Below are 115343 nucleotides of genomic sequence, written 5' to 3' on the forward strand. Positions count from 1 at the left end.
GGTCGTTTCCTGCTACATCTGTGAAGCCTGCTGCAGATGCCACTGGTACGATTGCAGATGCTACTAATGTTGCCGTTGCAGCCGTAGCTACGAATTTTTTGTATTTCTTTGGTTGGTTAGCCATAGAAAAATTTCCTCCTCTAAGTTAAAAAAATTATGTTTCTACTACATAGTTATGTAGTAAATAAACAACTACACATAAAAGTATAGTTGTATCCCTAAAAGTTGTCAATCATATTTTGGGAAAATTACTAATTCACTTCCGGAAAATAGTGGACATCAAACTCTCTTTTACCATTGTTAACTATTACGCGACTTTTTTCAAGTGAAAATATGCAACTTTTACCACAAAATCTAATTAACTAGCAATTAATTGTTGATATTTTCTAGAATCCTATAAAATAATGGATAATAAAGTTAAATGAACATACGAAAAAAGCTCAAGCATTAATATGCTTGAGCTTTTTTCGCTTGGGCTACCAACCGTTGTTTCCTTGCAGGGAATTCTATTATTTCATAGAGGAAATTCCTATACACCTACAGTCTAACACTTTCAATTGTAAACGACAATACCATTTTTTAAAAATTATTGACGTTTTTGCCTTGCCACTTCCAATAAGAAAAGCGGAAGTGCTATTTGACGCTTGATACGCTTAGGTTCTTTTATTAATCGGTAAAACCATTCAAGACCAAACTTTTGGAAAATTTCTGGTGCACGCTTGACTGTACCTGCCAGCACATCGAATGATCCACCGACACCTTGATAAATCGTTGGGTGTAAGCGATCACGATTGGCATTAATCCAATTTTCTTGTTTCGGACTGCCCATTGCGACAAATAGTAAATCCGGTTGGGCTTCGTTAATACGATCAATGACCTTCTGTTCGTCTTTTTCATAGCCGTCCTGTGTGCCGACTATTTTAATAGAAGGAAATAGTGATTTTAGCTTTTCTTGTGCTGCATCCGCTACACCAGGTTTGCCTCCATAAAGGAAAATCGGCTTGCCTCGTTTTGCCGCTTCTTCACAAAGCTTCATCATCATATCGACGCCTGTAACACGTTCACGAATTTGCCCTTTTTGAATTTTGGAAGCAAGAATAACACCAATACCATCTGGAATTTGAAATTCTGCTTCGTTTAATAGCTTCTTTAGAGCTGGGTCTTCTTTTGCTTTGATAATTTTTTCTGGATTAATGGCCACAACGAGCGCTTTTTGTTTCTTTTCAATGCGCTCGAATGCCATATCCATTAATTCATCGTAGCCTTCCGTATTGACGTTAATGCCAAGTACTGTTTCTTTCATCGGTTTTTCGCATCCCCTAGTAAGTGGAACTGGAAGCCAGCTTCTAGCCATTTTTCACGGTTTAAGCAGTTTTTCGTATCGAAGACAATTTTGTTTTTCACAGTGATTTCTTTCGCATCGTATGCTTTGAACTCGTTGTGATCTGTTAATACAACGATGATATCTGCATCTTTCGTTGCTTCCTCTAAGCTTTGCGTTTGTGTTGCATGTTTGTTTTCTTTAATGTGTGGATCGTACGAAATAACTTCTAAGCCAAGGTTTTGTAGCTCATCGATGACGATTGTTGATGGGCTTTCACGCATATCATCAACATTGCCTTTGAAGGCTAGTCCAAGTACTGCTACTTTGCCACCTGCGATTTTGTTTTCATTTAAAATAGCTTGTGTTTTTTGCGCTGTGTAGCTTGGCATGCTGTCATTTGTATTACGTGACATATGAATAATTTGCGCTTGCTCGCCACCTAGTTCAACAAGGAACCATGGGTCAACTGCGATACAGTGACCACCTACACCTGGACCTGGGAAGTGAACGTTGACACGTGGGTGGTAGTTCGCAAATTTAATGGCTTCCCAAATGTTCACGTCTAGTTTTTCAGCCATTTTTGCTAGCTCATTGGCAAACGCAATGTTGACATCACGGTATGTGTTTTCCATTACTTTTACTAATTCAGCTGTTGTTGCATCTGTTAAATGGATTGTACCGTTGACAAATGTTTGGTAAAGCTCTTTTGTCATTTGCGAAGATTTTTCATCAATCCCACCAACGATACGGTCGTTGTTTACTAATTCTTCAAAAATACGACCTGGAATAACGCGCTCTGGTGAATGCGCTACAAATAAATCAACGCCGAATTCAAGGTTTGCTTTAATAAGCTCAGGTAGCATTACGTGTTCTACTGTTTTCGGTGGTACTGTCGATTCAAGAATTACTAAATTTCCTTTTTTCACGTAAGGCACAATCGATGCCGTTGCTTGACGTACATATTCTAAATTCGCTGTATTGTCAGGATTGATTGGAGATGGCACAGCCACAATGAAAACATCCGCTTCTTGTGGTGTTGTTGACGCTGTTAAAAATCCTTCATCTACTGCTTTATTTAAGCGTTCTTGTAAACCGTTCTCTTCAATATGAAGTTTTTTCTCTTGAATACTTTTTACTGCCGCTGGGTTTACGTCCACCCCATGTACTTTTATGCCGTGATTGGCAAACATTACAGCCGTTGGTAATCCGATATAGCCAAGTCCAACGACACAAATTGATTTCGTCATTCTCTATTCTTCCTTCCGTTTCAAAAACGAGTAGTAATTTTTTTATAAGGGTCTATACATGCATTTTCACATTTTTGTTCTGCATTATAGTATACATCTTTCAAGGGAAAGTGTGAATTAATTTGTTATTTTACAGTATTTTCAGTGAACGACACACCGATTGTCGGGTTTATCGTAGGTTTTTGGTGATGGTTTGGGTTGTTTATCGGCGATTTGCGGCATTGTATCGGCGGTTTACTCCGGGTTATCGGCGATTCATCGACTTCTATCGGCGATTTCTACTGGTTTACCGGCGATTTTGGAACTTTTATCGGCGATTCCAACAAGCTAGACAAGTTATATTTCGTATATTTACCTGTGTTACGCCATGTTTGTAAAGATTTTTGCAACAACCGTTTGGCGACATCCTCACTATCAATTTTCAAAAAATCACGACATCCCCTGTTTGTGATTGTATCTCCAATTAGCATAGCGTAATCGCGCAATGCTTGTACATGTGCAACCATACATTGATGCTGGCATCGGCGACAGAGCCACGTTCTTTTCATCTTTTCCATTACGAAGTGATGACAGTTTTCACAATAGACGCCTTTTTGCAAAGCACTGACTTCTAATTGATAATAACGGCATAGCGGAAATGGCGTTCTGCTTTGTAATTGTGACAAAATAATGTTGGTTATGTCGTTCGTGGCAATCCCTCTATTTTTCGCTATTACTTTATGCACAAACATTGGGAGTTCTCTACCCATGATTATCGGCAGCCCTCTACCCTCTCGATGAATTTCCACATTATTAAAAGGAAAGACGATTGCCCCGTAGATGGGTATCACCATATTATGCTCGCTAAGAAAATGGTGCATGGCTTGGATATATTGCTCCAGCTGAATTTCAGGATGGCTAAAAGCTTGGACTTGCCCTGTATCGGAAGTACGAATTAATTGACGTGGGTCCTCTTTGAAATGGACAGTTCCTCGGATGTTTTTAATTTCTAAAATAACGATACCGCTTGGGGTCACTACTAAAATGTCAATTTGCATGGGGAAGATCGTAGGAAGTATCACATTGTGGAAAATATAACAGTCACTGAGCTGTGGCAATTTTTCTAGCTCATTCAAAACATAGTGTTCTGCAAAATCGCCCGCTTCTTTATTTTTGAGTTCCTGTTGTAGTGATGGAAACTGCGGATGTGAAGGTAGCAATCGACGAACTAATGCTTGCAATCCTAATGTCAGTGGAGATGGTGCAAATGCTTTAACAATCAATAACTTTTCACTCCTTTTCTTTTTACTATAACAGCTAAAAAGTCATGAAAAAATAGCTTGATTGAAAATAAAAATTTGCCCTGTTTTAGCGAAGGAAAACTTCGGTTTACTCGGGAATCATGCTTGTTAGTGGCGATTGGCGGGAGTTTTGTGGCGGTTTCCGACCCTTTAGTGGCGATTCGCAAGGATTTTGTGGCGATTTCACCTGACTTAGTGGCGATTGGCGCAATTTTAGTGGCGATTCACAGAATCCCATCAACCTTCCGCAACCCAACAAAAAAGGAATCTCCCTTAGTATCGGGGATTCCTTCCGCTTTCTAGTAATTTTAAAATAGATTGCGCTTGTTGCATGTGAAGTGATAATACATATTGGCCTGCTTGAAGTAATATTTGTGCCTTCGTCATGTCCATCATTTCTTTGGCAATGTCGGCATCGCGAATACGGGATTCTGCTGCTGTTAAGTTTTCGGCTGTATTCATGGTTGCATTGTATGCGTGCTCTAAACGATTTTGATAGGCACCGAGACGGGAGCGCTCGGATGACACGCGCTTTAGTGCTTCGTCCATTGTTGAGATAGCCTTGTTAGCATCGTCCCGTGTGGCGATTGAAGTGGTGTCGTCTAATCCGAGTGCCCCGGCTCCCATATCTTGAATGAACAGCTCAATGGTTTGGCCGGCATTGGCACCCGCTTGAATTTTAAGGCCATTTGTTGAATAATCACCGCTTAATAATGGCTTCGTATTAAATTCGGTATCTTTTGAAAGACGTTGAATTTCTTTTTTTAGTTCTTGAAACTCCTTATCGAGTTGCTGACGATCACTATCGGTTAGTGTATCGTTGGATGCTTGAACTGCTAACTCTCGCATTCTTTGAATAATGGCATGCGTTTCATTCAGTGCACCCTCTGCTGTTTGAACCATTGAAATACCATCTTGTATATTTTTTGCTGCCATGTTCAATCCGCGAATTTGTGCGCGCATTTTTTCGGAGATTGCAAGTCCAGCTGGATCATCCGCTGCACTATTAATCCGATAGCCGGTAGAAATGCGTAACATCGACTTGCTCATTGCATTATAATGCTTATTCATATTACTTAATATCGACATCCCCGTAGCAGACCACTTACCTAGCAACTCCCCACCCCCTTACGATAGATATTTTTATTTATATCGGTATGAGTCAAAGCCTTTCAAGTACATTTGGTAATAAACCCAAATATTTGAAATAAAATGAGAGCACCCGCTTCTTCTACATGAAAAGTGGGTGCTCATTGGCTGTACCTAGTATTCAATTTTTGAAACCTCCGAATTGTGTGCTCTTTTGATGTAGTAGCTCATAGAAGAGCGCTTCATTGTAATCGGTTAATGCCTGGTCAATTAAGTAATCAATATTCTTTTTCTCAATTTCAGCGATAAGTTGATCAATTTCACCTACAGTTGCAGAAGAGACAAGGGGTAACTGTGGTTTTGGTGTAGCGCTTTCAAGAATGGGCGTTAAATGTTCATGGACATTTGTAATTAGCAACAGTTGATATAGTGGTAATCGTATAAAACGATTTCCTTTTTGGAATACAAATACCTCAGATAAATTTTCGATTTGTTGTGTATGCAAGTTGATGATCATCTCTTTCCCTTCAATGGGAATGAAATGAAAAATCTCATTCTCCTTTAATATTGAGAAATATTGATAAGCAAATACGAGACGCAATTTATCTCCAGTAATTTTCGTGTAAAATGGCTTCATATATTGAACTTGCATCATCCTTCATCCCTCCTCATTATCTGATTATTCAGATTTTAACATAAATTAAACTGCTTGTTAACTGTCTTCTCCTCAATTTTTTTCTTTCTAATCATTCAGCTTATCATGTCCGCATTTTAATCGTATAATGGAAAGACAGTCTTTTTTCCTTTATACGAAAGATGACATTTTATATCATCTTAAATAAAGCTAAAGTCATTGGCCAATGCCATTGAGAGGAGTGAGGTTATGGCTTTGTCTATTTCGCAACTAGCAAAGGAACATCAACAATTTATACTTGCAAAATTAAAAGAAGTTGAGCAGGAGCTACATCCGTCCTCTAGCGAAGACGAGGAACTTGTGCGCCGTGCAGTTTTTTCTGTCCGTAACAAATCTATCGTATTTGAACGTTTTAATGGTGCAAGTTCTATATTATATGCAAGCGTACAGGATGTGAGACCAGCAACTGTAGAAATTGATTTTGCTCACGGGACTTTAAGCTGTAACTGTCCCCAACTAAAATGGTGTCGTCATCAGGTAGGCGCATTACTTGCTCTCTATCAGTACTTTGATTCAGTGCAAAACTGGTCAGCTGCTTGGCGTGCACAAAAATCAGTGCAATTAAAAACATTAGCTGATGAACGGAGCCCTGAAAGCTGGCAGTTGATGGTCGACGAAGTCATGAAACGCCTATTACCAGCAGGTCGCATTTTGGAAGGCTATGGACTTTCCGCCATTCGTACCGATGCATTGGAACGGCTTCGTAAACATATGCCGTTTGAGCGTGAATGGCAACCACTTTATAAACTTTTTATTGAACTGTCTATCTTTAACGCGATATGGAGACATTTAAACAATACACAAGGGCACTCTTTAGACTCGCCCTATATGAAATACTTTATTGATCAAAGCGTCCAGTCTCTTGAAAGTATTTTGACGGAATTAACAAATCGCTCTCGACTTTTTGCAACCGATCCATTTTATGACGCCCTTCAAGAAATTGTCCGTAACTTATTATTAGAACGACAAGGGCTATTTGCTAATCGTTTACAAATCTACATGCTGCTTTGGGCAGTGCTTTTTTATGAGAAGCCTAGACGTGAAAAAGAGCTTACCCTTATTAGCAATCTTGAGCATGTTTCACCCGAGATTTCGGTGCAGTCATTAAAACTTTTATTTTATGTGCTGTTACAAAAGGAGCAATTATTACAAGAAAGCATCGCACATATTGACTTACCACAGATGCAAGACTTATTTGAACTAGCAACATTTGCTAAACGTGCTGGCGAGTCACATTCACAAGCATCGATTTTGCGAGCTATGCTGCCTTTTGCGGAAGCTTTTTTACAGGAAACGGTGCCAGTTGTACAACGTGCGCAATACGTGCGACAATTCCAATTGTTATATGAAGATATTCAGTTGACCGAGGAGGAAGAAACAACGTTATATAGCGCATTCGGTGTATATGGATTACAGCCCTATTCGTTCTTCCTTATTCGTAAAGAACGCTATCGTGAATGGGCTGCATTACATCAATTAAATCTTTCCTCTTTCTCTTATTTAGAAATGTGTGGCCTTAAAGATGTACTTCACATAGCTCCGGCAGCAGTTTTACCTTTATATCATGTCTATGCAATGGCTGAGATTACGCAAAAATCTCGCATGAACTATAAGCAAGCAGTACGGATATGGAAAAGTATGCGTAGTGCCGCGAAAAGAGCAGGTAAAGTAGCTTATTTTGAAACATACATGCAAACAATCCGAGCAGAATATAAACGACTTCGCGCATTACAGGAAGAAATTGAGAAAGGAAACTTAGTATGACGATATTAAATGTCCCCTCTCCGTTTACCAAAAGACAGCAGTTACGTATTGAACCAGCATCCAATGATCATTACACGGTGCAGGGCTTTACAGCAAGTGGAGCAGCACTTGAGGTTGACACCTTGATTTCTTCGCTATTCTTTAACTATGAAGCAAATACGTATGGTTTAATGACCAATCGTACCGATACATCTATCGATATTTCGACCGCAGAGCTTCTCGATATCTTTTCCCCACTTTACCAGCACCCATTTATTCATTGGGCTGGAGTGGATACTAAAAGTAGTGACACGATTAATCAAGTACAACAATTACAGCAGTACTGGCAAGAACCTACACTATGGTCGCATGTCGAAATTGCAGATGATTTTTCTTCATTGTACTTTTCCATTGAAGATGTCGATACGACATTACTTGAAATTGCTGTGCAGCAAAAATTAGCTCATGCTGGATTAGTCGTGTCTGATGTGCCAAAGTTACTTCCCTTCTTCTTACGCGGTGGCTGGCCATTAGAAAAGGACCGTCAAGCTGGTGCAGTTACAGTATCGTTACGTTTAAGTGAACCAGAAGAAGATTCGGATGTTTGGCTATTGGAAACGGTACTTAGCACTGCTACAACCAAAACTTATTGGACACCTGCTGTACGCAAGAAAACATTGCCCATTGCGGATGCTTTACCGGCAAAATGGCAGCCATTTGCCCTTGATATTGAACAACAGCAAAGCCAAATTGTCGAACTGCTATCAAATGAACATTTACAATCTAATGTTTTCATTCATATAACGCTCGACGATTTAGAGGTTCGCAAATTTTTACGGGAAGACTTAGCTCGATTACAGGCATTAGGTTTTGATGTAGTTCTTCCAGCTTGGTTAAAAGATTTAAAACAATCAAAATTGCGAGTACGTGTCAGCACAGGCAATATTTCTACGAAAAAAGTGGCTGGACTTGATGATATTCTTACGTTTAAATGGCAATTTTCGATGAATGGTCAGTCGATTTCAGCTGAGCAATTTAAAAAGCTCGTCGATGAAAAACGCGAATTCATACGTATTGGTACGGAATGGTTCCGTGTGGATGCCAACTGGATGCATGAAATGCGCGCGTTAATGCAACAGGCTGAAGATGAAAGTTGGACTGTCCGTGAACTTTTATTCCGAGAACTACCAGAAGATTCAATGATGCTAGAGGAGGAAGAAGATGCGGATGATGCATTACGTGACGATCCACTGTTCGCCTTTGAACTACAACAATCGTTAAAATCGTATATGGAGCAGCTGCAAGAGAAAAAGGGTCTGCCTCCAGTACCGGTTCCTTCATCATTAAATGCGAGCTTACGTCCTTATCAGCAAGAAGGTTTTGAATGGCTTGTCTTTATGCGCGAACAAGGTTTTGGTGCTTGTTTAGCGGATGATATGGGTCTTGGTAAAACGGTACAGCTTATTTCTTATTTACTACATGTTTATGAAACACTCGATGCCAAAGAGCCGACGATTATTATTTGTCCGACTTCGGTACTTGGAAACTGGCAAAAAGAGCTTGCACGTTTTGCGCCTTCTTTGACTGTGCATACGCATTATCAAGCAAATCGAACGAAGGAAGATGCCTTTATTCAGCTTGTTCAACAAGAAAAACCACATATCATTTTGTCTACTTATGGAACAGTATCCCAGGATACAGAGTTTTTACAAATGATTGATTGGGCAACCGTTGTATTAGACGAAGCGCAAAATATTAAAAATATGCAAACACTGCAGTCTCGTTCGATACGTAAATTACATGGTAGCCACCATATTGCCTTAACAGGTACACCTGTTGAAAATCGATTATCCGAGCTTTGGGCAATTTTTGACTTTATTCATAAAGGCTATTTAGGTAGCTTTGGCCGCTTTAACGAGGAATTTATTTTACCTATTGAGCGCGATGAGTCAGCGTCACATAAGCAAAAGCTACGAGCAAAAATTCAACCATTTTTATTGCGTCGTACAAAGCGAGATCCAAATTTACAGCTTAATTTACCTGATAAGCAAGAGTCCCATGCATACTGCGCTTTAACTGCGGAGCAAGCATCACTATATGAAGGCTATATTTTAGAAACGCTAGATCAATTGGAGCAACTAACAGGCTTTCAGAAAAAAGGTCGCGTCTTAAAAATGCTAAGTAAATTGAAGCAATTATGTAATCATCCTACCCTTTATTTAAAAGAACCTTTTGAGGATGCTGCAACGATGCTGACACGCTCCGTTAAATTAGAGCGAATTGTAAACATGGCAGCCGAAATCGTGGACAATGGTGAGCAATGTCTTATTTTTACGCAGTATATCGGGATGGGTCAATTACTGCAGCATTGTTTCAGTGAAATTTATGATGTTGATGCACCATTTTTAACTGGTGCGATGCCTAAACAACAACGTGACCGATTAGTTGAAAGTTTTCAAGCAGGTGAGTTCCCTATTTTCATCCTGTCCTTAAAAGCAGGTGGTACAGGATTAAACTTAACAGCCGCAAACCATGTGTTACATGCCGATCGTTGGTGGAATCCTGCTGTAGAAAACCAAGCAACAGACCGTGCTTATCGAATTGGGCAAACACAATTTGTGCAAGTGCATAAGTTTGTAACAATCGGGACTATTGAAGAAAAAATAGATAAAATGCTGGCGCAGAAATCTGCATTATCAGAAGAACTTATTCAATCGAGCCAGTGGTTAACAGAGTTGGATGATGATGAACTTCGTGATTTAATGTCACTCGATTATAATTTATCCTAAAAATGCGCCAAGAGCTTAACGTTCTTGGCGCTCTTTTTAGTGAACAATGTTTTACTTCTTTCCTACTTACTTCTTATTTAGTTGTGTGAAATGTTCATTGCTGTGCGGTCTTCAGCAATGTTTAATTTTTGTTAAAGTCCACATCTATCCTTTCTGTTGTAAAATAATTACGGCGCAAAGCTTCACATTTTATAGGAGAATGGCGAATTAAATAAATGTTATGCTTTACTCCGTATGTATTGCTATAGTCGGTTATACTACTGGTACTTGCATCTTTTTCTCTGGTAACACAAAATCTTTAAGAAGCTCCTGCTCGACAGATGACGCTGGCGTCATTGTGCTACTGTCACTATCCGGTGGTTTTAGCCTATAAAATCGCACATCTTCTACTACCACTTCTGTAATATATATTTTCGTGCTTTCTTCATTCATAAACGACCTTGATTGAATCCTTCCAGTGACTCCAATAAGCGAGCCTTTTCCGCAAAACTTAACAATATGCTCTGCCAGTTTTCCCCACACCGTACAAAGAATAAAGTCAGTTTCCACTTCCCCACGACTGTTTTTGTAATTGCGATTAATGGCAAGAGAAAAATGAGATTGCATCCGATTTCTTGATAATTGTCGTAACACCGGGTCTTTTGTTAATCTTCCAACCAGTCCGACTTGATTCATGGATTCACCTCCTTTGCTTTTAATTGCCCTTATCTTACAAGATGACTTTCACAACTGGCAAAGATGGATTTTTAAAATTTAGCGCAAAATTGCAGCACAAAATTGTTTTTTCATATGTTTTATTTTTTATTGATTAGATTTTTTTCTTAGTCAAAACAAGATAGCTGTAAGGATCTACGCGCATTTTTAAAATATTAAATTTTGCATATTTCTGGAGAAATTGAAGTAACAGGCTCCACTGCAACAAGCTGTAATTGATTATGTTATACTAAAATGAATGACCGACTTAGGAGGATACATAATGAAAACATTTAAAATGCTTTCCTTTGATCTTGTCACTCAAGATGGCATGCAAGCATTTCCTTTAGTCGATGGCATTATTATTAATCAAGAAAACAGCCATCAATCTTGGATTCTTGAACTGTTTATCGATCGGCAATATCGACCGATTTTTGATGAGTTATTAGCGAATGGTACAGTTGTAAATGTACGTGCCGTTATTTCATTTCCTGATAATGAGCCTGCGCCATTCCAGGTCGTTGTTCATACTGTGCAAGAAATTGGCGAGCATATTTCCGTGCTTTTAAAAGGAACTTTAAAAATTAAACGTTCGAAATACGCTGAACAATTACTTGCAGATTTGCTTACTGAGGGTGTTGCGCAAGTGGATTTGCTAGACCGCTTCTCTAAAGGGATGAAAGAACGACCAAAATTGAAAAATGATTGATTTTATGAGGCGATGCGTTAAATGACGCATCGTTTTTTGTATGGACAAGTTGTGATTTTTAGATAAAATATTGTGTGAAAAAGGGGTGAATGCAGATGAATTTTGTCATTCGTGAGAAGCCTTTAAAATTGTTATGGCTTGAAGCTTTACTAAGACGGCTACACGAAGGAGATTCTGAGTTGAGATATTATAGTGAACAATTTCGAAGGCTTTACGCAGGTTTTGCTGGCGAACAAAGGGTTGATCGTGAATGGGATGAAATAATATGTCCGAATACTTTTTTTGTATTGCATAATATCGTGCTAGAGAATACAGCCAAGCACTTTCATCAAGTCGATACCCTCTTTGTTTGTAAGTATTTCATATTAGTAGTGGAAATTAAAAATATCAACGGACGTCTCGATTTTGATGGAGCTACATATCAATGTACGCGGACAAAATCTGATGGAACAGTTGAAGGTTTTCCTAATGCAATAACGCAAATTCAACGTCATATGCAATTCTTTAAAACTTTCTTTAAAAATTATTCTTTCCCCATTGAAGGCGCCGTCATTTTTTCTAATCCATCCGCAATCATTGCGAATCATCCTAATACAGTTCCTATTTTCCATGTTTCTGGATTGCAGAGTCATATCCAACATCTTTTCACTAAATATACGAAACCTGTAATTTCAGATGAGCAATTAACCTATTTTGTGCAACAAATTAAAGCGCGGCATCAACCACAAGAAGTACTTAGTCACATAGATTCTTCGCGATTCCGCCACGGTGTTCTTTGCCCAAAATGCCATTACAAAAAACAAATGCTTTTTTATAGAGGAATCTGGAAATGTGTAGTGTGTCACTATGTAAGTACCGAAATTTTTGCGGAAGCATTGCTAGATTATCGATTGCTCGTGAGTCGCACAATTACCAATAGTCAATTGCGTGCATTTTTTGGTATTGATTCAAGCGATGCAGCTCTTCGCTTGTTGCGAAAATTCCAATTCCCTAGCACGGGTACTACTAAAAATCGTGTATACCATCTCCCTGATAATTTAATAGAATTTATGAAACCATTTTTTTAATGTTATTTCTATGGGGAAGTTGTCTCTCTGCGCATGTAGTTCCCATTCTTTAGCTGCAGGGGGATCTTTCCGCGGGAATTACTCTTGCTTCCGCGGGATTCTTCCCTTCTTCCGCGGAATTCTCCCTTGCTACCGCGGGATTCACTCTTGCTCCGCGGAATTCACTCTTGCTCCGCGGGATTCTTCCCTTCTTTCGCGGGATTCACTCTTGCTTCCGCGGGATTCTTCCCTTCTTTCGCGGAATTCACCTTTGCTTCCGCGGGATTCTTCCCTTCTTTCGCGGGATTCACTCTTGCTTCCGCGGGATTCTCCCCCGCTTCCGCGGAATTCTCCCTTGCTTCCGCGGGATTCACTCTTGCTCCGCGGAAATCACACCCGCTTCCGCGGGATTCTTCCTTTCTTTCGCGGGATTCACTCTTGCTTCCGCGGGATTCTTCCCTTTTTCCGCGGAGTTCACCCTCGCTTTCGCGGGATTCTATCCTTCTTCCGCGGAATTCTCCCCCGCTTCCGCGGAATTCACCACCCCCGCTTCCGCAGAAATCACCCTCGCTTCCGCAGAAATCACCCTCGCTCCGCGGAACCACCGCTTCATTTCGCAAAAAAAAAAGTGATTCCGAATTAACGGAATCACTTTCGTATTTATGGGGTAGTCATCGTATTACGGTCTTTATTCATCGTGTTGTTATCGTTTCTTTCAACACCATTTACACCGTTTGCGTTAGGTACGTTGTCATAGCCATTTGAGCCATTTACATCCGCATTTGACCCAGGTGTTGTTGCTTCTGGGATCACCGTGCTTTCGTGTACTGTACCGTCATTTACTGTACCATTGTTCATGGTACCGTTGTTGTTTACGTTACGATCGTAAACATCATGGTTATCCGGATCCACGACGTCTTTTACATCGTTGACACCTTCTCGAACGTCCCTATTCAAATCTGTCATTGGAGTATCATTTGCAGCATTGTTACCCCAGTTACAACCTCCAAGGAATACTGTAGCAAGGATAATGGTTAAAAATGACATTTTCCACATATTAAAAAACCTCCTTTCTTGAATACTTATGTCAGCAAATACAACCAAGTGCATTTGTGATCCTACATAGAGTGCCCGGGAAAGGAGGGAACTATCCGATTTTTTTTACAAAAACTATTTTTGTTTTTCTTTCAGCAACTGTTCAATATATGCTGCTTCTGCTTTACAATTATAAGTATAATTTGTTCCAAGTTCTTTTTGTAAAGCATCAATTGTTTCGACCTGTTTAGCGGTTGGTTCTTCATTTAAAATTTTTGCAATTACTTCATCGATTTTTTGTGCCATTTCTTCATGGAATTCAGTACTCATCAAAACATCGGCTGGGATTTTTTCGATCCAAGCGGCATTTTCCTGAAAATAAGACTGCCAGCTAGCAATGAAGTCTTCCATAGAAAAGCGCTCTTCTTCCCAACCAATACTTGCTAAGTATGATTCAAAAGATGTTGAAATCGAACGCGTAATGCTAATTTTAACACCTGAAGACAATTCCTTATACATCTATATAATCCTCCTACTTTTTAAAAAACCTAAAATTACATGTATTTCAATTCACAATACGATCTCATTTAAACTACTAATTGCTGTCAAAAAAATTGACAATCAGAACACTATTCGACAAGCTTATTTTATAACTTATAGCCTATAATTGCAAATTAAGGCTGTTTTGGTTGTTCTGGCCCTATTGCGAATAAAATGTCTGCCTCACAAACAAGCTCGCCGTCAACTGTCGCAATTCCATGTCCTTTACCCATTGATCCACGTAATTTAGTGAATTCTACTTCTAATCGAAGCTGATCTCCAGGTACAACTTGACGCTTAAAGCGCGCGTTATCGATTCCTGTTAAAAATACTAATCGACCTTGATATTGTTCAGACTTTAATAAGGCTACGCCACCAACTTGCGCTAATGCCTCTACAATTAATACACCTGGCATAACTGGGTATCCTGGAAAATGTCCATTAAAGAAATCTTCATTAATCGATACATTTTTGAAACCTACTGCACGTTTGCCTTCCTCTAGTTCCACAATACGATCAACAAATAAAAATGGATAACGATGTGGTAAAATTGCTTGAATTTGTTCTGCTGTTAACATTTCTTTTCCCCCTCTAGGTATGTAAATTGGCTTTTTACTTATAATATAAACCTGGCGTCCATTTTTACACGTTTAAGGTATATTACAGTGTCCGCCATTTTATGTGAAACACAAAGTATGGTAAAGAATATTATTATTCTTTACCATTCATAATGTCAAATATATGCTGCCATGTTTCTAACTTAAAGACATCCATTGCTTTTCCTTGACCAATCACACTGTAGCCAACCATTGTTCCTAAAATAGCGGCAACAACGATTAAAACAAGAACAAGTACAACACGTAACCAAATCGGAATCAGCCGTATTTGCACCCATCGAACCTCGCGTTGCTCTCCATTTGAGCGACGTCCCTTTTCATCTGGTAGCTTATCGGTTTCTTGTGTCGGCACAGAACGTCGACGTGAATCGTTTGTCATAGATATTGTACCCCTTCATTTCTTACTCAAACATGTACTTATCGAATACCATTAATAAGCCCTAGCATTTGGTCAGCTAGTGTAACAGCTCTAGCATTAAATTGATAAGCACGTTGCGTTTCGATTAAATCTGTCATTTCCTTCGACAAGTTAACATTCGATAATTCGAGTGCACCACTTTGCATGCCGATTTGCTGACGATTTGCTCCTTGTAATTCTGTTACAACTTCAGCTTGCGTATAGCCTAGCTCTGCTAAGTTATTTGGGAAGCCTAAGTATGTACCAGAAACATGCTCCATTAGCTGTGGCTTTTGGAATTCTGTTACAGCAAGATCCGTACGAATAATATCTCCATTCGGATATGTTGCTTCTAACGAGCCTCCATCGCGTACAGCAAATCCTTTTACGTTATCTGGTAATGTAATGGCTTGTCCATTTGCATCTGCTACTGGATAACCATCTGAAGTAACAAGCATTACCGTTCCATTATTTAAAGGCGATAAATAAAAGTCACCTTGACGAGTATACACTGTTTTCGTTCCATTTTCACCATCTGGCATTAAAATATTGAAATATTGCTTTGGCTTTGTAAAAGCTAAGTCCAAATCACGGTCCGTTGATTGCAATGAACCTTGTTTATAATTCGTTTGAATTTGTCCTAGCATTGCACCAGAGCCATAACGAATACCAACTGGTGATTGGCGCACAGTAGGGTCCTGGGTATCGTTATTGAATTGTTGATACATTAGTTCGTTAAACGTTGCTTGCTGTGTTTTATAGCCATGCGTCCCACTATTAGCAATGTTATTACTAATTGTATCTAATTTATTTTGCAATTGGCCCATTGTATTTGTTGCGGTAATCATTGTTCGTAGCATGTGAAAACGCCTCCTGTTCGCTTATTATAACTTGCCGATTTCGTTAACAGCCTTTTCCATACTACGATCATAAGCCTGCAACACTTTTTGATTTGCTTCAAATGCACGGTACGCTGTCATCAAGTCTGTCATTGTGCGACCAGAATCTACATTTGAGTTCTCTAAATAATTTTGACTTAATGTAAACGACACACCATTTGCACCATAAGCGGTAGGAAGCGCATCGCCATTTTCTGTACGAAGTAAGCCATTATCTTGTTTAACTAGCATGTTCGGATTGGCAGCAAACGATACACCTACACGCGCTACTTGCTGGTTATTAACAAAAATAGCACCGTCCTGATCCACTCGGAAATCATCATTTGGTAGTTGGATGCGTTGTCCTGTTTCAGATAATACGTAAAGACCTTGTGCATTAACTAAATAGCCTTGACCATCTAATGTAAAATTCCCGTTACGTGTATAAGCCTCTCCGCCGTCTGGATGTGCTAAACGGAAGAAAATTGAACCCGTGACACCATCTTCATTTTGGGGTAAGTATCCATCAATTAGGGCCATATCTGTTGTTAAATCTGTGCTATAGATTTGACCTTGTATGTAATTTGGTAATGTTTCTTGCATATAAATTCCGGTATTTAATGCACCAACTTGACTCATATACTGTGAGCCCGATTGCTGATTGGCAGGCGCATTTGTTTTACCTACGCTGGACATTAGCATATCTGGAAATGAACGGATTGTTGACTGATCTGCCTTAAATCCAGGTGTATTGGCATTGGATAAGTTGTTTGTCAGCAGTTCTGTTCGTCTTTGTTGTGCAATCATACCTGATGCTACTGTATAAAATCCTTTAAACAAAGGAATCACCTCATTGTATTTTTATAGAGAAGCTGGAACACGGTCAATATTTTCTAGCATTATGCCTGTACCAATTGCCACACAATCCATTGGATGTTCTGCAATGAATACTGGTACTTTTAACTCTTCTATTAACAGTTGGTCCATACCGTGTAGTAGTGCGCCACCACCTGTAATAATAACACCACGATCAATAATATCTGCTGATAGCTCAGGCGGTGTTTTTTCCAATACGTTTTTTGCTGATTGTACAATCATTGCCACCGACTCATGTAAAGCACGTTCGATTTCATCAGAGTTAATGGTAATTGTACGTGGTAAGCCTGTAACCATATCACGACCACGAATATCCATCGAATCGTTGCGTCCACCTTTAAATACTGTACCAATTGTTATTTTAATGGCTTCTGCAGTGCGCTCACCAATAAGCAATTTATATTCTTTTTTAATATATTGTAAAATATCATTATCAAAAACATCACCAGCAACCTTGATAGACTCACTTGTCACAATGTCACCCATTGAAAGTACCGCGATATCTGTTGTTCCGCCACCGATATCAACGACCATATTGCCACTCGGTTGGAAAATATCCATACCAGCACCGATTGCAGCAACTTTTGGCTCTTCTTCTAAATATACTTTTTTACCACCAGATTTTTCAGCAGCTTCACGAATCGCTTTTTGCTCAACACTTGTAATATTCGTTGGGCAGCAAATCAAAATGCGTGGTTTCGTTAAAAATCCTTTTAAATTTAACTTATTGATGAAATGTCTAAGCATCGCTTCTGTAACATCAAAATCTGCAATTACACCATCGCGTAATGGCCGAATTGCAGTAATATTACCAGGCGTACGCCCCACCATTTGACGCGCTTCTTCTCCTACTGCTAACACCTTGTTTGTCTTTTTATCTATCGCCACCACTGAAGGTTCGTTTAAAACAATCCCTTTACCTTTTACGTGGATTAATACGTTCGCAGTTCCTAAGTCTATGCCTATATCCTTCGAAAACATTTTTTGATTTCTCCTTCCCGCCAGTTAAAACTACATAACGTTCCTATTGTCTATTTATCTAGAATATTTTATCACACCCCATTGGTAATTTCACCTAAATTTAGTCATTCTGCTTGTTTTCCTACAATTATATGGACACAACTAGAAATGGACAAAAAAAGAACGAATCATTCTTGACTCGCTCTTTCTTTCCACTTGTTTTTCGTTGCCTCTCCTCCACGAATATGACGTACGGCTTTATGGTAGGCGAGAATCTCTTTAACTTGATCGGCTAATCCTTCATGAATTGTTGGTAATCGCTCTGTTAAATCTTTGTGCACCGTACTTTTTGAATAACCTGTCATTTTCGCGAGGACACGCACAGTTTCACGCGTCTCAATCAATAATTCACCGAGGCGTATGCAGCGCTTCCGAATGTGCTCGTGCACGTTCTTCGTCCTTTCCACACAATTTCACAAAATGGCTTTGGCATCAGATGCACGTCTGCGCATTTCTTCACCTTATGTGAGGACAAAGCTATTCAGAACACGTTTTGCACTTTCTCGTTAAATTGCTGACTTTTTTAAAATCCTAGGAATTTTTTCGGGTTTACGTATTTACCGTTTTCTAGTACTTCAAAATGCATGTGAACGCCGGCTGCTTGATTCCACTCATTGTCAGTCGCTTTGCCAAGTGCCTGACCTTGTGTCACTTCATCGCCTTCTTTCACAACAATATCTTTCACAGAGCTATAATGTGTTTGCTTACCATCTGCGTGCTCTAGAACGATTTTATTGCCTGTGAATGCATCTAGTTTTACTTCTAGTACTTTACCACTTAGCGCAGCAACTACTTCGAATTCTTCTCCATTCATAGCAAGAGAAATACCTGATGAAGTTGTAAATGTTTGATTAAATACCATTAGTGCATTTTCACGTGACTCTTCATTGGCTTCAACTTCATAAAATTCCTGTGAAACTTGTACTTTACTAAGCTCAGCTTCCTTGAATGGATACTTCATTGTTTCTGTTTTTGCATTTGTTTCAACTACTGGACCTGGGTCTACTTGTGCTAGATCTGGTAACGGCGCCTCTTCTTTCGATACAAGACTGTTGTAACCGAATAAAATACCTGCTAACATTAACGCACCACCCGCGTATACCGCCGGCCAAAACCAAGGTTTTTTCTGCAATTGTCCTTTTTCATTTTGAGAAGTTTTACTATTTTTATCCTCTCTCATTTTCATCACCTCTAGTTGCAGTGTGAACAACTAGAAGCTATTTTAAACATGCATCTATTTTTTTTATCTCAATTTGTTGATAATAATAGTGTAAAATTTCAGAGGCGGTCTTTCCCTCGCTTGCCATCGCATCGGCACCGTACTGACTCATACCTACTCCATGACCATATCCTTTAGTAGCTACTTGAACCTTCCCAGCTTTTGCATTATAGGAAATCTTAAAATCTGTTGATGGTAATTGTAAGAGTGTTCGAATCTCTCTCCCTGACCAAACATTTTTCCCTAACTGTAACCGGTCAACACGACCCGACTCATTTAGAAACAATTGAATACGACTAAAATCGGACGCTTGCCATTTATTTGACCACAAAGCATTCCATTCTGCCAACGTCCATTCTTTTATAGTTGCAAACTTAGGAGAAGCTTCGTCGGACATACTTGCAACACTTTGTAAATATGGCAAGTCATTACCACTGTAGCCATAGGCACTTTCCGTTTGGCCATTACTCGTCGAATGGAACATCGCCGTAATTAATTCATTATTATATAGAAGTACTTGTCCTTCTGTTTCTGTGATAGCTTCGACAATTTTCTTTTCATTTCCCGGGAAATTGCTAGTCCAATTAGCTTTTCTTTGTTCTTTATTGTAATAAACTTGCCTCGCAACAGTAGGTGCAATAGCATTCTTGCCGTAATTTGTCGTTTTTAGAGCATATGTCCTCGCTGCAATGGCTTGCGCTTTTAATGCCTCCTTATTAAAGGACACAGGCATTTCTGCAGCGACAACACCAACTATATACGTTTCTAAAGGAATTTTATCCTTTTGTCCCTCCACTTCTATGAATATTTCACAGGCATTTTCGGTCTTTTGTAGAGAGTCGTGCGCAATGTCATCCGTTCGTCTCTCACTGAATGCAACAGGAAGTATATATAATGCACCAATTAAACAAATAACGCCAATACTCATTATCCAATTTTTCATAAGGAATAATATGCGAGCGCTCTTTAAATTATGAGCGTTATGGTGAGGGATTTTGCTTTGCACCAAGGGGATTGCTTTGCTCCGCGGGATTATCGCTCTGTTCCGCGGGATTACCTCTCTACTTCGCGGGATTATTGCTTTGTTCCGCGGAAACATCCCTCTGCTTCGCGGGATTATTGCTTTGTTCCGCGGAAATATCCCTCTGCTTCGCGGAATTACCTCTCTGCTTCGCGGGATTCTCTCTCTGCTCCGCAGGATTCCAACATTGCTCCGCGGAAATATCCCTCTGCTTCGCGGGATTCCAACCTTGTTCCGCGGGATCCGCTGCGCTGCGGCATTGATTCCTTTGCTTTATACAAAAACCCCACTTTCCTTTTGATAAGCAAAGTGGGGTTTTAGAGTTAGTTTGCTGGTAATTCTAGTGTAGTTTCTTCTTTTGGTGCAACATCCATTGATGTGATTCGTTCAATATTTGCGCCTAGTGATGCTAGTTTCGCATGGAAGTCTACGTAGCCGCGGTCTAGGTGATGAAGCTTAGTTACTCGCGTCATGCCTTCTGACACAAGGCCAGCTAAAATTAGTGCAGCCGCTGCTCGTAAATCTGTTGCCATAACCTCAGCTCCCTGTAGGTCTACAGGCCCTTCGATAAACACAGAGCGTCCTTCAATTTTAGCACCGGCATTCATGCGGCGGAACTCTTCCACATGCATAAAGCGGTTTTCAAAAACAGTTTCTGTAATGATACTCGTACCTTCAGCAGTTAACATTAAGGCCATCATTTGTGATTGCATATCGGTTGGGAAACCTGGATGCGGCATTGTTTTAATGTCTACGGCTTTTAAAGTTTGCGGGACTTGGACGCGAATACCTTCATCTAGCTCGGTAATTTCTACACCCATTTCACGCATTTTCGCTATTAAGGCTGTCATATGCTCAGGAACAGCATTTTCAATCGTTACATCGCCTTTTGTAATCGCAGCAGCTACCATAAATGTACCGGCTTCAATACGGTCTGGAATAATATAATGCTCTGTCCCATATAATGTGTCAACGCCTTCAATACGAATCGTATTCGTACCTGCACCGATAACACGCCCACCCATACTATTAATAAAGTTTGCAAGATCTACGATTTCAGGTTCTTTAGCTGCATTCTCAATGACTGTTGTGCCTTTTGCTAAAGAGGCAGCTGTCATGATATTTTCTGTAGCTCCAACACTTGGGAAATCTAAATACACATTCGCACCTTGTAAACGACCCTCTACCTTCGCTTCTACATAACCGTGCCCAAATGAAATTTTTGCACCCATTGCCTCAAAGCCTTTTAAATGTAATTCAATTGGACGTGATCCGATTGCACAACCACCCGGTAAAGCAACACGTGCAAAGCCATTTCGTGCAAGTAATGAACCCATTACTAAAATAGATGCACGCATTTTACTGACAAATTCAAATTGAGCTTCACTTGAAAGTTCCTTTGTTGCGTCTATATATACAGTATTGTCTTCTGGTATATATGTAACATCAGCGTTTAGACTTTTTAGTACTTCATTTATGGTATAAACATCTGCTAAGTTAGGGACTTCTTTAATTACATTTTCTCCTTTTGAAGCAAGTAAAGCTGCCGCCAGGATTGGTAACACTGCATTTTTTGCGCCCTCTACACGAACTTTTCCCTGTAGCTTTTGGCCGCCAGTCACTATAATTTTATCCACCTTACGTCCCTCCGAATTCAATCTCTTAACCTATCAAAATTTATTTTAAAAAAAGATGTATAATGTCATAATCAGTAAACAAACAACTCTATAGTACAACTTTTCACACGCTCGTTCAAGCGTCCAAATCACTATTTTAAGGCATTTATTGATATTTTGCTATTTATTTATTGTACGCATGAATATTTTTTTTGTGAATGACCAATAACACGGGAAAATATGTTAATTTTTCTAATACATATCATTGTTCATCGACAATATATATCCGTTTATGCGACTTATTAAACCTCTTTTGAACATACTTCAAAGGACCACATAAGTTATCTTATGAAGCCCTTTGAAATATGCACGTATTACGTTACGCATCGATCAGCGATAAATATAACTCGCTAATCTAAAATAAGTACGGAAGTTTTCCAGACCAGCTTGAAATCTGTAAAAAGAAATTAGAAACTGCAGTACCTATTGCAATACTCAACAAAATATAAATTAACTGTATTTGAAACACTTTATTTTTCTTGAACAGTTTTTCTAACATGAAGGCTTGCAAAGCGTAAAATGTGATAGCAATAAAAAATAGATGCGATAAAATACCCATTAAAGCTTCTTGGCCTACTGCTTCATAAATTTCCACATCATGTTCCTCCATTTAAAAAACGGGCAGATATTGAATCTGCCCGTTAAAAATTGAATTAGATATTACCCTCATGAACGTTGATACGATTCAACGCACGTTTTAATGCTAGGTCAGCACGTTTGAAATCAATGTTATCTTGTTTGCTTTGAATTCGTCCTTCAGCACGTTTAACGGCTTCTTTAGCACGTTGAACATCGATATCTTCAGCAATTTCAGCAGAAGGTGCTAAAATTGAGATTTTTTCTGGACGAACTTCAATGAAACCACCGCTTACAGCAACAACTTCTGTAGAACCGTCTTCTTTTTTAAGCTTCACTGCACCAATTGCAAGTGGAGCGACCATTGGAATATGGCCAGCAAGAACACCGATTTCACCTGAAGTTGTTTTCGCGATTACCATTGATACTTCAGAATCGTATACTGGGCCGTCGGGAGTGACAATATTGACTGTAACTGTCTTCATATTTTTTCCTCCTCGTCCCTAGTATTAAACCTCTACGCCCATGCTTTTCGCTTTTTCAACTACTTCATCAATTGAACCTACTAAACGGAAAGCATCTTCTGGTAGGTGATCGTATTTACCTTCAAGGATTTCCTTGAATGAACGAACCGTTTCTTTAACAGGAACGTAAGAACCTTTTTGTCCAGTGAATTGCTCCGCAACGTGGAAGTTTTGAGATAAGAAGAATTGAATACGACGAGCACGTTCAACTGTTTGTTTATCTTCGTCAGATAACTCATCCATACCTAAGATAGCAATGATATCTTGTAATTCGCGGTAACGTTGGATTGTACGTTGTACGCCAGTTGCTACTGCGTAGTGCTCAGCGCCTACGATTTCTGGTGATAATGCACGAGAAGTCGAAGCTAATGGGTCAACCGCAGGGTAGATACCCATTTCAGATAATTTACGCTCAAGGTTAGTAGTTGCATCTAAGTGGGCGAAAGTTGTAGCTGGAGCCGGGTCAGTATAGTCATCGGCTGGTACATAGATCGCTTGAATAGAAGTTACAGAACCTTTGTTAGTAGATGTGATACGCTCTTGTAATTTACCCATTTCAGTTGCAAGTGTTGGTTGGTAACCTACCGCAGAAGGCATACGACCTAATAGGGCAGAAACCTCAGAACCTGCTTGTGTGAAACGGAAGATATTGTCGATGAATAAAAGTACATCTGCACCTTGCTCATCACGGAAGTATTCCGCCATTGTAAGACCAGTTAAAGCTACACGCATACGTGCACCTGGTGGCTCGTTCATTTGACCGAATACCATCGCAGTTTGCTTGATAACGCCTGAATCGCTCATCTCGAAGAATAAGTCGTTCCCTTCACGAGTACGCTCACCTACACCAGCGAATACAGAGATACCTGAATGCTCTTGTGCGATGTTATTGATTAATTCTTGGATTAATACAGTTTTACCTACACCGGCACCACCGAATAAACCGATTTTACCACCTTTAATATATGGTGCTAATAAGTCTACTACTTTGATACCTGTTTCAAGGATTTCAACAGAAGTTGAAAGCTCATCGAAAGATGGTGCTTCGCGGTGAATTGAATCACGACGAACATCAGCTGGAATTTCTTCACCTAAGTCGATTACTTCTCCTAATACGTTGAATACACGACCAAGAGTCACTTCACCAACTGGTACTGAGATAGCTTTTCCTGAATCTGTTACTTCTGCTCCACGTTGTAAGCCATCAGTAGATGACATTGCAATTGTACGAACAGAATCATCACCTAAATGAAGTGCAACTTCTAATGCAAGAGTTGTTGGTTCTTCATTAGGACGTTCAATCTTAACTGTTAATGAGTTATAGATTGCTGGTAATTGGCCATTGTTGAATTTTACGTCAACAACCGGACCCATTACTTGAATAACTTGTCCTTTATTCATTACTGTGTACCCTCCTATCGTATTCTTATACGACATTGGTGAGCTGCGCCTATTCTAAGGCTGCAGCCCCACCAACGATTTCTGTAATTTCTTGTGTAATCGCTGCTTGACGCGCACGGTTATATTGCAATGATAGGTCTGAAATAAGATCAGATGCATTATCAGTCGCATTTTTCATGGCAGTCATACGAGAAGCATGTTCACTTGCTTTTCCGTCTAATAATGCACCGTAAATTAGGCTTTCCGCATATTGTGGAAGTAATACTTCAAGAATTGCTTCACCAGATGGCTCGAATTCATAAGAAGCATTGTTGCTTGTAGGTGCAATATCTGTTAATGGAAGAAGTTTTTTCTCTGTCACTTCGTTTGCGATAGCGCTCACAAAGTGATTGTAGTACATATAAAGCTCATCATACGTACCGTCAATGAACATACCAACAGCATTACGAGCGATTTCTTTAATATCAGCGAATGATGGTTGGTCAGGAAGAGCAACTACACTGCTAATAACATTATGATCACGTTTCACAAAGTAATCACGAACAACACGACCTACTGCTAACACCACGTATTCGTCTTTTGATTTATGACGCTCGTCGATTGTACGTTGCACTTGGCGTAGGATACTTGAGTTGTAAGCACCTGCCAGTCCACGGTCTGAACCAATAACTAAGTAAGCTGTTTTCTTCACAGGACGAGCAGTTAACATTGGATGTCCACTGTCTTTTGTACCTGATGCGATAGCGCCTACTACGTCTTGAATTTTTTCCATGTAAGGAACGTAAGCTTTAGCGTTTTGCTCTGCACGACGTAACTTTGAAGAAGAAACCATCTGCATCGCTTTCGTAATTTGTTTCGTGCTCTTTGTTGAATTTATACGACCTTTAATTTCGCGTAAATTTACCACTGGTATTTCACCACCTTTTGTTTTTTAATCAAACGACTAACTATGTTACTTATTCTGATTTAGCGAAAGTTTTTTTGAACTCAGTTAAAGCTGCAACGTATTCCGCATCAGGAGCAAGTTCTTTAGTAGTACGAACATGATCTAAAACGTTTGTGTGGTTAGTATCTAACCAGCTTAAGAATTCAGATTCAAAACGAACGATATCTTGAACTGGAATATCATCTAAGTGACCTTTAGTTAATGCATAAAGGATCGCAACTTGTTTTTCAACTTTAAGTGGTTTGTTAAGGTCTTGTTTAAGAACTTCAACCGTACGTTTACCACGTTCAAGTTTAGCAAGTGTAATTTTATCTAAATCTGAACCGAATTGAGCGAAAGATTCAAGCTCACGGAATGCAGCTAAGTCAAGACGTAGTGTACCCGCAACTTTTTTCATCGCTTTAATTTGAGCAGATCCACCTACACGTGATACAGAAAGACCGGCGTTAATCGCTGGACGTACACCTGAGTTGAATAAGTCAGATTGTAAGAAAATTTGACCATCAGTGATTGAGATTACGTTAGTTGGGATGTATGCAGAGATATCCCCAGCTTGTGTCTCAACGAATGGAAGAGCTGTGATAGAACCATTTTGATATGTTTCATTTAACTTCGCAGCACGTTCTAATAAGCGGCTGTGTAAGTAGAAAACGTCACCAGGGTATGCTTCGCGACCTGGAGGACGGCGAAGAAGAAGTGAAAGTTCACGGTAAGCTGATGCTTGTTTAGAAAGATCATCATACACGATTAATACGTGTTTACCTTGTAGCATGAATTCTTCTGCCATAGATACACCAGCGAATGGTGCTAAGAATAATAATGGAGCTGGTTGAGAAGCAGAAGCTGTCACAACGATTGTATAATCTAAAGCGCCATGTTTACGAAGAGTTTCTACTACACCACGTACAGTAGATTCTTTTTGACCAATTGCAACATAGATACAGATCATGTTTTGGTCATTTTGGTTAAGGATTGTATCGATTGCTACAGATGTTTTACCAACTTGGCGGTCACCAATGATTAACTCACGTTGACCACGACCGATTGGTACAAGTGCGTCAATCGCTTTGATACCAGTTTGTAATGGTTCATGTACTGATTTACGAGCCATTACACCGAAAGCTGGGCTTTCGATAGGACGAGTTTTTGTTGTGTTGATTGGACCTTGTCCATCCACTGGTTGACCTAGTGGGTTTACAACACGGCCAATTAGTTCTTCACCAACTGGTACTTCCATAATACGACCTGTACGACGAACTTCATCGCCTTCTTTGATGTCTGAATATGGACCTAAGATTACGATACCTACGTTACCTTCTTCTAGGTTTTGAGCCATACCCATAACACCGTTAGAGAACTCTAAAAGCTCTCCAGCCATGGCGTTGTCGAGGCCATGAGCAAGAGCGATACCGTCACCAATACGGATAACTGTACCAACTTCGCTTACTTTAAGTTCAGATTCATAATTCTCAATCTGTTGTTTAATCAGACTGCTGATTTCTTCAGCCTTGATGCCCATGTATGTCACCTCTCACATTTCTAAATTATTAACCGATTAATTCACGTTTTAGACGCTCTAGCTTGTTAGCTACTGAGCTATCATAAATATGGTTACCGATTTGAACACGAATACCACCCAATAATGATGGATCAATTTCGTTTGTAATGTTTAATGATTGTTTCCCAACAAGTTGAGCGAATGCTGCAGAAATTTTAGCGCTTTCTTCAGCAGAAAGTTCACGTGTTGAGAATACAGTTGCATCTGCAGAACCTTGTGCTTGTGCAGCAAGCTCAGCATATGCATCAGCAATTAGCTTCACTTCGTTTACACGCTTTTTATCAACAAGAAGTTGAACAGTGTGTAAAACTTCTGGCGTTGCACTTGCAAAGATTTCAGCTACCATTTGTTTCTTACGTTCGATAGAGAACTTAGGTGCGTTTAACAGTGTTAAAAAATCAGGAGATTGTGTAACAACTTTTGTTAACTCGTTTAAGTCTGCCCCTACTTCAGCAAGAATATTTTTTTGTTGTGCAATTTCAAATAGAGCTTGAGCGTATCGCTTTGCTACAGTTGAATTACTCATTGAGCTTCCCCTGCCTTCGCAATCGTCTCTTCAATTAGAGCACGGTTGTCTGCCTCAGAAATCTCTTTGCTAAGGACTTTAGATGCTGCAAGTACAGATAATGAAACGACTTCATCACGTACAGCTTTGATAGCTTTTTCTTTTTCAGACTCGATTTCACGTAAAGCCGATTCTTTTAAGCGGTTAGCTTCATTGCGAGCTGCTGTAAGAATTTCTTCTTTTTGCGCTTCGCCTTGCTTCTTAGCACCCTCAACAATCGATTGTGCTTCCGTACGAGCTTCTTTAAGAAGGCTTTTTTGTTCTTCTAAAAATTTGTGCGAATCTTTGCGCGCTTTTTCAGCTGCTTCGATCTCACTTGCTACTAATTCTTCACGTTGTTGCATGATGCCCATTAATGGACCCCAAGCGAACTTTTTAAGAAGAAGCATTAGTACTAAGAAGATAACTAATGTTGCAACGACGTCACCACCGTTAAACTTACTTTCAGCAGCGGCAAGTACAAGATTATCTAAAAACACGATTGTTTCACTCCCTTCAAGAGCTTTAACTTCCACATAATAATTTGTATTACTAAAAAAACTTACCTATTTTAAAAAGCTATATTTGCACATAGCTTTTATCAGTTCCAAAATGAAGGGCGAAGTTTCATCTGGAGAATCCTGCTTCGCCACTAGTAAAATTCAGTATACAACTGAATTATTTGTTCATTACGATGAATGCTACTACTACTGCGATGATCGGTAATGCTTCTACTAACGCAACCCCGATGAACATAGTAGTTTGAAGAACGCCACGAGCTTCTGGTTGGCGAGCGATACCTTCAACTGTTTTTGATACGATAAGACCGTTACCAATACCTGCACCAAGTGCACCTAAACCGATTGCGATTGCTGCTGCTAATAAACCTAATGAACCTGTCATTTTAAAATTTCCTCCTTGGAATTGTTTGTTTTTTTGGTTCAAGCATAAAATTTATGCTTTATATTAATGGTCATCGCTCACTTTATGAGCCATGTATACCATTGTTAACATTGTGAAGATAAAGGCTTGGATAAAGCCGATGAAAATAGAGAAACCTTGCCATGCCATCATAGGAACAATTGCACCTACGAAACCGAATGGACTTGATACAGCTAAACCTGCGATTAACGCAAGTAAAATTTCACCTGCATAAATGTTACCGTAAAGACGCAGACCTAATGTTAACGTGTTCGCGAACTCTTCGATAATTTTTAGCGGGAACATGAATGACATCGGCTTGAAGAACGTACCAACATAATGGCCTGTACCCTTCATTTTGATACCATAGTATTGTGTTAATACTAAAATCATTGCTGCAAGAGTCATTGTAACCGTTGGGTCAGCTGTTGGCGATTTCCACCAAAGTTCGTGGTCATAGACGATAGAGAATGGAAGACCTAATAAGTTAGATACTGCGATAAACATAATAAGTGTGATACCTAGAATGTGGAATCGACCACCCGTTTTCCAGTCCATGTTGCTTTGAATGATATTCTTTACGAAATCCATAATCCATTCCATAAAGTTTTGCATACCAGTTGGTTTTAACTTTAAGTTTCTAGTTGAAATAACCGCGATTAAAAATACGACTATAGCAGCTACTAGTAACATCATAACTGTTGATAAGTTAAATGTTAAAAAACCAATGGTTACTAACGGAGCTTCATGATTCATTGTTATTTTTCACCTCTCTTTCTAATAAAGCACATTAGTGGTTCCTTACATGAGATACAATTCTCTCGACAAAGAGAACAACGTACGGAATCATTAGCCCTATGACCGTGCTAATTAAGTGAAAATAGTTTGGCAACGAAATGGCTATAGCGACTGCCGCTACACCTGATCCAAAACGAAGTGCTGTACCAAGTGACCCTATTTTCTTCCCTTCACTAATGGAACGATCAAACTTCTCCATACGGCGAACTAAAATCCAAAAATTATACGTACCAAAAAATGCACCGATTGCGATGCCCGCAAAAACTGTTTGAAAGGACGTAAAGCCCCAGCCTAATGCGCAAAGTGCGAGCAAAAAAAATAACGCTCTCTTCTGCACAGCAAAAATGTGATGCAAATCTAGCATTGGTTTGTAGTCTCCTGAATCATTTTTTCGAGTAAAGAAAACGTTTGCTGACCACTTTGTGAAATCAGAAAAGAGCAGTGAAAAACACTACTCACAGCGGAATAGTAACGGGAGAGTCATTTGAAATTACAGGTGTAAATTCCCAATAATGCCTTACACCCCTTACTTACTCGGTGATAAACCGAAACGCACAAAACGTTGCAAATCGACAGAGTGGTTTGTACTGTCAATTTAGTAGAAACTTGATATAACAAGTGTTTCAACGTCTATCAACGAATAGAAACCCTTATCATTCTTACCCTTTGTAAGCATACAATAGGAGATATTTGAAGTCAATTAGTAAAGGAGAAAAACTTCACAGCTACTATACTCTTGTCAAATTGTTGACAAATTTGTGTATGAAGTTTCACAAACAAGAAATATTTTTTCGAAATAATGCAAAAAAAAGCTAATTTACGACATAAATATGCTCGTAAATTAGCTTCAGATGATTTTTTAGTTCTTTTTACTTATTTTCATAAACTAAAATAGTATATTACTTGCTTTTTTGCAAAAATTCTAAGAGCGCTTCTACGATTCGTTGCGAAGCATGCCCATCTCCATATGGATTTGAGGCTTTTGCCATAGCTTCATACGCATCTTTATCCTCTAGTAATTCTTTTGCTAGCGCATAAATTGTTTCCTCTTCTGTTCCTGCTAGTTTCAAAGTTCCTGCTGCAATGCCTTCAGGACGCTCTGTCGTATCACGAAGCACGAGAACGGGCTTTCCTAATGATGGCGCTTCTTCTTGCACGCCGCCAGAATCAGTTAAAATCATGTACGAATTAGCAGCGAAGTTATGGAAATCAAATACTTCTAGTGGTTCGATTAAATGCACACGCTCATTATCGCGTAAAATTTCATTGGCAATTTCACGCACAGCCGGGTTCATATGCACTGGGTAGACAACTTGCACATCATCGTGCTCCGCTAAAATTCGCGTAATTGCTCGGAACATATGACGCATTGGCTCACCAAGATTTTCACGGCGGTGGGCTGTTAATAATATCATGCGATCGTTTGCAATTTTATCTAACACCGGATGTGTATAATGCTCACTTACCGTTGTAGCTAATGCATCTATCGCTGTATTACCCGTTACAAAAATAGTATCTGCATTTTTATTTTCATCTAATAGATTTTTCTTAGATACTTCTGTTGGTGCAAAGTGTAAATCAGCCATAACACCTGTTAACTGACGGTTCATTTCTTCAGGGTAAGGTGAATATTTATTCCATGTACGCAGACCAGCTTCAACATGACCAATGGCAATTTGATTATAAAATGCTGCTAAGCTCGCGATAAATGTTGTAGCCGTATCGCCATGCACTAACACAATATCAGGTTGCGCTTCTTTCATGACTTTATCTAAACCTTGTAATGCATTCGTTGTCACATCAATTAATGTTTGACGATCCTTCATAATGTTTAAATCGTAGTCTGGCGTAATTTTAAATGTTTCTAATACTTGGTCAAGCATTTGGCGATGTTGTGCTGTTACAGTCACGATTGATTCCACTTGCTCGGGATGCTTTTGTAATTCCAATACAAGCGGGGCCATTTTAATCGCCTCTGGTCTCGTACCGAAAATCGTCATCACTTTCCATTTTTTCGTCAAAACGATTTGCACCGTCCTTTGATTATATTGTACGTGCAATGCCTCTCAACCTGTATGAAGAGATGGCATAATTGCCTAAACATACTATGAAACGTCCTTCAGTACTGAAGGACGCTTTTAAGTGCTATAAAGTTGCTGTTAGATAAATGCTACTTTGGCAAGCAATAATATTATTTTGTACCGAATAAACGGTCACCAGCATCACCTAGACCAGGCACAATATAACCGTGGTCATTTAACTTCTCGTCAAGTGCTGCAATATAGATGTCTACATCTGGATGCTCATCTTGAATTACTTTTACACCTTCTGGCGCAGCAATTAAGCACATAAATTTAATGCTTTTCGCACCGCGTTTTTTAAGTGAATTGATAGCTTCTACTGCAGAACCGCCTGTAGCAAGCATTGGGTCTACGATGATGAAATCGCGCTCTTCAACATCTGCTGGTAGTTTTGCGTAATACTCAACTGGTTTTAATGTTTCAGGGTCACGGTAAAGACCGATATGCCCAACTTTTGCAGCTGGAATTAGTTTTAATACGCCGTCGACCATGCCGATTCCTGCACGTAAAATCGGTACAATGGCAAGTTTTTTACCAGAAAGAACTTTTGTTTTCGCGATCGTTACTGGTGTTTCAATTTCAATTTCTTCTACAGGCATTTCTCGTGTAATTTCGAACGCCATTAATGTTGCGACCTCATCTACTAGCTCACGAAATTCTTTTGTTCCTGTATTTTTATCACGAATATAAGTTAACTTATGTTGAATTAGTGGATGATCAAATACGTATACTTTGCTCAAAGTGGTTCTCTCCTAACCGTTCGGATTCATTTTTATCTCAACTAGTATAACAGAAAAAAGGAACTGTCTCAAAAATAAATTCGAGATGTTCCCTTTTCTAGTGTGTTTGCTACAAATAAAAGCAAATTAGACGTCAAGTATCGTATTTAGCTGCTCAATTGACATCGGTTTATAATAGAAGTAACCTTGTCCTACTTTACAACCTAGCGCACGTAATATTTCTACTTGCTCCTCGTTTTCAATTCCTTCCGCAACGGATGTCATGCCTAAATTTAAAGCTAATTGAATAATTGAACGAACAATCGCCAATGTCGCAGCATCATTAATATCATTAATAAAGCTACGATCTATTTTCAACTCTGTAAACGGCAATCTTTGCAAATAACTAAGCGATGAAAATCCTGTTCCAAAGTCGTCCACCGATGTTTTAAAGCCGAAACTCTTTAATTCTTGAATAATACCAAAAGCGGTTTGAAAATCGACTAAGCCGATATTTTCCGTCACTTCTAAAATGATATTACTTGGATCAATCATATATTTTTCAACTAATTGCCGAATATCTTTTACAAAATGAGGATAATAAAAATGGTCTGGTGATATATTGACCGCAACTTTTACTAGCTTCTTCCCTAATCGTTGACGCTCGGCTAGCCACGCAAGGACAATTTCTAATATTTGAATATCAATTTCACGTACTTTGCCAGCATTTTCAGCGACAGGAATAAACATTGCCGGAGATACGAATCCAAGAATAGGCGATTGCCAACGAGCTAGCGCTTCAATACTTTGAATTTCACCCGTTCTTAAGTCCACTTTTGGTTGTAGATTAACAGTTATCTCTTTATTTTTGAGTGCTTGTGATAAATGGCTTAGCACCGTCATCTGTTGCTCTAATAAATCATTGCGTTCCTTTGTAAATATCTCCATATGCGTTCCAGGTTTATTGGCTGCAAAAGATAGTGCATTGTCTGCAAATCTGATGGCATCGGCAATTTTAATATTGTGATCAAAGTAAGAGACACCCGTCTTTAATGTAATGTAAAGTTGTTTATCATTAATAGTAAATGGTTGTCGTGTTAATTCTTTTATTCGCATTTCATAATCATTTAACGAGTCATCGGCGGTTATTTGCGAAATAATCAGACTTGAACTTGTGAATCTAGCAATATACTCCGGCAAGTCATTCCCCTGTTCTAGAAGACGGTTAGCAACTTGTCTCAACAACTCGTCTCCAGCTTCTCGACCATACAATTCAACTACTTGATGAAATTCACTAGGTTTAATAATTTTGATAAAGCCACATTGCCCGTGCTGTACTTCCTGTTGAATTTTATTTAAAAAGCTATGGCGATTCGGCAAGCCAGTCGACATATCGTTATATGCTAAATCCCATATTTTTTTCTGTGTTTTCGCATACGTATGCGCCAATGCTACAAGTGCACCTATTTTTTGAAACATAGTGTGAAAAAAAGCGCTGTCATTCGCAAAGTGTGAATATATCGCAAAAAATCCGATTGCTTGTTGTTGTTGATTATGGATAGGTACAAACCACCCTAAGTGGTTATTTGTCATGCTAGATAAATCTTTGTAATCGGTTAAAGAAGCAAGCTCTTCGAGATTTTCTGCAATGATTGGTTGTTGTTGTTGCATCACTTTATGATAAAAATCATTCATCTCGCAAATTTGTGGTGCATGCTCTCGATTACTACTTGATGTAAATACTTGGAATTGATTGGATTCTGTTTTAATAAGTATAGAACTAACAACATATGGCATGAAAAATTCATCTATTTTACTACAAATAGTGTCCATTTTTTTATTAAATGGAGCGTCCTTTTCAATTGCCTCATACACGGCTTTTTCTAATTGCGTTAAAAAATCTTCCGTATGATAATATGTAATATCCTTCACCAGCACTAACACAAATAATGTTTCATTATCATTATTTTGAAAAGGAAGGGTTTGCATTTCTGCCCAAAAGGGTTGCTTGTCAAAGCGTTGGTGATGCAACTTTGTTGTTACCATCGCTCCGCTATGTATTTTCTCTTTAATCATGTCTACTGTTGCCGTCTGTAAGTCATTTGAAAGCATCGTAAAATAATCTTTATTTAAAATTTCAGAACGTAGTGTGTTAGTAAGCATGCAAAAAGCATTATTACATTCTACTATTAAATGCGATTTAGCATCTAAAATAATATAGCTTTCTTTAGACTGTTCACCTAAGTTACGAATTGTCGTTAATAAGATATTATTTTGTCTGTCCATAGATTTAGAAACCATCCAACCCCTCCCGTCTCATCCATTAACTGTTCCTCTTTATATTGTACATAAAAAATTCGTTAAATTGTCACTTTTGTAAAAAAACAATCTTTTTAAGGACATCAATTGTCCTTATACAATATAATACACCTTTTTATTTAATATATATGTAAAAAAAACCAAAAATAATATTAATTTATTTATATGGTAGCAAAAAAGATATATTTTTCAGTTTTTTATGGAGAGCGAAGCAATCGAGGATTTTGCTCTAACGGGGATGTCCGCTACGACGGTACTTACCTAAGCTGCAACACCTTTGTCACTATTTATTAGTGACTTTCTTCTATATAAGGTAAACAATTAAAAGCTGTGCCTAAAGCAAATATACTCTTTAGACACAGCTATATTAATCTAGCATATTATGCGTATAATGGGTGTTTGTCAGTTAAAGCAATCACACGCTCTTTTGCTTGTGCTTTCACAGCTTCATCTTCTGGATTTTTAAGAACAGCTGCAATAATTGCGCCAACTTCTTTCATATCTTCTTCTTTAAAGCCACGAGATGTAACTGCAGGAGTACCAATACGAATACCAGAAGTAACAAATGGAGATTCCGTATCGTATGGAATTGTGTTTTTGTTTGTTGTAATACCTACTTCATCCAATGCGTGCTCTGCTACTTTACCAGTTAAGCCAAGAGATTTTACGTTAAGAAGTAATAAGTGATTATCTGTACCGTTTGATACGATTTCTACACCTTCTTCGATTAACACTTCTGCTAATGCGCGAGCATTGGCTTTAATTTGTTTTGCGTACTCTTTGAATTCTGGTTGTAATGCTTCACCAAATGCTACAGCTTTTGCTGCGATAACATGCATTAATGGTCCACCTTGGATTCCTGGGAATACTGATTTATTTAATTTTTGCTCCCATTCTTTTGAAGCAAGAATTAAACCTCCACGTGGGCCACGTAATGTTTTATGTGTAGTAGATGTCACAAAATCAGCGTAAGGTACTGGTGATTGGTGCTCTCCAGCTGCTACAAGACCAGCGATGTGCGCCATATCGACCATAAAGTAAGCCCCTACTTCATCTGCGATTTCACGGAATTTAGAGAAATCGATTTCACGTGGGTAGGCAGAAGCACCCGCAACGATTAATTTTGGTTTATGCTCTAATGCTTTTTGGCGAACATCTTCATAATTGATAACATGTGTATCTTCTGTTACACCGTATTCAACGAAATTATAAAGAATACCAGAGAAGTTTACTGGAGATCCATGTGTTAAGTGACCACCGTGAGAAAGGTTCATCCCTAGAACCGTGTCGCCTGGTTGTAAAATTGTATGGTAGACAGCCATGTTTGCTTGTGCACCAGAGTGTGGCTGTACGTTTGCATATTCTGCACCGAAAATTTCTTTTACACGGTCACGTGCGATATCTTCAACTACGTCTACGTGTTCACAGCCGCCATAGTAACGTTTTCCCGGATAACCTTCAGCATATTTGTTAGTAAGAACTGAGCCTTGTGCTTCCATTACTGCTTCAGATACAAAGTTTTCAGATGCAATTAACTCGATATTCGCTTGTTGACGTTTTTTCTCTGCTAAAATCCCATCTAATACCGCTTTGTCTTGTAGTGCTAATTTTCCGTATGCCATGTTTGAAAAGCCTCCTAAGTATTATCGTTATTTACAAGTACCTCTGACAACAGAAGTAGTGTTATTTATATACAGCACGTTCGCCACCAATAAGCTTTGGACGTGTTGTTGCTATTGTGACAACTGCTTCTCCGATTGTTCGCACAGACGTACGAACTGGAACAGCTACTTCCTTTAAATGCATACCAATTAATGTTTGACCTATATCGATACCAGCCTGTGCACGTATCGCTTCTACAACAACTGCATTGTCCAATTTTGTATAGGCATACGCCGACATTGAACCTCCTGCCGTACGAACGGGTATAACGGCCACAGGTTCATAGCCAAAGCGTTCTGCAACTGAAGCTTCCATCGTTATAGCTCGATTAATATGCTCACAGCCTTGGAACGCAAGATGTAGTTGATGTTTCATTGCAAATGCTTGCAAAGGCTCAAAAATCGCATGTGCGGTTTCAAGTGCACCTGCTGTGCCAATTTTCTGACCAATCACTTCAGACGTTGAGCAGCCTACGACAAATATAGTATTTGGTCGCAACACAACTTGCTCTTCAAATTCACTGAGTAACTGAGTCAATTGCGCCTGTATTTGTTGCACAACCATTAAGCTCAGCCCCTTATTATCATATCTTTTACGATCACGACTCAATTTTAGGTAAAAGTGACAGCACTTGACTGCCACCTTTGCACCTAAAAATGTTCACGCTTATTGTTCTAATTCAGCGATTTTTTCTACGCGGCGCGTATGACGACCGCCTTCAAAATCTGTTTCAAGCCATGTTTGAGCTATTTCACGTGCAAGGCCTGGACCAATTACGCGCTCACCCATTGCTAAAATATTTGAATCATTATGGCAACGTGTTGCCTTTGCGCTAAATACATCATGTACTAATGCACAACGAATGCCTTTTACTTTGTTCGCAGCGATGGACATGCCAATCCCTGTACCGCAAATTAAAATGCCTTTATCAAATTCCCCGCTAGCAACACCTTCAGAAACTGGCTTTGCATAATCAGGATAGTCTACTGAATCCGCAGATTGTGGACCAAAATCTTCGTAGCTAATGTTTAGCTCATCTAACAGTTGCATAATCTCACGACGTAAGTTATTGCCTCCGTGATCAGAAGAAATTGCTATTCTCACTGGGTTCCCTCATTTCGAAATATAGTCAACATAAGTTTACCACTTCTATCTCAAGAATAACATGATTTTTGTTGCAATTTTATGCTGATTTCTCCTAAAAGACGAACATTTCTTGTCAAACCGTTCAAAATCGTTCATTTTTAGTAGCGTTTTCTGTGGATAATGTGAATATCCTGTTAATAAATTCGGATAATGGTTATTTGTTGTAATATTCGCTCTTCTAAAGTTTTTTTCCCTTTTCTACTACAGTGGACATACTATTGCAATATTTTTTCAAAAGACCCTATTATCGTCCAAGTAATAGCAAAGAAAAAGACTGCGGACAAGCTTTTTTTGAGCTTGTTCACAGTCTTTATTTATTATGCTTGTCTATCAAATTGTTGAATCATTTTATGAAGTGCTTCGGATTGTTTTTTCAAATCCTGTGCAAGTTGTTCCACTTGCTCAATTGCATGCGCTTGTTCTTCTGTTGCACTACTTACTTCCTGTGCACCAGCTGATGTTTCTTGAGCAATCGCCGCGACTTCTTGCGATTGTCGAGCTGTTGTTTCAATATTGTGCATTTGCTTTTCAATTAATGAAGAAATCTCTACAATCGATGTTGCCATTTCATGAACACTCGATGACATACCTTCCACAGCAGTCGTTGTTTCTGAAACGCGTGCTGCTTCTTTTGTGGCAAATGCCACTTGTTGATTCATTTGTTTCACGACAACTTCAACATTATGTTGCATTGACTGAATAAGGGACGTAATCCCTTGTACTGCTTTCGCACTTTCATCGGCTAAGCCACGAACTTCTTCTGCAACTACTGCAAAGCCTTTGCCATGTTCCCCAGCACGAGCAGCCTCAATCGATGCATTTAATGCTAGTAAATTGGTTTGCGCAGCAATGTCGCCTACTAAGCCGATAATGCGTTCCACTTGCCCAGCATTATCTTCTAACGTACGAATACTTTCTAGTGCTTCATTATTACCAGCTGCAATTTGTTGAATGCTGTTGACTAACGTTTCAATCGCTTTTGTTGTATTCGTTAAATTATGTAATATCTCTTTCGATTGCGTCGCAGACTGTTCAGCTCGTGTATTGACTTCTGTTGCCAGTGCTCGTACATCTTCAATCGCTTCTGCTGTATCTTGTACTGCCGTAGCGGATGCTTCTGCTCCTGCCGAAATATGTTTAACTGTTCCCGCAATGCCATCCGCCTTCTTTGTAGCAACAGCAGTTTCATCCGATAGTTTAATAATCGATTGATTTGTTTGTTGGAAGTTTTGATCAATACTTTCTACCATTTGTCGTAAATTTAACACCATTTGCTGGAATGCCATTGCCACTGAACGAATCTCATCATTCGTTTTTGGCATAACTACATCCTGTCCTATTTTTCCTTCTGCAACACGTGTAGCAGAATATTCAAGCTGCTGTAATGGCTTGATTAAAATAACACTGAAAATCGCAGCTAAAATACCTGACCAAGTTATCCCTAATAAATAAGTAATCACTTCGAATAGCTTACGATTGATTTCCGGGAAAAAAGTAGGTTGTACAAATTCAATGAATAGAAAACTGATGCTATAGGTGATTAGTGCAAGTATACTTACAAATAATACTAATTTAAGTCGTAAGCCAAACTGTTTCTTCATAGTGCCCCTCAATTCTTCTCAAGTATTTTTACTAACTGTTCTATTAATGCGGTTAATTCTGCAAATGTCTCTTCATAAATAGCTTTATGACCACCGTACGGATCTACAACATTTCCTAAACTACCTTCACTCGTATATTCTTTCAGTGTAAAAACTTTGTTTTCTGTGTTTGGAAAGTTTGCAATAATCGTATCTTTGTGTGCAGTTGTCATGGTTAAAATTAAATCGGCCCATTCTACTTCAGTTGTTGATAATTGGGTTGCTAAATGTTGATGTGCCATATTCGCTTCATTTAAAACTTGCTGGGCATGTACAGACATTTCAGCATTAGGCATTGCATAAATCCCAGCGGAACGAACTTGGACATCGTTTAGTTGTTTATGTTTTAAAATAACCTCAGCCATCGGACTGCGACAAGTATTCCCTGTACAAACAAATAATATATTCACACTTATCACCTTCCTTATTATTTTTGGATAGCCAGAATACTCATGATGATAAAAATAATCCCTGCCATGATTTGAATTTTATTGCCAAAAAAGACCTGACTCCTGCGTGCCACGACTAAAGCACCATATGCGCAAACAAAAGCACTCAATCCAGCACTTATAATAAAAATTGTTTTTTCTAAGTTAAGCATACCAAAAGAAACACTTACTGAAAAGGTATCTAGGCTAGCAGTCACAGCTAATAAAACAGGAGAGATGGTTATTTTTTCATTTTTTTGAGAAAATAAAAGTAAATGTAGGCCAATGCCAAAGAGCAAAATACTTGAAATCCATTGTCCCCACTCTAATAAAAAGCGCACTAAGTAGTGCCCTAATTCAAAACCGAGTAGCGGAAAAAGCATATGCAATGTAGCTGTCCACATTGCCAAAAAAAAGCGATATCTAACATTTGGAATTAAGACAAATAAACCGATGACATCAACAGACGTTAAAACACCTGCAAGAATCCCCTGCAAGAATGCACTCCTTCGCTTCCTAATATTTTATCATTTTATGCTTGGAAATACAGTATTATCATAATGCGTGCTGGGACATTTTCAATATCAAAAAAACTCATCTTTCTATAGATGAGTTTTTTTGTTTGCTTATGAAATCGCCGACAGTTCCGAGTCGTCACAGCATTATCGTGTAAACCACTTGCCACCAGCTGCTTTTTCAAGTCTATTCATAATGGCGGCACCTACACCTTCTGTTGATGTTGTAGTCGCTAAAATAATGGTAGCTTCTGTTTTATCGCAAGCACGTAACGCTTGATAAAGTGCGGCACCCATTTCTTCTTTACTTCCTGCTTCCCCGATTGAGAAAAAGTAGTCTGCTTTGAGTTGGTCAAAGCTCTCCGGTGCTAGCAGTGCTACTTTATGCTGCTGTGCTTGTAGCTGTTGGATTGCTTGCTGTACTTCGCTCTTATCACAGTCAATTAAATACACAGGTGCATTCGGCGCATAATGTGTATATTTCATGCCAGGTGCTTTCGGTGTTTCTTCCATTGCCTGCTCTATTTTAGTAGGTTGTACAACTGGACCGATAACTGCCTCTAACATTTCTTTGGTGATTCCACCCGGACGTAAAATAACTGGTGGTTCATGCGTCATATCTAGCACTGTCGATTCAAAACCAATGCCTGTTGGACCACCATCTAAAATATACGGTATGTACCCTGTTAAATCATCATTTACATGGATTGCTTCTGTCGGGCTCGGTTTACCACTGCGATTCGCACTTGGTGCAGCAAGCGGTTTGTGAATTTGCTGGAGTAATGCCAGTGCAACGGGATGATCCGGCATGCGAATGCCGACTGTTTGTAAACCGGCTGTCACACTTTCAGCCAGCACATTGGGCTTAACTGGCATAACAAGTGTCAGAGGACCTGGCCAAAATGCATCCATACATTTTCTTGCAAGCTCAGATATATGTTCTATATAAAGATGAACTTCTTCTTTCGTTCCAATATGAACAATCAATGGATTATCTGAAGGACGGCCTTTTGCTTTAAATATTTTTTTAACCGCCTCATCATTTGTTGCCACTGCACCTAAACCGTAAACCGTTTCTGTTGGAAATGCCACAACCTCTCCAGCATTCAAGATATCCACAGCTTGTGCATAAGTTGTTTGACTATTCACATTACTATCCACAATCTTACAAACGGTTTCCATATGAAAAACCTTCTTTCAATCGTTGTTTTTTTCTGAATTATCCACATTTTGTTTATAACTTATCAATAATTGTGTATAAGTTATCTGAATTTGTGCACAATTATTCGAAAAATCCTTTGATCCATTCCCAAATAAAGAATGTCACTGGTTCTTTTTCTTCTTCCTTCTCTTGCACTTTTTCCGCTGTTTCTGGTTCACAAATTGACGGGAAAATGCTACACCACCAGTTATCACCGCGCGCATCGCCAATTTTCACAACAATCGAATGGTACATATTTTGTGGATAAAACATTGCATCCTGTCTCTTAGCTGGAAATAAGTTATCCCCAAGTATCACTTGTGTACGCAATTGTGGATAATTTTCTTTTAATTGTGCCTCAATATTACTTTTTAATGTAATAAATTTATTATTATCCACAGCCGTAGTAGCACCTGCTTGCATGAATAAAGGTTTTAACTCTTTCACTAGTTGCTCTTTTTCTAGTTGATCATTGGTTGTATTGCTATTTGCTATAACGCGGATTCGAAAATCGTTTTCTTGTACTTGATTCGTAGCTTCCTTTGCAGAACCTATTAATGACGGAATATATAAAATACACAGTTGTAAAGCTATCGCTAGTATAACTAGTCTAGCAAAAGCTAGTAAAATATTTAATTTTGGAAATCTAACAATCTTGTATTCGTTTAACATAAAAATCCCTCCTTGCTCAACATTGTTGTCAAGAAGGACAATCTTTATACATCAATTTCACAAAAAACCATACGAGGTTTTCCATTAATATCTTTTTCCACGGTAACAGTCGCTTGTGGAAAACTTTCTTGGAAGAATTGTGCTACTTGCTCCCCTTGGGTATAGCCAATTTCAAGACCAATTAAAGCGGGTTTATTCATTATCACCGGGAGTTGCTGAGCTAATTTCCGATATAAAACAAGCCCGTCCTCTTCCGCAAAAAGCGCACTATGCGGCTCATGCTCCAACACAATGCTCGACATATCCTTCGCTTCTTCAAATGCAATATATGGTGGATTCGATAAAACAATATCGAATTTTTCACCAACAAGTGGGGCTGTTAAATCACCTAGACGAAAATCAATATCTGCCGCCAGTAATTGTGCATTTTTTTGTGCCGTAGCTAAAGCTGCTGCCGATAAATCCGTTGCCACTACGGAAAGCTCAGGACATTCTAGCTTCATCGAAATGGCGATAGCACCACTCCCTGTACCGATATCAGCTAGCTTCAAAGCTTTGTTAGGAAATATCCTTTTAATACGATTGCTGGTCCCTAGCACCAATTCCTCTGTTTCTGGTCTTGGGATGAGAACCGATTCATCGACTAAAAATGTACGGCCGTAAAACTCTTCGCTGCCGATACAATATTGCACAGGTCGTCCATTGGCATGTTCTTTTATCAATTGAACAAATTGTTCACATTGCTCTGCTGTTAACGTATCTTGTAAATGCAGCATCACACCTGAATAGGTAGTGCCTAATATGTGTTGCATGACAATACGAGCAGCTGTCTCTTCGCGTCCATTATCCACTAAAAAAGAAGAAGCCCAATCAAGGGCCTCCATCACATTTTTATAGGTCATCATTAAGTCGCTCTAACTTCGATGCTTGCTCTTCTAAGATTAGTGCATCGATGATTTCGTCCAGTCTACCTTCGACGATTTGATCAAGCTTTTGAATCGTTAAGCCAATACGATGGTCTGTCACACGGTTTTGTGGATAATTGTATGTGCGGATACGCTCTGAACGGTCGCCTGAACCAACTGCTGACTTACGTGTTGCATCAATTTCTTTTTGCGCTTCTTGCAAGTACATATCAGCTACACGTGCACGAAGAATTTTCATTGCTTTCTCACGGTTTTTAATTTGTGAACGTTCATCTTGCATCGATACGACAACACCTGTTGGTAAGTGGGTCATACGTACAGCAGACATCGTTGTATTTACCGATTGCCCACCTGCACCAGATGATGCAAATGTATCGACACGAATATCTTTTTCATGGATTTCAACATCTACTTCTTCCACTTCCGGTAAGCAGGCTACTGTGGCAGTTGATGTATGAATACGCCCTTGTGATTCTGTCGCTGGTACACGTTGAACACGATGCGCCCCATTTTCAAATTTGAACTTTGAATAAGCGCCTTGGCCGTTAATCATAAAGATGACTTCTTTATAGCCGCCCATTGGGTTCGGTGTTGCTTCCATAATGTCGATTTTCCAACCTTGTGTTTCTGCATAGCGAGAATACATACGGAATAAGTCCCCTGCGAAAATATTCGCTTCATCCCCACCGGCAGCTCCACGAATCTCCATAATAACGTTTTTATTGTCATTCGGGTCTTTTGGAATTAATAACACACGTAAACGTTCTTCCAGCTCTTCTTGCTGTTCTTTTAACGAGTTAAATTCTTCTTTTACCATCTCGTGCATGTCAGGGTCTTTTTCGTTATCTAACATTTCACGTGTATCTACTAGTTGTTCTTTGACGCTTTTGTATTCACGATAAGCATCAACTGTCTCCTGAATATCCGATTGTTCCTTTGAATATTCACGTAACTTTTTACTGTCATTGACAATATCCGGATCACTTAAAAGCTCATTTAGCCTTTCATAACGATCTTCTACTGCTTGTAGTCTATCAAACACGGGCTTCACCTCTAATTAGTTCATTTATCTATATTCACTAAAACGCCGCTTCCATTAAAGGTAGCGAGACACGAACGCTTTTTACTCTATTTGTCTTCACTCTGCCTGCAATACGTATAGGCGCAGTAGTCATGCATTATTTCCACTACTTAGTATAAGGAAAAATGCGCTTGTATGCTACATTTTCTTCGGTCACTACTGAAAATCATTCAGCACACTTCTATGACAGCAAATTTATAGCGGTGGGTGTGCGTGGCATTTGCGACAAACTGGATAATAAGAATCGTTACCACCAATTTTTATTTGATCGCCTGTGTAAACAGGTTTACCATTTTCATCGACACGCAAATTCATTGTTGCTTTTTTATGACAGAACCAACAAATGGTTTTCATTTCTTCGATTTTATCTGCATATGTAAGCATGTACTGACTTCCTTCAAATAATTCATTTTGGAAATCATTCTTTAGGCCAAAGCCCATCACAGGAATATCTAGTTCGTCCACGATATTCGCTAATTGTAGCACATGTGCCTTTTTTAAAAATTGTACTTCATCTACAAGCACACAGTATGGTTTCACTTCATTGTTTTTCACAAGTTCAAAAATATTCGTATCCTCATAAATCGGGATGGCTTCTTGTCGTAATCCTACTCGGCTAGAGACAAACCCTACCTCATCTCGCGTATCAAGCCCTGACGTAAACATCATGACAGGCTTTTGCTGCTCTTCATAGTTATGTGCAACTTTTAAAATTTCAATTGATTTGCCACTATTCATTGCGCCATGTTTGTAGTATAGCTGTGCCATTGTATTTTCTCCCTCCATGATTTTAGGTTTTTGAAATGCCTAGCATCCTATTATTTGACTTAACGACCATATAGGGTTGTGTTAGCTTAAGTTCATTTCAAAAATCCACTCTACCTTTGTTTTATGTTAAACGTACTGTGCTACATTGCGAAAGGAATAGATTCGTTGCGACACAATAAACGCATGTACTTTTTTATATACTGAAAAAAATACCTGCCAAGCACATGCTTGGCAGGTATTAAACTAACATTAGTTTTTAAGACCGTATTTTTTGTTGAAACGATCCACGCGACCATCAGCAGACGCGAATTTTTGACGGCCAGTGTAGAATGGGTGACATTCGTTGCAGAACTCGACAACGATGTTTTCTTTCACTGAACCAGTTTTGAAAGTGTTACCACAAGAGCAAGTTACTGTTGCTTCTTTGTAGTCTGGATGAATTCCTTGTTTCATATTCGTTTTCTCCTCTCGCCCTGAACCATCTGGAACAGAGTAATCTCGAACTGTACCTTACATAGCCCGAATATGTCGGCTACATATGTACACGTTGCATACTTTTGAAGTATAGCATAGTTATTTTGTTTTTTTCAAGTAGAAAATATCGAAAATAGAATTGTTTGAGTGCCTGGCACTTTTAATATTAGAGTAGCCCTTTACCTTTAGTGGCCTTCTTCATATCTTCATTTAGCTTTTCGAAAAATTCTTCGTTTGATTTTGTTGTGCGTAGTTTTTTCAAGAAACGCTCTGCAAAATCTGGCGCATCGGAAAATGTTTTTCGAATTGCCCACAGTTTCTCAAGTTGTTCTTGTTCAAGAAGCAGTTCTTCTTTACGTGTACCCGAACGACGAATATCAAGCGCAGGGAAAATACGACGCTCTGCTAATTGACGATCTAAGTGCAACTCTAAGTTACCCGTCCCTTTAAATTCTTCATAGATGACTTCATCCATACGTGAGCCTGTATCTACTAAAGCTGTAGCTAAAATTGTTAAGCTACCACCCTCTTCAATATTACGTGCAGAACCAAAGAATCGTTTTGGTCTATGGAATGCAGCAGGATCGATACCACCTGAAAGCGTACGACCGCTCGGTGGAATAACTAAGTTATACGCACGGGCAAGACGCGTAATAGAATCCATTAAAATAATCACGTCACGTTTATGTTCTACTAAACGACGTGCACGTTCTAAGACGATTTCAGCTACTTTCACATGGTTTTCAGGTACTTCATCGAACGTAGAACTTACGACATCTGCATTTACAGAACGCTCAATATCCGTTACTTCCTCAGGGCGTTCATCAATAAGTAAAACTATTAACTCTGCTTCTGGATGATTTGTTGTAATAGCGTTAGCAATTTCTTTTAGTAACGATGTTTTACCAGCCTTTGGTGGAGCAACAATTAAACCACGTTGGCCAAAACCTACCGGGGCTACTAAATCCATAATTCGTGTTGATAGATTGCGCTGTGTCGTTTCGAGTTTAATTTGTCGATCAGGATATAGTGGCGTTAATGCTGGGAAGTGAACACGTTCTTTTGCTACTTCAGGATCTTCTCCATTGACAGCATCCACCTGCAGTAAGCCATAGTAACGTTCGTTTTCTTTAGGTGGACGAACTTTACCAGACACTTTGTCCCCATTTCGTAGATCAAAACGACGAATTTGAGAAGCAGAAATATAAATATCCTCTTTACTTGGTGAATAATTGATTGGGCGAAGGAAGCCGAAGCCCTCTTGCGAAACAATTTCAAGTACACCTTCCATAAAGAAATAACCCTCTTGCTCAGAACGCGTTTTCAAAATAGCAAAAATTAATTCCTTTTTCGTTAGTTTGCTATAGTACGAAATTTTGTATTGGCGCGCAAGGGCGTAAAGCTCTTTTAACGTCATGTTTTCTAATTGAGCGATTGTCAATGCAGACATATGCACAACTCCAGTCTTTTTCAAAATATAATACATGTATTGGGGTAACATAGAAGTTTTAAGTAAAACTATGGGATGGTTAAATGAAGAAGAAGGTACCTAGTGCAAAAAGTAGCACTAGGTATATTTTAGAAGAAAATATTATTAATAGCTAGGTTTTTTATCAAGAGCGTGACGACCTTCTACAAAACGGACAGTACCTGATTTGGCACGCATAACAACTGAATGTGTTAATGCATAAGCACCTTTATACTGAACACCTTTTAATAGCTCACAATCTGTCACAGCTGTTGCTGCAAATATTGCATCGTCACCTTTTACTAAATCATCTAAGTAAAGAACTTTATCTACATCAACGCCCATTTTTCTACAGCGCTCTAGCTGTTCTTCATCTTCAGGCACTAGTTTTGCCTGGAAGTCTCCGCCTAGGCATTTTAATGCTACAGCTGAAATAACACCCTCTGGAGCACCGCCCATTCCGAACATAATGTCAATGCCGGTTTCATCGAATGCTGTGTTAATGGCTGCACCAACATCACCATCTTGTATAAATTTAATACGTGCACCCGCTTCACGAATTTCATCCACGATTGCTTGATGGCGTGGGCGATCTAATATAGTAGCTACTACATCTGAAATATCTTTATTTTTTGCTTTTGCTACTTGTAATAAATTATAAGTAACAGAGGCATTAATATCAACTTTTCCAGCAGCTTCTGGTCCTACTGCGATTTTCTCCATGTACATATCCGGTGCATTTAACAGATTACCCTTATCAGCGATTGCTAATACTGTCATGGCACCATTTGTACCTTTTGCTACAATATTTGTACCTTCTAAAGGATCGACTGCAATATCTACTTGAGGACCACCATTACGAAGGCCAAGCTCTTCACCGATATAAAGCATTGGCGCTTCGTCCATTTCACCTTCCCCAATTACTACTGTAGCATGCATAGGAATCGTATCGAACATTGAGCGCATTGCTGTCGTTGCTGCATCATCTGCCTCAATTTTCAAACCGCGACCCATCCATTTGCCGGATGCGATTGCTGCTGCCTCTGTTACTCGTACTACTTCCATCGATAAACTGCGTTCCATTGTTGTTTTGCCTCCCGTTATCGGCCTGTGACTTTGTGCCGAAACATTCAAATTACCTTTATTGTAACATAATTGGCTCGAAACTTTTACCTCTCATTATTCCTTAGCCTCTGCAACACTCACCATTATTGTTTCACGTCGAATATCTGCGCCTAAGTCACGTAATTTTTCAATAAGTGAGCTATAGCCACGTTCGATATGATAAATATCGTGAATTTCAGTTTCACCTTCTGCTAATAGGCCTGCTAATACTAATGCTGCACCTGCACGAAGGTCTGTTGCCGTTACACTTGAGCCATGTAATTTACTTGGACCGGTAATTATCGCGGTATTGCCCTCTACACGTGCGTTGGCATTCATACGACGAAGCTCATCAATATGTTTAAAGCGAGCTGTATAAATCGTATCTGTTATTTTAGAAGAGCCAAGTGCCTGTGTCATTAACACTGAAAGTGGTTGCTGAATATCCGTAGGGAATCCAGGATAGACAATCGTCTTAACATCCACCGCTTGTAGTGTAGATAAATCTGTTTTAGGAACAAAAATACTTTCCTCACCGATGTCAATCTTGACACCCATTTCACGAAGCTTTGCTGTAATAGCCTCTAGATGTAGTGGTATTACATTATCGATTGTAATGCCGTCGCCAACTGCAGCTGCCATAATCATAAATGTTGACGCTTCGATACGGTCAGGAATAATAGTATGCTCCGTTCCATGCAGCTCTTCAACACCTTCAATACGAATAACACTTGTACCCGCACCTTTAATATTGGCACCCATATTTGTCAGAAGCGTGGCTACATCGATTATTTCAGGTTCTTTAGCCGCATTTTCAATGACCGTTCGACCCTTTGCACGGACCGCCGCAAGCATAATATTGATTGTTGCGCCAACACTTGCAACATCTAAATAAATTTTGGCACCTATTAACTCTTCAGCACGTAAATAAATCGCTCCGTGCTCATTCGTAATTTTAGCACCAAGGGCTTCAAATCCTTTAATGTGTTGATCAATTGGACGTGGTCCTAAGAAACAACCACCCGGCAAACCAATGACAGCCTTTTTAAAGCGTCCAAGCATTGCGCCCATTAAATAATAAGAGGCGCGGAGCTTTTTGACATTACCATTTGGCAAAGGTAGTGCAAGCATATCGGTTGGATCAATAGTCATTTTGCCGTTCTCAAACTGCACTTCTCCACCGATTTCTTCTAACAAGGCTTTTAAAGTCCAAGCATCTGAAATTTCTGGAATCCCTCCAATTGTCACTGGAGAGTTCGCCAAAATTGATGCTGGAATTAAGGCGACCGCACTATTTTTTGCACCACTAACTTTGATTGTACCCTTTAGACGATTTTCGCCTGTAATTTTATAAACATCCATTTCGCGTTCTCCCTCATGATTGGAAAGTAATTTTTGCATTTGACTCACTTTATAATCTTATTATTCACCTTTTCGCTTATTCCAATCCGCTAAAAATCCTTCAATTCCTTTTTCCGTTAATGGATGGTGGAAAAGTTGCTTTAACACTTTAAAAGGAGTTGTTGAAATATGAGCACCTGCAAGAGCTGCTGCCGTTACGTGTTGAGGGTGACGGATAGATGCCGCAATAATTTGCGTTTCAATGTTATGGATTGTAAAAATATCTGAAATTGTTTCAATAAGTTCTACACCATTTTGACCAATATCATCTAAACGGCCGATAAATGGTGATACATATGTAGCACCCGCACGCGCAGCCATTAATGCTTGGTTAGCACTGAAAATTAGTGTTACGTTTGTTTTAATGCCTTTGTTTGCAAAGAAACGACATGCTTCTAAGCCAGCTGGTGTCATCGGAAGTTTAACTGTAATGTTCGGTGCAATCGCAGCTAATTCTAAACCTTCTTTAATCATTCCTTCAGCATCTAATGCAATAACTTCTCCACTTACTGAGCCATCAACTAGCTCTGCAATTTCACGCAGACGATCATGAAAAGAAACGTTTTCCTCTTTAGCTACTAATGATGGGTTTGTCGTAACACCCGATAAAATTCCCCATGCATGTGCTTCTTTAATTTCGTCAAAGTTTGCTGTATCAATAAAAAATTTCATTATATTTCCTCCTAAACCCTATTTGTTTATATTTTTAATTTTTTTCAAAAAAGTTGTTATTTCAAAAACAAGAGAAGGTCGATTGCGAGCATCAACACTTCTCTTATTATGTGTATTCATCTTTGCTTTTGTACCATATTAAGAAGCTAAATTATGCTTTTTGTGCACTACCAAATTCACGGATTTTACCGATAACTGTTGTTTTAATCGCTTCACGTGCTGGTGCTAAGAATTTACGAGGATCGTAAACCTCTTTATCCTTATCAAGGACTTCACGAATCACTTTTGTAGCAGCGATTTGATTTTCAGTATTAACGTTAATTTTAGCAGTACCTAATGAAATTGAGCGTTGAATATCTTTTGTTGGAATACCTGTACCACCGTGTAGGACTAGTGGAAGATCTGCTAATTTTGAGATTTCTTCCATTTCTTTAAAGCCTAAGTTTGGTTCGCCTTTGTAAGGACCATGTACAGAGCCAAGAGCTGGAGCTAGGCAATCAATATCTGTTAATTCAACCATTTTACGGCATTCTTCTGGATCAGCGTACATAATACCACCAATTACGCCATCCTCGTCACCGCCAACTGTACCAAGCTCAGCTTCTACAGAAACACCTTTCGCATGTGCATATTCAACTACTTGTGAAGTAATTTTAATATTATCTTCGAAAGGATGGTGTGAAGCATCAATCATAACAGAAGTAAATCCTGCATCAATTGCTTCTTTACACTTTTCAAAGCTTGAACCATGGTCAAGATGAATAGCAACTGGAACTGTTATACCGTAAGACTCGATTAAACCTTTTACCATGTGTACTACTGAGATAAAGCCGCCCATATATTTACCTGCGCCTTCAGATACGCCAAGGATAACAGGTGATTTTTCTTCTTCTGCTGCTTGTAAAATTGCTTGCGTCCATTCAAGGTTGTTGATGTTGAATTGACCAACTGCATAACCTTCTGATTTTGCTTTAATTAACATCTCTTTCATAGATACTAATGCCATACTAAAAATCCTCCTTTTAGGACTATTCTTTATACATAAATGTGCTATTCAATCATAGCAAAAATATAAGCCCCTGAAAAGAAATTTCAGGGGCTTATATTTTCTGCACCGAAAGCGTAGTGCAACGCAGCGACAGGTGCCTTTTTTTCTTAATCACCTGAAAAGAAATTTCAGGTGATTATATTTTTGCACCGAAAGCGCAGTGCAACGTAGCGACAGGTGCCTTTTTTCATAATCACCTGAAAAGAAATTTTAGGTGATTATATTTTTGCACCGAAAGCGTAGTGCAACGTAGCGACAGGTGCCTTTTTTTCTAAATCACCTGAAAAGAAATTTCAGGTGATTATATTTTTGCACCGAAAGCACAGTGCAACGCAGCGACAGGTGCCTTTTTTCTAAATCACCTGAAAAGAAATTTCAGGTGCTCCTACCGTTGATGTCCGCTACGGCGGTGCTTTCCGCGGGCACATCGTAAGCCGCAACCCTCGCTACGCGCGGTTTGTTGCGTCTTACGTTCTGTGCGTTCCCGCAGGAGTCACCGCCTTCGCTACCATCAACTCGTGCTATCTACTAAATTTTTTTCTTTTGCAAATCAAATTAAATCTAAATTAAAAATTCCAATGTTATATCTGAGCATCGTATAAGACGATCGACAACGAATAACACCTATGTATAAAAAAACAGGCGGTGATTTCCACTGCCTGCTAAGCTATGTTTGTAATGTTTTATTTACTGCATCACGCACTTCAAAAATATCAAACGGCTTCGTAAAATAACGAATTGCCCCTAAATCTAATGCCTCCTGTACAACGTCTAATTCACCGTAAGCGGTCATCATAAAGACAGGTAGTTGGGGCCATTTTTCTTTTAAGCGTTTTAAAATTTCTATGCCATCCATGCCAGGAATTTTCATGTCTAGTAAGACACAATCTATTGACTCTTCCTCTGCATAACGTAGTGCTTCAGCGCCATTCGCCGCTAAATATGTAACGTAACCTTCTTTTTTCAATACTTCATTTAAAAGCAAACGAATTCCCTGCTGATCATCAACAATTAGTAATCGTTTCACATTGCATTCCGCCCTTTTTGAATTATTATTCTTGCACAAAGAGATCTATATTATGTATTATTCTCCTTTTACAGCTTAATACCTTCTAGTATTATAAATTATCTACTTTTGCTTTATGCTACACACATACATATAATATTGAATGAGGTGGAATCATGTCTAAAATTCTAACAACACAACTGAGCGGATTATTACAAAGAATAACACAAAGTGAAGAAGAATCTATTGAAGAAACAGCACGATTACTTGCACAAGCTGCTATTGGTGAAGGAAATGTCTATTTTGCTTGCTTTGGCGAAATGCAAGTTGTCGAATTAAATGCACTGCAAGGTGTTGAGCGTTTTGCCAAGCTTCTTCCTTGGACAGCAGATACAAACGTTAGTGAAGCGGATCGCATTTGTATTTTCACACGCAGTGCATATGATCCAGAAGCATTGGCATTAGCACAAAAGTTAAATGAACAGTTTATTCCTTTTGCCGCAGTAGCTAGTGAAGTTGCAAATGTAGAAAATCCGTTAGCTGACTTAGCGTATACCTATATTTCTACTCGTATGCGCGGAGGCTTACTACCTAATGATTTAGGTGAACGTATTGTTGTACCACATGCCATTGCAGCGCTGTTTATTTATGAAGCCGTAAAAATTGCTTATGATGAAATGCTTGGGCTCGATGATGAGGAGCTATAAAGCAATTGAAAAAATTAAGATAAAGTGCTAGAAACAAAAGGATGTCTCGAAAGTTTTCGAGGCATCCTTTTTAGCAACTTCGCGGAATTAGGGCTTGCTTTCGCGGAATTCCTCTCTTCTTCCGCGGAAATAGGGCTCGCTTTCGCGGAATTAGTGCTTCTTACTATATTAAAAGGATGTCTCGTTTAAACGAGACATCCTTTTTTGTTTTATTTAAATGTTGCACCGATGAAATCACGGAATAATGGTTGTGGACGGTTTGGACGTGACACGAATTCTGGGTGGAATTGGCAAGCTACGAAGAAGTTGTTTTCTGGTAACTCAATAATTTCCACTAATTTTCCGTCTGGGCTTGTACCTGAGAATACAAGACCTGCCGCTTCCATTGCTTCACGGTATTCGTTATTAAATTCATAACGATGACGGTGACGTTCATACACAAGCTCTTGGCCGTAAGCATTTTTTGCTTTTGAACCATCTTTTAACTTACATGGGTATAAACCTAAACGTAATGTACCACCGATGTCTACACTATCGTTTTGATCTGGTAAGAAATCAATAATAGGATATTGTGTTTCTGCATCAAGTTCTGTAGAATGTGCTCCGTTTAAGCCTAGTACATTACGAGCAAATTCGATTGTTGCTAGTTGCATACCTAAGCAAATTCCTAAAAACGGTACGTTATTTTCACGCGCATATTGCGTTGCTAAAATTTTGCCTTCTACGCCACGATCGCCGAAGCCACCTGGTACTAAAATCGCATCTGCATCTTTTAATAACGATACTACATTATCAGCATCTACATGTTCAGCGTTAATCCAATCAATATCGATATCAGAGTTAAATGCATATCCAGCATGCTTTAATGCCTCAACAACTGAAATGTAAGCATCTTGTAGTTCAACATATTTACCAACTAATGCTACTCTACGTTTATTTGGTAGGCTCTTCACTTTTGCAACAAGTTCGCGCCATTCTTCCATATCTGCCTCTGGTGCTTCAATACCAAAATGATCAAGTACGATATCATCGAAATCTTGTGCATGAAGATTTAATGGGACTTCATATAAATGTTCTGCATCACGAGATTCGATAATTTCATGAGGTTGAACGTCACAGAATAATGCTAGTTTTTCCTTCATGTCTTGTGGCACTTCTTGTTCTGTACGAACAACGATAATATTTGGCTGAATACCTAAAGAACGTAATTCTTTAACAGAGTGTTGTGTTGGTTTTGTTTTTAACTCACCAGCAGCTTTAATGTAAGGAATTAGTGTACAGTGAACATACATAACATTGTTATGCCCTAAATTCGTTTTCATTTGACGGATTGCTTCTAGGAATGGTAGTGACTCGATATCACCTACAGTTCCTCCAACCTCTGTAATAACAACGTCTGCGTTTGTTTCGCGTCCAGCACGTTGGATGCGTTCTTTAATTTCATTTGTAATATGAGGAATTACTTGAACTGTTCCACCGTTGTAGTCACCACGGCGTTCTTTTTGTAAAACAGATTGATAAACACGACCAGATGTAACAGTTGAATGTTTGCCTAGGTTAATATCGATGAAGCGCTCATAGTGACCTAAGTCTAAGTCTGCCTCTGCGCCATCATCTGTAACAAATACCTCACCATGTTGATAAGGACTCATTGTACCTGGGTCAATATTGATATACGGGTCAAATTTTTGAATCGTTACTTCTAACCCACGATTTTTTAATAAACGTCCTAGAGATGCTGCGACAATCCCTTTTCCAAGTGATGATACAACCCCACCTGTTACAAAAATATACTTTGTCATGAAAAATTCCTCCTTAAGTTGTTGTAAATCTTGCTAGTAAAAAAAGTATATTGCGTCCATTCATTCTGTCACTTGCACTTAACAATTGGCCTAATTGCAGGAAGGACATGGAAAGTAGTGGCACGAATGGATAAGAAACAGGGATGCTTTCCTATCCCTAAAATAAGAAAAGCCGAGAATGGCTACAAAAAATGCGGCCGATTCGAAGCTGTAATCGTTTCTATCTCTTTTTTACTTTTCTAATTGCTCTTCTTCGTGAGGTATACATAGTTGTGTGCACTCCAAATACGACCTGCACTAGAAGCCCTTAACATATACTCAGTCACCTATGTTTAGTATGGGAGAACTGGACTGATAATTAACCCTTTTTGCCTCGGCGTCATGTGTTCAAAATTTTTAGGTATGATTTAATATCACCTATAAAATCTGTGACATCCGTCAAGGCATTTAACTTGATTGCCCAAGTTAAAAACAAAAAAAACGCCCCTCCTGCATAGGTTTGCAGGGGGAGCGTATTATATACACGGTCTTTCTCCTTTTTTTAAGGAGCCCAAGTAAAAGATTAAACGGAACCGTGAAAGAAGTCAAGAATTTTTACTACAAGTACTGAAATAAGAAAATTCGAAGCGGAATTGTATTACAATTCTTCCTCTTCTTCTTCTTCAAACTCTTCGTCATCCTCGATGAAATCTTCATCAATTTCATCTTCGATGTCTTCGATATCATCTTCTTCAAAGTCAATATCTTCTTTCTCTTCTTCTACATCTTCTTCAACAAATTCTTCATAATCTTCATCGAAGTCGATATCATCTTCTTCTAAATCTTCTTCTAAATCATCTTCATCATCAACAGCAGACTTAGATTTCTTTTTATGTGTTTTGACAGATGGAGCTGTTTCTTCTTCGATTTGCTCAACTTTAAACCATTCACGTAAGCCCCAACCAGTTTCTTGATTGAATAAGAAACGTCCATCAATGTTCATGTCTGTGTAAAATTGTAGTAAGCGTGATTTAATTTCTTCATCACTATAGCCTACTAGCTCTTTAATAATTGTAAGCAGGTCATTAAATGACACTGAAGCACGTTTTTCTGTTAAAATTGCATAAGCTAAGTTAATTAACGATTCTTCCGCTAATTGTTCCTTTGTCATTTCACGAAAATTCAATTCGTGCACTTCCTTCCTCTCATCACAATGGACGTTTTAAAATTAAATAGTGCTTTATTTTCGGAGCGCAGCTAAAAAAGACCGCACAAAAGTAACTTTCCATACCATAAGCATAATACCCATTATATACAATGTTTTAGTCTCTTTGCTAGCTTCAATTACTGTTTTTTATATTACACATTTTTTTTATCCCTAGAAAAAACAAATATATCGATAATAAAAGTAAAGGAATAGCGCCAATTTGCTTATTATACAGGAAAAAGACTCCCAATACTAAAGCTAAAACAATAATGTAGTGAATTATCGATTTCATCCTCTACTGCGCCCCCTCTTTTTGACATTTCTATTATAACGAAAATGAAAAGAAGTGCCTAATCGTATGACTAGACACTTTAAAATACAGCAGCATTTCGGATAAACTAGCAGCAATGTGCCAAAAATTAGAAAATTTCCACCTAATTGTTTTACATATTGCGGCGGAACTGTCCACCGACCTCATATAAAGCCTTTGTAATTTGTCCTAGACTCGCTACTTTTACTGTTTCCATTAGCTCCTCGAAAATATTACCATTATTGACCGCTACTTGTTGTAAGCGGGCAATTGCTGCTTCCGTTTCGCCCTCATGCTGTTGCCAGAACAATTGCAGATTGCGAATTTGCGTTTCTTTTTCTTCTGTCGATGCACGGGCAATTTCCATATTATCAATAGCATCATCTGTTGGCGGATTTGGGTTTAAATAGGTATTAACACCAATGATTGGTAAATCACCTGAATGCTTTAACATTTCATAGTGCATCGATTCTTCTTGAATTTTACCGCGTTGATATTGTGTTTCCATCGCACCTAGTACTCCACCACGGTCATTAATACGATCAAACTCTTCAAGCACCGCTTCCTCTACTAAATCCGTTAACTCCTCAACGATAAAGGCTCCTTGTAACGGATTTTCATTTTTCGCTAAACCATGCTCTTTTGTAATAATCATTTGAATCGCCATCGCTCGTCGCACAGACTCTTCTGTTGGAGTAGTAATCGCTTCATCATAGGCATTTGTATGCAATGAATTACAATTATCCTGCAATGCCATAAGCGCCTGTAATGTTGTTCGAATATCATTAAAGTCAATTTCTTGTGCGTGCAAGCTACGCCCAGAAGTTTGAATATGATATTTAAGCTTTTGAGCTCGGTCATTTGCACCGTATTTATCGCGCATGACAATTGCCCAAATACGACGTGCCACACGACCTATTACTGTATATTCAGGATCTAAACCATTAGAGAAGAAGAATGACAGATTTGGAGCAAAATCGTCAATATTCATGCCACGGCTTAAATAATATTCCACATACGTAAAGCCGTTTGCCAATGTAAATGCTAGCTGTGAAATTGGGTTGGCTCCTGCTTCTGCAATATGATAGCCCGAAATAGATACTGAGTAATAATTGCGCACTTTTTTATCGATAAAGTATTGCTGAATATCACCCATCATTCTTAGTGCAAATTCTGTTGAGAAAATACATGTATTTTGCCCTTGGTCTTCTTTCAAAATATCAGCCTGCACAGTCCCTCGTACAACTTGTAATGTTTTTGCGCGCGTTTCTGTAAATTCTTCAACAGTCAAAGGTCTACCAAGTTCTGTTTCACGCATCCTTACTTGCTGATCAATCGCCGTATTCATAAACATTGCTAAAATAATTGGCGCAGGTCCATTAATAGTCATTGAAACAGATGTTGAAGGTGCACAAAGGTCAAAGCCTGCATATAGCTTCTTCATATCTTCAAGTGTACAAATTGAGACACCTGATTCGCCAACCTTCCCATAAATGTCTGGTCGGTAATCTGGGTCCTCTCCGTACAACGTCACCGAATCAAACGCTGTTGATAAACGTTTTGCATCATCATCCTTAGACAAATAATGGAAGCGTTTATTCGTTCTTTCTGGTGTACCTTCGCCAGCAAATTGGCGTTTCGGATCTTCCCCTTCACGTTTAAACTGGAATACACCTGCAGTATAAGGGAATTCACCTGGGATATTTTCACGATACACCCAATGTAAAATTTCTCCATAGTCAACGAACTTCGGTAAAACGACTTTTGGAATTTTAGTGCCAGAAAGACTGGTTGTTGTTAAAATCGTACGAATTTCCTTATCGCGTACCTTCGTTACGAATTCATCCCCAGCATACGCTTCTTTCAAAGCTTGCCAATTATCTAAAATACGCTTAGACTCTGCCGTTAATTCATCACGGACACCTTCCGCTAAAGAAGTAAGTGATGCGACAAGGGCATCATCTGGTGCCTTTTCCTGCACTGCCGCAATAGCTCCTTCTAATTGGAATAAGCGACGGGCAAATGCCACTTGTTGCTCTGTTTTTTTATGGTAGCCACGCACTGTGTCTGTAATTTCTCGTAAATAATAACGGCGGTCATTCGGGATGATGACATCTTGTTTTTGCGTTTTAGCAAATTGCTCATAGCCTGTTTCCCAATCGCTACCTGTTTTTTGATTAATAATATGAACTAATGCGGCAAATAAAGCATTCGTTCCTTTATCATTAAATTGACTGGCAATCGTACCGTAAACAGGCATATTATCGATTGGTTCATCCCACAGTTCGCGTGAGCGTTGGAATTGCTTTTGCACTTGGCGCAGCGCATCTTCTGAACCTTTGCGTTCAAATTTATTGATGGCAATGACATCTGCAAAATCAATCATATCGATTTTCTCAAGTTGTGTCGGAGCACCAAACTCACTTGTCATTACATACATGGATAGATCCGTGTAATTTGTAATTTCTGCATCCCCTTGACCAATACCGCTTGTTTCCACGATGATTAAATCATAGCCCGCCACACGTACGACATCTAATACATCGCCAATGGAAGAGGAAAGCTCTGTACGAGAACCACGCGTTGCCAAACTTCTCATATAAACTCGATTATTGAAAATAGCATTCATTCGAATACGATCCCCGAGTAAAGCGCCACCCGTTTTTTGCTTTGTTGGATCGACCGACAAAATCGCAACACGTTTCTCTGGAAATTCTTTTAAGAAACGGCGAATTAACTCGTCTGTTAAAGAAGATTTACCTGCACCACCCGTACCTGTAATGCCTAAAATCGGTGTTCCTTTCGAACGACTACGTGCTGCTTCTAACATTTTTTTCGTTTCTTCATCGTTATTTGATTCCGCTGCCGTAATCAAATTCGCCAATAATTCAGGTGTGTCAGTCGTTAATGCATCGAGCTTTTCTAAATAATCACCCGTTGCAGTCGGGAAATCTGTACCTTTAATTTGCTCATTAATCATTCCTTGCAGCCCAAGTACGCGTCCATCTTCAGGTGAAAAAATTCCTGCAATACCGTAAGCATGTAATTCCTTAATTTCACGTGGTAATATAACACCACCACCGCCGCCGTATATTTTAATATGCGGTGCCCCTTTTTCGCGCAACAAATCATACATATATTTAAAGTATTCCATATGGCCGCCTTGATATGAAGATACAGCAATTCCTTGAGCATCCTCTTGAATCGCAGCATTAACGACTTCTTCAACAGAGCGATTATGTCCTAAATGGATTACTTCCACACCGCTCGATTGTAAGATACGTCGCATAATATTGACCGAAGCATCATGTCCATCAAAAAGACTTGATGCTGTAACAAAACGTACGTGATTTTTTGGACGATACACTTCTACCTTTGACATATGAAACCCCTACTTTCTCCCCTTAGTAAATCTTTTCATAGCTGTTTATATCCATTTCGAATTGACGCAATTCACCGGACAAAAAACATAAAAAAAGTCGGCAATTGCAATGTCGCACTATGCAATTACCGACGAACCCCTTTGGAACTTATTAAAACCCCTTAATGCCTGAAACGAACAAGGTTGTTTGCATATCAATATACTCGTCGAGTGTATGTTGACGATGCAGCGCCCATTTACGGAACGCCCAGCTTTGTCCTTGCACAACTAAATTATTCGCTGCCATATGAATTTGCTGATCCGTCATCGTTATCTCGCCTGACTGCACACAGCGTTGCAGCAGTCTTTCAAACGTAGCAACCATTTCAAACTCTTTCCCAAAAACATAACGTTGTGCTTCTTTGGATAATGATTTCGTTTCCTGATACATGATGGTTAATTCATCAACCATGTTATCAATTTGTAAAAAATACTCACGAATCATTTCTTTTAGTTCTTCTATCGTACCTGCTTTTATCTCATAGCTTGATAGGCGCTCCATCGCATGGTGGTAAATGCTATCACAAACGAGGTATAGTACATCTTCCTTTGTACGAATATATTCATATAATGTACCGATACTAAAACCTGCTGCTTTGGCAATTTCTCTTGTTGTAGCGCGATGAAAACCTTTTTCTTTAAATAACTTTATAGCACCTTGAATCATTTGTTCTCGGCGGATGGCAATGAGATTTTCGTCTTTCACGGTTGACTGGACTTGGGGCTTTTTATTTTTTTCTGCCATAAATTATTTCGTCAACATACGCGAGATAACAAGACGTTGAATCTCTTGTGTACCTTCGTAAATTTGCGTAATTTTTGCATCACGCATAAAGCGTTCTACTGGATAATCTTTCGTGTAACCATAACCACCAAAGACTTGCACCGCCTCCGTTGTGACGCTCATTGCTGTATCACCAGCCATTAACTTAGCCATTGCCGAAGCCTTACCATAAGGCAGGTTGTTTGTCTCTAACCAAGCCGCTTGGTATGTAAGTAGGCGAGATGCTTCAATTTGCGTTGCCATATCCGCTAATTTAAAGGATACACCTTGGTTAGCTGTAATTGGCTTACCGAATTGCACACGCTCTTTTGCATAGTCAACCGCAGCATCTAATGCACCTTGCGCAATCCCCACTGCTTGTGCTGCAATACCATTACGCCCACCATCAAGTGTCGTCATCGCAATTTTAAATCCTTCTCCTTCAGCCCCAAGAAGGTTTTCTTTTGGCACACGGCAGTTATCAAAGATAATTTCTGTAGTTGGTGAGGAACGAATCCCTAACTTTTTCTCTTTTTTCCCAACAGAAAAGCCTTCAAAGCCCGCTTCAACGATAAAAGCAGAAGTACCGTTTTTCGCTTCTGGATCTGTTACGGCAAATACGATATACGTATCTGCTACACCACCATTTGTAATAAAGATCTTAGAACCGTTTAAAATATAATCATCGCCATCACGTTTCGCATACGTTTTCATACCGCCAGCATCCGAACCAGAACCCGGCTCTGTTAAACCATAAGCACCGATATGTTTGCCTTCTGCCATTGGTCGAAGATACTTTTGTTTTTGTTCTTCATTGCCATATTTATAGAGCGGCCAACCAGCAAGTGACGTGTGGGCTGATAAAGTTACCCCTGTAGAAGCACATACACGTGATAATTCTTCAACAGCTATTACGTAGGCAAGATAGTCAAAGCCTGCACCACCGTATTCTTCCGGCCAAGGTATGCCCGTTAAACCTAACTCGGCCATTTTGTCGAAAATTGCACGGTCAAATTCTTCATTTTCATCGCGTTCCGCTGCTGTTGGTGCTACCTCGTTCAATGCAAAGTCGCGAATCATTTCACGTAATTGTTCATGTTCCTCTGTTAATTGAAAGTTCATTGTTCATTTCCCCTTTAATATTAATGAATTTCTTTTAGCTTTCATTTATACATTGCTTATGCATTAAACTATGATGTTGGCACTCTATTAAATGGATTCAAATTAAATGTTTGCTAATAACTAGTTTTTGAATTTCACTTGTACCTTCGTAAATTTCAGTTACTTTGGCATCACGGAAATAACGTTCTACTGGATAATCTTCCGTGTAGCCGTAGCCACCAAAAATTTGCACAGCGTCAATCGCGGTTTGTACGGCTGTGCGTGACGCAAAGAGCTTCGCCATTGACGCTTCAGCTCCACATGGTAAACCTTTCGCACGTAAATCCGCCGCACGATATACTAGCAGTTTTGCCGCTTCCACAGCCGTTGCCATATCCGCAAGCTTAAAGCCTACTCCTTGTTGCGATGCGATTGGTTTACCAAATTGCACACGCTCTTTGGCATAGCCTGTTGCCGCTTCAAGTGCCGCTTCAGCGATGCCTAAAGCTTGCGCCGCGATGCCTATACGTCCAACATCTAAATTAGCCATTGCGATTTTAAAGCCTTCCCCTTCCTCCCCAAGAAGGTTGCCGGCTGGAATACGACAATTATCAAATGTTAATTGGACTGTACGTGAACCATGTAAGCCCATTTTATGTTCATCCTTACCTATAATTAAGCCAGGCGTGCCCTTTTCAACAATAAATGCTGAGATGCCACGTGTTTTTTCAGCTTGATTTGTTGACGCGAAAACGATGTAAACATCCGCTTCGCCTCCATTTGTAATAAATACTTTTGAGCCGTTAATAACATAGTGATCGCCGTCTCGTACTGCCTTGGATTGAAGAGAGCCTGCATCTGACCCTGCACTTGGCTCTGTTAAACAAAATGCGCCTAAATATTCTCCAGCTGCAAGCTTCGGCACATAACGCTGTTTTTGCTCATCATTACCAAAGTAAATAATAGGGTTCGTACCTACTGAAGTATGCACGGATAAAATAACACCCATTACAGCACTAACTTTTGATAATTCATTAATTGCGATAATGTACGATGTAAAGTCCATTGCTGAACCACCTAGTTCTTCTGGGGTTGTGATGCCCATTAACCCTAGTTCACCCATTTGTTTCAAGAGTTCACGCGGAAACTCTCCCGCCTCCATACGCTCAACCCACGGTGCAATCTTCTCTTGTGAGAAACTGCGCACCATATCACGCATCATTAACTGCTCATCTGTAAATTGTAAATGCATCTATAATGTCACCCCTCTATGCTGTCACGTAGCATTACATTTTTAACTTGCTCCCGTCAGATGTCCTTCACTTCGATAAGTAAGGATTAATACCGAGGCATAATTGATTTGAATGTTCCCATCCCCATAGGTCTATTCGTAAATGTAAAAGCCTCTTCCTGATTTTTTACCAAGCCAGCCAGCAGCTACATATTTGCGTAATAAAGGACAAGGTCTGTACTTACTGTCACCTAAGCCCTCATGTAATATTTCCATAATGGATAAACAAGTATCTAAACCGATAAAGTCTGCTAATGTTAAAGGTCCCATCGGATGATTCATACCAAATTTCATTACATCATCAATGGCCTCTTTCGTCCCAACACCTTCATACAATGCATAGATTGCTTCATTAATCATTGGCAGTAAAATACGATTTGCAATAAAACCTGGGTAGTCATTTACTTCCACTGGTTTTTTGTCTAACTGTACAGTCATTGCTTCAACTGCTTTGTACACTTCATCAGCTGTAGCTAACCCTCGAATAATTTCAACAAGCTTCATAACAGGCACTGGATTCATAAAATGCATGCCAATCACTTGCTCTGGACGTTTTGTCACCGCTGCGATTTCTGTAATCGGCAGTGAAGAGGTATTTGTCGCAAGAATAGCATGTGCTGGTGCAATGCTATCTAATTGCTTGAATATAGATTGCTTAACTTCCATGTTTTCAACAGCCGCTTCGATAATCATATCAACATCACTAGCATCCTTTAAATCTAGTGACATAGTGATACGACCTAAAATCGCTGCTTTTTCTTCTTCTGATTTACGGCCTTTTTCGACATCACGCGTTAAATTTTTTGTGATGACCCCTAATCCACGCTCAAAAAAAGCTTGTTGAATGTCATTCAATAACACATCAAAGCCAGCTTGCGCACAAACTTGTGCAATACCTGAGCCCATTTGCCCAGCACCAATGACCATTACTTTTTGGATTCCCATCATCATTTCCCCTTTGTTTTTGGTACTTCAATCATAATGGCATCGCCTTGCCCTCCACCGGAGCAGATTGCCGCAATACCGATTCCACCGCCGCGACGCTTTAACTCATGTGCTAGTGTTAAAATAATGCGAGCACCAGATGCGCCGATTGGATGACCTAAAGCAACCGCACCACCATTTACATTGACTTTATCTGCATCAAGGTCTGCCAGTTGATTACTAATAAGCGCAACGGCCGCAAATGCTTCATTGACTTCAACAAGATCAATGTCAGCTAATGATTTCCCTGTCTTTGTCAGCAGTTCATTAATCACTAGACCTGGAGTTTGCGGGAAATCTGCTGGCTCAATCGCAAGCTCTGCATGCCCAATAATGATTGCAAGTGGTTCCCTACCTTCACTTATTGCTCGTTGTTCATTCATCACAACAAGTGCACAAGCGCCATCATTAACGCCAGGTGCATTGCCCGCTGTAATTGATCCATCTTTTTCAAAGGCTGGTTTCAACTTAGCAAGCGCTTCCAAAGAAGTGCTTGGTCTTGGGGCTTCGTCAGTAGCTACAACAAGCGGCTCACCTTTACGTTGTGCAATATGCACAGGTACAATTTCCTCAGCAAAATAACCTTGTTCGATTGCGGCCAGGGCACGCTCATGACTGCGTACAGCCCAAGCATCTTGTTCTTGACGACTTAATGAAAATTCAGTTGCGGCTTTATTGCCATAGCTGCCCATCGGTGGTCTTGCCTTATTGAAAGCGCACGTTAAACCATCATAGAGCATTCCATCTACCATTGTAGAATCGCCCATTCTTAGCCCAGTTCGACCATTTTGAAGATAATACGGTGCGCTAGACATAGACTCCATACCACCAGCGATAATGACTTCCTCATCCCCTAAACGAATTAATTGGTCTGCTAAAGTTACAGCGCGCATCCCCGACGCACAAACTTTATTAATCGTCTCTGTTTTTACTGCCACTGGCAAATCTGCCTTGAGTGCAGCCTGTCTTGATGGAATTTGTCCTTGCCCACCTTGTAAAACCGTTCCTAATATTACTTCATCCACTGCATCTGGTGCTAAATTAGCCTTTTCAAGTGCACCTTTTATGGCAATTGCCCCTAAATCACTTGCGCTAAGTGTTGAAAGTGCACCGCCAAATTTACCAAATGCCGTCCTTGCTCCTGCTAAAATGACAGCTCTATTCAAGTAAAACACCCCTTTTGTTTTACGTTTTTCGATGAAGTATCCAAGCAGTAATGCGTTGACTGAACGCTCGCTCGATTCTTCCCGATAAAAAAATGGGAGTTATAAAAGTAACTCCCATTTCTACTTAATCTTATTCTACAAAACAATTAATTATTGTGCAATTTATATTTTTCAGATAAAGAAAATATTTCTACAATAATGATTATTTTTCTGCGCTTAGCTCAGCATTCTCATTTTGTTCTTGCGATTCCACTGAAGCAACTACTTCTTCTAACATCTCTTCTGTTACTTCATCCGAACTATCGGATACAGCTTTTACTTTCTCGCCAAAGACTGAGCGTTCCAATAATTCCGCAACATCAAATGTACTAATTGTATCTTCCACTTCTTTTGCCTTCGTGCCATCTTCTAACATCGTTAAGCAGTATGGACATCCAGAAGAAATGACCGAAGCATTCGTTGCTAGCGCTTGCTCTGTACGTGCTACATTAATACGATTACCCACATGTTCTTCCATCCACATCAAGCCGCCACCTGCACCACAGCACATTGCCGTTTCGCGATTACGCTCCATTTCCACAAGTTTGACGCCTGGAATGCCTCGTAAAATTTCACGTGGTGCATCGTAAACATCGTTGTAACGACCTAAATAACAAGAGTCGTGGAAGACGATTGTTTCATCTACTTCATAATTCAGTACTAAACGATTCTCTTCAATTAATTGATTTAGTAGTTCAGTATGGTGATATACCTCGCCCTTCCAACCAAAATCCTGATATTCATTTTTAAAGATATTGTATGCATGCGGGTCAATCGTTACGATTTTCTTCACATCATTTTTCTCGAATTCATCAATATTGGCTGTTGCTAGCTCTTGGAATAAAAACTCGTTTCCTAAACGGCGTGGAGTATCCCCTGAGTTTTTCTCTTTATTTCCTAAAATAGCAAACTTCACGCCCGCTTCGTTTAATAGACGACAGAACGCTAAGGCAATTTTTTGTGAACGGTTATCAAAAGCACCCATCGAGCCTACCCACAACAAGTACTCCATTTCCTCGCCTGACTTTTTCAATTCCTTCACTGTCGGGATATTGATTGTTGGATCTAGGTCACGCCAGTTTTCTTTTTCTTTTCGATTTAGCCCCCAAGGATTTCCTTGACGTTCGATATTAGTCATGGCACGCTGAGCATCGGAGTTTACTTTCCCTTCCGTCATTGTTAAATAACGACGTAAGTCGATAATTTTATCGACATGCTCGTTCATAACTGGACATTGATCTTCACAGTTACGACAAGTAGTACATGCCCAAATCTCTTCCTCTGTAATAACATCACCAATTAATGACGGGCTGTAAATATCCTCGATAACAGCACCTTCAGCACCAGCTGCCATTGCAAGCTGATTGCCTTTTGTCTGTGCAAAGAATTGATATGGCACCCAAGGTTTTTGTTTTGTTACAACCGCACCTGTGAACGTTAGATGGTCACGAAGCTTAACGATTAAATCCATCGGTGACAGCATTTTGCCTGTACCGGTTGCCGGACACATATTAGTACAACGGCCACATTCTACGCAGGAATATAAATCAAGCATTTGCTTTTGTGTAAAATCTTGAATACGCCCAACCCCAATAGACGGAATCTCATCTTCACTTTCCGCATTTTCACCTGCTTCTTCTAATGCTTCAAAGTCGATTGGTGTTAATGTACCTGTACGATCTAAGCGGTTCATATACACATTGAGTGGACTGACAATCAAGTGGAAATGCTTTGATTGCGGTACATAAATTAAAAACGTTAATAAAATTAATAAATGCGCCCACCAAGAAATATAGAAAATCGTCGCTGCTGCAGTTTCTGGTAAGAAGCTAAAAATTGCTGCAATGCTAGAAGCGATAGGCTCAGTATATGTTAAACCTTCTCCATGCCAGATTAGGCCCATACCGTTTGCCAGTAATGTTGAAAGCATTAAGCCTCCAATAAAAATTAACACAAGACCGTTTTTCCAGCCTCGCTTTAAACGCACTAATTTTTCTACATAGCGGCGATAAAATGCCCATACTACCGCTACTAAAATCATTAAAACTACCAACTCTTGGAAAAATGTGAAAACACTATAGAACATGCCAAGTGGTAAATGAGAGCCAGGTGCTAACCCCTTCCATATTAAATCGATAGCGCCTAACTGAACCATCAAGAAGCCATAAAAGAACATTACGTGAATTAAGCCACTTTTAGGATCCTTTAATAGTTTATTTTGACCAAACACATTCACCATTAAATAACGAATACGTTCTTGGATACTTTCATCAAACTCAACCTTTTTCCCTAATTGCACAAATTGATAGCGTGTTTTTAACAGATAGATAAATAACCCTACTGCATAAAGCACTACCACGACTGTTAGTACAATGTTTGCAATTACTAATGGACTCATGGTTGGTCCCCCCTTTTAGTTTGTCGCGAATTTTCTCTCTTTGTGTTAAATTTTCTAGCTCATACGTAAATGTATGTTATTTCACCACTATATTCACATTCTAATAAATGAGTGAGCATTCAGTCAACATAAAACGAAAATATTATCTGATAATTTTATATTCTTACATTTTATACGCAAAAAAGCTACCCTGAATTTTCCTTCAAAGTAGCTTTTTTGTATTTTATTTTGTCGTCACTAGTGCATTTTCTTAGTGTTCACTTACTTAAAATATTATTTAAAATAAAATTAATTTCTTTGTAGGTTTCCACTTTTTTTGTATAAGCTTATTTTTTAAAAACTTTGCCACTGCGAATATATTCAATATCCGGTAAATTTAAACGCGCATTGACAACGCGTGCTGCAGCGAATAAATAATCTGATAAGCGGTTTAAATACTTTTGTACAATCGTTGGTACATCTGGTACTTCTTTCATTAATGTCACCATTTGACGCTCTGCTCGTCGGGCAACTGTGCGTGCGATGTGTAAAGTTGCAGCTGCTGGGGCTCCGCCTGGTAATATAAAACGCTCTAATGGTGGCGCTTCATCTGACAACGCATCAATACGTACCTCTAAAACTTCAATCGGTGCTTCCGCTAGCTTATAATGACGTTCCTTCATAACATTTGCCAAATCGCCGCCTGCATCAAAAAGCTCATGCTGAATCGTTTCTAAATCAACTAAAATATCTTTAAATAATTCACGATCCAATTCACTAACTGCCTTGCCGATAAAAGAATTTAATTCATCGATTGCCCCGTATGTTTCCACACGTAGACTATCTTTGTCGACACGCCCACCAATTAAGCTCGTTTTCCCTGTATCGCCCGTTTTTGTGTAAAGTTTCATTATTTCACTCCTATGCTTTATTTTTATAATTGTGTATGGCCTGCACTGTTGTTTCATACACACCTTTACCAATGACCTTACCGATATCTGTAATCGGCCCACCATAGCGCATTTCCTCGCCCTTTTGTGTGGCAGCAATCAGTAAACTATCTGTCGCAGTACCCGTAGCAATCGTATCACTCAGCGGATCTCGAATGTTTTCTGATTGTAATGCCTTTGTTTTTGCTTCATTGGCAGTCATTAAGGCTTGAAAAAATGCCTCTTCCGATAAGCAACCATTGATAATGACCCATGTATTGATAGTACCAATATATGGGGTGTCCTGTCTCTCATGTGTACGAGAAACGTCTACTGCATTGCCAACACCGGCCGTTACTACAACGATTACACTACCAAAAGAAGCGGTATATTTATTCAGAGCATAAAGTTGTGTCGGCACAGCGGTTAACATTACAACTGTGCTTGTCGGTGAAAAATGCTCTCTTTGTAAAAAGTCCATAACTTCTTGTTGCACATCACTCACGACATAATCACCTGCTACAGAGCGGTTTAAAAAGCAATCATACCAACCTATTCCAGGATTGTGGACAGCTGATGACACTGTTTTTAAAGGGACATTTGATTTTAGTTGGATATAATCCGTCGTTATCGTAAAATCTTCCTTTTCTACGATAGCGCGTTGCTGATAGTCACTTGCTGCTGGCATCATCGTAATTTGAGGTTTAGGTATTTCTGGATGAGCATAAGTTGTTACTCTAGCCTGATATACTTCCTCAATTTGTGAGGCTATTAATACTTTATGCGGTGCACCTAAAGCGCGCACACAGCCTTTGTCCATTAATAACAATTCATCGCAATAAAGTGATGCTAGATTCATGTCATGGAGCACCATAATTACAGTTAAACCACATTCCAACGCTTCTTTACGCACCATATCTAAAATTTGACGCTGATGCGCAATATCTAAGTGATTGGTCGGCTCATCCAGCAATAAAACTTCCGCTGTTTGCGCCAAAGCTTGGGCAACAAAAACCCGTTGTTGCTCCCCGCCCGATAGAAATTCCATTGAAGTATGCTCATAACGTGTGATGCCTGTTTGCTCCATCGCATATCGAACCGCTTGCTCATCACGCTCTGACCAATGCGAAAAAAAGCCCGTTTGATGTGGGTAACGGCCGAGTGATACGGCCTCTCGTACAGTATTTGAAAAGGCATTGGCATGTAGTTGTGGCAATACCGCCATTTTTTGAGCTAACATACGCGGACTATACGCTTTAATATTTTTGCCATCCACTAAAACGGTACCTGCTGTTGCTGGTAATATGCCGCTGATTACTTTCAATAGCGTTGATTTGCCACTACCATTCGGCCCTAGAATACCAAGAATTTTTCCCTTTTCAACCGTAAAACTAACATCCTTAACAATAGGTACGTCCTCATAGCCACCTGATAGGTGTTCAACGATAATCATACGCGTACCCCCTTGCTTCTACGTTGCTTATAGAAAATATAAGAAAAGACGGGTGCTCCAATAAACGCAGTAATAACGCCTATCGGTAGTTCACGTGGGATAATAATTGTACGCGCCACTAAATCGCAAATAATAAGCAATGTTGCGCCATTTAAAAATGATAACGGTAATAGATGGCGATGATCTGACCCCCAAATCATGCGGGTCATATGTGGCACCACTAAACCGACAAAGCCGATTGTGCCGGACACCGCAACTGCCGCCCCAGTTAGCATGGAGCCCCCTACTAAAATAAAATATTTACTACGCTTTACATTAACACCTAAGTGCTTCGCACGTTCCTCACCATATAACAGTACATTGAGCTCACGTCTTTGTGTCCAAAGAATAACCGAGCCAATGACTACAAATGGGGTAATCATTTGCACATACGGCCAGCCACGCATCGACACTGAACCTAATAACCAGCCAATCACTTGCCGAAGCTCCTCACCTGATAAGGCAATCATTAATGAGATAAGCGAGCCTAAAAAGGAACTAAAAATAACCCCTGTTAATATTAATGTTTCCATTTTTAATGAACGGTCTACTATGCGAGCAAAACTCATGACCGCAATCATAGTAAGTACAGCCCCTACCATACTAAGCGTCGGTAATGCATACAAACCGACAACCGGAATCGAAATTCCGAAAAACAATGTCACCACAGCGCCAACAGAAGCGCCTGAAGAAACACCTAGCGTATACGGATCTGCTAAAGGATTCTTTAATAATCCTTGGAATGCTGCACCCGCAATTGCCAATGAAGCACCGACAAGTCCTGCTAACAATACGCGTGGCAAGCGAATTTTCCATAAAATATTGGCAGCTGTTTCATCTGCTGTCTTATTCCAAATTACTTCTAAAGGAATATGAACAGAGCCTATTGATACGCCACACCAGATGCTAATAATAAGTAGCGTAATGGCTGTCATATAGGCAAAAACTGTTTTATTCACTCAAAAGCCTCAGGATAGATGGCTTTCGCTAATTCTTCAAGTCCATCTGCTAAACGCGGGCCTTGTCGACTTGTCATATTTTCATCTACTTGGACAATGGCCCTATTTTTGACTGCCGTAATCGTCTCAAAGCCTGCTCGTTGAGGAATTTTCGTTAAAATATCGGGCACATAATTATATGTAACCACGATAACATCTGGATTTTTTGTAATAATTTGTTCTGCATCAATTTTGAACCAGCCGTCCGTGTCTGCTGCGATATTTTCAGCATGAATCATATCTAGCATCTCCTGCATAAACGTGTCCTTACCAGGGGTGTAAATTTCAGGTTCGTCTGATGTTTCTACAAATACTTTTTTCGGCTTGACGTCTTGCAATTTCGCTTGTACTTCTTCCACCTTAGCTTTCATAGTCGCAATCATTTTTTGAGCTTCTGGTAGCTTCCCAGTGGCGCGTCCTAATTGCTCCATCGTCGTATAGGTTTCATTAAAATTACTTGCATTTGTTACAACGAATACTTTTACCCCCGCCGCTTCAAGTTGCTCCATCGCTCCCTCTAAAGAAGCTATACCTGATTCATGCGCAAAAACGATATCTGGTTGTAACGCAATAATTTGTTCAATATTAAAGTCCATACTACCGACCTTTTCTTTGTCGGCTACCTCTGGTGGATAATCATCGTAATCATTAACGCCAACGATTTTATCATTTAAGCCAAGGCTAAATAAAATTTCTGTGTTACTTGGAATAAGGGATACCATTCGCTCAGGTGGTGCTTCTAGTACGATATCCTTGCCAGTAGCATCTGTTATTGTCAATGGAAACGTTGCTTCTTGTTGTGTTGTTACTTGTTGCTCTTGCGTTTGTGAGGCAGCTTCTTGGTCATTTTTCGATTGTTCTCCACATGCTGCAAGTAAGCCCAGTGCCAAAAATGCTGATAAACCTATTTTCCAATACTTTTTCATTGTAAACCTCCTTTATACGTGCACTGTTCAACTTTAGTCATTTCTTGATGAAGTCACTCATCATCCGACAGATCACCTATGTACACTGTTTAACGACAAAACCTACCAAAACATAAAAACCCCTCGTCAGCTTAACGAGAGGCGGTGCTTGCACAAAAAAACCACCATCCTATCCTCGTAGGCTGCAATGTAATGTTCTATAAAGGCAGGTCTCCTGGCTCGTGCTCCAAATGCTTTTTCATGCCTTCCCAAAAAAATTTCAGTGGCACAAATTGAAAAAACTAACACTTACAGTGGCGGGACCGCACCGGAATTACACCGATTTCCCTTTTCACTTTACTGTCGTAAAGAACCTTTATACTATTCAGTTGATTTTATTATACATGAAAAAAGAGCCTATGCAGAGTGCCTGGCACTCAAACAATTCTGAAAATTGACAGCGTAGTGCCTGGCACTCAAACAATTATGTAGTACCCTCTAGCATAAAAATCCCCGACACGCATTTGTGTCGGGGCATTATAGTTGTTATTACATTTTTTCCGGTGCAGATACGCCGATTAGACGTAGTGCATTGGCAATTGTTGTACGAACAGCCGTAATTAGAGCTAAACGAGCTTCTGTTAACTCTTTATTTGATGCATCTAACACTTTTTCAGCATTATAGAAGCTGTGGAATGCAGCTGCTGTTTCTTGAATGTAATTCGCGATACGGTGCGGTGTACGGAATTTCGCTGCATCCGCCACTACTTTCGGGAAATCACCAATTTTTTTCAATAGGTCAATTTCTTTTTCAGCACTTAACAGACTTAAGTTCGCTGTTGAAGCAGCAAAACCTTGTTCAGTTGCAGAACGTAAAATTGAAGAAATACGAGCATGTGCATATTGTGCATAGTACACTGGGTTTTCGTTTGATTGCGATACAGCAAGGTCAAGATCAAAGTCCATATGAGAGTCACCCGCTGTTTTCACAAAGAAGTAACGTACTGCATCTAGGCCAACTTCTTCAACAAGCTCACGCATTGTTACGGCATTGCCTGTACGTTTCGACATTTTAAATTTCTCACCGTTTTTATATAGTTGCACCATTTGAATAACTTCCACTTCCAGTGTGTCACGGTCATAGCCAAGTGCTTGAATAGCCGCTTTCATACGTGGAATATAGCCGTGGTGGTCAGCTCCCCAAATATTAATTAATTTATCAAAGCCACGAACAATTTTGTCCTCATGGTATGCAATATCAGGTGTTAAATATGTGAAAGAGCCATCATTTTTAATTAATACGCGGTCTTTATCGTCACCGAAAGTTGTTGAACGGAACCATGTAGCGCCATCTTCTTCAAAAACATGACCATTCGCTTTTAATTTATCTAATGCAACTTCAATTTTGCCGTTTTCATATAATGATGTTTCAGAATACCATACATTAAAATTCACGCGGAAGTTTGCTAAATCTGTTTTCAATTTATCTAATTCTAATGCAAGACCATGTTGACGGAAAAATGCAAAACGTTCTTCATCCGCTTTAGATAAAATTGAATCACCATGCTCGCTCGCTAATTTACCAGCAATGTCAATAATATCTTGACCATGGTAGCCATCCTCTGGCATATCAGCAGCAAGACCTAATGCTTGTTTATAGCGTGCTTCAAGTGAGTATGCTAAGTTATTAATTTGATTTCCTGCATCGTTAATGTAGTACTCACGAGATACAGCATACCCTGCCATATCTAAAACATTACACAATGAATCCCCTACAGATGCTCCACGTGCATGACCTAAGTGAAGGTCGCCAGTTGGATTTGCTGATACAAATTCAACTTGCACTTTTTCACCAGCTCCAGCGTTTGATCGACCATAATCAGCACCTTGTTCAAGGACAGCTGTTACAACACCTGTTAAGAAATCTTTACGAACCGTAATATTCATAAAACCAGGACCTGCGATGTCGATTTTTTCGATATCCGTACCAGCCGTTTCAAGATTTTCTAAAATGGCTTCTGCAATTGCACGTGGCGGCTTTTTCGCCAATTTCGTTAATTGCATGGCAATATTTGTTGCATAATCACCATTTGCTTTGTCCTTTGGTGTTTCAAGGTGAATCGTTAACTCTGTGCCAGCTTCGACTAAGCCTGCTTTGTCAACAGCCTGTGCAATTGCCGTCTTAATGGCTTGTTGTACTTGTTCTACTGCGTTCATCATTGTACCTCCGTAAATGTAATGTCTAATGTATAATTGCCAACGTTTTGTCCACCCATTAGTAAGTCGTACTGCACATGAAAATCTCCACATATTCCTTGTCTAGAAAAATGCATTTTTTTCGTTTGAGTAGTAAGTGGCATTGAACCAAATTCACTTTCATAATGGCCCATTTGTTGTTCAAAAATATTGAGTGGTAAGCGCATTTTGACTGCTCCAGCGCGCATAATAAGTGCCCGTTCTTTGTCTAACTTCATCGTCGTGCGGATTGCTTTGTCATCCTGCATCTCTTCATATTTTAAATATAGGGAATCTGCTTTATTTATTAGCTGCCCATCCAACCACATTTCAATGGTTTCGGACTCCCCATCAATCGGACGAATCGTCGAAATGAGCTTAATGTTCACTTGCGATTTCACTTCGTTCACCATCATGGATTGCTCCCTTTTTATCTTTTTACTATAACCTTTTTATTATAGGTTAAATGTCTACTTTTTTTCAAGATAGAAGTAAGGATTGTTTTCAAGGATTGGCATTATAGGCAAAAAGATATACTATTACTTATAGACCATCCAGAAAGGAACATACTAAAATAAATGTTATTACATATTTTTATCAGCTTCTGCATTACTTTTACATTAATTATTTTGACGTATTGGCCTTTTGCTCATCCAGATTCAAAAGATTCACTAATTAAAAATTTTAAACCTCTTATAGTAGGTATTTCTTTTGGCCTAACAGGTCTTATACTAAGTGGCATTTCATTAGGCTATTTACAAGGAACGCTTATCAACATTCATATTGTCCCGCTTCTTTTTAGCGGGCTAATCGGCGGCCCGTGGTCGATGTTAGTTAGTGGCATTATTATGGCTATAGCAAGCTTAATTATCATCCCTACACAATCTATCCTATCGATTACAAGTTTATCGAACATTAATTTACTGGTCATTTCCATCGGTCTTGCTCTCTTTGCATTAAGAAAGCCAGTGACGCTTCGTACATTAGTTATTTATTTTTATAGCTTAACTCTAGAAATTACTGTGATGTTATTAATTGTCGTCACTTTACCAACCATGCTTAAAATAGAAGTTATATTTGGCTTTATTGCTTATGTCTTCATTACATTTTTTACGATATATATCGTTATTAAACGTATACAAGCGACAAGCGAAAAAATACAGCTCATTAATCGACTTAAGGAAAAAGATTATTTAACGCAACTGCCAAATAATTTAGCGATTCGTTCCTTTGCTCAAGGGATGGCGTTAGAGACAGATAATTTTTCAGTGCTCCATTTTGATGTCGATGATATGAAGGAAATGAATATTAAGTATGGACATTTGGCAGGTGATGAAATAATTAAGCAACTTGCCACCATCATTAATAATTATGTTGAAGCAATCAATGGCATTGCGGCACGTGTGGCGGGGGAAGAATTTTATATTATATTAAAAGATGCCCCACCAGCTATCGCCCTCTATCATGCTGAAAAACTGAGACATCAAATTGCTAATCATCTATTTAAAACCGATCATGAACAAACTACTTCACTAACGGTTTCTGTCGGTATTAGCTCAAGTCCTGATAACGCCTTGGAGTTTAATGAACTTGCTATTATTGCCGCACAAGTGACAACCGATATTAAAGAACTCGGTGGTAACCGTGTAGTGCACGCCAACAATATAACATTACACACAAAAAACTAATGCTTGAATCACTCCATAAATATTTGCGAAACTATTGCAGTAAATGCAAGAGTTTCGCTTTTTTGATATATTTAGATTAAATTTTCATAATTTTCAATCTATAATTAGAAATGAGGATTGCTCTATGTTAACACTTCATAAAATTCAAGCTGCCAAACTAAAACTTGCACCTTATATTTACGAAACACCTGTTATTCGCTTACAAGGTCTCGACGAATTGTTACATTGCAATGTATCCATTAAAGCTGAAAATATGCAAAATACGAACTCTTTTAAATTACGTGGTGCTCTTACAAAAATGCTCTCGATGCCACTTGCACAATTACAGCAGGGCGTTGTGGCGGCTTCGTCAGGCAATCATGGAAAAGGGGTTGCCTTCGCAGCCAAACAATTAAACATTCCAGCAACAATCGTGTTACCCGATACTGCACCACAGATTAAAGTTGAAGGTATACGAGAACTTGGTGCAAACGTTGTCCAATGCAAGCTTGCCGAAAGACACGTCATGACGGAAAAACTTAGCATAGAGCACGGTTATGCCATTATTCACCCTTATGATGATTACGATATTATGGCGGGTCAAGGAACAGTAGGTTTAGAAATATTGCAACAACTTCCTCATGTCGATGCAATCGTAGTGCCAATTGGCGGTGGCGGACTAATAAGTGGTGTCGCTACAGCGGTAAAAGCCATGGCTCCCCATGTCAAAATTATCGGGGTTGAACCGGCTGTCGTTCCACGCTATTCAGAAAGTTTACAGATTGGTGAACGCTTGCTTTTAAAAGAGCAAAAATCTTTAGCAGATGCACTGCTTACCTTACAACCTGGTGAGCGTAACTTCCCGATTGTCGAGAAATTAGTCCATGCCATTGTTCGTGTAGACGAGGCTGCTATAGTCAGTGGCATGAAGACTTTACTACTGGAGGGCAAAATCATGGCTGAACCCTCTTCTGCTATCGGTGTTGGGGCCGCGCTTCAAGGGATATTACCTGTCGCTAAAAGCGATCATGTTTGCTTCCTTATTTCAGGTGGCAATGTAGGATTAAATCAAATACAGCATTTATAAGGAGGTTATTGCTATGAAGCAAGTATTAATAGATAAAGAACCTATTGGACATTATTCACCAGGAATCACTAGTAACGGGAATTTGTATATTTCGGGGCAAACTTCAGTAGATCCTTCTACCGGCAAACCGGCAGAAGGTGGAATCCACGCTGAAACGTTCATGGCGCTGCAAAAAATGGAGGTGGTACTGCAAGCAAGCGGTCTTTCAAAAGAGGCTGTTGTGATGTGCCGAGTTTATATTACTTCCTCTGATTTATGGGCAGAAGTAAATGAAGCTTATGCACAATTTTTTGGCTCTCATAAACCTGCGCGTGCCATTATTCCCATTAAAGAATTAAGCCACGGCTGCTTAATTGAATTGGAGGCCATTGCTGAGCTTTAAAATATTACGACTATAAGAGAATGAGTATAAATCAATCGTTATTAAAGCCAAGTTTATAAAATATCTTACATTTTATCTAAACAGCTTGTAGGTGATATTTATGATAAAAATCGATACATTCATTGCCATCGAAACAAAAAGTCTTTATTCCTACACGATTGAACAGCTTCAACAGGAATTTATTAGTATTCAAAATAACGATGCGCTACAAATCCTTGCAAAAAATTTAACGAAAAGTAAAGGTCATTTTTTACATGGGGCTATTATTGTAGAAATCGACGGTGTCCCCATTACGTCGTTGTTTGATTGGGATGATTGTGACTTACTATGGCCCGGGTTTTTAACGATGGTTATCGATTACTTACGGGATGGATTTGGTGAAACCTCAATCTCTTTGAATGATATTCAATGGACATTAGAAAAAATTAGGACAAAGCCAAATCATTTAGTCATTTTTTCTTCAAAGCGTAGTATGGGGGCAATGACTAAAGGCATTTGCACTGAACAAGACTTTCTTCAAGCAGTCTTGTTCAGTGCAAATCAATACTTGACCTCAAGACAACAAGATACACGAACATATACGTTAAATGGCATGAAAGAAAAATATCATGACCTGTGCCAGGCACTCAAACAATTTTGAAAATTTGATTACTAGCTAGATGAGGCATACTACGTAAGACGCAACAAACCGCTAGTTAGCGAGAGTTGCGCCTTACGTTGTTTAAGTGCCAGGCACTCATACAATCCGCATCTCTTCTCCTATTTTCTTCATTTTACTTATGACCGTATTGAGCTGCGCTATTGTATGTGTAGCCATCACCGTAATACGCAAACGACTTGAACCTTTTGGCACAGTAGGTGGTCGAATCGCTGGAATAAAGATACCTTCATCCAGAAGTTTCTCAGAAAATATCACAGCTTCATGAGAACCACCAATAATAACAGAAATAATTGGTGTTTCCCCTCATCTAACTTCAAATCCACATTGCGTTAATTGCAAACGTAAGTACTGCGCATTTTTCAACAATAGAGCCCTTCGCTGTGGCTCATTTTGAACAATGGAAATTCCTTCTCGCGCTGCTGCAATCGCACTTGGGGATAAAGCTGTTTGGAAAATAAATGATCTAGCGTTACTTAGTAAATAGTTCTTTGCAATGGATGATGTCGCTACAAATCCACCTTCTGCACCAAGCGCTTTACTCAACGTACCTACTGTAAAATCAATCTCATCTTTTAATCCATAATATTCAGCCGTACCCCGACTATCATTGCCTAGAACGCCTGTTGCATGCGCATCGTCAATCATTATGTAAGCTTTGTACTCCTTGGCTAGTTCTACTATTTCCGGAAGTGGCGCAATATCACCATCCATACTAAAAACGCCATCTGTTACAATCAACTTCTTTCCATCCCTGTGTGATTGCCTTAACTTACGTTCTAAATCCTCCATATCCGCATGTTCGTAAACAATTGTTGTAGCATGACTTAATCGACAACCGTCTATAATACTCGCATGATTCCAAGCATCAGAAAATATCATATCTCCTGTCTTCATGACACTCGAAATCACACCAATGTTCGCTAAATACCCACTGCTGAATACAATGGCAGCTTCAGTCTTTTTAAAATCCGCAATTTCACACTCAAGTTGTTCATGAATATCGAAGTTTCCAGTCGTTAATCGTGAACCACCAGCCCCTGTACCGTATTTCACAATGCCTTCAGTCGCCTTCTTTTTCAAACGTCTATCTGTTGCCAACCCTAAATAGTTATTAGATGAAAACAACAAATAGTTCTTACCATTCATCACTACCTCGTTTTCATTTCCAGTTGATAACGCTCGTAATTTCCTTGCCAACCCTTGCTCTTCGATTAATCGTAGTTCCCTTCTCAACCAATCTTTCATTTTTTAATGCCCCTTAATAAGAATAGGTTCTCTTTCTAAATAGTCTATATACGATGCTAAATTCACTTCATCTGCCACAAAAAAAATACGACCGCCACTCTCACTACCTTCCCTTTTTAACGGCGAAATTCTTACATAACCAAATTCATGATTGCTTACATATCCCGTAACGTAGTCGGGATCATCTGACCAACATAATTCAGCAATAGTGTACGGCGAATTTGCTACTTTCGTTGCCAAAGCTAATGCTTCTCGTACACGCTCATTTAAATCCACATCAGCGTCTTGCCAATCCATTCTTGATACACGCACACCTTTAATCCCACGGTCGTCAAGTCGCAAGCCAGTTTTACTATGGAGGAGAATGGCACCACGGAGATTTTGACTGCTATTCAGTAGCTGGAAAGCAACATTTTGTGCCTGTTGTGAAACACCTACGGAAGTTAAGATGTCTCTCGCCTCCCTATGAGCCTTTTCAATTGAATCCACATCAACTGTTGTCATTTCTAACGGTGGCAAATACCGTATCTGAGGGCGCGTAATTTTTTCTACGGTAATTTGAATAAAATCAGCATCTCCACGTGAATGATTACTTGCTTTGTGTAATAACTGATTTACGATTGGCTCTATTTGAACTTTACTTGCTATCCGCTCACCACCAGATACATGCTTTTCGCCTACTTCCATATTTCTTTGAGCCGCACGCATTCGAATGCTATAAAATGTTTTTGACATGATGTTCACCTGCTACTTTCCTATTAATTGCATGTAATATTTTCGTTATGGGATAAACGCTTACAGCCGTAATGACCATACCTGGAATCGCCAAAACTACTAACGGCAAAAACGGTGTCCCTAACGTAAAAGCCAAACCATACCTAGCAACTATTGTGCCAATTGGCCCCGCCACAACGAGTACCGGAATTGAGGTTCCCAATAAAGCGATGATTAGACCAACCGTTAATCGAAAAATTAAGGAAATCTCGACATTTAAAATCGAGTGGATGCCTAGTACAAATAAAATGAAACTTGCAATAATCCCCGCAAGGAAATATCGCTTAAATCCAAATACTGCTGCAATCGCAACGGCTATGGGTGCTGATAATTGAAATTCAGACCCAGGGACACCTGTTGGAATTTTAAACATACCTGTAACGATAATAAGACAAGCCAATAATGATATCTGGGCAAGATTATATGTAGAAAACCTTCGCATCATCCTATCCTCCATTTTTATCGCCATTTTGTGTTAACTATAATAATTATTAAGTTAACACAAATTTAAATAGTAGAATAGACAAAAATTGATTTTCTCTACTTTTGCACAGAAGGATATACCTTTAACCTTTAACGGCTACTACGTGAACTCTCATCTAAGAAAACGCATTACGAGCACGTGCACTAGATCACAAGAATTAAACGCCAATAAAAAAAGGGCTAGCTCATCGCTAACCCATTTACAAAGCCTTTATTATTTTACCCAGCCTAAAATCATTTCTCTTAATAATTTACTTGCCGTATTGGCTGTCATTTCTGATGTGTCGTAAATTGGTGCTACTTCCACTAAGTCAAAGCCGACAACGTTCACACCACTTGCAGCTATCGCGTGGATAGATGCTAATAACTCTTTAGACGTAATTCCGCCACAGTCAACTGTCCCTGTACCAGGTGCATGTGCTGGATCAAGTACGTCAATATCAATTGTCACGTAGACATTGCGACCTGCTAATGTTGGTAACACTTCTTTTAGTGGCTCTAGTACTTCAAATTTTGAAATATGCATGCCGTTTTCTTTCGCCCACTCAAATTCTTCCTTCATGCCTGAACGAATACCAAATGAATAGACATTTTTCGGACCGATATGTTCGGCAATTTTACGAATTGGTGTTGAATGTGAAAGAGGTTCCCCTTCATATTCAACGCGTAAATCTGTATGCGCATCAAAGTGAATAATCGCTAAGTCATCGTATTTAGCAGAAACTGCTTTCATAACAGGCCAAGAGACTAAATGCTCTCCGCCCATACCAACAGGCACTTTTCCATCTTCGAGTAGCTTCACTATGAATTTTTCAATTTCATCTAAAGAACGTTGTGCATTACCAAATGGTAGCGGGATATCGCCTGCATCAAAATACTTCACTTCTTCTAATTCACGATCTAAATATGGGCTATACTCTTCAAGACCAATTGATACTTCACGAATTCGTTGTGGGCCAAAACGTGAACCTGGACGATAACTTACTGTCCAGTCCATTGGCATGCCATAAATAACTGCCTGTGCATCCTCATATGTCGGATGACTTTTTATAAAAACATTCCCTGAATAAGCTTCATCAAATCTCATATCTAGCCTCCATTAATCTCTGAACTTCCTATGCAATTCAGTTGTTATAGTCATTACACGCTGAGGACTTACAGGTTTGTAATGAAACCTCACTATTAAAATCCTCGTATACATTATTGGAACGTCTAGCGTAATTCGTTTAAAATCTACAAAGTGCAATGTTTTAGTCGAAAGCTAGCGTTTTATATCAGTACAAAAAAAGTATAGATGTTTTTGAATAAAGTGCAATAGTTTTTGCTTACAATTCCGATTAAAGAATATTATTCAGACACATACTAAACGCAAGTTGTTAGAAAACGAGGTGAAGTCGGATGAAAAGAAAAGTCTATCAACGTAAGCAAAAGCGTGTGAAGCGTTCACGTAAAGTGCTTACACTTTTTGTCGCCTTTGCATCTGCAATAGTAGTCGCATTTATTGCACTACGCGTCTATGTTCAAGTGGCTGGTGCGCCGCCATTAACGGTGCCAAAAGCCTCTATTTTCTTAGATGAAAACGAGAACCAAATAGGAGATCACTTTACAAATGAACGACGCTATTGGGTTGATCTTGATGAAATATCACCCTATTTAGTACAAGCAGCAGTGGCCGTAGAAGATAAAGATTTTTACAAGCATGGCGGATTTGACTTTTCTCGTATTGCTGGTGCGTTATTAATTGATCTTAAAGCAGGAAGTAAAGTGCAAGGGGCAAGTACAATCACCCAACAATATGCTAGAAATTTATATTTATCTCATGAAAAATCTTGGACTCGAAAAGCAAACGAAGCATTGTATGCTTATAGATTAGAAGTTTTTTACAGCAAAGATGAAATATTAGAAGGTTATTTAAACACTGTCTACTATGGACATGGCATGTATGGTGTAGAGGCAGCTAGTCGCTATTATTACGGAAAATCGGCAAAAGACTTAACGCTAGCAGAAGCAGCGATGCTTGCGGGTGTTCCAAAAGGACCAAGTATCTATTCACCTATTGCTAATTTCGAAAAAGCTACAAATCGCCAGCACGTTATTTTAAAACTAATGGCCGATCAAGGCGCGATAACGCAAGAAGAAAAAACGCGGGCTGAAGAAGAACAACTTGTCTTAAAGAATGATACGTGGGTTGCTTCTAAATCGGTTGCACCGTATTTCCTTGATGTTGCATGGCAAGAAGCAAGTGAAATATTAAAAGCAAAAAACCTTGATATTAGCGAAGGCGGTTGGACGATTCAAACAACACTTAACCTTGGTCATCAGCAAGCAGCGGAAGAAGCAGTAGCTAAAAATATGCCCGCAAATGACTTACAAACAGGATTCGTTAGTATGCAATCAAAAACAGGTGCAGTTACAGCGCTTGTTGGCGGAAGAGATTATGCCACTAGTACATTCAATCGCGTAACACAAGCAAAGCGTCAACCAGGTTCAACAATTAAACCTGTGTTATATGCCGCAGCATTAGAAAATGGCTATACACCGTTAACATTTTTAGATGTAGGACCAACAACGTTCACGATCGATAATGGACGTAGCACGTACTCACCTAAAAACGTCAATGGTCAATTTGCAGACCATGATATGACGATGGCTCAAGCGATTGCGATTTCTGACAATATTTATGCAGTCAAAACATTAGAAGATATCGGTTTTAAAGCATTCCATAATATTGCAGACCGCTTTGGGATAAATATTGGCACAAAGGATAATTTATCGCTTGCCCTCGGAACAATGGAAACAACATTGTACGACATGACAAATGCTTATAATATTTTAGCGTCACAAGGTCAAAAAACAGAGCCAACAACGATTATCTCCATTAAAAATGCCAATGGAGACGTTATTTACGATAATAAAAATATCGAAAAACAAGATGAAACAGTGCTTTCAAAAGAAAATACTTTTATTTTGACAGAGATGATGACAGGCATTTTCGATCCTGTATTTAGTGATTACTCACCTGCTACAGGGATTAGTATTCGTTCACGGATGACCCATACGTATGCCGCAAAATCTGGCTCCACTAATAGTGATCAGTGGCTCATCGGATTTACACCAAGCTTAACAGCTGGCGTCTGGAACGGCTACGATCAAGGGAAAAATCTCTCTGCGAAAGAAGATACGGCGGCGACAAAACAAATTTGGATCGACTTTATGGAAAACGTCAATAAAGGCACAAAAAATGAAGATTTCACAAAACCAAAAGGCATTAAAGGGGTTGTTGTTGATATCGAAACAGGCAAACTTGCAACAGATGCCTGCCCTAAACAACGTCTTGTTTATCTAGAAGCCAAAGATGTACCAACAGAAAAATGTACGAACTTTGATATTTTAGATAGCAACACGTGGGGTGAATTTTGGAATATGCTGCCGTTCTTCAAAAACAAACAATAATCATGTGCAACCTTTTCCTCACAACGTTCGTTTTATTTAATTGAAAAGCTCTCGACAAAGTAAATATAAACGAAAAAGAAAAGCTTTCTCTTCCCCGGAGACTTGTCCGTGGGAACAGAAAGCTTTTCTTGTTTTTGGCCCTAGAAAGGATGAGAATCATGGGGCATTCGGCTTGGGTTGTTCAAATGCCGCATAGCACTCATCACATTCGTGGACCAAGTGTCCTAGCTTACTAAAATGTAAGCTCTGAATCAAGTGTACTTTTTTTCCTATCTACTTTCAACCTAATATCGAAAGCGATTGCAAAATGTCACAGATTGTTCAATCATTTCTGTTCTATTATACAAATAAGTCTTGACGTAATTGTTCCTCACTACGTCCCCAAAGTTCAGGATTGAGCTCTTCTAGGAAAGAAGCTAACACTTTTTTAGACGCATCATCCATATGATCAACAAGTATTTGTCGTTTCATCGATTTATCCATTTTGTTAACGTGATCAGCTAATATTTTATAACCTCGTCGTTTTTCACGATTTACGACCATTTCACAAGCTGTTACTCCCGCATAATAAGGTCCATCCGCTTTATGGTCTATCGTTACCCATACTAACCAGTAAGATTTTCCTCCCTCTGAATCAGCACGATCTGTCGTAAATTTAATGCCTCGTTCAATATCACTACGCGCATGCATCGCACCGATTTCAACTGAAGCTTTACCCTCTTCTATATCAATAATGACCGGTGATACGTTTTCTAATGAAAGCGAACCGATACCAAATCCTTTATGGCCATCTGTAGGGTCATTTTTTATAATCGTAAAGCCCATTTTTTGTTTTGGTTTCTCTTCATTTGCCATACTTTAATTCCCTCCATTCTGCTATTATAAAGTAAAGCATATTCTTGCGCTTTTGTGCATAAGTAAGAAGTTTATTATTTCTTATAAACTTACTATACAACATAATTCTAAAAGGAGGCACTATTATGCCATACGTAACAGTAAAAATGATTGAAGGCCGTACAGAAGAACAAAAACGCGCACTAGTAAAAGAAGTAACAGAAGCCGTTTCACGCACAGTAAACGCACCCGTTGAAAACGTAACAGTTTTCATTGAAGAAATGTCTAAAAACCATTACGGTGTCGCAGGCGTCCGCTTCAGCGATAAATAATGAACATCTGGGTAGAGCACCAAAGCGCTCTATCCTTTTTTAGTCTTTACAAATTCTATCGGCGATTGGTGTTAGTCTACCGGCGATTTTTCTGGTTCTATCAGCGATTCACAGCGGTTTACCGGCGATTCTCACTTACACAAAGGGAGGTGACTCTACACATATGAAGAAGCTCAAAAGATTTCTACTTATTTGTATGCTGATCATTGGTTTATTACTTATTTTTATTAATCCTATTTCGCATGCAGTGATTGCTCATTTAAGTAAACAACTAAATACGACCAATTATAGCGCAGAAGATTTACAGAAGAACAATCACACCACAGCAGATTTTGAGTTTGAAGATGTTCAATCCCTCTCCATAGTAGAAGTATTAAAAGCTCAAACACAGATTGAACATTTACCTGTCATCGGTAGTATCGCCATTCCGAATGTGGACATGAACCTTCCGATTATTAAAGGTGTTGGCAATGCCTCGCTTGCGGTCGGAGCCGGCACGATGAAGGCTAACCAAAAATTGGGACAAGGAAACTACGCCTTAGCTGGTCACTATTTTGAAGAAAAAGATATATTATTTAGCCCCTTATATAAAGCCAATATTGGCGATACGATTTACGTTACAGATTTAACAAATATTTATGAATACCAATTAACGACCAAAAAAATTATCGCTGCCACCGATGTGTATGTCATTGATGATATCCCGAATGAAACTATATTGACGCTAATTACTTGTGCAGATAATGGCACGAAACGCCTGGCAATCCGTGCAGATTTTGTGGAACAATATCCGCTAGATCATGCACCTGCTAAACTGTCAGAAGCCTTTTAACAAAGTAACCCCCATGACTCTTTGTCATGGGGGTTCTTAATGTTCTTTATTACATTTCTACATTACGACGGCGCAAGAAGAACAATGCACCTAACACGAGAACTACACCAACAAGTGTAAGACCTGTTTGCGTTGCTCCATCTGTTTGTGGCAATTTGCCTTGTGCCTTTAGTTGAGCTTCCAAACGTTTAGCATCTTCCTTAATTTTGTTAATATCAAGTGTTTTTGCTACATTCGCCTGTTCCTCTTGTGATAAATTATTATATTTATCAAGGAAGTCCTTATACGCATCAAGCTTGTCTTTCGTTGCAGTAGAAGGATTGTAAGGCGGTAAGTTTTTCCCTTGCTCAATCACATCTTGTACAGATGGCTTAGACGTTTCTGGTTTTCCAGGCGTCGTTGGATCTTTAGAATCTGTTGACGGATTACCTGGATTTGTAGTTGGTTTCTCAGGGTCAACTGGCTTGCCAGGATCCGGATTCGGTTTGTTCGGATCTTCTGGGTTACCTGGATCCGGTGTTGGCTTGTTCGGATTTTCCGGATTACCTGGATCTGGTGTCGGCTTGTTCGGATTTTCCGGGTTACCTGGATCTGGTGTCGGCTTGTTCGGATTTTCCGGGTTACCTGGATCTGGTGTCGGCTTATTCGGATTTTCCGGATTACCTGGATCTGGTGCCGGCTTGTTCGGTTCTTCCGGATTACCTGGATCCGGTGTTGAACCACCACCGCCTCCGCCTGGTAATGCAGGTTTTACTAATGCCGAACATGTATCTTTTACTGTGAATGAGCCAATTAATCGGCTTCCTTCATATACATAGTACGTACCTTGTTGAATTGCTTTGTTTGGTAAAACAATTGTACCAGCAACACTTGTTGTTACAACGTCATTACCGTCAGCATCTTTCACAACATTACCTTTAGCATCCTTCACCGTCACTTTTGCATTAGCTAATGGTGTACCAAATGCCGTTTGCACAGTTAATGTAAATGACGGACATGCAGGTGCTGCTGAGATTTCCGCTTCACAATTAATGGAATATTGTACTGTTATTTGGCCAATATACAGATCCCCTTGATAAACATCATAGTCACCTGATGGAATATCTTTAGATTCTATTAAAATTTGACCCAATTCATTCGTTTTGCCTGTAGCAATAATCGCTCCATTTTTATCTTTGATTATGATATTGCTAATATTAGGACGAATATTTCCATCTTCATCTTTCACCGTTAATGTAAATTGTGTACATGCAGGTGTTGGCTGCACTGTCGCTTCACAGTCAATATTCGATTGGAAACTGCCAATTACTTTACCATCTACTTCAACTGTATAAACGCCCGGCTCTAAATTCGTTAATTCAATAATACCGTTTGTTGTCGTTTCAGTAGCAACAATGTTTTTATCTGCACCTTTCACTGTTACAGACGTGCCGTCAGCAACTAATTTGCCGTCTACGTCTTTTACAGTTAGTTCGAATGTTGGACATTTTGGTGCTTGAAGTAATTCATACTCACAGTTTACTTTATATGAAACTGTAATCATACCAAGATATTGATTGCCTTCATAAACTGAATATTCACCAGCTTTGATACCATCTGGATTATCCTTCGTCGATGGCATAATAAATTTACCATCTGCATCTGTTTTTAATACTACCGAAGATCCATTTTCATCTTTCACGGTAACTAAATTTCCCGTAGAATCTTTCAATGTTACAGTTACGCCTGGTCTCGCAACTTTTGAACTATCTTTCATTTCAAATAATGAAACAGTGAATTGTGGACAGTTCGGTGCTGGTTGAATTGTAGCAGGCGCTTTACATGTACCATCATATTTAACAGTCACTTTACCTAAATTACCTTCGACTGAATGAGTTACTGTATAATCACCGGCTACGTATTTTTCCGGTAATGTCACTTTTCCATTGTTTACATCATGCGATGTTTCAACACCGTTTTTATCCTTTAAAGTAACTTTCCCAGAAGTGATAGGTGTACCATCAACATCATTAATGGCAAATTCAAATTGTGTACAACCAGTTACTTGTGTTGTATTTACAAGTTCTTTTACTAAATCAGGATGCTTATCGAGTGTAGTATTTTCATCTAACTTAAATTTAAAGTCTTCCATCTTGTCATAACCAGATGGTGCAGTTACTTCACGAATGAGATAATCATTATACGGTACATTTTCAAATGTAATTTCACCATTTGTATCTGTCGTCGCTGTTTTAATGATATATTCATTTTTTGCTGTCTTTTTAATAAGTTGGAATGTTACACCACCCAAATTCTCTTTAAATTGGCCAGTAGCTGAATCAATACCAATCTTTTTGAATTTTGCACTTCCACGTGTTGATGTAAAGTCTGAATCAGAACTACTAAAAGTCATTTCCCCATTAAATCGATCTTCAGTATTTTGGTTCGGTTTGGTTTCGTTATTATAATTTAATGTCGCAGTATTTTCTAAATTATCACCTGCTTTACCGAATCCCACTGTTTCATACTTCACTTGATAGCCCTTTTTATTTAGGTCTGGAAATACTAGACTAAATCCACCCTTACTATCAAATGTTACAGATAACCCTAATTCCTGAGGTGTTTTCCAAGAGTTATCCTTTGTAATATCATCTTCTGAAACTTTATATGGCGCTATTTTAATGCTTTCTTCCAATAACATTAAATTATTACCCGGTAAATCTGTTAATGTTACGTTGTTACCAAGATTAGAATGTGATCTATTCACCTCTAATGTCCATGTAATTTTTTCTGTAGTCGCGTTTTGAGTTGGCGTGTTCTTCTTAATTAAATTATTTGCTACATTTTCATCAATTGTTACTGGTGTTGAATCTAGTGTAAATTCTTGAGTACCTTTTGTTTTAAATGTAGCGCCATTTTTATAAACATTTCCTTTTTCTGAGGGAGCTTCAGAACCAATACCTAAAATATTATCATCGTCCATTGTTTGATACCGGACAACATATGCTTTGTTGTTTAAATCTCCTAAATCATTGTTAAATGTTAAAGTAAATCCTTTTTCCGTTTCATTTGAAATTTTATAACTTCCCTTATCAATCGGAGTCGTACTAATTGTACCGCCTGTATCACTACCACCTAATCCGGTTAAAGGTAATACTTCGATTGTTCCTGCTACGTACTTATGCCCTTCTCCAACCGTATCAACTAATACAGCACCACTAATATCCTTTTTATTGATATTCACTTTTACATCCCATGTAAAGCGCTGTGTTAAATAGTTGAACTTCCCAGATTTACTGCCATTATTAACCGTAGTTGTACCTGGAACATAGTCATCAGTTGCAGTTTTCTTGTAGGTTTTAGTACCACTTGTCCATTCTGTCTCAGCTGTATTGCCGTAACCCTGTGTCTCTACTTCCCCTTCATCATTAATCGCAAAGCTTGTTTGATAAGTTACAGTTACTTTTCCACCTGCAGGCACATTAATCCCTGTAATTGTAAAGCCCTTAGTCTTATTCTCATCAATAAGAGCATAAACCACAGCTTGGCCGTCTAGTTTTACAGATTTTTCTATCAATTCATGTTCACCATTTATTGCACCGTTAGTAAAAGTGTCTGTTAATGTTAAATTACTAATAGCTTTATTAGGGTTATCCGACTTAATAACAATCTCCCAATTAATTACTTTTTCATCAAAGTCAACTGTATGTGATTTTGATAATAGATTTTCTGCTAAAGTGTATGGTACATCAACACTCTTGTCTGAGCCGCTCTTTACATTATTTTTAAACGAACCGGTTTCATTTTCATAAAAATCTTGTTTATTATAGTTCGCATCATAAACAATGGTATATGCATCTGAAATTGCAGCATCAAACTTCAGCGTAAACGCTTTAACATCACCAGTGTCTGTTGTAATAGTAAAGCCTGTTGTAATTTCTTCACCACCAGCCACTGAAGTTGCTATATTTCCATCTGCATCATTCATTTTATACACTTTAATAGACGATATATCTATCTCATGAGGGCCTGTTATTGTATCTGTAATTACTGCTTTAGCTTGATCAATATTTAACAAATTATGATTATAGTCAATTCTCCAAGATGATTTATAGTTTGTGCTACTTACTTTCTTTTTAGCTAATGCTTTTCCATAAGTAATTTCGTGAGTTGCTTCAGATACTTCTGGTGTTCCATTATTAGTAAAGGTAACTTTATTGTTAAATTTAGCGTTACCATCGCGACCATCTGCTTCTAAAGTTACTTGTGTTTTATACGTAATTTTATAGGCGAATTTGCCAGTAAGCTTACTTTCAATATTTCCCCAGTTACCATTTGTAAAAACTTCAATACCAGTACCACCTTTATCTCTCACACCATTCAAACCAACTACATATTGATAAACGTTAACCGATCCATCAACGATAGCGTGTCCGCCTGTCGCTTCATCCGTTAAAGTTGGATTAATTAACTCCTTACCAGCTTTATTAACCCATACTTCCCATTCCATTTCGTGATTCCCACTTGCTGTAGCTATTGGTGTACCAATCTTTTCTTTATTTACTTTTTCTCCACTTGTTGATGGAATAAACGTAATGCTCGCTTTAATTATCTCGCTACCACCGTTAGCTGCTGGAATTTCTAGGTCCTGCTCAATGTCATCGGAAAGATTATTAAATCCAGAAGCAAAATTAATAATTAAATCTTCTGGTTGCGGACTACTAGCTTCTGGTGTCATACCACTTAGCTCTACACGTACTTTATTATCAGTCGTTGTATAATTATAAGTAATGCCGTTTACTGTTTTCTTACCAAAGAATGCACCATCAAAGTCAATTAATGATTTTGGTAATTGAAATTCAAACCAACTACCATCGCCCCATGCTTCCTTTTCATCATCTTGCATTGGAACAGAAAATTTAACAGTAAAGTTAGCTACAGTATTGGTAGGTAATTCTGTGTCAAAATTTCCATCTCCAACTTCTTTGCCACCAATCTCCATTTTAAAAGCTGTTAAAGAGGCTGGAATTTCTTTTGCGATTTTCGGATTCTCATCCAAAAGTACTTCCGGCTTAAGTTCTTCGGTCGGTTCTTCTTCAACAACCTCACCATCTTCTTCATTTCCCTCCGGTGGTGTTACTGTTGAATCATCCGTATCTTCTCCCGCTTCTGTTCCATCAGGAGTTCCTTCTTCGGTTCCTTCATCCGTTCCCACCTCTGTAGACGGAGGTAAAGTAGAATCCACATCATCCGCAAACACAGAAATCGGTGAAAGTACGGTTTGGAACACAAGCAATAATGTAATGATGGCTAAATTTAATTTTTTCATGTGTCTCTCCTTTTCTAAGTTTAGAGAGATTCCTATTGGCGTTTGTTGACGACAGTGCAAGTTTTTCTATTCTTGAAAACTTTGCTCAAACATTCGGTTTGCCCCTCTTCCCCTTAAATAACTCGTCGTCGTTGCGAATACATATAAAACTATCTTTCACGGTGTCTAATATCATGTTGTCTAGTCATTGTGTTGATTGACAGTTGTATGTATCCTAAGCTGATGTGACGCCCCTGATAATATAATGGCCTCACCCCCTTTTAGGATTTACTTCATTATAAAAAACTTTTCTAAACAAATTCTAAACATTACCATTTATTTCATCATGTTTTCCTAAACACCTAGCGAATATTTTTACTCCATAAGAAATTACACATAATAAAAAGCACTAAACTATCACTATAATCAAGTGAGTTTAGTGCTTTTATATTATATATACACAATTAAGAGTTTGTATATCCCTGAATTAGATATATTTTCTTAGTATTTTTTCATTTTACTTGTAATAATTTTAAAATTTGTTTTTTTACTGATGCCTGGGTACTATTGTCTTGTAATATATCGAGTGGAAAATATACTTTATGATCTCGCTTCATGCGACCTGAAATGGAATCGACGATAATAGATTCCCGTGATAATTCCCGTAATTCTCCGTTTTTCATTTCTAAAAAGATAGGAACACGTACTTCTTCCTCACCTGGTCGATAAAAATCATAAGGAAGATCCGCTGTTGTATCATGGACTAAATAGTATTCTGGATCGATGCCTGCTTGTTTAAATAATGCTTGTAACTTTTGATATTTCTCGAGTTCAACGCCTGGATCTAAATCGATGTACTGGAATAGCTTGCGATTAACAAAACGGCGACTTAAATCACGTAATATCTCATCATCTTCTTGCATCCATAATTGAAAATATGTAAAAAGAATACTTTCATCTAGTGCAAGATAATCTTCCAACGTAATGGAGTCTTGGAAAAATGCTAAAAAGTGTGTAGGCTCATGCTTAAACTGGTAGCCCGCTTTGCTTAATTGTTTTGCACGTTTTAAAATATTATTTAAAATAACTTCTGCGCTACGTGATACTGGGTGGAAATAAATTTGTAAATACATTTGATAGCGACTCATAATATAGTCTTCTACAGCATGCATTCCAGTAGCTTTAATGACTACTTGGTTTTTACGAGGGCGCATGACACGTAAAATGCGCTCCATATCAAAGTGACCGTAACTTACGCCTGTAAAGTAGGCATCACGTTGTAAGTAATCCATTCGGTCGGCATCTATTTGACTTGATATTAAGCTTATGACTTGCTTATTCGGATACGTTTTTTCAATTACTTGCGACACTTTCTCAGGGAAATCTGGCGCTACTTTTTTGAGCACTGCGTGTACTTCCGTATCTCCAAGTAAAATTTGTCTCGTATAGTATTCATGATCTAACTCAAAAACATTTTCAAATGCATGAGAAAACGGGCCATGTCCTAAATCATGTAATAGGGCTGCACAAAGCACTAGCAACCGCTCGTTCTCGTCCCAATCTGGACGACCTACAAAAATATCATCGACAATACGACGCACAATTTCGTATACACCTAGTGAATGACTAAAACGGCTATGCTCTGCTCCATGGAATACTAAAAACGTTGTGCCAAGCTGGCGAATTCTACGTAAACGTTGAAATTCTTTTGTCCCTACTAAATCCCAAATAACTTGATCTCTTACGTGTACATAACGATGGACTGGATCTTTAAATACTTTTTCCTCTTGTAATTTTGCCTTTGCATAATGTGTCATTTGTACAGCACCTCCATTTCATCTTTCTTCTATTATATGCAAACAATATAGAACTAGCATAGAGATTGCACTGTAATTAAAAAGACTACCAACCTAATTGTATGTAATTTTCTCCTCATTTAGGTTTTTCTCACTAAAACAAAAACTACCTTCAACCATGTGAAGATAGTTTTTTATTACTTATTTTTTAATTTCGCTAAAACTTTTTCCATTAGTTCTTCTTCTGTTAATGCAGCAACAGGGCGACTATTTACAAATGTAAATGTTTTTTTACGACCTGGGCCACAGTAAGAATGACACCCTATTTCGATGGTTGCATCAGGATCGATTTCCTTTAATTTTGGAATTAACGTTTTTAAGTTAACGGCCTGACATTCATCGCAAACTTTAAATTCGTTTGCCATTTTGTCAACAACCCTTTCTATATAGTATTTTATTTAATGATATTTTTAATGTCCGCATAACTTTCACATATTTAAGTATGCAGTATACGCACAAACCTACATCCGGTATTGTATCGTACTTTTCCCCTTGTATTCAAGCATAATTCCTTCCACATGGATGAATAAAAGGTTAAAAGATTGGTCATGCTAGAGATAAATAAGGAAGTTCCAAATAAAGGTGGGAGGATTTTATATGAGTAAAGTTAGACAAGATGCTTGGTTAGAAGAAAACGATGAATTGCTAGCAGAGGCAGTAATTCGTCACGTTACGGAAGGTAGTACACAATTAAATGCTTTTGAAGAAGCCGGTGATGCGTTAAATCGTACAGCCGCTGCATGTGGTTTCCGCTGGAATGCAGTTGTTCGCAAAACGTATGAGGAGCAACTAGCCGAAGCGAAAAAGGAAAGAAAAGAGAGAATGCGAGTGTTGGGTGCACCAGCAAGACGTCGTTCTTCAAATATGTTTACAATAAATAATAGTGATACAGATAGCAAGTCAATTCCACTATCTGCCCTATCTCTTGATATTGTCATAGCATATTTACTACGTTTACAACATTCTGGTGAAGTAGGGAATGAGTCTTCAAAATGGAGACAACTTGTGCACGTAACATCCGAGAAAAATAAAAAACTAGAGAAAACAATTACGCAGCTTGAAGAAGAAAATCGTGCGATTCGTAAAGATTATGAACAGTTTGTGCAAATTATGAACCGTGCTAGACGTCTTGTAACGCTAGATGAAGAGGAAGAACGTATTGCTCCTGTGTTCAAAATGGAGAAAAACGGCAATCTAGTTGTTAGTGGTCCAAACTATCAATCAGAAAATGGCGATGTGCTTAGTTAGCACAATCGCCTTTTTTTTGCTAGAAGATAGGCACCATTATTTTGTAGCAAGCATTTTGGCATTTCGTTCGAACACGCGTTGTAAATAAAATGCATATAGTTGTAATTCATCGTCATGAAAGGGCTCTAAGCGTACTTCATCCGCTAGTGCCATAAGAATTTGCTGCAAACGAATGACCACATCTTCCACTGTTAAAGATGTGTCTAGTAATTCACTTAACGAAGCCATAACTTCCGGTACAATTTGGGGATACGTAAATTTCGTTTCCTCACCTCGTAAACTTTCACTGTAAAAATCACGGATTAGTGCCGCACGTTCTGCACCGCTTCCTTCAATACATAAATAAATTTGCACTGCGACACCTTGTCGTAATCGTCTTTGCGAAATACCCGCAAACTTCTTCCCTTCCATACTCAAATCATAGGACCCTGGGCAATAAGATCCTACAATTTCATAGGCTTCAATTTTATCAGCAGCTTCCGGAAACAAAGCTTTAATAAGTGCTACCATTACATCATAGCCGTCATTAATGCCCAGTGACTTTGTTTGTTCAGATAGCACAATAGAAATATTGAGAATGCCTTCATCTAGTACGACTGCTAGACCACCTGAATTACGAACGATTGGATGGTAGCCTCGTTCCTCAAGTAATTTCATACCTTGCTGTACGTAAGGTAAGCGATGATCTTGAATTCCAAGTACAACAGATGCATGGTGAACCCAAGTACGTATTGTCGGTGGTGATTCAAGTTGTCCTACTAAATGACACAACGTATCATCTGTAGCAAATGATTCAAGTGGCGTACTATGTTTTAAGCTAATGGATTGATCATAAAAACGCCAAATTGGCTGTTGTAAATTACTGTTCATTTATTAGAAGCTCCTCTATTTACATCTCTTCTCTTTAGCATACAGCATCCATGGAAGGTGTCAAATTCGTGAATATCAATCATGAATTTAGGGATTTTGTACAAACTATGATAAACTGAATTAAGAATTATTTTCACTTATAAAGGAGTGCTTTGAATAATGAATGAAGCAGCAATTACATTAGATGGTTGGTACGCTTTACATGATTTCCGCTCAATTGACTGGGCTTCTTGGAAACTTGTTTCCGCTGAAGAACGTCAAGCAGCAGTTGAAGAATTTATTGCGTATCTAGAAAAGTTAAATGAAGCAGATGTTGCTAAAACAGGGGCTCATGCTTTTTACGCAATCGTTGGGCAAAAAGCCGACTTTATGATTATGACATTACGTGAAACAATGGATGAGTTACAAGAGCTTGAAGCGGAGTTTAATAAATTAGCAATTGCTGATTTTACAATTCCTACATACTCTTATGTTTCTGTTGTTGAACTTTCAAACTATTTAGCTGGGGAATCTAACGAAGATCCTTACCAAAATCCACATGTGCGTGCACGTCTATATCCAGAACTACCACGCGCTAAGTATGTATGCTTCTACCCAATGGACAAGCGTCGTCAAGGTAATGATAACTGGTATATGCTATCAATGGATGAGCGTAAGTCTTTAATGCGTTCTCATGGTATGATTGGTCGAGGCTATGCTGGTAAAGTAAAACAAATTATTACTGGCTCTGTTGGCTTTGATGATCACGAATGGGGCGTTACATTATTCGCTGACGATGTATTACAGTTCAAAAAATTAGTATACGAAATGCGCTTTGACGAAGTATCTGCTCGTTATGGTGAGTTCGGTGCATTCTTCGTCGGTAACCTACTGGATAACGATAAATTAGTGAATTTCCTAGCTGTCAAATAAAAAAAGCGAGTCCATATATGGGCTCGCTTTTTTATACTTCGTTTTCCTCACTATATTCCGACTCTACTATTAAAATAATGGCATGTATAAAAAATCCAAACAGAATCATGAGGAACACTAAATACCAATCATAAGGCTGATCATAATACTCAGCAATTCCAACAGCCATGAATGCACTGGCGATGATGGCAACAAACATACTGAAAATGCGCATTGTACTACTCCTTTATGAAACAATAATCATTTCATCTTAGTATGTCACAATGTATTTTCAATATACTTGCAAATCATAAGTATTTTCACCATATACCGCAAATAACTATTAAAAAACAACGAAGCTTTCTCTACAAAAGGTAATTGGGTGCTGCCTGCTCCAACTCGAACAAGAAACACCCTACCTTTTACTTCAAGAACGTTCATCTTTCACTTTTAAAATGATAATAATCGTATTAATGAAAAAGCCGACTACGATTATTACTATAAAAAGATACCAATGGAGAGGTTGACCATAGATATTTCCGAGCAAAAATGCTAGTACTGCACTCAATAAAATCCCAAACCAAACACCAATCTCCATAACCTTCCACCTCACATGTAGTAATACACATGCAATTTTCTATCTACATTCCCCTCATGAAATAACCCCGCATATGAATGTCGAAGTAATTGGTCCATCTGCCAGGATCTCCAACTTGAATTTAGCATAGTAGCATTCACCTTCGACTAATAGAAGAAGAGGACTGTTGCTAAAACAAGTTCATTTTTTTCTATTTTTTCTTTACCCTATTTTAGTGGAGACTATCTAAAACGCCCATATTTCCACGGACTACTCGTTATTACTAAGATATGCTTCATAAAAATGAAACGTGAATTTCTTTCTTAACCGAAATTAAACATGTCTACAATACCTTCATGCATATACTGGTTGCGAGGAGGTTTGAAAATCGCTGTTATAAAGACGAATGATGCACAAACAGCTTTGCTTGCAAGGCTTATGCGTTCGGAAGCTGAAGGCGAAGGTGAATTGGGCATGCTGATGGTCGGCAATGTTGGCGTCAATCGTGTACGAGCAGATTGTCTAGATTTTGGTGATATTCGAACACTCGAGCAAATGGTTTATCAACGACCAGGGGGGTTTGAAGCAACAACAAAAAGTTATTTTTATCAACGTGCACGTGAACAAGACATTCGCTTAGCAAAAAGGGTTATTGAAGGTGAAAGGTTTCATCCGGCTACTCGCTCGCTATGGTTTTTCAGACCTGAGGGCGACTGCCCTGCACAATGGTATGGTCAGTGGAATACGGGACGCTACAAATCGCATTGCTTCTTCTCACCTACAGAAGAAGATTGTCCTCAAATTTAAATGAAAGAAGGTTGATACTTATGATGCCTTACTATTGGACACCGACAACTCAGCAACAAATGACGCCTCCTCCAGTGACGCTCCCAAGTGGACGGCCACCTGGACGTGAGGAATCGTATATTGAAAACATCTTACGTTTGAATCGAGGAAAGCCTGGTACTTTCCACTTTTCATTCGAACATGCCATTGAGCAAGGAAAAAACACAAAGACAGTACGCGGTGTAGTAGAAGCAGCAGGTCGGGATCACGTCATTTTACGAGAAATAAAATCAAATCATCGCTTTTTATTCCCAATGATTTACTTTGATTTCGCAGAATACGATGAGGAAATGAATTACTTTAACCAAAATCCATAACTGACATACAGTTTGGACAAACGAAAAAAGTGTTAGATTGACTGCAATCAATCTAACACTTTTTCGCTATGTTCTATTTCAAAAAAACATTTCTCAACTTTACATATTGTTCATTTTGCATGTTTTACGGCACTAACGATAATGAGCACCCAACCGACTAAAAATAATACGCCACCTATTGGTGTAATAGCGCCCAATACTTTAATACCACTTACGGCTAACACATATAAGCTTCCGGCAAAGAACACAATTCCTAGATTAAAGAAAATACCAGCTAACTTTAATTGTTTAATCTCTCCTAGCAATTTTGAACTCATTAGTAAACCAATGATAAGCAAACCAGTTGCATGAAACATTTGGTATTGCACAGCAGTTTCCCAAATGCCACGACCGTAATCATCTACGATATCTTTTAAAGCATGTGCACCAAATGCACCAAGTGCCACGGCTAAAAAGCCATGAAGCGCACCTGTGACAATAAACTTTTTCATGTTCAATTACCCCTACCTTTTTCTAATTGCGCTCTTTTTAATCTTTAGGAACGTTAAATTATTGAATTTAAAAATCAAAAATTGAATCACCATTCGCGCCATCGTTATGTTGTATTTTGCTTGAGTTTATAGTGGATGGCATTTGTTCTGTACTTAACATTTGCGGTAAATGTTGTTTTACCTGAACGTTTCCGTTTGAAGTCGCTGTTGGTAAATCCAGTACGACATCACATAATGCACGAATAGCTGTTAGTGCTTCACGTATTTGCTGTTCATTATTTGCATTTTTCGCTCCGGCTAATTGTTTTTCAACTTGCTGTATGACAGCTTCATATGAAATCATTGCGCTCTCTCACCTTCTGCTTTTGGCACAAATTTTAGGCAGTCCGTGCCAGACGATTGTTTGACAACAACTGATGGTATTTGCTTTGTTTTAAAGCCGTAAGCCACACATGCACGAGGTGTTTGCGGGTCCCATGTTACTTTAAAATATTGACATTTAAAACAATTTACCTGCATCGCTGTGCCTCTCTTTCTTCTTTATTAACTGTACCATGATTTTTATAGTGTATAAAGCAAACGATTTGTGCCACTTATTCTAAACACCAATCAATTGGTTGCTCTTCCCATTCCGTTAACTGTGCATTGATTTTGGAATACGGTTTACTACCGAAAAAGCCTCTATAGGCACTTAGTGGACTTGGATGTGGTGCTTCTAAAATGACATGTTGGGTTGGGTATTGATTAATTATTTGCTTTTTGCGCTGTGCAGGCTTACCCCATAGCACAAAAATAATCGGTTTTGAGCGTGCTGCAAGTTTAGCGATAACGGTGTCCGTAAACTGTTCCCATCCTTGCGCTTTATGGGAATGAGCCTGTCCTGCTCTCACCGTCAGTACAGTATTTAATAGCATAACACCTTGTTGTGCCCATTTCGTTAATGTCCCATGTTGCGGAATGGAACAACCGATATCGTCCTGTAATTCCTGGAGCATATTGCGTAAGCTTGGCGGATGTGGAATATCTGGCTTGACAGAAAAACTTAAACCATGAGCTTGATTTGGCCCATGGTATGGATCCTGCCCTAAAATAACAACCTTTACATCACGATAAGCGGTGCAGAAAAATGCATTCATCACATCTTCTTTTGGTGGATAAATAGTCTGGGTGGCAAATTCATGTGCCAAAAATTGACGTAACTGTTGATAGTACGTTTTTTCTAATTCATCTGCTAGTATTGTCTGCCAATCATTTGGGAATACTTTTTTCATCGAAATGACATGCCCCTTTCCTTTCTTACAACGGTACAAAAATTTAATGTGTTATTCAAGTTTCAATTTATGCTGACCTTATAAAAATATTAATTTCTGACTATTTTTACAGAATCAGAATAGGACTATACTAAACGGTAGATTAAACTATTTAATATGAAGGAGATCTTTCACATGGCTCTTAAAAAAACATTAACTATCGCAGGTTCAGATACATCTGGCGGCGCAGGTATGCAAGCCGACCTTAAAACATTCCAAGAACATGGCACATACGGTATGGTGGCATTAACAGTAGTTGTGACAATGGATCCAAATGGTTGGACACATAACGTCACACCATTACCAACAGAACTTCTTCAAAAACAAATTGATACGGCATTATCGACAGGTATTGATGCAGTAAAAACAGGTATGCTTTCTACAGAAGAAATTATCCGTATGGCTGGTGATGCAATCGCCAAATCCGGTACTTCCAATGTAGTAATTGATCCTGTTATGGTATGTAAAGGTGATGACGAGGTATTAAACCCTGGCAACACGGATGCTATGATTCAACACTTGCTACCACTCGCTGCTGTGACAACACCAAACCTTTTTGAAGCTGGTCAATTAGCTGGTACAGGGACACCAAAATCAATTGCTGAAATGAAAACTGCCGCTCGCAAAATTCATGAGCTAGGTGCTAAAGCAGTTGTTATTAAAGGCGGCAAAGCTTTAGCAACTGAAAAAGCGACAGACCTATTTTTCGATGGCGACACTTTCTATTTATTAGAATCAGATAAAGTAGCATCTACTTATAACCACGGTGCTGGCTGCACATTTGCTGCATCAGTTACAGCAAATTTAGCAAACGGTCTACCTATAAAAGAAGCAGTCATTGAAGCAAAAGAATTCGTATCGGCTGCTATCGCACATGGTTGGGCATTAAATGATTATGTTGGACCAGTAATGCACGGTGCGAAATCACGCTTTGGCGCACCAGAAGTGACTGTCACTGAAATTTAACAGTATAAGATGGCCGATTAAGCGCGCGACACACCGGTAGGCTCGGCAAAATTGCGGATAAAAAACATTGCAACTAGAAAAGGCATCTAATTAGTGCTGACCTCTACCACTTTGTAGAGGTCAGTATTTTCTAATAAGATGCCTTTTTACATATAATTTTTCATCAATTCGAGCCGATAATCCCATGGATCGTTCATTGAAATAAAACTCGCTAATGCCTTACTTTCTTTTTTCCTCACCGACCGTGCCTTCGCTCGTTCAGATGCAGTCTCATGTAGTTTTGTTTCCTCGATTGTTTCAGGTACAACCTTTGGCACTGCCGCAGGTCGATTGTGTTCATCTAAAGCGACAAACGTTAATAAGGCTGTTGCAGCAACTTTGCGTTCGCCGGTTTTTAAATTTTCGGATATGACTTTAACAAACACCTCCATTGAGGACGTGCCTGTCCATGTCACATAGGACTCAAAATAGACAGAGTCTGTCGGTCGAATCGGGTGTAAGAAATCGACTGAATCTGTGGAAGCCGTCACACAATCTCTACGACTATGCTTGGCCGCGGAAATGGATGCGACCTGATCGATATCACTCATTAGACGACCACCAAAAAGAGTATTATGATTGTTTACATCATTCGGAAAAACCCGACTAGTCCGCATAACCCTTGATTCTTTACAAAACTTATAATCTTTCATGCAAGCAACTCCCCCATTCTCTTGTTTTTTTTATTCCTATTATGATGCTATATTTTTCAAAAAATAGCAATAAAATATTTAGAAAATTTAAAATATTTACAAATCCTAAAAAAATAGGACAAGATACCGTACCTCGTTATGCGCCATATATTAGCTGTATATGGGAGGTAGACGTATGAAAAAACATAAGAATGATCAATTAAATGAAGCATCAAGTTTGCTAGCTGGAGAAATAACCTCCACTAAAGTTGAAGTTATTGCTTCAATTGTATTAACGCTTAGCGATTCACTATCCACCCTCGCTACGATATTAGCTTTACAAGAGGAAAAGGAAGCTGCGCAATCAAAAACATCCAATGATTCACAAGATCAACAACAGCAATTTAAACAAATGTTCGAACAACTACTATATGTTAATAATCGTTTAGATTCCATTGAAAGAAAGCTCAATCGTTTTTAAAAGATACATACCCTAATTCTACACACATACTGTTCACTAAGTAGCTTGAAGAGAAATCTTATGTATTTTGCGCATACATGCAAAAAAACCACAATTCTCCGTCATAAAGAGATTTGTGGCTTTTTTGCTATCCTATGATAATGAGCTTTCATGTCTTCTTCACACGCTACAGCTATTAACCAAAATGCAGAAGGACGTCATCTATTGTACCAAGATAGAAATCGTTTTTGTCTAGCTTAAATCACCTTCTGCATGGCGAGCTGTCACTCTACGTGAGAGAAGTCAAATTTGCAACATCTTTTCGAAGTGTGAAACCGCATACAAAATAAAACGTCACTTTTTGTACAAATTTGCTTTCACATTTTATATATTGATACATTACTATAACTTTTTCAAGAATTTTGCTTAAAAAAGTGCAAGGAAATTCTAGACATTTGCCATTTTTATATTTCTCTCCTGTTTAACCTGTAAAAATCGGTCGCCACATAAATTTGTCATAAAAAGGGCATTCAATTTCCCTTTGTGACCTTTTTTGACTATACTTAAGAAAGAAATAATCGAGAGGAGTGTTAAGATGCAAGAAGTACAAGTAGAGACGTTACAAGAATTATTGAATTCTTTCGCCAACAAAGACGTTTATATCCATCTTGAGACGACAAACGGTTCTTACGCAGCACACTATGATGAAAAATTTTTTAATGCCGGTGCTTTTATTCGTAACGCAAAAATTAATTACGAACTGGGGAAAGTAGTGGACGACTCTCCACATCGTGTCGGTTTAAAAATGACACATGGTTGGGTTTATGCTCAAGGCATTACACATTATGAATTAGATGATTTAGGCCGTTTGTTAATGGCTGGACTAGACTATTCAGGTAAATTGGCGATAGCACTTGAAATTAGCGAAACGCCATTTACTTATTAAGGGGGACAACTATTTGAATTTACAACCACAACGTCATATTTTAATTGTTTACCCTCACCCTGATGATGAGGCTTTTTCAGTTGCCGGAACGATTGCTTATTATACGAAAAAGATGAATACACCTGTTACATATGCCTGTTTAACATTGGGTGAAATGGGTCGTAATTTAGGAAATCCACCTTTTGCTACACGTGAATCGTTGCCAGAAATTCGTCGCAAAGAACTTGTTGCAGCGGCTGAAGCAATGGGCATTCAAGATTTACGTATGTTAGGCTTCCGTGATAAAACTGTTGAGTTTGAAGACGACGAAAAAATGGTCAAGCTCATGGAAGGTTTAATAGAAGAATTAAAACCATCACTAATCATTACATTCCTTCCTGGTTTTGCAGTGCATCCTGACCACGAAGCAACAGCACGTGCTGTTGTAGAGGCTGTTCGCCGTATGCCGAAAGCAGCTCGACCTGAAATTTACGGCTGTGCCTTCGCCAATGATACACTCGAAAAAAATGGTGAGCCACATATCCAGATAGATATCCGTGAAATGAAGATGGATAAAGTAAAGGCCTTACAAGCCCACGCTTCTCAAACTGGTTGGATGATGCAAGAAACAGAAAAACGCATCGACGACGGCGAACCAATGAGCGAGAGCTGGCTCAATGTTGAAAAGTTTTATATTATTAATCCTGACCATTATGTAAAATAAAACAAAAAGTGTTAGATTGACTGCCATCAATCTAACACTTTTTGCTGTGCCGTAGTTGTCCGCGGGAGCGTTCGCTTTGCTTCCCAATATTGTCCCCGCTTTTTATTTAGCTACTTTTAATTTATTTATTACATGGACAATCATTGTAAAAACAAAGGCAATTACTAAAATAACAAAAAATAAATAATGAGGAACATAAATGCCAAACACAGTCGCTAACATCTTTAAGGCAATAATACCAATAATAATAAATGCTGTGGCCTCAAGCTCGGGTATTTTTTCAATAATGACTAAAAATATACCTGCTATTGTTCGCATCATTAAAATACCTAGCATCCCACCTATTAACAGTACCCAAACTTGATCGGATATTGCAAAGGCAGCAAATATGGAATCCACCGAAAAGGCGATATCCATCAGTTCTACAGAAATTACGGTTGCCCAAAACACCCCAAATAGCCGTACCATTATTCCGGACTTTTTTACCTCTTTTACACTGTCTTCTTGTCCTAATTGTAAAAAATGTGCGATACTAATCCATCCTAAATATAAAGCCCCCAACACTTTAATAAACCAGAATTCTACTAGATACACGCCAATCCCAATAAATAAAAAACGGAAGAAATAAGCACCCAGCATTCCGTACATTAATGCCCGTTTACGTTGCTTATCTGGTAAATGTTTGACAAGTACCGCTAGTACGAGCGCATTATCTGCCGACAGTAATCCTTCAATAACGATGAGCGATGATATTAATCCCCACGATACCGGATCTGCTAATACTTTTTTCCACATGTCCCAATCGAAAAATTGCATATATGTAGATAGGATTCCATGTATAATGTCCATTTGCTTAGCCCCCTACTTGTCCTAAACTAATCTAATATATGCTAGCCACGCAGTGTTATGAAGATTTCACGTCACTATCATTCCAAAAAAAATTTAAATTTTTTTAGTCGAGTATGCTCGAACAACAAGCATTTTTTCTCGAAATCGGTAAATTACACTGCATCCTAAAATACGTTCAAAAATCGGACACCGAAAATTTAGAATTTACTAAAAATTTATAACAAAAATCGAAAAAAATATGCTATCATAGATGAATGTTTTATACGTAAAACGGAGGATGAATATTATGGAAGTTACTGACACTAAAACAGTGCAAGTAGAAAATATCTTAATTGCACATCATTTTTTAAAAGATGTAGTCGTGCATACGCCACTACAGAAAAACGATTATTTATCGGAGAAATATGGAGCTCATATTTATTTCAAACGTGAAGATTTACAGCATGTTCGCTCGTTTAAGCTTCGCGGTGCTTATTATAAAATTAAAAAGATTGAGGAAGAGGCTCGTATTGCTGGAGTTGTCTGTGCAAGTGCTGGGAATCACGCCCAAGGTGTTGCTTATGCCTGTGCACAACTTAAAATTCAAGCAAGCATTTTCATGCCTCAAACAACCCCAAAGCAAAAAATTGACCAAGTGCGTATGTTTGGCCGTGATTACGTTGAAATTGTGCTAGCAGGAGATACGTTTGATGATGCTGCTGAAAGTGCAATGGCCTACTGCGAAGAACAAGGGAAAATCTTTATCCATCCTTTTGATGATTTTGACGTCATCGCTGGACAAGGAACTGTCGCTGTTGAAATTATGAATGACATGGAAGAGCCGATTGACTATGTATTCGGAAGTATTGGCGGTGGTGGCTTAATGTCCGGTGTTTCAGCTTATGTGAAAAACCTATCCCCCAACAGTAAAATCATTGGTGTCGAGCCAGCTGGTGCAGGTAGTATGAAGGCTGCATTTGCAGAGGGCGGCGCAGTGGCACTTGATTGGATAGACAAATTTGTTGATGGTGCTGCCGTAAAATGTGTCGGTCATCACACTTATGAGGTTTGTCGCCGTTACTTAGATGATATCGTTCTTGTTCCCGAAGGAAAAGTTTGTACAACAATATTAGATTTGTACAATAAACATGCGATTATAGCTGAGCCTGCTGGTGCTTTATCAGTTGCTGCACTCGACAGTTATAAAGAAGAAATTAAAGGTAAATCTGTCGTGGTGATTATTAGCGGTGGTAATAATGATATCGGTCGTATGCAAGAAATTAAAGAGAAATCATTAATTCATGAAGGCTTACTATACTACTTCATCGTTAGTTTCCCACAACGTGCAGGCGCTCTTCGCCAATTCCTAACAAGCGTGGTAGGACCAAACGATGATATTACTACTTTTGAATACACGAAAAAGAACAATAAAGAAAGTGGTCCAGCCTTAGTAGGCATTGAACTTGGTAATCGAGAGGATTACGAAGGTTTACTAAAACGCATGAAAGAATTTGGTTTTAACTACAAAGAAGTCAATAACGACATCCAACTATTCGGCTTACTTGTGTAAGTTCCGGTGCCAGGCACTCAAACAATTCTGAAAATTTAGTTAACGGTGCAGACACTCAGGTAATTCTACTTATAATGTTGTAGCTACTACAAAGCAAAAAAGTGTTAGATTGATAGCAATCAATCTAACACTTTTTCTATTCTATGCAGCTCTTACGTTATTACCCTAATAGCGCACGGTCAGAGTTCATTTTCTCACCGCGGATGCGCTCAAATTCAGCCATTAAATCTGGAATTGTCAGTTCATGTTTACGATCCTCGCCTACTTCCAAGATGATTTGACCTTTGTCCATCATAATAAGACGATTGCCTAAATCTAATGCTTGTTGCATATTGTGCGTTACCATTAACGTTGTAAGGTGATCCTTCTCAACTAAATGCTTCGTAATGCGTGTAATCAACTCAGCGCGTGAAGGGTCAAGTGCCGCTGTATGCTCATCAAGCAATAAAATCGATGGCTTCGTAAACGTAGCCATTAAAAGAGATAACGCCTGACGCTCACCGCCAGAAAGCAGACCTACTTTTGCCGAAAGACGATTTTCCAAGTTTAAGCCAAGCATTTCTAATGATTCCTTAAAAAATTGTCGGCGCTTCTTATCGACGCCAATGCGTAAACCTCTACTTTTATTTCTTGAATAGGCAAGTGCTACATTTTCTTCAATTGTCATAGTCGGAGCTGAGCCTGCCATAGGATCTTGGAACACTCGACCAATGAAGTGAGAGCGTTTATATTCTGGCAAACTCGTTACATTATTACCATCAATTATGACGGAACCAAAATCAGGTGTTAACGCGCCTGATATCATATTCATCATCGTGGATTTCCCAGCACCATTACTACCGATAATTGTGACAAAATCACCTGGTTTCAAATGCAAGTTAATATCAGCTAGCGCGATTTTTTCATCAGGTGTTGCTTCATTAAAAATTTTGTTAATGCCATCTAATTTAAGCAAGGCCTTTTCCTCCCCGCTCTACTGGTTTTACTTGTGTACGTTCTGCTGCGCGCTTTGCTTTACGCTTGCGTTCTTTGCTTTTCTCGACAAACTGCGGAACGACAAGGGCTAAAATAACAATAATCGCCGTAATTAATTTCATATCTCCTGAATCAAGGAAATCAACGCGCAATGCTAACGCTAAAATAATACGGTAAATAATAGCACCAGCGATAACAGCTATTGTAGTGCGCATAATTGTTTTTGTGCCAAAGATTGCCTCCCCTATAATGACAGAAGCAAGCCCAATTACAATCATACCAATCCCCATACTAACATCCGAGAACTTCGAATATTGTGCGATTAAAGCTCCAGAAAATGCGACAAGTGCATTGGAAAGACCTAGCCCAAGAATAATAAGCGTATCTGTATTCGCAGAGAAGCTACGAATCATGCGTTTGTTATCTCCTGTTGCTCGGATAGCTAGCCCGATTTCAGTTTTTAAGAACCAGTCCGCAATAAATTTAATTAAAATCGTGATGAGTAAAACTACAATCAACGTACCCCAAGTATTGGGTACTTGCTGAATGCCGATGCTTTTTAATACGTTATTTAATGCATCATCGATACCTAAATTACTCCAAAATGTTTGAAACTTTGAAAACAATGTTTCAGAGTTTAACAATGGAATATTCGGACGACCTATCGTATTTTCTGCAGTTAACCCCATAATGCGCAGATTAATAGAATACAAGGCAATCATCATTAAAATTCCCGATAATAGCGGATTAATCTTCCCTTTTGTGTGAAGAATTCCTGTCATACATCCTGCAATAAATCCAGCAACAATTGCCACTAAAGTCGCTAAGATTGGGTGGTAACCAAGCAAAATCATCGTTGCTGCCGTCGCCGCCCCTGTTACAAAGCTTCCATCAACCGTTAAATCCGGAAAATCTAACACACGGAATGTTAAGTACACACCGAGTGCCATAATTGCATAGATGATTCCTTGCTCCACTGAGCCAAATATTGCTGTAAACATCGTTGAATCATCTCCTAAATTTTCATATCATTTCGCCCAGGCATCGCGATATCCAGATCGAAAAGTCCCTTCAAAACCTGTGACATCTATCGAGCGGCTCCCACTTTAGTGAAAGACTTCTACTCACATTAGTTAAAATGAAGAGAAAGCGGGGATAACTCTCCCCCGCTTCATCTTAAAATATAACGTCACTTAGCCATTATTTTTCTAAAAGCTCTGCACCCCAAGAATCTTTAATTTCAATTCCTAAATTATCAGCAACTTTTTTGTTCACGACTAATTTTAATTTTTGTGGATATTGTGCTGGTGTCTCAGCAGCTGTTGCCTCGCCTTTTAAAATTTTGACAGCCATTTGTCCAGCCTCATAGCCGATGTCGTAGTACTCAAAGCCATAGGCAGCTAAGCCACCACGTTCCACAGAATCAAGCTCACCAACAATAAGTGGTAATTTATTTGCATTTGCTACATCAATAACAGATTCTAATGCAGACACAACTGTATTATCCGTAATAATATAGAACGCATCCACTTTACCAATTAATGATTCAGCCGCTAGTTTCACATCCGCAGAAGTTGCAGCTGATGCCTCTTTTACTGCAAGACCTTGTTCAGCCATCACTTTTTTCACTTCTGTTACTTGCGCTACTGAATTTTGCTCACCCGCGTTATAAACCATACCGACGTTTTTAGCGCCTAGATCTTTTAATAATGCTACCGTTTTAGAAATCGTATCAGGATGTAAATCGATTGTTCCTGTTACATTTTTCCCTGGTTTATCCATTGATTCGATTAACTGCGCACCAACTGCATCCGTTACAGAAGTAAAGATAATTGGAATATCGCTAGTAGCAGTCGCTGCTGCTTGTGCAGAAGGAGTAGAGTTAGCAAATATTAAATCTACGCCATCACTTACTAGATTATTGGCAATTGTCGTATTTAGACTGTTATCACCTTGTGCGATTTGTGGATTAAAATCTACTTTTAAGCCAGAATCGGCAATCGCTTTTTTAAAGCCTTCTGTTGCAGCATTTAACGATGGATGCTCAACAATTTGAGAAATTCCTATTTTATATGTTTTCTGATCTACACTACCGCTCTCACTTGCATTATTCTTTTCGTCGCCCTTTGAGTCCGTTGAACTAGAACCACCGCTACCACAAGCAGCAAGCAATAATAATAACCCAAATAATAGGAACGAAAGCTTTTTCATATTGCGCTTCACAAATAATCCCCCCGACTATCACTCTATTATCTATCACACTTCACTCAAGCAAAGTGTGAATGTATCGCTATATTATCGTTATTATTGCTATACGTCAACAACATTATGAATGTTCTGACTTCTTAATTTGACAAAACATTTTATCTTTTTGTACAATTTGTCGCTTTAAACCGCTAAACTACTGCATTTCTGTTCGTATAATTCTTTTGTAATATAACAAAAAATAGTATGGCAATTTTTCGAAATTTAAAGGCTCCTTCCTAATCCAAAAGTCTATAAGCCCATAAAAAGTTTAGGACAAAAGAGAAAAAGCGTTAAATTGATTGCAGTCAATCTAACGCTTTTTTACTATATCGTTGATGTCCGCTACGGTTGGTGCTTTCCGCGGGCACACCGTAAGCCGCAACCCTCGCTAACGCGCTTATTGTTGCATCTTACATCGTGTGCTGTTCCCGCAGGAGTCACCACCTTCGCTTTCATCAACTAGTGTTCACTTCTTTATTTCACTATTGCAAAAGAGTGAAATAGCTAAAAACGAAAGTTACCTTTATTTAAATTCCTTTAGCCATCTCGTTGATGTCCACTTCGGCTAGTGCTTTCCGCGGGCACACCGTAAGCCATTAGCGTGCGAGGTGTCCGCATCTTGCATTAAGTGCAGGAGTCTTGCCTTCACTACGCCATTTGAATTAATTACTTACAGATTCAATAGTAGCAAAAATTCGCGAATAAACATCTTGATTATTCTGTTTCTTTTCCGGCTTATATCTCCATGTTTGTTCATTTACTTTCTCATCCGTTCCTAAATCGAGAAAGCCTGTAGCGAAATTAGCAGGGTCAACTTCGATAATATCATCATACCGAACACCTTCATTGACAAATGGTACATGTACTTTAGTCGATTGCATAAAAAATATAGGAATTTTTAACGATCTATAAGCAGCTACATATTGGTCATCATCTGCTTCATGTAAAAATTCTTTCATAATCATAATGGCATCTACTTCGTTAGAAAGATTATCGGTATTATGTTGTAAATCCTCCAAAGTAATTTTTTTAAATGTTATATTTTCTTCTCTAACTTCAGGAATTGCGCCGATTACGGCAATCTTTAAATCTCTGCCTTTATAAATTTTCATATCGTTATTACTACAACCAACTAAGAGAATCCATACTGCAATGAAAAGAAGGGATATTTTCCTCACTATTACACCTCCAGCAAGTTGATGATACGTTATCTGAAATAATTGTGAGAGCTACTCCATATTAAGCTTATCGAAAAAAATACCGACATTTCAACCGACATTTTTTCTGTCGGTACACCAGTACTTTATATTTAAAAAACCGGAAATTTTTACACCCCCCAAAAGTTTAAATACTACGAAAATTCAGGCTACACATATTTTACACATAGCTATTTACAAACCCTCATGAATACTGCTATGATTGCATTTGCTTTACGTGGTTCGTAACCATCCCACGAAAAAAAACTAAGGAGAAATGAATATGAAAGTAAAGTTTTTAGCAGCCAGCGGGCTTATTGCCGCGCTCTACATCGCTGTTACAATGCTCATCACACCGTTTGGCTTTACAGAAGTGCAGTTCCGCATTTCGGAAATGTTAAATCATTTAGTTGCCTTTAATCCCCGTTTTGCTGTAGGGATTATTATTGGCGTATTTATCGCTAATCTCAATTCACCACTTGGTCCATACGATTTAGTTTTCGGCGTTGGGCAGACAATGATTACACTTGGCCTATTAATTCTTATTTGCAAATTTGTGAAAAACATTTGGGCACGTTTAATCATTAATACATTCTTATTTACATTCACAATGTTTATCATTGCTTTCGAATTGAACTTAGCACTTGAATTACCATTCTTATGGACATGGCTGACATGTGCAGCAGGTGAATTTGTTGTCATGGCAGTAGGTGCACCAATAATGAATATGCTGAATAAACGTTTAAATTTTAAAAATATGATGTAATAGACGAGTCTTCTAGATTCGTCTTTTTTTAATAACTATTTTTCTTCTTCTTGACACTATTCTGGAAATAATTTAAAATTTTGCATTAATAAATGCGTTGATGAAGAATAGTAGCGAGCCATTATACTTCTAGAGAGCTGATGGATGGTGAAAATCAGTAGTATGTACTTGTGAATGGACTTCGGAGCAGCCTTATGGAAAATGAGGTCGGATTCACTCCCCGTTATAGGAGTAAGAGCGCGCAATTTTGCGAATAAAGGTGGCACCACGGTTACTCGTCCTTTTTATTGAGGGATCGAAGTGGCTTTTTTTTATGGAAAATGAGAATAGAGGAGTCGAGAAAAGATGAGTACAACAGTCGAGCAAAAAGGATATTTTGGTGAATTTGGAGGTAGCTTCGTTCCTGAAGAACTGCAAAATGTATTAAATATTTTAGATGAGAATTTCCAAAAATATAAGGATGATGAAGATTTTAATCATGAACTAGATTACTATTTCCGTGAATATGTTGGCCGCCAATCACCGCTGTACCTTGCTGAAAACTTAACGAAGCAATTAGGCGGCGCTAAAATTTATTTAAAGCGTGAAGATCTTAATCATACCGGTTCCCATAAAATCAATAATGTATTAGGTCAAATATTGCTTGCTAAACGAATGGGTGCAAATCGCGTTATTGCTGAAACAGGTGCAGGCCAACACGGTGTTGCTACAGCAACCGCTTGCGCAATGTTTGGCATGGATTGCACAATCTACATGGGACTCGAGGATACAAAGCGTCAAGCATTAAATGTTTTCCGTATGGAATTACTTGGTGCGAAAGTGGTTGCAGTTGATAAAGGGCAAGGTCGTCTAAAAGATGCAGTAGACGAAGCATTCGCCGATTTAGTAGAAAACTATGAAACTACTTTCTATTTATTAGGCTCTGCTGTTGGGCCACATCCATTCCCTTCTATGGTAAAGCATTTTCAATCGGTTATTAGCCGTGAAAGCCGCGCACAAATTTTAGAAAAGGAAGGTAAGCTTCCAACTGCTGTGCTAGCTTGTGTCGGTGGAGGCAGTAATGCCATCGGTGCATTTGCCGAATATATTGATGATAAAGACGTTCGTTTAATTGGCATCGAACCTGATAAAGCAGCAACCTTAAACGAAGGTACACCTGGTGAATTACACGGTTTCAAATGCTTACTATTACAAGACGCCCAAGGCAATCCATTGCCAACGTATTCGATTGCAGCCGGTCTTGACTACCCTGGCGCAGGTCCAGAACATAGTTATTTAAAAACAATTGGTCGTGCAGAATATATAACAGTGTCCAACGAAGAAGTACTCGAAGCATTCCAAGTACTTTCAAAGGTTGAAGGAATTATTCCTGCACTTGAGAGCTCACACGCTGTTGCTCACGCATTAAAACTAGCATCTACTCTCTCACCTGACGAAAGCATTATCATTAATATTTCTGGTCGTGGTGATAAAGATGTTGAACAAGTTTTCCATATGCTAAATAAATAAAGTTCAAAAGAGGTAGATTTTCGCTCTAAGCTGCGAAAACAAATTATATTGTCTAGTAGTTGATTGAAGGTGAAGCAGCGCCTGCAAAACAAGAGCGCCTAACATGGAAATCAATAGTTGCATACTAAAGGCATCGAGAAAATCCATTCTCGATGCCTTTTATCACATCACACAAATGTATTTAATTTAGGGTAAATTTCCGCCACATTATCGCGTAATTTAGCTTTTAAGAACTTGCCAACAGACGTTTTTGGGATTTCATCTAAAAAGACAATATCGTCTGGCACCCACCATTTAGCAAATTGGCTTTCTAAAAATGCTAGTAATTCCTCAGCAGTAGCAGACTTTCCTTCCTTTAACACGACACACGCGAGCGGTCTCTCCTGCCATTTGGCATGCGGTATCGCAATAACTGCCGCTTCAAAAATAGCATCGTGTGTCATTAATGTATTTTCTAAATCTACAGAGGAAATCCACTCCCCACCAGATTTAATTAAATCTTTTGTACGATCGGTAATTTTAATAAAACCATCTGCTGTTCGCACTGCAATATCCCCTGTAAATAGCCAGCCATCTCGATAGGCATCTTTCGTACGCTCATCTCGATAATATTCATGTGAAATCCATGGACCACGCAAACGTAATTCCCCCATCGTCTCACCGTCCCACGGTACTTCGCCATTATCATTAATAATACTGGACTCAATACCAGCCATCGTCATACCTTGCATCGCACGCGCTTCAATCCGCTTGTCAATCGGCCATTCATCCATCCACGACATATAATTCGATAAGGCAACGATTGGGGTCGTTTCTGTCATCCCATAAACAACGATATAAGGAATACCGTATTTCTCTTCAAAAGTACGAATTAGACGTGTCGGGGAAGCTGAGCCTCCACAACAAATGGCACGTAGCGAACTTATATCTCGCTCACGTTTCTCCTGCTCCTGTAATGCCCCTAGCCAAATTGTCGGAACTCCCGCCGTCAACGTCACTTTTTCTTGCTCCACTAAATCTAAAATTAAATCAGAAGTAAATTGTGGTCCAGGCAGTACTTGCGTTGCACCGACATTGACGCTGGCAAATGGTAACCCCCAAGCATTTGCATGAAACATTGGCACAATCGGCATCACAACATCGCGCTCACCAATACCCATAGAATCAGACATGCTCAGCATCATACTGTGTAGCACTAAGCCACGATGTGAATAAACAACCCCTTTTGGATTGCCTGTCGTCGCACTTGTATAACACATACCTGCAGGTGCCTCCTCTTCCAAATCATCTGGAAATTCAAAGTTTTCATCTGCAGTAGCCAGTAATTCTTCATAAGATAAGACATTTGGTAATGTTGTCTCCGGCAACGTCTCTTCGTCCGTCATAATAATATAATGTTTCACTGTCTTTAACTCAGAAGCAATATTTTCAATAATATGGACAAGATCAACATCGATCATTAATATCTCATCTTCAGCATGGTTAATAATATAAATTAAATGTTCTTCTGATAGGCGAATATTGACCATATGCAATACAGCACCAGCGCACGGTACTGCAAAATACGCCTCTAAGTGGCGATGCTGATTCCAAGCGAAAGAACCAATCTTCATGCCCTTTTCCATCCCCAACTTTGTAAGCGCATCTGCTAAACGCCGTGTTCTTTTGGCCCATTCCCCATATGTTAATCGATGAATTTTATGTGGGCTTGTACGCGACACAATGGTCTTTCTTGCAAAATAACTTTCTGCTCGCTTAAAAAAGTTTGTTAACACTAACGGTGCTTGCATCATCCAACATCCATCCCCTTTTTCTAGTGATTTCCCCAAACGCTTGTAGAATATTAAATTCATTTTAACAGAATACTATTAATATTATGAATATGATTATATTAAAAAATGAATTACTTCGCTATATATTCCAAAAATTTTCTTTTCCATACTCCTATTTTCTACGCTATACCCATTGTGCATGATGGCAAAAAAGAACCTAGACAAAAGAAAAAGTGCTAGATTGACTGCACTCAATCTAACACTTTAATGGCTATACAATTATGATTCTTCGCTTTAGGAGTGCCTGTTCTTTTTACGTACAGAGCAGGAAACTCATTTTTGCTACTAACAACTATTGTACGTTGCTCATTTTTTCATTATTGCACAAACGAATAATCAGCTAACATACCTGTCCTTCTTTTTGCACATTTTATTATGAAATTGCTTTTGTTTGCAATTTAATTTTTAATTTTTCTAACATATCGATAGTCATTTTCGCTAAGTCATATTCAGCTTTAAAGCCCCACTCATTTTTAGCTGCATCGACGTTAATTGAATTTGGCCAACTATCCGCAATTGCCTGACGCACAGGATCTACCTTATAATCCATACGGAAATGCGGCAAATGTTTTGTAATTTCAGCGGCAATTTGAGATGGCTCAAAACTCATCGCTGTAATATTGAATGCATTGCGGTGAATTAACTTGCTACTATCAGCTTCCATTAAATCTACAATCGCTTGCAATGCATCCGGCATATACATCATATCCATATACGTTCCTTCTTGAATATATGATGTATACTTCCCTTGTTCAATCGCTTCATAAAAGATTTCAACCGCATAGTCTGTCGTACCACCACCCGGAGGCGTTACATAAGAAATTAAGCCTGGAAAGCGAACCCCACGTGTATCGACACCAAAACGATTAAAATAATAATCACATAATAACTCACCCGCTACTTTGTTCACTCCATACATTGTTGTTGGGCGCTGTAATGTATCTTGTGGTGTATTATCTTTAGGTGTTGATGGACCGAATGCACCGATTGAACTTGGCGTGAAGAATTGTAACTTCAAGTCACGCGACACTTCTAATGCATTCATTAGACCACCCATATTTAAATTCCAAGCAAGTAATGGATTTCTTTCTGCTGTCGCAGATAATAAGGCTGCTAAATGCATCATTGTATCTGCACCAAAGTCTTTTGCTAAATCATGCATTCTTTGTCCATCCGTCACGTCCAGTACTTCGAATGGCCCCTTTGTATGTTCAAGCTTTCGTATATCTGTAGCTAAGACATTGTCCTCTCCATAAATACTACGAAGTTTTTCTATTAGCTCAGAGCCGATTTGACCAAGAGCACCTGTAACCATAATCTTTTCCATTTCCCCAAACCTCCACATATGAACAATTGTACTTCTGAGAAGAACAATATTTTACTCTAAAACACTGATTTAATAACATTTCCGATGCATTTCATTATAAAGTGTTCATATTCAAAATACAACAACAATATGTGCAACCTCCGAAAAAAGAATAAACAATCCCTTGTAATTAGTATATGTTTTGCTTCTTTCATGTTCTGTGACAAAAACTAAAAATACATTTGTGCTTTCCATAAATACAAATATCTATTTTTTTACAAATAAAAAGAGCTTCTTCACACTTACTGTGAAGAGGCTCATTCCATTAAATCGAAAATCGTTTAACAGCTATTTGTAATACTTTTGAAACTTTTCGTAAATCTTTTATATAATCATGAATTTGTTGCTGGGCATTGCGTTGATCTGTTGTTAACTTTGCTACATGCTTTGTTGAAGCAGCATTTGTATCGGAAAGTGAAGTTAACATCATAGCATCTTCATTTACCTTCTTCGTATGCTCAGCGATTTCTTGGACCGTTGCCGAAACCTCCACGATATATGGTTGCATAGTTGATACTTTTTCTACTATTCGATTAAAACTTGTGGCAGTGTCTGTTGTTACATCGACACCTTTTTGTGTCGCACTTAACACGCCTTCCATCATCTGTACGGCATAATGAGAATCCTTGTGGATATTTTGCACAATGGCAGTAATCGTTTGTGTCGA

General features: G+C 38.9%; 110 protein-coding genes, 1 pseudogene, 2 riboswitches and 1 other annotated feature (1 of these 114 running past the window's edge). Of the genes and pseudogenes, 24 read left to right on the forward strand and 87 right to left on the reverse strand.

Going from position 1 to position 115343, the window contains the following annotated elements:
- Positions 1-586: 586 nt before the first annotated feature.
- The 3 genes from ACIQXI_RS15305 to ACIQXI_RS15315 form a co-directional block, all read right to left on the reverse strand.
- Positions 587-1303: a WecB/TagA/CpsF family glycosyltransferase gene (locus ACIQXI_RS15305; protein ID WP_402926523.1), complete on the reverse strand. Its 717-nt coding sequence runs from the start codon at positions 1301-1303 to the stop codon at positions 587-589.
- On the reverse strand, positions 1300-2571 hold the full coding sequence (locus tag ACIQXI_RS15310; RefSeq protein WP_402926526.1) for a nucleotide sugar dehydrogenase: 1272 nt from the start codon (positions 2569-2571) through the stop codon (positions 1300-1302). The genes ACIQXI_RS15305 and ACIQXI_RS15310 overlap by 4 nt, the downstream gene beginning before the upstream one ends.
- Before the next feature lie 278 nt (positions 2572-2849).
- Positions 2850-3833, reverse strand: a complete 984-nt coding sequence (locus ACIQXI_RS15315; protein WP_402926527.1) for a nuclease-related domain-containing protein — start codon at positions 3831-3833, stop codon at positions 2850-2852.
- 150 nt (positions 3834-3983) lie between these two features.
- On the opposite strand from ACIQXI_RS15315, the gene ACIQXI_RS15320 reads away from it, so the two are divergent.
- Entirely contained in the window at positions 3984-4154 is a 171-nt protein-coding gene (locus ACIQXI_RS15320; RefSeq protein WP_402926528.1) for a hypothetical protein, read from the forward strand.
- Here ACIQXI_RS15320 and ACIQXI_RS15325 read toward each other — a convergent pair.
- Entirely contained in the window at positions 4125-4967 is an 843-nt protein-coding gene (locus tag ACIQXI_RS15325; RefSeq protein WP_402926531.1) for a flagellin N-terminal helical domain-containing protein, read from the reverse strand. The two genes, ACIQXI_RS15320 and ACIQXI_RS15325, sit on opposite strands and share 30 nt — an antisense overlap.
- 154 nt (positions 4968-5121) lie before the next feature.
- Positions 5122-5595 (reverse strand): transcriptional regulator, encoded by a 474-nt coding sequence (locus ACIQXI_RS15330; protein ID WP_402926533.1) that lies wholly within the window; start codon positions 5593-5595, stop codon positions 5122-5124.
- Positions 5596-5823: 228 nt separating this feature from the next.
- Here ACIQXI_RS15330 and ACIQXI_RS15335 point away from each other — a divergent pair, with 228 nt between their 5' ends.
- Positions 5824-7398: a hypothetical protein gene (locus tag ACIQXI_RS15335; protein ID WP_402926535.1), complete on the forward strand. Its 1575-nt coding sequence runs from the start codon at positions 5824-5826 to the stop codon at positions 7396-7398.
- Complete coding sequence (locus ACIQXI_RS15340; RefSeq protein ID WP_402926537.1) at positions 7395-10166, forward strand: DEAD/DEAH box helicase; 2772 nt, start codon at positions 7395-7397, stop codon at positions 10164-10166. Before ACIQXI_RS15335 ends, ACIQXI_RS15340 begins: the two co-directional genes overlap by 4 nt.
- A 252-nt stretch (positions 10167-10418) precedes the next feature.
- Here the strand turns inward: ACIQXI_RS15340 and ACIQXI_RS15345 are convergent, their stop codons facing one another.
- Entirely contained in the window at positions 10419-10841 is a 423-nt protein-coding gene (locus tag ACIQXI_RS15345) for a single-stranded DNA-binding protein (protein ID WP_402926540.1), read from the reverse strand.
- Between the two features lie 301 nt (positions 10842-11142).
- Between ACIQXI_RS15345 and ACIQXI_RS15350 the strand changes: the two genes are divergently transcribed.
- Together ACIQXI_RS15350 and ACIQXI_RS15355 are read left to right on the forward strand one after the other, a co-directional pair.
- Positions 11143-11568 (forward strand): YwpF family protein, encoded by a 426-nt coding sequence (locus tag ACIQXI_RS15350; protein WP_402926543.1) that lies wholly within the window; start codon positions 11143-11145, stop codon positions 11566-11568.
- A gap of 95 nt (positions 11569-11663) precedes the next feature.
- Complete coding sequence (locus ACIQXI_RS15355) at positions 11664-12635, forward strand: nuclease-related domain-containing protein (protein ID WP_402926546.1); 972 nt, start codon at positions 11664-11666, stop codon at positions 12633-12635.
- A gap of 639 nt (positions 12636-13274) precedes the next feature.
- On the opposite strand, the gene ACIQXI_RS15360 is transcribed toward ACIQXI_RS15355, so the two are convergent.
- The 42 genes from ACIQXI_RS15360 to ACIQXI_RS15565 all read right to left on the reverse strand — a co-directional run bounded on the left by ACIQXI_RS15360 (position 13275) and on the right by ACIQXI_RS15565 (position 51513).
- On the reverse strand, positions 13275-13670 hold the full coding sequence (locus tag ACIQXI_RS15360) for a hypothetical protein (protein WP_402926549.1): 396 nt from the start codon (positions 13668-13670) through the stop codon (positions 13275-13277).
- A 114-nt stretch (positions 13671-13784) separates the two neighbouring features.
- The gene (locus ACIQXI_RS15365; protein WP_402926551.1) at positions 13785-14168 is read right to left on the reverse strand and encodes a hypothetical protein; all 384 of its coding nucleotides are present in this window, start codon (positions 14166-14168) and stop codon (positions 13785-13787) included.
- A 155-nt stretch (positions 14169-14323) separates the two neighbouring features.
- Complete coding sequence (gene fabZ / locus ACIQXI_RS15370; protein ID WP_402926554.1) at positions 14324-14767, reverse strand: 3-hydroxyacyl-ACP dehydratase FabZ; 444 nt, start codon at positions 14765-14767, stop codon at positions 14324-14326.
- 133 nt (positions 14768-14900) lie between these two features.
- Positions 14901-15185, reverse strand: coding sequence for a DNA-directed RNA polymerase subunit beta (locus ACIQXI_RS15375; RefSeq protein ID WP_402926557.1), 285 nt, complete (start codon positions 15183-15185; stop codon positions 14901-14903).
- Positions 15186-15223: 38 nt separating this feature from the next.
- Positions 15224-16063, reverse strand: a complete 840-nt coding sequence (locus ACIQXI_RS15380; protein WP_402926560.1) for a flagellar hook-basal body protein — start codon at positions 16061-16063, stop codon at positions 15224-15226.
- A 24-nt stretch (positions 16064-16087) separates the two neighbouring features.
- A complete protein-coding gene (locus tag ACIQXI_RS15385) occupies positions 16088-16921 on the reverse strand; it encodes a flagellar hook-basal body protein (RefSeq protein ID WP_402926562.1) in 834 nt (277 codons plus the stop codon).
- A gap of 21 nt (positions 16922-16942) precedes the next feature.
- Positions 16943-17938 carry a rod shape-determining protein gene (gene mreB, locus ACIQXI_RS15390; RefSeq protein WP_402926564.1) on the reverse strand — a complete coding sequence of 332 codons (996 nt, stop codon included), beginning with the start codon at positions 17936-17938 and terminating at the stop codon, positions 16943-16945.
- A 167-nt stretch (positions 17939-18105) separates the two neighbouring features.
- Positions 18106-18366 (reverse strand): sporulation transcriptional regulator SpoIIID, encoded by a 261-nt coding sequence (locus tag ACIQXI_RS15395; RefSeq protein ID WP_004269485.1) that lies wholly within the window; start codon positions 18364-18366, stop codon positions 18106-18108.
- Positions 18367-18500: 134 nt separating this feature from the next.
- Positions 18501-19157, reverse strand: coding sequence for a peptidoglycan DD-metalloendopeptidase family protein (locus ACIQXI_RS15400; RefSeq protein WP_402926567.1), 657 nt, complete (start codon positions 19155-19157; stop codon positions 18501-18503).
- Between the two features lie 37 nt (positions 19158-19194).
- Positions 19195-20139, reverse strand: coding sequence for a stage II sporulation protein D (spoIID, locus tag ACIQXI_RS15405; protein WP_402926570.1), 945 nt, complete (start codon positions 20137-20139; stop codon positions 19195-19197).
- Between the two features lie 401 nt (positions 20140-20540).
- Positions 20541-21854, reverse strand: coding sequence for a UDP-N-acetylglucosamine 1-carboxyvinyltransferase (gene murA / locus ACIQXI_RS15410; RefSeq protein WP_402926572.1), 1314 nt, complete (start codon positions 21852-21854; stop codon positions 20541-20543).
- Positions 21855-22248: 394 nt separating this feature from the next.
- Positions 22249-22488 (reverse strand): DUF1146 family protein, encoded by a 240-nt coding sequence (locus tag ACIQXI_RS15415; protein ID WP_173478602.1) that lies wholly within the window; start codon positions 22486-22488, stop codon positions 22249-22251.
- Positions 22489-22546: 58 nt separating this feature from the next.
- On the reverse strand, positions 22547-22954 hold the full coding sequence (locus tag ACIQXI_RS15420; RefSeq protein ID WP_173478603.1) for a F0F1 ATP synthase subunit epsilon: 408 nt from the start codon (positions 22952-22954) through the stop codon (positions 22547-22549).
- Positions 22955-22978: 24 nt separating this feature from the next.
- Positions 22979-24394 (reverse strand): F0F1 ATP synthase subunit beta, encoded by a 1416-nt coding sequence (atpD, locus tag ACIQXI_RS15425; RefSeq protein WP_402926575.1) that lies wholly within the window; start codon positions 24392-24394, stop codon positions 22979-22981.
- Positions 24395-24443: 49 nt separating this feature from the next.
- The gene (gene atpG, locus ACIQXI_RS15430) at positions 24444-25301 is read right to left on the reverse strand and encodes an ATP synthase F1 subunit gamma (protein WP_402926577.1); all 858 of its coding nucleotides are present in this window, start codon (positions 25299-25301) and stop codon (positions 24444-24446) included.
- Positions 25302-25350: 49 nt separating this feature from the next.
- Positions 25351-26859, reverse strand: a complete 1509-nt coding sequence (gene atpA, locus ACIQXI_RS15435; protein WP_402926579.1) for a F0F1 ATP synthase subunit alpha — start codon at positions 26857-26859, stop codon at positions 25351-25353.
- A 28-nt stretch (positions 26860-26887) separates the two neighbouring features.
- Positions 26888-27424, reverse strand: a complete 537-nt coding sequence (locus tag ACIQXI_RS15440) for a F0F1 ATP synthase subunit delta (protein WP_402926581.1) — start codon at positions 27422-27424, stop codon at positions 26888-26890.
- Positions 27421-27942 (reverse strand): F0F1 ATP synthase subunit B, encoded by a 522-nt coding sequence (gene atpF, locus ACIQXI_RS15445; RefSeq protein WP_402926584.1) that lies wholly within the window; start codon positions 27940-27942, stop codon positions 27421-27423. Before atpF ends, ACIQXI_RS15440 begins: the two co-directional genes overlap by 4 nt.
- A 178-nt stretch (positions 27943-28120) precedes the next feature.
- Positions 28121-28345 (reverse strand): F0F1 ATP synthase subunit C, encoded by a 225-nt coding sequence (gene atpE / locus ACIQXI_RS15450; RefSeq protein ID WP_004269474.1) that lies wholly within the window; start codon positions 28343-28345, stop codon positions 28121-28123.
- Positions 28346-28408: 63 nt separating this feature from the next.
- Positions 28409-29119: a F0F1 ATP synthase subunit A gene (atpB, locus tag ACIQXI_RS15455; RefSeq protein ID WP_402926587.1), complete on the reverse strand. Its 711-nt coding sequence runs from the start codon at positions 29117-29119 to the stop codon at positions 28409-28411.
- Between the two features lie 34 nt (positions 29120-29153).
- A complete protein-coding gene (locus ACIQXI_RS15460; protein WP_139860289.1) occupies positions 29154-29525 on the reverse strand; it encodes an ATP synthase subunit I in 372 nt (123 codons plus the stop codon).
- Positions 29526-30060: 535 nt separating this feature from the next.
- Complete coding sequence (gene wecB / locus ACIQXI_RS15465; protein WP_402926589.1) at positions 30061-31182, reverse strand: non-hydrolyzing UDP-N-acetylglucosamine 2-epimerase; 1122 nt, start codon at positions 31180-31182, stop codon at positions 30061-30063.
- A 170-nt stretch (positions 31183-31352) separates the two neighbouring features.
- Positions 31353-31982, reverse strand: a complete 630-nt coding sequence (upp, locus tag ACIQXI_RS15470; protein WP_173478609.1) for a uracil phosphoribosyltransferase — start codon at positions 31980-31982, stop codon at positions 31353-31355.
- A 126-nt stretch (positions 31983-32108) separates the two neighbouring features.
- Entirely contained in the window at positions 32109-34262 is a 2154-nt protein-coding gene (locus ACIQXI_RS15475) for an EAL domain-containing protein (RefSeq protein ID WP_402926591.1), read from the reverse strand.
- 398 nt (positions 34263-34660) lie between these two features.
- Complete coding sequence (glyA, locus tag ACIQXI_RS15480) at positions 34661-35902, reverse strand: serine hydroxymethyltransferase (protein WP_402926592.1); 1242 nt, start codon at positions 35900-35902, stop codon at positions 34661-34663.
- A 61-nt stretch (positions 35903-35963) separates the two neighbouring features.
- Positions 35964-36506 (reverse strand): TIGR01440 family protein, encoded by a 543-nt coding sequence (locus ACIQXI_RS15485; RefSeq protein ID WP_402926595.1) that lies wholly within the window; start codon positions 36504-36506, stop codon positions 35964-35966.
- Positions 36507-36608: 102 nt separating this feature from the next.
- Positions 36609-37046, reverse strand: a complete 438-nt coding sequence (gene rpiB / locus ACIQXI_RS15490; protein ID WP_402926598.1) for a ribose 5-phosphate isomerase B — start codon at positions 37044-37046, stop codon at positions 36609-36611.
- A 359-nt stretch (positions 37047-37405) separates the two neighbouring features.
- Entirely contained in the window at positions 37406-38689 is a 1284-nt protein-coding gene (locus ACIQXI_RS15495; protein ID WP_402926600.1) for a methyl-accepting chemotaxis protein, read from the reverse strand.
- 8 nt (positions 38690-38697) lie between these two features.
- Complete coding sequence (locus ACIQXI_RS15500; RefSeq protein WP_402926603.1) at positions 38698-39138, reverse strand: low molecular weight protein arginine phosphatase; 441 nt, start codon at positions 39136-39138, stop codon at positions 38698-38700.
- Positions 39139-39155: 17 nt separating this feature from the next.
- Complete coding sequence (locus ACIQXI_RS15505; protein ID WP_402926605.1) at positions 39156-39653, reverse strand: manganese efflux pump MntP; 498 nt, start codon at positions 39651-39653, stop codon at positions 39156-39158.
- Between the two features lie 165 nt (positions 39654-39818).
- Positions 39819-40853 carry an L-threonylcarbamoyladenylate synthase gene (locus tag ACIQXI_RS15510; RefSeq protein ID WP_402926608.1) on the reverse strand — a complete coding sequence of 345 codons (1035 nt, stop codon included), beginning with the start codon at positions 40851-40853 and terminating at the stop codon, positions 39819-39821.
- Between the two features lie 100 nt (positions 40854-40953).
- Entirely contained in the window at positions 40954-41544 is a 591-nt protein-coding gene (locus ACIQXI_RS15515; protein ID WP_402926610.1) for a stage II sporulation protein R, read from the reverse strand.
- A gap of 44 nt (positions 41545-41588) precedes the next feature.
- The gene (prmC, locus tag ACIQXI_RS15520; RefSeq protein ID WP_402926613.1) at positions 41589-42449 is read right to left on the reverse strand and encodes a peptide chain release factor N(5)-glutamine methyltransferase; all 861 of its coding nucleotides are present in this window, start codon (positions 42447-42449) and stop codon (positions 41589-41591) included.
- The gene (gene prfA, locus ACIQXI_RS15525) at positions 42436-43512 is read right to left on the reverse strand and encodes a peptide chain release factor 1 (RefSeq protein ID WP_402926615.1); all 1077 of its coding nucleotides are present in this window, start codon (positions 43510-43512) and stop codon (positions 42436-42438) included. Before prfA ends, prmC begins: the two co-directional genes overlap by 14 nt.
- Before the next feature lie 234 nt (positions 43513-43746).
- Positions 43747-44319, reverse strand: a complete 573-nt coding sequence (locus tag ACIQXI_RS15530; protein ID WP_402926618.1) for a thymidine kinase — start codon at positions 44317-44319, stop codon at positions 43747-43749.
- A 249-nt stretch (positions 44320-44568) separates the two neighbouring features.
- Positions 44569-44772 (reverse strand): 50S ribosomal protein L31, encoded by a 204-nt coding sequence (rpmE, locus tag ACIQXI_RS15535; protein WP_004269457.1) that lies wholly within the window; start codon positions 44770-44772, stop codon positions 44569-44571.
- Between the two features lie 187 nt (positions 44773-44959).
- Entirely contained in the window at positions 44960-46243 is a 1284-nt protein-coding gene (gene rho / locus ACIQXI_RS15540; protein ID WP_402926620.1) for a transcription termination factor Rho, read from the reverse strand.
- Between the two features lie 144 nt (positions 46244-46387).
- Positions 46388-47344, reverse strand: a complete 957-nt coding sequence (glpX, locus tag ACIQXI_RS15545; RefSeq protein ID WP_402926622.1) for a class II fructose-bisphosphatase — start codon at positions 47342-47344, stop codon at positions 46388-46390.
- Positions 47345-47440: 96 nt separating this feature from the next.
- Positions 47441-48727 (reverse strand): UDP-N-acetylglucosamine 1-carboxyvinyltransferase, encoded by a 1287-nt coding sequence (locus ACIQXI_RS15550; RefSeq protein WP_402926624.1) that lies wholly within the window; start codon positions 48725-48727, stop codon positions 47441-47443.
- A gap of 60 nt (positions 48728-48787) precedes the next feature.
- Entirely contained in the window at positions 48788-49438 is a 651-nt protein-coding gene (fsa, locus tag ACIQXI_RS15555) for a fructose-6-phosphate aldolase (protein WP_024362882.1), read from the reverse strand.
- 151 nt (positions 49439-49589) lie between these two features.
- Positions 49590-50444, reverse strand: a complete 855-nt coding sequence (locus ACIQXI_RS15560; RefSeq protein WP_402926627.1) for a class II fructose-bisphosphate aldolase — start codon at positions 50442-50444, stop codon at positions 49590-49592.
- Positions 50445-51153: 709 nt separating this feature from the next.
- On the reverse strand, positions 51154-51513 hold the full coding sequence (locus ACIQXI_RS15565) for a response regulator (protein WP_402926630.1): 360 nt from the start codon (positions 51511-51513) through the stop codon (positions 51154-51156).
- Positions 51514-51668: 155 nt separating this feature from the next.
- Between ACIQXI_RS15565 and ACIQXI_RS15570 the strand changes: the two genes are divergently transcribed.
- Complete coding sequence (locus ACIQXI_RS15570) at positions 51669-52199, forward strand: DUF2529 family protein (protein WP_402926633.1); 531 nt, start codon at positions 51669-51671, stop codon at positions 52197-52199.
- 209 nt (positions 52200-52408) lie between these two features.
- Here ACIQXI_RS15570 and ACIQXI_RS15575 read toward each other — a convergent pair whose 3' ends face one another.
- From ACIQXI_RS15575 to ACIQXI_RS15645, 15 genes are all read right to left on the reverse strand, one after another.
- Entirely contained in the window at positions 52409-54001 is a 1593-nt protein-coding gene (locus ACIQXI_RS15575; RefSeq protein ID WP_402926635.1) for a CTP synthase, read from the reverse strand.
- 637 nt (positions 54002-54638) lie between these two features.
- Positions 54639-55166 carry a DNA-directed RNA polymerase subunit delta gene (rpoE, locus tag ACIQXI_RS15580; protein WP_402926638.1) on the reverse strand — a complete coding sequence of 176 codons (528 nt, stop codon included), beginning with the start codon at positions 55164-55166 and terminating at the stop codon, positions 54639-54641.
- Between the two features lie 464 nt (positions 55167-55630).
- Complete coding sequence (gene icmF, locus ACIQXI_RS15585; RefSeq protein ID WP_402926641.1) at positions 55631-58879, reverse strand: fused isobutyryl-CoA mutase/GTPase IcmF; 3249 nt, start codon at positions 58877-58879, stop codon at positions 55631-55633.
- Positions 58880-59030: 151 nt separating this feature from the next.
- Positions 59031-59663 (reverse strand): TetR/AcrR family transcriptional regulator, encoded by a 633-nt coding sequence (locus ACIQXI_RS15590; protein WP_402926644.1) that lies wholly within the window; start codon positions 59661-59663, stop codon positions 59031-59033.
- A gap of 3 nt (positions 59664-59666) precedes the next feature.
- Positions 59667-60803 carry an acyl-CoA dehydrogenase gene (locus ACIQXI_RS15595; protein ID WP_402926646.1) on the reverse strand — a complete coding sequence of 379 codons (1137 nt, stop codon included), beginning with the start codon at positions 60801-60803 and terminating at the stop codon, positions 59667-59669.
- Between the two features lie 97 nt (positions 60804-60900).
- Complete coding sequence (locus tag ACIQXI_RS15600; protein WP_402926649.1) at positions 60901-62034, reverse strand: acyl-CoA dehydrogenase; 1134 nt, start codon at positions 62032-62034, stop codon at positions 60901-60903.
- A gap of 132 nt (positions 62035-62166) precedes the next feature.
- The gene (locus ACIQXI_RS15605) at positions 62167-63018 is read right to left on the reverse strand and encodes a 3-hydroxybutyryl-CoA dehydrogenase (protein WP_402926652.1); all 852 of its coding nucleotides are present in this window, start codon (positions 63016-63018) and stop codon (positions 62167-62169) included.
- A gap of 2 nt (positions 63019-63020) precedes the next feature.
- On the reverse strand, positions 63021-64223 hold the full coding sequence (locus ACIQXI_RS15610) for an acetyl-CoA C-acetyltransferase (protein ID WP_402926654.1): 1203 nt from the start codon (positions 64221-64223) through the stop codon (positions 63021-63023).
- A 202-nt stretch (positions 64224-64425) separates the two neighbouring features.
- Entirely contained in the window at positions 64426-66660 is a 2235-nt protein-coding gene (locus tag ACIQXI_RS15615; RefSeq protein ID WP_402926656.1) for a (Fe-S)-binding protein, read from the reverse strand.
- A gap of 326 nt (positions 66661-66986) precedes the next feature.
- Positions 66987-67550, reverse strand: a complete 564-nt coding sequence (locus ACIQXI_RS15620; protein ID WP_402926658.1) for a cob(I)yrinic acid a,c-diamide adenosyltransferase — start codon at positions 67548-67550, stop codon at positions 66987-66989.
- A 10-nt stretch (positions 67551-67560) separates the two neighbouring features.
- A complete protein-coding gene (locus tag ACIQXI_RS15625) occupies positions 67561-69021 on the reverse strand; it encodes an adenosylcobinamide amidohydrolase (RefSeq protein WP_402926660.1) in 1461 nt (486 codons plus the stop codon).
- On the reverse strand, positions 69018-69995 hold the full coding sequence (locus ACIQXI_RS15630) for a FecCD family ABC transporter permease (protein ID WP_402927260.1): 978 nt from the start codon (positions 69993-69995) through the stop codon (positions 69018-69020). The genes ACIQXI_RS15625 and ACIQXI_RS15630 overlap by 4 nt, the downstream gene beginning before the upstream one ends.
- A 20-nt stretch (positions 69996-70015) precedes the next feature.
- The gene (locus ACIQXI_RS15635; RefSeq protein ID WP_402926662.1) at positions 70016-70984 is read right to left on the reverse strand and encodes an ABC transporter substrate-binding protein; all 969 of its coding nucleotides are present in this window, start codon (positions 70982-70984) and stop codon (positions 70016-70018) included.
- Between the two features lie 187 nt (positions 70985-71171).
- A riboswitch (cobalamin riboswitch) is annotated at positions 71172-71356 on the reverse strand.
- 156 nt (positions 71357-71512) lie between these two features.
- Positions 71513-73180 (reverse strand): arginine--tRNA ligase, encoded by a 1668-nt coding sequence (gene argS, locus ACIQXI_RS15640; RefSeq protein ID WP_402926663.1) that lies wholly within the window; start codon positions 73178-73180, stop codon positions 71513-71515.
- Entirely contained in the window at positions 73180-73611 is a 432-nt protein-coding gene (locus tag ACIQXI_RS15645) for a YwiB family protein (RefSeq protein WP_402926665.1), read from the reverse strand. The genes argS and ACIQXI_RS15645 overlap by 1 nt, the downstream gene beginning before the upstream one ends.
- A gap of 165 nt (positions 73612-73776) precedes the next feature.
- Here ACIQXI_RS15645 and ACIQXI_RS15650 point away from each other — a divergent pair, with 165 nt between their 5' ends.
- The 4 genes from ACIQXI_RS15650 (at position 73777) to ACIQXI_RS15665 (ending at position 76974) form a co-directional block, all read left to right on the forward strand.
- A complete protein-coding gene (locus ACIQXI_RS15650) occupies positions 73777-74886 on the forward strand; it encodes a GGDEF domain-containing protein (protein WP_402926667.1) in 1110 nt (369 codons plus the stop codon).
- 124 nt (positions 74887-75010) lie between these two features.
- Positions 75011-75952: a threonine ammonia-lyase gene (locus tag ACIQXI_RS15655; protein WP_402926668.1), complete on the forward strand. Its 942-nt coding sequence runs from the start codon at positions 75011-75013 to the stop codon at positions 75950-75952.
- Between the two features lie 13 nt (positions 75953-75965).
- Positions 75966-76334 (forward strand): RidA family protein, encoded by a 369-nt coding sequence (locus ACIQXI_RS15660; protein ID WP_402926671.1) that lies wholly within the window; start codon positions 75966-75968, stop codon positions 76332-76334.
- A gap of 100 nt (positions 76335-76434) precedes the next feature.
- Positions 76435-76974, forward strand: a complete 540-nt coding sequence (locus tag ACIQXI_RS15665; RefSeq protein ID WP_402926673.1) for a hypothetical protein — start codon at positions 76435-76437, stop codon at positions 76972-76974.
- 96 nt (positions 76975-77070) lie between these two features.
- Here the strand turns inward: ACIQXI_RS15665 and bioF are convergent.
- The 4 genes and pseudogenes from bioF to speB all read right to left on the reverse strand — a co-directional run bounded on the left by bioF (position 77071) and on the right by speB (position 80584).
- Positions 77071-78240 (reverse strand): annotated as a pseudogene (gene bioF / locus ACIQXI_RS15670) (8-amino-7-oxononanoate synthase).
- 3 nt (positions 78241-78243) lie between these two features.
- Positions 78244-78975 (reverse strand): 6-carboxyhexanoate--CoA ligase, encoded by a 732-nt coding sequence (bioW, locus tag ACIQXI_RS15675; RefSeq protein ID WP_402926675.1) that lies wholly within the window; start codon positions 78973-78975, stop codon positions 78244-78246.
- The gene (locus ACIQXI_RS15680; RefSeq protein ID WP_402926678.1) at positions 78956-79459 is read right to left on the reverse strand and encodes a hypothetical protein; all 504 of its coding nucleotides are present in this window, start codon (positions 79457-79459) and stop codon (positions 78956-78958) included. Before ACIQXI_RS15680 ends, bioW begins: the two co-directional genes overlap by 20 nt.
- A gap of 252 nt (positions 79460-79711) precedes the next feature.
- A complete protein-coding gene (gene speB / locus ACIQXI_RS15685) occupies positions 79712-80584 on the reverse strand; it encodes an agmatinase (protein ID WP_402926680.1) in 873 nt (290 codons plus the stop codon).
- A gap of 311 nt (positions 80585-80895) precedes the next feature.
- On the opposite strand from speB, the gene ACIQXI_RS15690 reads away from it, so the two are divergent.
- The gene (locus tag ACIQXI_RS15690; protein WP_402926683.1) at positions 80896-82950 is read left to right on the forward strand and encodes a transglycosylase domain-containing protein; all 2055 of its coding nucleotides are present in this window, start codon (positions 80896-80898) and stop codon (positions 82948-82950) included.
- Positions 82951-83289: 339 nt separating this feature from the next.
- Here the strand turns inward: ACIQXI_RS15690 and ACIQXI_RS15695 are convergent, their stop codons facing one another.
- Complete coding sequence (locus ACIQXI_RS15695; protein WP_402926685.1) at positions 83290-83805, reverse strand: YwhD family protein; 516 nt, start codon at positions 83803-83805, stop codon at positions 83290-83292.
- 125 nt (positions 83806-83930) lie between these two features.
- Here ACIQXI_RS15695 and ACIQXI_RS15700 point away from each other — a divergent pair, with 125 nt between their 5' ends.
- Together ACIQXI_RS15700 and ACIQXI_RS15705 are read left to right on the forward strand one after the other, a co-directional pair.
- Positions 83931-84116 carry a 2-hydroxymuconate tautomerase gene (locus ACIQXI_RS15700; RefSeq protein ID WP_024362848.1) on the forward strand — a complete coding sequence of 62 codons (186 nt, stop codon included), beginning with the start codon at positions 83931-83933 and terminating at the stop codon, positions 84114-84116.
- 163 nt (positions 84117-84279) lie between these two features.
- A complete protein-coding gene (locus ACIQXI_RS15705; protein WP_402926688.1) occupies positions 84280-84948 on the forward strand; it encodes a class A sortase in 669 nt (222 codons plus the stop codon).
- A gap of 49 nt (positions 84949-84997) precedes the next feature.
- On the opposite strand, the gene ACIQXI_RS15710 is transcribed toward ACIQXI_RS15705, so the two are convergent.
- From ACIQXI_RS15710 to ACIQXI_RS15720, 3 genes are all read right to left on the reverse strand, one after another.
- A complete protein-coding gene (locus ACIQXI_RS15710) occupies positions 84998-90256 on the reverse strand; it encodes a collagen binding domain-containing protein (protein ID WP_402926691.1) in 5259 nt (1752 codons plus the stop codon).
- A gap of 491 nt (positions 90257-90747) precedes the next feature.
- Positions 90748-92052: an HD domain-containing protein gene (locus ACIQXI_RS15715; protein WP_402926694.1), complete on the reverse strand. Its 1305-nt coding sequence runs from the start codon at positions 92050-92052 to the stop codon at positions 90748-90750.
- Positions 92053-92228: 176 nt separating this feature from the next.
- Positions 92229-92456 carry a YuzB family protein gene (locus tag ACIQXI_RS15720; RefSeq protein WP_024362844.1) on the reverse strand — a complete coding sequence of 76 codons (228 nt, stop codon included), beginning with the start codon at positions 92454-92456 and terminating at the stop codon, positions 92229-92231.
- Positions 92457-92688: 232 nt separating this feature from the next.
- Here ACIQXI_RS15720 and ACIQXI_RS15725 point away from each other — a divergent pair, with 232 nt between their 5' ends.
- Entirely contained in the window at positions 92689-93339 is a 651-nt protein-coding gene (locus ACIQXI_RS15725; protein WP_402926695.1) for an RsfA family transcriptional regulator, read from the forward strand.
- Between the two features lie 36 nt (positions 93340-93375).
- Here the strand turns inward: ACIQXI_RS15725 and lipL are convergent, their stop codons facing one another.
- Positions 93376-94209 (reverse strand): octanoyl-[GcvH]:protein N-octanoyltransferase, encoded by an 834-nt coding sequence (lipL, locus tag ACIQXI_RS15730; RefSeq protein ID WP_402926698.1) that lies wholly within the window; start codon positions 94207-94209, stop codon positions 93376-93378.
- A gap of 159 nt (positions 94210-94368) precedes the next feature.
- Between lipL and hemQ the strand changes: the two genes are divergently transcribed.
- Positions 94369-95121, forward strand: coding sequence for a hydrogen peroxide-dependent heme synthase (gene hemQ / locus ACIQXI_RS15735; protein WP_402926700.1), 753 nt, complete (start codon positions 94369-94371; stop codon positions 95119-95121).
- A 31-nt stretch (positions 95122-95152) separates the two neighbouring features.
- On the opposite strand, the gene ACIQXI_RS15740 is transcribed toward hemQ, so the two are convergent.
- Positions 95153-95335 (reverse strand): hypothetical protein, encoded by a 183-nt coding sequence (locus ACIQXI_RS15740; protein ID WP_402926703.1) that lies wholly within the window; start codon positions 95333-95335, stop codon positions 95153-95155.
- Between the two features lie 192 nt (positions 95336-95527).
- The gene (locus ACIQXI_RS15745) at positions 95528-95698 is read right to left on the reverse strand and encodes a hypothetical protein (protein ID WP_402926706.1); all 171 of its coding nucleotides are present in this window, start codon (positions 95696-95698) and stop codon (positions 95528-95530) included.
- Positions 95699-96058: 360 nt separating this feature from the next.
- On the opposite strand from ACIQXI_RS15745, the gene ACIQXI_RS15750 reads away from it, so the two are divergent.
- Both ACIQXI_RS15750 and gerQ read left to right on the forward strand, forming a co-directional pair.
- Positions 96059-96484 carry a cell wall hydrolase gene (locus ACIQXI_RS15750; protein WP_402926708.1) on the forward strand — a complete coding sequence of 142 codons (426 nt, stop codon included), beginning with the start codon at positions 96059-96061 and terminating at the stop codon, positions 96482-96484.
- Between the two features lie 20 nt (positions 96485-96504).
- On the forward strand, positions 96505-96840 hold the full coding sequence (gene gerQ, locus ACIQXI_RS15755) for a spore coat protein GerQ (RefSeq protein WP_402926711.1): 336 nt from the start codon (positions 96505-96507) through the stop codon (positions 96838-96840).
- Positions 96841-96950: 110 nt separating this feature from the next.
- Here the strand turns inward: gerQ and ACIQXI_RS15760 are convergent, their stop codons facing one another.
- The 4 genes from ACIQXI_RS15760 to ACIQXI_RS15775 all read right to left on the reverse strand — a co-directional run bounded on the left by ACIQXI_RS15760 (position 96951) and on the right by ACIQXI_RS15775 (position 98602).
- Positions 96951-97331 carry a DUF423 domain-containing protein gene (locus ACIQXI_RS15760; protein WP_402926713.1) on the reverse strand — a complete coding sequence of 127 codons (381 nt, stop codon included), beginning with the start codon at positions 97329-97331 and terminating at the stop codon, positions 96951-96953.
- Positions 97332-97398: 67 nt separating this feature from the next.
- The gene (locus ACIQXI_RS15765) at positions 97399-97674 is read right to left on the reverse strand and encodes a YwdI family protein (protein WP_402926714.1); all 276 of its coding nucleotides are present in this window, start codon (positions 97672-97674) and stop codon (positions 97399-97401) included.
- Positions 97671-97850 (reverse strand): uracil-DNA glycosylase, encoded by a 180-nt coding sequence (locus ACIQXI_RS15770; protein WP_402926717.1) that lies wholly within the window; start codon positions 97848-97850, stop codon positions 97671-97673. The genes ACIQXI_RS15765 and ACIQXI_RS15770 overlap by 4 nt, the downstream gene beginning before the upstream one ends.
- A gap of 74 nt (positions 97851-97924) precedes the next feature.
- Positions 97925-98602 (reverse strand): uracil-DNA glycosylase, encoded by a 678-nt coding sequence (locus ACIQXI_RS15775; protein WP_402926720.1) that lies wholly within the window; start codon positions 98600-98602, stop codon positions 97925-97927.
- A gap of 174 nt (positions 98603-98776) precedes the next feature.
- Here ACIQXI_RS15775 and thiD point away from each other — a divergent pair, with 174 nt between their 5' ends.
- The gene (gene thiD, locus ACIQXI_RS15780; protein ID WP_402926722.1) at positions 98777-99607 is read left to right on the forward strand and encodes a bifunctional hydroxymethylpyrimidine kinase/phosphomethylpyrimidine kinase; all 831 of its coding nucleotides are present in this window, start codon (positions 98777-98779) and stop codon (positions 99605-99607) included.
- A 146-nt stretch (positions 99608-99753) separates the two neighbouring features.
- Here the strand turns inward: thiD and ACIQXI_RS15785 are convergent, their stop codons facing one another.
- Positions 99754-100299, reverse strand: coding sequence for an acyl-CoA thioesterase (locus tag ACIQXI_RS15785; RefSeq protein WP_402926724.1), 546 nt, complete (start codon positions 100297-100299; stop codon positions 99754-99756).
- A gap of 175 nt (positions 100300-100474) precedes the next feature.
- On the opposite strand from ACIQXI_RS15785, the gene ACIQXI_RS15790 reads away from it, so the two are divergent.
- From ACIQXI_RS15790 to bshB2, 3 genes are all read left to right on the forward strand, one after another.
- On the forward strand, positions 100475-100759 hold the full coding sequence (locus ACIQXI_RS15790; protein ID WP_402926727.1) for a hypothetical protein: 285 nt from the start codon (positions 100475-100477) through the stop codon (positions 100757-100759).
- 574 nt (positions 100760-101333) lie between these two features.
- Positions 101334-101684, forward strand: coding sequence for a YojF family protein (locus ACIQXI_RS15795; protein ID WP_402926730.1), 351 nt, complete (start codon positions 101334-101336; stop codon positions 101682-101684).
- A 13-nt stretch (positions 101685-101697) separates the two neighbouring features.
- Positions 101698-102387, forward strand: a complete 690-nt coding sequence (gene bshB2, locus ACIQXI_RS15800) for a bacillithiol biosynthesis deacetylase BshB2 (RefSeq protein WP_402926732.1) — start codon at positions 101698-101700, stop codon at positions 102385-102387.
- A 102-nt stretch (positions 102388-102489) separates the two neighbouring features.
- Here the strand turns inward: bshB2 and ACIQXI_RS15805 are convergent, their stop codons facing one another.
- Positions 102490-103236, reverse strand: coding sequence for a TerC family protein (locus tag ACIQXI_RS15805; RefSeq protein WP_402926735.1), 747 nt, complete (start codon positions 103234-103236; stop codon positions 102490-102492).
- 286 nt (positions 103237-103522) lie between these two features.
- Here ACIQXI_RS15805 and ilvA point away from each other — a divergent pair, with 286 nt between their 5' ends.
- Complete coding sequence (ilvA, locus tag ACIQXI_RS15810) at positions 103523-104785, forward strand: threonine ammonia-lyase IlvA (RefSeq protein WP_402926737.1); 1263 nt, start codon at positions 103523-103525, stop codon at positions 104783-104785.
- Positions 104786-104945: 160 nt separating this feature from the next.
- Here the strand turns inward: ilvA and ACIQXI_RS15815 are convergent, their stop codons facing one another.
- From ACIQXI_RS15815 to ACIQXI_RS15830, 4 genes are all read right to left on the reverse strand, one after another.
- Entirely contained in the window at positions 104946-105740 is a 795-nt protein-coding gene (locus ACIQXI_RS15815) for an ABC transporter ATP-binding protein (RefSeq protein ID WP_402926740.1), read from the reverse strand.
- On the reverse strand, positions 105733-106761 hold the full coding sequence (locus ACIQXI_RS15820; protein WP_402926742.1) for an ABC transporter permease: 1029 nt from the start codon (positions 106759-106761) through the stop codon (positions 105733-105735). Before ACIQXI_RS15820 ends, ACIQXI_RS15815 begins: the two co-directional genes overlap by 8 nt.
- Positions 106762-106960: 199 nt before the next feature.
- Positions 106961-107983: an ABC transporter substrate-binding protein gene (locus ACIQXI_RS15825; RefSeq protein ID WP_402926744.1), complete on the reverse strand. Its 1023-nt coding sequence runs from the start codon at positions 107981-107983 to the stop codon at positions 106961-106963.
- Positions 107984-108669: 686 nt separating this feature from the next.
- Positions 108670-109185 carry a hypothetical protein gene (locus tag ACIQXI_RS15830; RefSeq protein ID WP_402926747.1) on the reverse strand — a complete coding sequence of 172 codons (516 nt, stop codon included), beginning with the start codon at positions 109183-109185 and terminating at the stop codon, positions 108670-108672.
- A gap of 250 nt (positions 109186-109435) precedes the next feature.
- A riboswitch (PreQ1 riboswitch) is annotated at positions 109436-109480 on the forward strand.
- A gap of 6 nt (positions 109481-109486) precedes the next feature.
- On the opposite strand from ACIQXI_RS15830, the gene ACIQXI_RS15835 reads away from it, so the two are divergent.
- Entirely contained in the window at positions 109487-109969 is a 483-nt protein-coding gene (locus ACIQXI_RS15835) for a QueT transporter family protein (protein ID WP_402926750.1), read from the forward strand.
- 88 nt (positions 109970-110057) lie between these two features.
- Positions 110058-110255: a binding site (T-box leader), on the forward strand.
- 59 nt (positions 110256-110314) lie between these two features.
- Entirely contained in the window at positions 110315-111478 is a 1164-nt protein-coding gene (gene trpB, locus ACIQXI_RS15840) for a tryptophan synthase subunit beta (protein ID WP_402926754.1), read from the forward strand.
- A 167-nt stretch (positions 111479-111645) separates the two neighbouring features.
- Here trpB and ACIQXI_RS15845 read toward each other — a convergent pair whose 3' ends face one another.
- The 3 genes from ACIQXI_RS15845 to ACIQXI_RS15855 all read right to left on the reverse strand — a co-directional run.
- Positions 111646-113271 (reverse strand): long-chain fatty acid--CoA ligase, encoded by a 1626-nt coding sequence (locus ACIQXI_RS15845; RefSeq protein WP_402926756.1) that lies wholly within the window; start codon positions 113269-113271, stop codon positions 111646-111648.
- 412 nt (positions 113272-113683) lie between these two features.
- Positions 113684-114637, reverse strand: coding sequence for an L-threonine 3-dehydrogenase (locus tag ACIQXI_RS15850; RefSeq protein WP_402926757.1), 954 nt, complete (start codon positions 114635-114637; stop codon positions 113684-113686).
- Between the two features lie 304 nt (positions 114638-114941).
- Positions 114942-115343 carry the end of a methyl-accepting chemotaxis protein gene (locus ACIQXI_RS15855; RefSeq protein WP_402926760.1) on the reverse strand. It continues 1272 nt past the right edge of the window, so the window shows 402 of its 1674 coding nt (coding positions 1273-1674); the start codon falls outside the window, past its right edge; its stop codon occupies positions 114942-114944.

The organism is Lysinibacillus sp. NPDC097195 (assembly GCF_044762075.1).
Taxonomy (GTDB): Bacteria; Bacillota; Bacilli; order Bacillales_A; family Planococcaceae; genus Lysinibacillus.

Coding starts and splice junctions, on each gene's coding strand:
- ACIQXI_RS15595 (WP_402926646.1), bottom strand. CDS start 60,803: ATGAACTTTCAATTAACAGAGGAACATGAACAATTACGTGAAATGATT.
- ACIQXI_RS15475 (WP_402926591.1), bottom strand. CDS start 34,262: ATGGTTTCTAAATCTATGGACAGACAAAATAATATCTTATTAACGACA.
- bioW (WP_402926675.1), bottom strand. CDS start 78,975: ATGTCAAAAACATTTTATAGCATTCGAATGCGTGCGGCTCAAAGAAAT.
- ACIQXI_RS15710 (WP_402926691.1), bottom strand. CDS start 90,256: ATGAAAAAATTAAATTTAGCCATCATTACATTATTGCTTGTGTTCCAA.
- ACIQXI_RS15485 (WP_402926595.1), bottom strand. CDS start 36,506: ATGGTTGTGCAACAAATACAGGCGCAATTGACTCAGTTACTCAGTGAA.
- ACIQXI_RS15340 (WP_402926537.1), top strand. CDS start 7,395: ATGACGATATTAAATGTCCCCTCTCCGTTTACCAAAAGACAGCAGTTA.
- ACIQXI_RS15305 (WP_402926523.1), bottom strand. CDS start 1,303: ATGAAAGAAACAGTACTTGGCATTAACGTCAATACGGAAGGCTACGAT.
- atpA (WP_402926579.1), bottom strand. CDS start 26,859: ATGGGCATCAAGGCTGAAGAAATCAGCAGTCTGATTAAACAACAGATT.
- ACIQXI_RS15335 (WP_402926535.1), top strand. CDS start 5,824: ATGGCTTTGTCTATTTCGCAACTAGCAAAGGAACATCAACAATTTATA.
- ACIQXI_RS15645 (WP_402926665.1), bottom strand. CDS start 73,611: ATGGTGAACGAAGTGAAATCGCAAGTGAACATTAAGCTCATTTCGACG.
- ACIQXI_RS15330 (WP_402926533.1), bottom strand. CDS start 5,595: ATGATGCAAGTTCAATATATGAAGCCATTTTACACGAAAATTACTGGA.
- ACIQXI_RS15845 (WP_402926756.1), bottom strand. CDS start 113,271: ATGATGCAAGCACCGTTAGTGTTAACAAACTTTTTTAAGCGAGCAGAA.
- ACIQXI_RS15510 (WP_402926608.1), bottom strand. CDS start 40,853: ATGGAAACCGTTTGTAAGATTGTGGATAGTAATGTGAATAGTCAAACA.
- lipL (WP_402926698.1), bottom strand. CDS start 94,209: ATGAACAGTAATTTACAACAGCCAATTTGGCGTTTTTATGATCAATCC.
- ACIQXI_RS15620 (WP_402926658.1), bottom strand. CDS start 67,550: ATGAAACTTTACACAAAAACGGGCGATACAGGGAAAACGAGCTTAATT.
- ACIQXI_RS15440 (WP_402926581.1), bottom strand. CDS start 27,424: ATGAGTAATTCAACTGTAGCAAAGCGATACGCTCAAGCTCTATTTGAA.
- ACIQXI_RS15835 (WP_402926750.1), top strand. CDS start 109,487: ATGAAAGTAAAGTTTTTAGCAGCCAGCGGGCTTATTGCCGCGCTCTAC.
- glyA (WP_402926592.1), bottom strand. CDS start 35,902: ATGGCATACGGAAAATTAGCACTACAAGACAAAGCGGTATTAGATGGG.
- ACIQXI_RS15560 (WP_402926627.1), bottom strand. CDS start 50,444: ATGGCATTAGTATCTATGAAAGAGATGTTAATTAAAGCAAAATCAGAA.
- ACIQXI_RS15790 (WP_402926727.1), top strand. CDS start 100,475: ATGAAAAAACATAAGAATGATCAATTAAATGAAGCATCAAGTTTGCTA.
- ACIQXI_RS15795 (WP_402926730.1), top strand. CDS start 101,334: ATGCAAGAAGTACAAGTAGAGACGTTACAAGAATTATTGAATTCTTTC.
- rpmE (WP_004269457.1), bottom strand. CDS start 44,772: ATGAAACAAGGAATTCATCCAGACTACAAAGAAGCAACAGTAACTTGC.
- argS (WP_402926663.1), bottom strand. CDS start 73,180: ATGAACGCAGTAGAACAAGTACAACAAGCCATTAAGACGGCAATTGCA.
- ACIQXI_RS15355 (WP_402926546.1), top strand. CDS start 11,664: ATGAATTTTGTCATTCGTGAGAAGCCTTTAAAATTGTTATGGCTTGAA.
- ilvA (WP_402926737.1), top strand. CDS start 103,523: ATGGAAGTTACTGACACTAAAACAGTGCAAGTAGAAAATATCTTAATT.
- ACIQXI_RS15360 (WP_402926549.1), bottom strand. CDS start 13,670: ATGTGGAAAATGTCATTTTTAACCATTATCCTTGCTACAGTATTCCTT.
- ACIQXI_RS15615 (WP_402926656.1), bottom strand. CDS start 66,660: ATGAGTCCATTAGTAATTGCAAACATTGTACTAACAGTCGTGGTAGTG.
- atpB (WP_402926587.1), bottom strand. CDS start 29,119: ATGAATCATGAAGCTCCGTTAGTAACCATTGGTTTTTTAACATTTAAC.
- ACIQXI_RS15765 (WP_402926714.1), bottom strand. CDS start 97,674: ATGATTTCATATGAAGCTGTCATACAGCAAGTTGAAAAACAATTAGCC.
- ACIQXI_RS15310 (WP_402926526.1), bottom strand. CDS start 2,571: ATGACGAAATCAATTTGTGTCGTTGGACTTGGCTATATCGGATTACCA.
- mreB (WP_402926564.1), bottom strand. CDS start 17,938: ATGTTTTCGAAGGATATAGGCATAGACTTAGGAACTGCGAACGTATTA.
- ACIQXI_RS15630 (WP_402927260.1), bottom strand. CDS start 69,995: ATGACAGCCATTACGCTACTTATTATTAGCATCTGGTGTGGCGTATCA.
- ACIQXI_RS15690 (WP_402926683.1), top strand. CDS start 80,896: ATGAAAAGAAAAGTCTATCAACGTAAGCAAAAGCGTGTGAAGCGTTCA.
- ACIQXI_RS15660 (WP_402926671.1), top strand. CDS start 75,966: ATGAAGCAAGTATTAATAGATAAAGAACCTATTGGACATTATTCACCA.
- ACIQXI_RS15460 (WP_139860289.1), bottom strand. CDS start 29,525: ATGCTAGATTTGCATCACATTTTTGCTGTGCAGAAGAGAGCGTTATTT.
- icmF (WP_402926641.1), bottom strand. CDS start 58,879: ATGTCAAAGGTAGAAGTGTATCGTCCAAAAAATCACGTACGTTTTGTT.
- spoIID (WP_402926570.1), bottom strand. CDS start 20,139: ATGAAAAATTGGATAATGAGTATTGGCGTTATTTGTTTAATTGGTGCA.
- ACIQXI_RS15665 (WP_402926673.1), top strand. CDS start 76,435: ATGATAAAAATCGATACATTCATTGCCATCGAAACAAAAAGTCTTTAT.
- hemQ (WP_402926700.1), top strand. CDS start 94,369: ATGAATGAAGCAGCAATTACATTAGATGGTTGGTACGCTTTACATGAT.
- ACIQXI_RS15820 (WP_402926742.1), bottom strand. CDS start 106,761: ATGTTTACAGCAATATTTGGCTCAGTGGAGCAAGGAATCATCTATGCA.
- fsa (WP_024362882.1), bottom strand. CDS start 49,438: ATGAAATTTTTTATTGATACAGCAAACTTTGACGAAATTAAAGAAGCA.
- ACIQXI_RS15725 (WP_402926695.1), top strand. CDS start 92,689: ATGAGTAAAGTTAGACAAGATGCTTGGTTAGAAGAAAACGATGAATTG.
- ACIQXI_RS15760 (WP_402926713.1), bottom strand. CDS start 97,331: ATGAAAAAGTTTATTGTCACAGGTGCGCTTCATGGCTTTTTAGCCGTG.
- atpD (WP_402926575.1), bottom strand. CDS start 24,394: ATGAATAAAGGACAAGTTATTCAAGTAATGGGTCCGGTTGTTGACGTA.
- ACIQXI_RS15770 (WP_402926717.1), bottom strand. CDS start 97,850: ATGCAGGTAAATTGTTTTAAATGTCAATATTTTAAAGTAACATGGGAC.
- ACIQXI_RS15740 (WP_402926703.1), bottom strand. CDS start 95,335: ATGCGCATTTTCAGTATGTTTGTTGCCATCATCGCCAGTGCATTCATG.
- ACIQXI_RS15705 (WP_402926688.1), top strand. CDS start 84,280: ATGAAGAAGCTCAAAAGATTTCTACTTATTTGTATGCTGATCATTGGT.
- rho (WP_402926620.1), bottom strand. CDS start 46,243: ATGTCTGCATTGACAATCGCTCAATTAGAAAACATGACGTTAAAAGAG.
- ACIQXI_RS15775 (WP_402926720.1), bottom strand. CDS start 98,602: ATGAAAAAAGTATTCCCAAATGATTGGCAGACAATACTAGCAGATGAA.
- ACIQXI_RS15345 (WP_402926540.1), bottom strand. CDS start 10,841: ATGAATCAAGTCGGACTGGTTGGAAGATTAACAAAAGACCCGGTGTTA.
- ACIQXI_RS15550 (WP_402926624.1), bottom strand. CDS start 48,727: ATGGATGTTTATAAAATTACAGGCGAAAATCGTCTAAAGGGTACAATC.
- gerQ (WP_402926711.1), top strand. CDS start 96,505: ATGATGCCTTACTATTGGACACCGACAACTCAGCAACAAATGACGCCT.
- ACIQXI_RS15600 (WP_402926649.1), bottom strand. CDS start 62,034: ATGCATTTACAATTTACAGATGAGCAGTTAATGATGCGTGATATGGTG.
- ACIQXI_RS15495 (WP_402926600.1), bottom strand. CDS start 38,689: ATGAAGAAACAGTTTGGCTTACGACTTAAATTAGTATTATTTGTAAGT.
- speB (WP_402926680.1), bottom strand. CDS start 80,584: ATGAGATTTGATGAAGCTTATTCAGGGAATGTTTTTATAAAAAGTCAT.
- ACIQXI_RS15590 (WP_402926644.1), bottom strand. CDS start 59,663: ATGGCAGAAAAAAATAAAAAGCCCCAAGTCCAGTCAACCGTGAAAGAC.
- ACIQXI_RS15375 (WP_402926557.1), bottom strand. CDS start 15,185: ATGACAAACGATTCACGTCGACGTTCTGTGCCGACACAAGAAACCGAT.
- ACIQXI_RS15680 (WP_402926678.1), bottom strand. CDS start 79,459: ATGATGCGAAGGTTTTCTACATATAATCTTGCCCAGATATCATTATTG.
- ACIQXI_RS15530 (WP_402926618.1), bottom strand. CDS start 44,319: ATGGCACAGCTATACTACAAACATGGCGCAATGAATAGTGGCAAATCA.
- ACIQXI_RS15715 (WP_402926694.1), bottom strand. CDS start 92,052: ATGACACATTATGCAAAGGCAAAATTACAAGAGGAAAAAGTATTTAAA.
- ACIQXI_RS15850 (WP_402926757.1), bottom strand. CDS start 114,637: ATGGAAAAGATTATGGTTACAGGTGCTCTTGGTCAAATCGGCTCTGAG.
- ACIQXI_RS15605 (WP_402926652.1), bottom strand. CDS start 63,018: ATGGGAATCCAAAAAGTAATGGTCATTGGTGCTGGGCAAATGGGCTCA.
- ACIQXI_RS15650 (WP_402926667.1), top strand. CDS start 73,777: ATGTTATTACATATTTTTATCAGCTTCTGCATTACTTTTACATTAATT.
- glpX (WP_402926622.1), bottom strand. CDS start 47,344: ATGGAACGCAGTTTATCGATGGAAGTAGTACGAGTAACAGAGGCAGCA.
- ACIQXI_RS15720 (WP_024362844.1), bottom strand. CDS start 92,456: ATGGCAAACGAATTTAAAGTTTGCGATGAATGTCAGGCCGTTAACTTA.
- ACIQXI_RS15575 (WP_402926635.1), bottom strand. CDS start 54,001: ATGACAAAGTATATTTTTGTAACAGGTGGGGTTGTATCATCACTTGGA.
- ACIQXI_RS15745 (WP_402926706.1), bottom strand. CDS start 95,698: ATGGAGATTGGTGTTTGGTTTGGGATTTTATTGAGTGCAGTACTAGCA.
- atpE (WP_004269474.1), bottom strand. CDS start 28,345: ATGACAGGTTCATTAGGTTTATTAGCAGCAGCAATCGCAATCGGTTTA.
- ACIQXI_RS15700 (WP_024362848.1), top strand. CDS start 83,931: ATGCCATACGTAACAGTAAAAATGATTGAAGGCCGTACAGAAGAACAA.
- ACIQXI_RS15785 (WP_402926724.1), bottom strand. CDS start 100,299: ATGAAAGATTATAAGTTTTGTAAAGAATCAAGGGTTATGCGGACTAGT.
- trpB (WP_402926754.1), top strand. CDS start 110,315: ATGAGTACAACAGTCGAGCAAAAAGGATATTTTGGTGAATTTGGAGGT.
- ACIQXI_RS15625 (WP_402926660.1), bottom strand. CDS start 69,021: ATGATTATCGTTGAACACCTATCAGGTGGCTATGAGGACGTACCTATT.
- thiD (WP_402926722.1), top strand. CDS start 98,777: ATGGCTCTTAAAAAAACATTAACTATCGCAGGTTCAGATACATCTGGC.
- ACIQXI_RS15805 (WP_402926735.1), bottom strand. CDS start 103,236: ATGGACATTATACATGGAATCCTATCTACATATATGCAATTTTTCGAT.
- ACIQXI_RS15420 (WP_173478603.1), bottom strand. CDS start 22,954: ATGAAGACAGTTACAGTCAATATTGTCACTCCCGACGGCCCAGTATAC.
- ACIQXI_RS15655 (WP_402926668.1), top strand. CDS start 75,011: ATGTTAACACTTCATAAAATTCAAGCTGCCAAACTAAAACTTGCACCT.
- ACIQXI_RS15635 (WP_402926662.1), bottom strand. CDS start 70,984: ATGAAAAAGTATTGGAAAATAGGTTTATCAGCATTTTTGGCACTGGGC.
- prmC (WP_402926613.1), bottom strand. CDS start 42,449: ATGATGACCTATAAAAATGTGATGGAGGCCCTTGATTGGGCTTCTTCT.
- ACIQXI_RS15515 (WP_402926610.1), bottom strand. CDS start 41,544: ATGTTAAACGAATACAAGATTGTTAGATTTCCAAAATTAAATATTTTA.
- fabZ (WP_402926554.1), bottom strand. CDS start 14,767: ATGTTAACAGCAGAACAAATTCAAGCAATTTTACCACATCGTTATCCA.
- ACIQXI_RS15400 (WP_402926567.1), bottom strand. CDS start 19,157: ATGAGAGAGGATAAAAATAGTAAAACTTCTCAAAATGAAAAAGGACAA.
- ACIQXI_RS15365 (WP_402926551.1), bottom strand. CDS start 14,168: ATGTATAAGGAATTGTCTTCAGGTGTTAAAATTAGCATTACGCGTTCG.
- ACIQXI_RS15350 (WP_402926543.1), top strand. CDS start 11,143: ATGAAAACATTTAAAATGCTTTCCTTTGATCTTGTCACTCAAGATGGC.
- ACIQXI_RS15695 (WP_402926685.1), bottom strand. CDS start 83,805: ATGGCAAATGAAGAGAAACCAAAACAAAAAATGGGCTTTACGATTATA.
- ACIQXI_RS15380 (WP_402926560.1), bottom strand. CDS start 16,063: ATGCTACGAACAATGATTACCGCAACAAATACAATGGGCCAATTGCAA.
- ACIQXI_RS15570 (WP_402926633.1), top strand. CDS start 51,669: ATGTCTAAAATTCTAACAACACAACTGAGCGGATTATTACAAAGAATA.